This window comes from Paraburkholderia sp. MM6662-R1, assembly GCF_050436245.1.
Lineage (GTDB): Bacteria > Pseudomonadota > Gammaproteobacteria > Burkholderiales > Burkholderiaceae > Paraburkholderia > Paraburkholderia tuberum.
Genome location: NZ_JBNDLV010000001.1, coordinates 3823362 through 3938704 on the forward strand (window position 1 = coordinate 3823362; position 115343 = coordinate 3938704).

Annotated in this window: 96 protein-coding genes, 2 tRNA genes and 4 pseudogenes (2 of these 102 cut by a window edge); 64 read left to right on the forward strand and 38 right to left on the reverse strand. The window is 64.3% G+C overall.

The window, feature by feature from the left end:
* From OKW39_RS18155 to OKW39_RS18170, 4 genes are all read left to right on the forward strand, one after another.
* Nucleotides 1-187 carry the 3' portion of a hypothetical protein gene (locus OKW39_RS18155; RefSeq protein ID WP_429563188.1) on the forward strand. 2 nt of this gene lie to the left of the window's left edge, so only the last 187 of its 189 coding nucleotides appear in the window; its start codon straddles the left edge of the window (only 1 of its three bases is visible, at nt 1); the stop codon is at nt 185-187.
* A 610-nt stretch (nt 188-797) separates the two neighbouring features.
* Nucleotides 798-2363, forward strand: coding sequence for a methyl-accepting chemotaxis protein (locus OKW39_RS18160; RefSeq protein ID WP_187610857.1), 1566 nt, complete (start codon nt 798-800; stop codon nt 2361-2363).
* Between the two features lie 114 nt (nt 2364-2477).
* The gene (locus OKW39_RS18165) at nt 2478-2861 is read left to right on the forward strand and encodes a hypothetical protein (protein ID WP_429563189.1); all 384 of its coding nucleotides are present in this window, start codon (nt 2478-2480) and stop codon (nt 2859-2861) included.
* 46 nt (nt 2862-2907) lie between these two features.
* Complete coding sequence (locus OKW39_RS18170) at nt 2908-3357, forward strand: NUDIX hydrolase (RefSeq protein ID WP_429363369.1); 450 nt, start codon at nt 2908-2910, stop codon at nt 3355-3357.
* A gap of 16 nt (nt 3358-3373) precedes the next feature.
* On the opposite strand, the gene OKW39_RS18175 is transcribed toward OKW39_RS18170, so the two are convergent.
* Both OKW39_RS18175 and OKW39_RS18180 read right to left on the reverse strand, forming a co-directional pair.
* Nucleotides 3374-4267, reverse strand: coding sequence for a transporter substrate-binding domain-containing protein (locus OKW39_RS18175; protein WP_429563502.1), 894 nt, complete (start codon nt 4265-4267; stop codon nt 3374-3376).
* A 201-nt stretch (nt 4268-4468) separates the two neighbouring features.
* Entirely contained in the window at nt 4469-6178 is a 1710-nt protein-coding gene (locus OKW39_RS18180; RefSeq protein ID WP_429335046.1) for a glutamine--tRNA ligase/YqeY domain fusion protein, read from the reverse strand.
* A gap of 355 nt (nt 6179-6533) precedes the next feature.
* Here OKW39_RS18180 and ggt point away from each other — a divergent pair, with 355 nt between their 5' ends.
* Nucleotides 6534-8330 (forward strand): gamma-glutamyltransferase, encoded by a 1797-nt coding sequence (gene ggt, locus OKW39_RS18185; RefSeq protein WP_429563190.1) that lies wholly within the window; start codon nt 6534-6536, stop codon nt 8328-8330.
* 55 nt (nt 8331-8385) lie between these two features.
* Nucleotides 8386-8595: an RBBP9/YdeN family alpha/beta hydrolase gene (locus OKW39_RS18190; protein WP_429335044.1), complete on the forward strand. Its 210-nt coding sequence runs from the start codon at nt 8386-8388 to the stop codon at nt 8593-8595.
* 18 nt (nt 8596-8613) lie between these two features.
* Here the strand turns inward: OKW39_RS18190 and OKW39_RS18195 are convergent, their stop codons facing one another.
* Nucleotides 8614-9834: a CaiB/BaiF CoA transferase family protein gene (locus tag OKW39_RS18195; protein WP_429363372.1), complete on the reverse strand. Its 1221-nt coding sequence runs from the start codon at nt 9832-9834 to the stop codon at nt 8614-8616.
* 289 nt (nt 9835-10123) lie between these two features.
* On the opposite strand from OKW39_RS18195, the gene alaS reads away from it, so the two are divergent.
* A complete protein-coding gene (alaS, locus tag OKW39_RS18200; protein ID WP_187628024.1) occupies nt 10124-12760 on the forward strand; it encodes an alanine--tRNA ligase in 2637 nt (878 codons plus the stop codon).
* A 69-nt stretch (nt 12761-12829) separates the two neighbouring features.
* Here the strand turns inward: alaS and OKW39_RS18205 are convergent, their stop codons facing one another.
* The gene (locus OKW39_RS18205) at nt 12830-13750 is read right to left on the reverse strand and encodes a LysR family transcriptional regulator (RefSeq protein ID WP_187610861.1); all 921 of its coding nucleotides are present in this window, start codon (nt 13748-13750) and stop codon (nt 12830-12832) included.
* A gap of 101 nt (nt 13751-13851) precedes the next feature.
* Here OKW39_RS18205 and OKW39_RS18210 point away from each other — a divergent pair, with 101 nt between their 5' ends.
* From OKW39_RS18210 to OKW39_RS18250, 9 genes and pseudogenes are all read left to right on the forward strand, one after another.
* The gene (locus tag OKW39_RS18210) at nt 13852-15165 is read left to right on the forward strand and encodes a YbfB/YjiJ family MFS transporter (RefSeq protein ID WP_429335041.1); all 1314 of its coding nucleotides are present in this window, start codon (nt 13852-13854) and stop codon (nt 15163-15165) included.
* Between the two features lie 87 nt (nt 15166-15252).
* A complete protein-coding gene (locus tag OKW39_RS18215) occupies nt 15253-16284 on the forward strand; it encodes a threonine aldolase family protein (protein WP_429563191.1) in 1032 nt (343 codons plus the stop codon).
* 127 nt (nt 16285-16411) lie between these two features.
* Complete coding sequence (locus tag OKW39_RS18220) at nt 16412-16942, forward strand: NUDIX domain-containing protein (protein ID WP_090801064.1); 531 nt, start codon at nt 16412-16414, stop codon at nt 16940-16942.
* 184 nt (nt 16943-17126) lie between these two features.
* Nucleotides 17127-18275, forward strand: coding sequence for an iron-containing alcohol dehydrogenase (locus OKW39_RS18225; protein WP_184061468.1), 1149 nt, complete (start codon nt 17127-17129; stop codon nt 18273-18275).
* A 28-nt stretch (nt 18276-18303) separates the two neighbouring features.
* Nucleotides 18304-18753 carry an acyl-CoA thioesterase gene (locus OKW39_RS18230; RefSeq protein WP_429563192.1) on the forward strand — a complete coding sequence of 150 codons (450 nt, stop codon included), beginning with the start codon at nt 18304-18306 and terminating at the stop codon, nt 18751-18753.
* A 4-nt stretch (nt 18754-18757) separates the two neighbouring features.
* A pseudogene (locus OKW39_RS18235) lies at nt 18758-19703 on the forward strand (branched-chain amino acid ABC transporter permease).
* Nucleotides 19696-21057, forward strand: coding sequence for a branched-chain amino acid ABC transporter permease (locus OKW39_RS18240; protein ID WP_429335038.1), 1362 nt, complete (start codon nt 19696-19698; stop codon nt 21055-21057). The pseudogene OKW39_RS18235 and the gene OKW39_RS18240 overlap by 8 nt, the downstream one beginning before the upstream one ends.
* Complete coding sequence (locus OKW39_RS18245; RefSeq protein ID WP_090801055.1) at nt 21054-21854, forward strand: ABC transporter ATP-binding protein; 801 nt, start codon at nt 21054-21056, stop codon at nt 21852-21854. Before OKW39_RS18240 ends, OKW39_RS18245 begins: the two co-directional genes overlap by 4 nt.
* Nucleotides 21851-22576 (forward strand): ABC transporter ATP-binding protein, encoded by a 726-nt coding sequence (locus OKW39_RS18250; protein ID WP_429563193.1) that lies wholly within the window; start codon nt 21851-21853, stop codon nt 22574-22576. Before OKW39_RS18245 ends, OKW39_RS18250 begins: the two co-directional genes overlap by 4 nt.
* Nucleotides 22577-22598: 22 nt before the next feature.
* On the opposite strand, the gene iolB is transcribed toward OKW39_RS18250, so the two are convergent.
* The 7 genes from iolB to OKW39_RS18285 all read right to left on the reverse strand — a co-directional run bounded on the left by iolB (nt 22599) and on the right by OKW39_RS18285 (nt 31643).
* Nucleotides 22599-23399: a 5-deoxy-glucuronate isomerase gene (gene iolB / locus OKW39_RS18255; RefSeq protein WP_090801051.1), complete on the reverse strand. Its 801-nt coding sequence runs from the start codon at nt 23397-23399 to the stop codon at nt 22599-22601.
* A complete protein-coding gene (iolE, locus tag OKW39_RS18260; protein ID WP_429563194.1) occupies nt 23396-24304 on the reverse strand; it encodes a myo-inosose-2 dehydratase in 909 nt (302 codons plus the stop codon). The genes iolB and iolE overlap by 4 nt, the downstream gene beginning before the upstream one ends.
* Nucleotides 24305-24323: 19 nt before the next feature.
* Nucleotides 24324-26303, reverse strand: coding sequence for a 3D-(3,5/4)-trihydroxycyclohexane-1,2-dione acylhydrolase (decyclizing) (gene iolD / locus OKW39_RS18265; RefSeq protein WP_429563195.1), 1980 nt, complete (start codon nt 26301-26303; stop codon nt 24324-24326).
* The gene (locus tag OKW39_RS18270) at nt 26300-28324 is read right to left on the reverse strand and encodes a bifunctional 5-dehydro-2-deoxygluconokinase/5-dehydro-2-deoxyphosphogluconate aldolase (RefSeq protein ID WP_429563196.1); all 2025 of its coding nucleotides are present in this window, start codon (nt 28322-28324) and stop codon (nt 26300-26302) included. The genes iolD and OKW39_RS18270 overlap by 4 nt, the downstream gene beginning before the upstream one ends.
* 86 nt (nt 28325-28410) lie before the next feature.
* Nucleotides 28411-29217 carry an ATP-binding cassette domain-containing protein gene (locus tag OKW39_RS18275; protein WP_090801043.1) on the reverse strand — a complete coding sequence of 269 codons (807 nt, stop codon included), beginning with the start codon at nt 29215-29217 and terminating at the stop codon, nt 28411-28413.
* Nucleotides 29218-29230: 13 nt separating this feature from the next.
* The gene (locus tag OKW39_RS18280; protein ID WP_429563197.1) at nt 29231-30421 is read right to left on the reverse strand and encodes an ABC transporter permease; all 1191 of its coding nucleotides are present in this window, start codon (nt 30419-30421) and stop codon (nt 29231-29233) included.
* A 175-nt stretch (nt 30422-30596) separates the two neighbouring features.
* Nucleotides 30597-31643: a sugar ABC transporter substrate-binding protein gene (locus OKW39_RS18285; protein WP_090801040.1), complete on the reverse strand. Its 1047-nt coding sequence runs from the start codon at nt 31641-31643 to the stop codon at nt 30597-30599.
* Nucleotides 31644-31915: 272 nt separating this feature from the next.
* Between OKW39_RS18285 and OKW39_RS18290 the strand changes: the two genes are divergently transcribed.
* From OKW39_RS18290 to OKW39_RS18305, 4 genes are all read left to right on the forward strand, one after another.
* Complete coding sequence (locus tag OKW39_RS18290) at nt 31916-32800, forward strand: MurR/RpiR family transcriptional regulator (protein ID WP_090801038.1); 885 nt, start codon at nt 31916-31918, stop codon at nt 32798-32800.
* A complete protein-coding gene (gene iolG, locus OKW39_RS18295; protein ID WP_429363393.1) occupies nt 32793-33812 on the forward strand; it encodes an inositol 2-dehydrogenase in 1020 nt (339 codons plus the stop codon). The genes OKW39_RS18290 and iolG overlap by 8 nt, the downstream gene beginning before the upstream one ends.
* Entirely contained in the window at nt 33809-34879 is a 1071-nt protein-coding gene (locus tag OKW39_RS18300) for a Gfo/Idh/MocA family oxidoreductase (RefSeq protein ID WP_429563198.1), read from the forward strand. The genes iolG and OKW39_RS18300 overlap by 4 nt, the downstream gene beginning before the upstream one ends.
* A gap of 134 nt (nt 34880-35013) precedes the next feature.
* Nucleotides 35014-35241, forward strand: coding sequence for a sulfurtransferase TusA family protein (locus tag OKW39_RS18305; RefSeq protein ID WP_026225937.1), 228 nt, complete (start codon nt 35014-35016; stop codon nt 35239-35241).
* Between the two features lie 100 nt (nt 35242-35341).
* On the opposite strand, the gene galU is transcribed toward OKW39_RS18305, so the two are convergent.
* Nucleotides 35342-36223 carry a UTP--glucose-1-phosphate uridylyltransferase GalU gene (gene galU, locus OKW39_RS18310; protein WP_090801031.1) on the reverse strand — a complete coding sequence of 294 codons (882 nt, stop codon included), beginning with the start codon at nt 36221-36223 and terminating at the stop codon, nt 35342-35344.
* 62 nt (nt 36224-36285) lie between these two features.
* The gene (locus OKW39_RS18315; RefSeq protein ID WP_429563199.1) at nt 36286-39165 is read right to left on the reverse strand and encodes a valine--tRNA ligase; all 2880 of its coding nucleotides are present in this window, start codon (nt 39163-39165) and stop codon (nt 36286-36288) included.
* Between the two features lie 800 nt (nt 39166-39965).
* Here OKW39_RS18315 and OKW39_RS18320 point away from each other — a divergent pair.
* Both OKW39_RS18320 and OKW39_RS18325 read left to right on the forward strand, forming a co-directional pair.
* The gene (locus OKW39_RS18320) at nt 39966-42329 is read left to right on the forward strand and encodes a UvrD-helicase domain-containing protein (RefSeq protein ID WP_018421183.1); all 2364 of its coding nucleotides are present in this window, start codon (nt 39966-39968) and stop codon (nt 42327-42329) included.
* Nucleotides 42326-43120, forward strand: coding sequence for a 5'-methylthioadenosine/adenosylhomocysteine nucleosidase (locus OKW39_RS18325; protein ID WP_429563200.1), 795 nt, complete (start codon nt 42326-42328; stop codon nt 43118-43120). The genes OKW39_RS18320 and OKW39_RS18325 overlap by 4 nt, the downstream gene beginning before the upstream one ends.
* Nucleotides 43121-43164: 44 nt before the next feature.
* On the opposite strand, the gene OKW39_RS18330 is transcribed toward OKW39_RS18325, so the two are convergent.
* Nucleotides 43165-45069, reverse strand: coding sequence for a propionate--CoA ligase (locus OKW39_RS18330; RefSeq protein ID WP_429563201.1), 1905 nt, complete (start codon nt 45067-45069; stop codon nt 43165-43167).
* Between the two features lie 383 nt (nt 45070-45452).
* On the opposite strand from OKW39_RS18330, the gene OKW39_RS18335 reads away from it, so the two are divergent.
* Entirely contained in the window at nt 45453-45695 is a 243-nt protein-coding gene (locus OKW39_RS18335; protein WP_429563202.1) for a hypothetical protein, read from the forward strand.
* A gap of 714 nt (nt 45696-46409) precedes the next feature.
* Here OKW39_RS18335 and OKW39_RS18340 read toward each other — a convergent pair.
* Entirely contained in the window at nt 46410-47675 is a 1266-nt protein-coding gene (locus OKW39_RS18340) for an MFS transporter (RefSeq protein WP_429335024.1), read from the reverse strand.
* Nucleotides 47676-48156: 481 nt separating this feature from the next.
* On the opposite strand from OKW39_RS18340, the gene OKW39_RS18345 reads away from it, so the two are divergent.
* Nucleotides 48157-49758, forward strand: coding sequence for a methyl-accepting chemotaxis protein (locus OKW39_RS18345; RefSeq protein ID WP_429336585.1), 1602 nt, complete (start codon nt 48157-48159; stop codon nt 49756-49758).
* Between the two features lie 15 nt (nt 49759-49773).
* Here the strand turns inward: OKW39_RS18345 and OKW39_RS18350 are convergent, their stop codons facing one another.
* The 4 genes from OKW39_RS18350 to OKW39_RS18365 are packed head-to-tail and all read right to left on the reverse strand — an operon-like array spanning nt 49774 to nt 54721.
* Nucleotides 49774-50667 carry an efflux RND transporter periplasmic adaptor subunit gene (locus OKW39_RS18350; RefSeq protein ID WP_429363403.1) on the reverse strand — a complete coding sequence of 298 codons (894 nt, stop codon included), beginning with the start codon at nt 50665-50667 and terminating at the stop codon, nt 49774-49776.
* 13 nt (nt 50668-50680) lie between these two features.
* Entirely contained in the window at nt 50681-50881 is a 201-nt protein-coding gene (locus OKW39_RS18355; RefSeq protein ID WP_018421177.1) for a DUF1656 domain-containing protein, read from the reverse strand.
* Nucleotides 50871-53090: an FUSC family protein gene (locus OKW39_RS18360; RefSeq protein ID WP_429563203.1), complete on the reverse strand. Its 2220-nt coding sequence runs from the start codon at nt 53088-53090 to the stop codon at nt 50871-50873. Before OKW39_RS18360 ends, OKW39_RS18355 begins: the two co-directional genes overlap by 11 nt.
* 8 nt (nt 53091-53098) lie before the next feature.
* Entirely contained in the window at nt 53099-54721 is a 1623-nt protein-coding gene (locus tag OKW39_RS18365) for an efflux transporter outer membrane subunit (RefSeq protein ID WP_429563204.1), read from the reverse strand.
* 155 nt (nt 54722-54876) lie between these two features.
* Here OKW39_RS18365 and OKW39_RS18370 point away from each other — a divergent pair, with 155 nt between their 5' ends.
* The 3 genes from OKW39_RS18370 to OKW39_RS18380 all read left to right on the forward strand — a co-directional run bounded on the left by OKW39_RS18370 (nt 54877) and on the right by OKW39_RS18380 (nt 57748).
* Nucleotides 54877-55815, forward strand: a complete 939-nt coding sequence (locus OKW39_RS18370) for a LysR family transcriptional regulator (RefSeq protein ID WP_429363407.1) — start codon at nt 54877-54879, stop codon at nt 55813-55815.
* Nucleotides 55816-56040: 225 nt separating this feature from the next.
* Nucleotides 56041-56232, forward strand: coding sequence for a hypothetical protein (locus OKW39_RS18375; RefSeq protein WP_429563517.1), 192 nt, complete (start codon nt 56041-56043; stop codon nt 56230-56232).
* Nucleotides 56233-56371: 139 nt separating this feature from the next.
* Nucleotides 56372-57748 carry an IS4 family transposase gene (locus OKW39_RS18380; protein ID WP_090800641.1) on the forward strand — a complete coding sequence of 459 codons (1377 nt, stop codon included), beginning with the start codon at nt 56372-56374 and terminating at the stop codon, nt 57746-57748.
* A gap of 26 nt (nt 57749-57774) precedes the next feature.
* Here OKW39_RS18380 and OKW39_RS18385 read toward each other — a convergent pair whose 3' ends face one another.
* Genes OKW39_RS18385 through wrbA form a run of 4 tightly spaced genes read right to left on the reverse strand, consistent with a single transcriptional unit; the run spans nt 57775 to nt 61267 of the window.
* Nucleotides 57775-58581, reverse strand: coding sequence for a metallophosphoesterase (locus OKW39_RS18385; RefSeq protein WP_429563205.1), 807 nt, complete (start codon nt 58579-58581; stop codon nt 57775-57777).
* A gap of 52 nt (nt 58582-58633) precedes the next feature.
* Nucleotides 58634-60052, reverse strand: a complete 1419-nt coding sequence (locus tag OKW39_RS18390) for an FAD-binding oxidoreductase (RefSeq protein ID WP_429563206.1) — start codon at nt 60050-60052, stop codon at nt 58634-58636.
* A gap of 32 nt (nt 60053-60084) precedes the next feature.
* Nucleotides 60085-60654 carry a DUF2069 domain-containing protein gene (locus OKW39_RS18395; protein WP_429335019.1) on the reverse strand — a complete coding sequence of 190 codons (570 nt, stop codon included), beginning with the start codon at nt 60652-60654 and terminating at the stop codon, nt 60085-60087.
* A 10-nt stretch (nt 60655-60664) separates the two neighbouring features.
* On the reverse strand, nt 60665-61267 hold the full coding sequence (wrbA, locus tag OKW39_RS18400) for an NAD(P)H:quinone oxidoreductase (RefSeq protein ID WP_429335018.1): 603 nt from the start codon (nt 61265-61267) through the stop codon (nt 60665-60667).
* A 142-nt stretch (nt 61268-61409) separates the two neighbouring features.
* Here wrbA and OKW39_RS18405 point away from each other — a divergent pair, with 142 nt between their 5' ends.
* Complete coding sequence (locus OKW39_RS18405) at nt 61410-62723, forward strand: YihY family inner membrane protein (protein ID WP_429363413.1); 1314 nt, start codon at nt 61410-61412, stop codon at nt 62721-62723.
* A gap of 34 nt (nt 62724-62757) precedes the next feature.
* On the opposite strand, the gene OKW39_RS18410 is transcribed toward OKW39_RS18405, so the two are convergent.
* The 3 genes from OKW39_RS18410 to OKW39_RS18420 form a co-directional block, all read right to left on the reverse strand.
* A complete protein-coding gene (locus OKW39_RS18410) occupies nt 62758-63078 on the reverse strand; it encodes a DUF962 domain-containing protein (RefSeq protein WP_090801002.1) in 321 nt (106 codons plus the stop codon).
* Nucleotides 63079-63320: 242 nt separating this feature from the next.
* Nucleotides 63321-64154 (reverse strand): alpha/beta fold hydrolase, encoded by an 834-nt coding sequence (locus OKW39_RS18415; protein WP_429335016.1) that lies wholly within the window; start codon nt 64152-64154, stop codon nt 63321-63323.
* Complete coding sequence (locus OKW39_RS18420) at nt 64151-65545, reverse strand: O-acetylhomoserine aminocarboxypropyltransferase (RefSeq protein WP_429335015.1); 1395 nt, start codon at nt 65543-65545, stop codon at nt 64151-64153. Before OKW39_RS18420 ends, OKW39_RS18415 begins: the two co-directional genes overlap by 4 nt.
* 272 nt (nt 65546-65817) lie before the next feature.
* Between OKW39_RS18420 and OKW39_RS18425 the strand changes: the two genes are divergently transcribed.
* The 3 genes from OKW39_RS18425 to aroC all read left to right on the forward strand — a co-directional run bounded on the left by OKW39_RS18425 (nt 65818) and on the right by aroC (nt 69689).
* Nucleotides 65818-66285: a CBS domain-containing protein gene (locus OKW39_RS18425; protein ID WP_018421164.1), complete on the forward strand. Its 468-nt coding sequence runs from the start codon at nt 65818-65820 to the stop codon at nt 66283-66285.
* A gap of 202 nt (nt 66286-66487) precedes the next feature.
* The gene (locus OKW39_RS18430) at nt 66488-68425 is read left to right on the forward strand and encodes an MFS transporter (protein ID WP_429563207.1); all 1938 of its coding nucleotides are present in this window, start codon (nt 66488-66490) and stop codon (nt 68423-68425) included.
* Between the two features lie 163 nt (nt 68426-68588).
* Nucleotides 68589-69689, forward strand: a complete 1101-nt coding sequence (gene aroC, locus OKW39_RS18435) for a chorismate synthase (protein WP_429563208.1) — start codon at nt 68589-68591, stop codon at nt 69687-69689.
* 175 nt (nt 69690-69864) lie between these two features.
* Here the strand turns inward: aroC and OKW39_RS18440 are convergent, their stop codons facing one another.
* Nucleotides 69865-71538, reverse strand: a complete 1674-nt coding sequence (locus OKW39_RS18440; protein ID WP_090800993.1) for an electron transfer flavoprotein-ubiquinone oxidoreductase — start codon at nt 71536-71538, stop codon at nt 69865-69867.
* A gap of 186 nt (nt 71539-71724) precedes the next feature.
* Between OKW39_RS18440 and OKW39_RS18445 the strand changes: the two genes are divergently transcribed.
* Together OKW39_RS18445 and OKW39_RS18450 are read left to right on the forward strand one after the other, a co-directional pair.
* Nucleotides 71725-72501 carry an SDR family oxidoreductase gene (locus OKW39_RS18445; protein ID WP_018421159.1) on the forward strand — a complete coding sequence of 259 codons (777 nt, stop codon included), beginning with the start codon at nt 71725-71727 and terminating at the stop codon, nt 72499-72501.
* Between the two features lie 56 nt (nt 72502-72557).
* The gene (locus OKW39_RS18450; RefSeq protein WP_090800991.1) at nt 72558-72989 is read left to right on the forward strand and encodes an acyl-CoA thioesterase; all 432 of its coding nucleotides are present in this window, start codon (nt 72558-72560) and stop codon (nt 72987-72989) included.
* A gap of 44 nt (nt 72990-73033) precedes the next feature.
* Here OKW39_RS18450 and OKW39_RS18455 read toward each other — a convergent pair whose 3' ends face one another.
* Entirely contained in the window at nt 73034-73579 is a 546-nt protein-coding gene (locus tag OKW39_RS18455; RefSeq protein WP_018421157.1) for a LuxR C-terminal-related transcriptional regulator, read from the reverse strand.
* 219 nt (nt 73580-73798) lie between these two features.
* Between OKW39_RS18455 and OKW39_RS18460 the strand changes: the two genes are divergently transcribed.
* From OKW39_RS18460 to OKW39_RS18530, 15 genes are all read left to right on the forward strand, one after another.
* Nucleotides 73799-74503 carry a CoA transferase subunit A gene (locus OKW39_RS18460; protein WP_090800989.1) on the forward strand — a complete coding sequence of 235 codons (705 nt, stop codon included), beginning with the start codon at nt 73799-73801 and terminating at the stop codon, nt 74501-74503.
* Nucleotides 74504-74505: 2 nt separating this feature from the next.
* Nucleotides 74506-75147, forward strand: a complete 642-nt coding sequence (locus tag OKW39_RS18465) for a CoA transferase subunit B (RefSeq protein ID WP_184021841.1) — start codon at nt 74506-74508, stop codon at nt 75145-75147.
* Nucleotides 75148-75374: 227 nt separating this feature from the next.
* The gene (locus OKW39_RS18470) at nt 75375-76289 is read left to right on the forward strand and encodes an alpha/beta fold hydrolase (protein WP_429335012.1); all 915 of its coding nucleotides are present in this window, start codon (nt 75375-75377) and stop codon (nt 76287-76289) included.
* A 79-nt stretch (nt 76290-76368) separates the two neighbouring features.
* Nucleotides 76369-76722 carry a RidA family protein gene (locus OKW39_RS18475; protein ID WP_090800984.1) on the forward strand — a complete coding sequence of 118 codons (354 nt, stop codon included), beginning with the start codon at nt 76369-76371 and terminating at the stop codon, nt 76720-76722.
* Nucleotides 76723-76791: 69 nt separating this feature from the next.
* Nucleotides 76792-79035: a RelA/SpoT family protein gene (locus OKW39_RS18480; protein ID WP_429563209.1), complete on the forward strand. Its 2244-nt coding sequence runs from the start codon at nt 76792-76794 to the stop codon at nt 79033-79035.
* Nucleotides 79036-79140: 105 nt separating this feature from the next.
* Nucleotides 79141-79217, forward strand: a tRNA-Val gene (locus OKW39_RS18485).
* 254 nt (nt 79218-79471) lie between these two features.
* Nucleotides 79472-81379, forward strand: coding sequence for a threonine--tRNA ligase (gene thrS / locus OKW39_RS18490; RefSeq protein ID WP_429335009.1), 1908 nt, complete (start codon nt 79472-79474; stop codon nt 81377-81379).
* Nucleotides 81380-81428: 49 nt separating this feature from the next.
* Nucleotides 81429-81953 carry a translation initiation factor IF-3 gene (gene infC, locus OKW39_RS18495; RefSeq protein ID WP_075643713.1) on the forward strand — a complete coding sequence of 175 codons (525 nt, stop codon included), beginning with the start codon at nt 81429-81431 and terminating at the stop codon, nt 81951-81953.
* A 258-nt stretch (nt 81954-82211) separates the two neighbouring features.
* Nucleotides 82212-82409 (forward strand): 50S ribosomal protein L35, encoded by a 198-nt coding sequence (gene rpmI, locus OKW39_RS18500; RefSeq protein ID WP_006052501.1) that lies wholly within the window; start codon nt 82212-82214, stop codon nt 82407-82409.
* Nucleotides 82410-82438: 29 nt separating this feature from the next.
* A complete protein-coding gene (gene rplT / locus OKW39_RS18505; RefSeq protein WP_006052502.1) occupies nt 82439-82798 on the forward strand; it encodes a 50S ribosomal protein L20 in 360 nt (119 codons plus the stop codon).
* A 158-nt stretch (nt 82799-82956) separates the two neighbouring features.
* On the forward strand, nt 82957-83970 hold the full coding sequence (gene pheS / locus OKW39_RS18510) for a phenylalanine--tRNA ligase subunit alpha (protein ID WP_008918800.1): 1014 nt from the start codon (nt 82957-82959) through the stop codon (nt 83968-83970).
* Between the two features lie 160 nt (nt 83971-84130).
* Entirely contained in the window at nt 84131-86566 is a 2436-nt protein-coding gene (pheT, locus tag OKW39_RS18515; RefSeq protein ID WP_429563210.1) for a phenylalanine--tRNA ligase subunit beta, read from the forward strand.
* A 69-nt stretch (nt 86567-86635) separates the two neighbouring features.
* On the forward strand, nt 86636-87046 hold the full coding sequence (locus OKW39_RS18520) for an integration host factor subunit alpha (RefSeq protein WP_026225933.1): 411 nt from the start codon (nt 86636-86638) through the stop codon (nt 87044-87046).
* Between the two features lie 43 nt (nt 87047-87089).
* Nucleotides 87090-87506 carry a MerR family transcriptional regulator gene (locus OKW39_RS18525; protein ID WP_429335007.1) on the forward strand — a complete coding sequence of 139 codons (417 nt, stop codon included), beginning with the start codon at nt 87090-87092 and terminating at the stop codon, nt 87504-87506.
* Between the two features lie 75 nt (nt 87507-87581).
* Nucleotides 87582-87658: transfer RNA gene (locus OKW39_RS18530), tRNA-Pro, on the forward strand.
* A 242-nt stretch (nt 87659-87900) separates the two neighbouring features.
* Here OKW39_RS18530 and OKW39_RS18535 read toward each other — a convergent pair.
* Nucleotides 87901-88254 (reverse strand): annotated as a pseudogene (locus tag OKW39_RS18535) (IS110 family transposase); the annotation flags it as partial.
* A 146-nt stretch (nt 88255-88400) separates the two neighbouring features.
* The gene (locus OKW39_RS18540) at nt 88401-89408 is read right to left on the reverse strand and encodes a LysR substrate-binding domain-containing protein (protein WP_429332998.1); all 1008 of its coding nucleotides are present in this window, start codon (nt 89406-89408) and stop codon (nt 88401-88403) included.
* Nucleotides 89409-89815: 407 nt separating this feature from the next.
* Between OKW39_RS18540 and OKW39_RS18545 the strand changes: the two genes are divergently transcribed.
* The 4 genes from OKW39_RS18545 (at nt 89816) to OKW39_RS18560 (ending at nt 94862) form a co-directional block, all read left to right on the forward strand.
* The gene (locus tag OKW39_RS18545; protein WP_429332997.1) at nt 89816-90100 is read left to right on the forward strand and encodes a YtcA family lipoprotein; all 285 of its coding nucleotides are present in this window, start codon (nt 89816-89818) and stop codon (nt 90098-90100) included.
* 20 nt (nt 90101-90120) lie between these two features.
* A complete protein-coding gene (mdtN, locus tag OKW39_RS18550) occupies nt 90121-91179 on the forward strand; it encodes a multidrug transporter subunit MdtN (protein ID WP_429332996.1) in 1059 nt (352 codons plus the stop codon).
* A 25-nt stretch (nt 91180-91204) separates the two neighbouring features.
* On the forward strand, nt 91205-93376 hold the full coding sequence (locus OKW39_RS18555) for an FUSC family protein (protein WP_429563211.1): 2172 nt from the start codon (nt 91205-91207) through the stop codon (nt 93374-93376).
* Nucleotides 93377-93449: 73 nt separating this feature from the next.
* The gene (locus OKW39_RS18560; RefSeq protein WP_429334562.1) at nt 93450-94862 is read left to right on the forward strand and encodes an MdtP family multidrug efflux transporter outer membrane subunit; all 1413 of its coding nucleotides are present in this window, start codon (nt 93450-93452) and stop codon (nt 94860-94862) included.
* 918 nt (nt 94863-95780) lie between these two features.
* Here the strand turns inward: OKW39_RS18560 and OKW39_RS18565 are convergent.
* The 4 genes from OKW39_RS18565 to OKW39_RS18580 all read right to left on the reverse strand — a co-directional run bounded on the left by OKW39_RS18565 (nt 95781) and on the right by OKW39_RS18580 (nt 99969).
* Nucleotides 95781-96863, reverse strand: a complete 1083-nt coding sequence (locus OKW39_RS18565; RefSeq protein WP_429332993.1) for a maleylacetate reductase — start codon at nt 96861-96863, stop codon at nt 95781-95783.
* Between the two features lie 164 nt (nt 96864-97027).
* A complete protein-coding gene (locus OKW39_RS18570) occupies nt 97028-97822 on the reverse strand; it encodes an alpha/beta fold hydrolase (RefSeq protein ID WP_429563212.1) in 795 nt (264 codons plus the stop codon).
* Between the two features lie 45 nt (nt 97823-97867).
* Complete coding sequence (locus OKW39_RS18575; RefSeq protein WP_429563213.1) at nt 97868-98824, reverse strand: hydroxyquinol 1,2-dioxygenase; 957 nt, start codon at nt 98822-98824, stop codon at nt 97868-97870.
* A 167-nt stretch (nt 98825-98991) separates the two neighbouring features.
* Nucleotides 98992-99969: a LysR family transcriptional regulator gene (locus tag OKW39_RS18580; protein WP_429563214.1), complete on the reverse strand. Its 978-nt coding sequence runs from the start codon at nt 99967-99969 to the stop codon at nt 98992-98994.
* Nucleotides 99970-100285: 316 nt separating this feature from the next.
* Here OKW39_RS18580 and OKW39_RS18585 point away from each other — a divergent pair, with 316 nt between their 5' ends.
* Together OKW39_RS18585 and OKW39_RS18590 are read left to right on the forward strand one after the other, a co-directional pair.
* Complete coding sequence (locus OKW39_RS18585; protein WP_429332989.1) at nt 100286-101494, forward strand: FAD-dependent oxidoreductase; 1209 nt, start codon at nt 100286-100288, stop codon at nt 101492-101494.
* A gap of 341 nt (nt 101495-101835) precedes the next feature.
* On the forward strand, nt 101836-103074 hold the full coding sequence (locus OKW39_RS18590) for a PucR family transcriptional regulator (RefSeq protein ID WP_429332988.1): 1239 nt from the start codon (nt 101836-101838) through the stop codon (nt 103072-103074).
* Nucleotides 103075-103094: 20 nt separating this feature from the next.
* Here OKW39_RS18590 and OKW39_RS18595 read toward each other — a convergent pair whose 3' ends face one another.
* The 4 genes from OKW39_RS18595 to OKW39_RS18610 all read right to left on the reverse strand — a co-directional run bounded on the left by OKW39_RS18595 (nt 103095) and on the right by OKW39_RS18610 (nt 107412).
* On the reverse strand, nt 103095-104048 hold the full coding sequence (locus OKW39_RS18595; RefSeq protein ID WP_429332987.1) for a 3-hydroxyacyl-CoA dehydrogenase NAD-binding domain-containing protein: 954 nt from the start codon (nt 104046-104048) through the stop codon (nt 103095-103097).
* Between the two features lie 90 nt (nt 104049-104138).
* On the reverse strand, nt 104139-105290 hold the full coding sequence (locus OKW39_RS18600; protein ID WP_429563215.1) for an acyl-CoA dehydrogenase family protein: 1152 nt from the start codon (nt 105288-105290) through the stop codon (nt 104139-104141).
* Nucleotides 105291-105345: 55 nt separating this feature from the next.
* The gene (locus tag OKW39_RS18605) at nt 105346-106092 is read right to left on the reverse strand and encodes an acetoacetate decarboxylase (RefSeq protein WP_429563216.1); all 747 of its coding nucleotides are present in this window, start codon (nt 106090-106092) and stop codon (nt 105346-105348) included.
* Between the two features lie 93 nt (nt 106093-106185).
* Entirely contained in the window at nt 106186-107412 is a 1227-nt protein-coding gene (locus OKW39_RS18610) for a CaiB/BaiF CoA transferase family protein (RefSeq protein ID WP_429332984.1), read from the reverse strand.
* 451 nt (nt 107413-107863) lie between these two features.
* Between OKW39_RS18610 and OKW39_RS18615 the strand changes: the two are divergent.
* From OKW39_RS18615 to tnpC, 10 genes and pseudogenes are all read left to right on the forward strand, one after another.
* Nucleotides 107864-107995, forward strand: a pseudogene (locus tag OKW39_RS18615) (c-type cytochrome); the annotation flags it as partial.
* Nucleotides 107996-108016: 21 nt separating this feature from the next.
* Nucleotides 108017-109720, forward strand: coding sequence for a c-type cytochrome (locus OKW39_RS18620; protein WP_429334561.1), 1704 nt, complete (start codon nt 108017-108019; stop codon nt 109718-109720).
* A gap of 7 nt (nt 109721-109727) precedes the next feature.
* Complete coding sequence (locus OKW39_RS18625) at nt 109728-109919, forward strand: hypothetical protein (RefSeq protein WP_429332983.1); 192 nt, start codon at nt 109728-109730, stop codon at nt 109917-109919.
* A 41-nt stretch (nt 109920-109960) separates the two neighbouring features.
* Complete coding sequence (locus OKW39_RS18630; protein ID WP_429332982.1) at nt 109961-110530, forward strand: cytochrome C oxidase subunit II; 570 nt, start codon at nt 109961-109963, stop codon at nt 110528-110530.
* Complete coding sequence (locus OKW39_RS18635; RefSeq protein WP_429332981.1) at nt 110520-112142, forward strand: b(o/a)3-type cytochrome-c oxidase subunit 1; 1623 nt, start codon at nt 110520-110522, stop codon at nt 112140-112142. Before OKW39_RS18630 ends, OKW39_RS18635 begins: the two co-directional genes overlap by 11 nt.
* Nucleotides 112139-112937 (forward strand): annotated as a pseudogene (locus OKW39_RS18640) (c-type cytochrome). The gene OKW39_RS18635 and the pseudogene OKW39_RS18640 overlap by 4 nt, the downstream one beginning before the upstream one ends.
* A 13-nt stretch (nt 112938-112950) precedes the next feature.
* Complete coding sequence (locus OKW39_RS18645; RefSeq protein WP_429563217.1) at nt 112951-113877, forward strand: NAD-binding protein; 927 nt, start codon at nt 112951-112953, stop codon at nt 113875-113877.
* Nucleotides 113878-114346: 469 nt separating this feature from the next.
* Nucleotides 114347-114802: an IS66-like element accessory protein TnpA gene (gene tnpA, locus OKW39_RS18650; protein ID WP_429563218.1), complete on the forward strand. Its 456-nt coding sequence runs from the start codon at nt 114347-114349 to the stop codon at nt 114800-114802.
* Complete coding sequence (tnpB, locus tag OKW39_RS18655; RefSeq protein WP_165572787.1) at nt 114799-115155, forward strand: IS66 family insertion sequence element accessory protein TnpB; 357 nt, start codon at nt 114799-114801, stop codon at nt 115153-115155. Before tnpA ends, tnpB begins: the two co-directional genes overlap by 4 nt.
* Nucleotides 115156-115247: 92 nt before the next feature.
* A protein-coding gene (gene tnpC, locus OKW39_RS18660; RefSeq protein ID WP_429562207.1) for an IS66 family transposase crosses the window boundary here: on the forward strand, nt 115248-115343 show its 5' end (the start). 1500 nt of this gene lie beyond the right edge of the window; the window shows 96 of its 1596 coding nt (coding positions 1-96); its start codon is at nt 115248-115250; its stop codon lies beyond the right edge, outside the window.

Below are 115343 nucleotides of genomic sequence, written 5' to 3' on the forward strand. Positions count from 1 at the left end.
GACAGAAAAGAAATCATCGTCTCCCGGCGGTGAAAGCGAGCGCACGAAAAACTGCTGCGAAATCACGGAAATCGGCGAAGCGGGTGCCGCCAACAGTGCCGACGTCCAGAAAACAAAGCGGCCCGCGCGCGGCGGGCCGGAAATCCATGTGGAGACATGGAGGAGACGAAATCAGTATAAACCCTGACGTGGATTTCTGCACGCCCGAAACGAGAACACCGCACCGCAGCCCATGGAGGGGCCCGGCGCACCCGTGGGGTGGCCGCTTGGAGTGGGGGGTGCTCGCTGCGGTAACCGGATAATCGCGACATGGAGAAGTGCGCGCCTCCTCAAAGGAAGCTATGACCGAGCATTGTCTGTACTTTCGCAGCGCGCACTGCGGTAACAAAGCAATAGCCTTTTATTTTTAGGGGCATATCGCCCACTTGTCTCTCGGCTGAATTGGGCGTCGAGCTCAGACATGCAACAAATATGCAACTGGTTGCGTGTTTTTAAATCTGAAAGTCCGTCAGAAAGCGCGCACTCGGACGGGCGTTCACTCACTCATACACCCCTCCGGAACCCATTCTGTGTCTATATAATGATTCGAGCCCCTCCTGCCGTACCAGAATCATCGAAGGGTTACAGGTTTCGCGCCTGTAACCCTTTTTTGTTTTTGTGCCATGTTGCGCGCCCGGTGGCTGTCAGGCTGTCGCGTGTTCGTACGGCTCGCTTCGGGTGTTTCCCGACTCAGGAAATCGCGCGCGGCGCCGTTAATCCAACAGAACCGTGTGACGCGCCGCGATGGAGGAATCAGCGTGAACCGACTTAGCCTCAACACCAAACTCTGGCTCGCGCTGCTGATTACGTGGCTCGGCCTGCTCGGCCTCGGCGGCTGGGCCGCATGGCAGTCGCGCGCGACGATGCTGGCCGAGCGCAAGTCGGCGGTGCAGAACGTCGTGGAAAGCGCCTACGGCATCGTCGCCGACTACGCGCAGCGCGCCGACCAGCACGAGCTGACGCCCGAACAGGCGCGGCAGCAGGCGCTGGCGCGGCTCTCCGCGATGCGCTACCCCGGCAGCGGCTACATGATCGTGTCGACTGCCACGCCGGTCGTGATCATGCATCCGATGCTCGCCGATCTGCGCAACAAGGACGTGTCGCACTACGCGGACAGCGACGGCAAGCTGCTGTTCGTCGAAATGGTCAAGGTCGCGCAGGCGCACGGGCAGGGCTTCGTCGATTACATGGGCCGCCTCGCCGGCAACAACGAGCGCGTGCCGAAGATCAGCTTCGTCAAGCGCTTTGCCGCGTGGGACTGGTATCTGATTTCGGGTGTCTACGTCAACGACATCGACGCGGCGTTCCGCGCCGACCTGCTGCGCTATCTGCTGACGATCCTCGCGATCGGCAGCTTCAGCACCGTCGCGCTCGTGCTGATCATCCGCAACGTGAAGCGCAGTCTCGGCGGCGAGCCCGCCTATGCAGCGAGCGTCGCGGAGACGATCGCAGACGGCGATCTGTCGTGCCCGGTCACGCTGGCCGGCGACGATCAGGAAAGCATGCTGTTCGCGATGCAGCGCATGCAAAGCCGCCTCGCCGACGCGATCCGGCGCATTCGCGGCGGCACCGAAACGATCACGGTCGCGGCCGAAGAGATCGCCGCGGGCAATCTCGATCTGTCGGCGCGAACGGAACAGCAGGCGTCGTCGCTCGGCGAAACGGCCGCGAGCATGGAGCAGCTGACGGCGACCGTCAAGCAGAACGCCGACAACGCCCTGCAGGCCAATCGCATGGCGCGCTCGGCGTCGCAGCTCGCGGGCGAGGGCGGCGAGGCCGTGCAGCACGTCGTCGCGAACATGCAGAGCATCGCGGCGAGCTCGGCGCGGGTGGTCGATATCATCGGCGTGATCGAAAGCATCGCGTTTCAAACCAACATCCTCGCGCTGAACGCGGCCGTCGAAGCCGCGCGCGCCGGCGAGGAGGGCCGCGGCTTCGCGGTCGTCGCGGGCGAGGTGCGCAACCTCGCGCGCCGCAGCGCCGACGCGGCCAAGGAGATCAAGACGTTGATCGAGGATTCGGTCGCGCGCGTCGGCAGCGGCAAGACGCTCGTCGAGAAGGCGGGCGGCACGATGGAGTCGCTCGTCGATGCGGTGAAGCGCGTGACCGACATCATCAGCGAGATTTCCGCCGCGTCCGACGAGCAGAGCCGCGGCATCGAGCAGGTCAATCTCGCGATCGCGCAGATGGACGAGACCACGCAGCAGAACGCGGCGATGGTCGAACAGGCGGCGGCCGCCGCGCAGTCGATGCAGGAGCAGGCGCAGATGCTGCGCGACGTCGTCAACACGTTCCGCCTGCAGGGGACGGCCGCCGCGCGTTGATGGCCGCGTCGATGGCGCGCTGCCTGCCGAAGTGTGCATGCTATGCTTTTGAGGTCAGGATCAAAAGCCGCCGTGCGCCCGTGCGCGCCGTGCACACTTCGAGGAGAGTCCTACATGTCGACGCGAACCCGTGTGCTGTTCCGCCTCAGTGCCGCGAGCCTCCTGCTCGGTGCGGCGATCGGCGCGCAAGCGGCGAACCTCGGCTTTCTGAGCGACACGCCGATCACTTATATGAGACAGCGTGACAACGCCTCGATCAAGCATGCGGTCATGAGCGCGCTCAATGACAGGAAGGACGGCGAGAGCTTCACGTGGGTCAACGACGGCACCGGCAATAGCGTGAAGATCGACGCGACCATCTCGATGGACAGCACCTCGACCGACGGCGGACGCACCTGCCGCACCCTCGGGGTCGTACTCAATGCGAAAGGGCAATCGATGAACCTGCGTCCGAACTTCTGCAAGGAAGGTGGCGCCTGGCAGCTGCAGAAGCGTTGAGCATGCGTGAGCGCGGCGCGAGAGGTGCATGCAGTGAGGCTGCGCGATGAGCCCGCGAATCGTCTCGTGCGGGATCGTGCTGCTCGATCCCGACGGACGCGTGCTGCTCGCGCACGCCACCGAAACGACGCACTGGGACATCCCGAAAGGCCAGGGCGAGGACGGCGAGGCGCCGCACGTGACGGCGCTGCGCGAGCTGGTCGAGGAAACCGGCATCGCGCTCGAGGCCGATCGGCTGAAGGATCTCGGCCTGTTCGTCTACCGGCGCGACAAGGACCTGCATCTGTTCGCGGCGCGCGCGGGTGCCGGCGAGCTCGATCTGAGCAGATGCACCTGCACGTCGCTGTTTCCGCGCCGCTCGGACGGCACGCTGATCCCCGAAATGGACGACTACCGCTGGGCGTCGATCGAAGAGGTGCCGCGCTATGCGAGCCGTAGTCTGACGCGGCTCTTCGAGACGACGCTGTCGCTCGCGGAGTTGCACCGGTCGCTATAGCCGGCGCACGCCGCCTTCAATCGAGCGCGTGGTCGTTCGGATGCGCGAACAACGCGCGGTTCTGCTCCGACAGCGGGAAATTGACGTTGATGCCATGCGGCGGAATCGGCTGCGTGAACCACTGCCGATACAGACGCTCGGCGTCGCCGGACGTCTGCGAGCGCACGATCACGCGATTCACGAGCGCGCGGAACGGCTCGTCGCCCTTGCGGAACATGCACGCATAAACCTCGTAGCCAAGCGGCGTGCCCGTCACGATGAAATCGTCGGGATGCGGGTCGGTCGCCTTGAAACCGTAGACGATCGGCTCGTCCATCACGAACGCCACCGCGTGACCGTCCTTCATCTTGTTGAAGGCGTCCTGATGGTCGCGCACGCTCATGATGCGCATGTTCAACTGCTTGTCGGTGTTGAGGCTGCGCAGCAGGCGCTCGTCGGACGTGCCCGCGGTCGTCACGACCGGCTTGCCGGCCAGATCGGGGAAATCGGTGATGCCGCTGTTCCTGCGCGTGATCATGCGCACCGCGTACTGGAAAAAGCTGTCTGAAAACGCAGCGACGTTTTCGCGCTCGACCGTGTGCGTGGTCGAGCCGCATTCGAGATCGATCTGGTTGTTCAGCAGCATCGGCATGCGGTTCGACGACGTGACCGTGACTTCGTGAACGCGCAGCTGCGCCATGCCGAGCGTTTTCCTGATTTCATCGACGATCTGCATCGCGATCGCCTGCGAGTAGCCGACCGTGCGCTTGCCGTCGAAGTACGAGAACGGGATCGACGCCTCTCGCACGCCGAGCACGACGACGCCGTCGTCGTGGATCTTTCTCAGCGTGCCGGTCAGTTCATCCGCGCGGGCGGGGCCGGTGAACGCGAGCACGCCGCAGGCGGCCAGCGTAAGCAGCACGCTGTGCATGCCGCGCAGCAGACGCGGGAAGCGTGAGCCGCACGCGCTCCGTGCGATGCGAACCCTACCTTCAGACCCTTCCCCGTGGCGGTCTGCAACCTTCATCGGACCTCCCGGACCGGCGCGCTCAGGCGAGCGCGCAGTGAGTGTCGATCGAAACATCCGGCAACCCGGATGGGCCCGCAACGCCGGGCCCTCGCTGGCGCGGGCTCAGGCCGGCTTGCCCCAACTGTCGCGCAGACTGACGATGCGGTTGAATACGGGCTTACCCGGCTTCGAATCGACGCGGTCGGCGACGAAGTAGCCGTGGCGCTCGAACTGGTAGCGCTGCTCCGGCAGCGCATGGCGCGCGCCGGTTTCGAGGTAGGCCTGGACCACGCGTTTCGAGTCCGGATTCAGCGCTTCGAGGAAGTCGCGGCCGCCGGCGTCCGGTTGCGGTTCCTTGAACAGCCGGTCGTAGATGCGCACTTCGGCCGGGCACGCGGCCGCCGCGCTGACCCAGTGGATGTTGCCCTTGACCTTGTAATTGTTCGCGCCTTCGGTGCCCGATTTGCTGTCCGGGAAGTAGTTGCAGTGCACCGCGACGATATTGCCGTTCTCGTCCTTGTCCGCGTGCGTGCATTCGATCACGTAGCCGTAGCGCAGCCGCACCTTGTTGCCGGGGAACAGGCGGAAGTAGCCCTTCGGCGGTGTCTGCGTGAAGTCCTCGCGCTCGATCCACAGCTCGCGCGAAATCGGAAACTCGCGCATGCCCTGTTCCGGATGATGCGGATGCACCGGTGCGTGGCACGGCTCGGTAAGGCGTTCGGGGAAGTTGTCGATGATCAGCTTGACCGGATCGAGCACGGCGGCGATGCGCGGCGCCTTCTCGTCGAGATCGTCGCGCAGCGCGCCTTCGAACACGCTCATGTCGATCCACGAGTCGACCTTGGTCACGCCGATGCGCTCGCAGAACAGCTGGATCGACTCGGGCGTGAAGCCACGCCGGCGCACGCCGACGATGGTCGGCATGCGTGGGTCGTCCCAGCCTTCCACATGGCCTTCGTTGACGAGTTGCAGCAGCTTGCGCTTGCTGGTGATCGCATAGGTCAGGTTCAGGCGCGAAAACTCGATTTGCTGCGGCAGCGGACGCCCGAAGACACCGGCCTCGGCGAGTTCGTTCAGGATCCAGTCGTACAGTGGGCGGTGGTCTTCGAATTCGAGCGTGCACAGCGAATGCGTGATGTTTTCGAGCGCGTCCGAGATGCAGTGCGTGTAGTCGTACATCGGGTACACGCACCAGGTGTCGCCGGTACGGTAGTGATGCGCGAAACGGATGCGGTAGATGACCGGGTCGCGCATGTTGAAGTTCGGCGACGACATGTCGATCTTCGCGCGCAGCACGTGCTCGCCTTCCTTGAACTCGCCCGCCTTCATGCGGCGGAACAGGTCGAGGTTTTCCGCGACCGAACGCTCGCGGAAGCGCGACGGCGTGCCGACTTCGGTGGCCGAGCCGCGGTTCGCGCGGATTTCCTCGGCCGACTGGCTATCCACGTATGCCTTGCCGCGCTGGATCAGCAGCTCCGCGAACTCGTACAGCTTGTCGTAGTAGTCGCTCGCGAAGTACAGATGCTCGGTGCGGTCCTTTTCCCATTCGAAGCCGAGCCAGCGCACCGAGTCGATGATCGACTCGACGTACTCGACGCTTTCCTTCTCCGGATTGGTGTCGTCGAAGCGCAGATGGCACACGCCGCCGTAGCTGCGCGCGACGCCGAAGTTCAGGCAGATGCTCTTTGCGTGACCGATGTGCAGATAGCCGTTCGGCTCCGGCGGGAAGCGCGTTTCGACGCGCTGGCTCCATTTGCCGGTGCGGTTGTCGTCGTCGATGATGTTGCGGATGAAATTGGATGTCGCGGGCGCGTCGTTGCGTTCGGTATTCATGCGAGAAGATGAGGGTCCGTGGGGGCGCGCAATGCGCCCGTGCCGTGTAGCCGTCAATTCTACCTGACGAGCCCGTTCGCGGCAGGTGGTTGCGGCGCGCAGCCAACGGCGCAGTGGGTTTGGCGCGGCTGCCGGAGTCAGGGAAGCCGGCGCGCGGGGCTGTAACAGGAGGTAAAACGGGTTGGCGACGCGCGCCGCGCCGACTTAGGATGCGCTGCTGCGCGCGGCCCGCGCGCCTGTGCTGGGCCTTCGCGCGGGGCGGGCTTGCCCGAGCCGTCCACGCTGTCCTTCATCTTCCTGCACGAGGCTCCGCTGCTCGTGTGCCATGCTCGCCTCGTTGCCGGAGTTTTCTCGGATGTCTGTCCCGACGCACGGCGCGTTTCGCGCGCCCTTTGCCCGCGCTTTGGCTAGCGCCCGATTTTCTTGCCGTAACCGTCGTGTGCTCGCTTCGGCCTGGTTTGCCGCGCTTGCCGTGAACGTGGCCGCGCCGCTGTCCGCCGCCGCGAAAACACCGGCGCCGAAGCCGGCGCTCGATGCGTCGGCCGTCGCCGCGCCGGATAGCTACAGCGCTGACACCGCGCAGCAGATTTTCGCCGCAGGCGGCAACGCGGTCGATGCCGCGGTTGCGATGGCCTTCACGCTCGCCGTCACGCGGCCCGATGCGGGCAACCTCGGCGGCGGCGGTTTCATGACGCTGCTGGTCGACGGCAAGCCGTATTTTCTCGACTATCGCGAGCGCGCGCCGCAGCAGGCGACCCGCGAGATGTACCTCGACGACAAGGGCAACGTGGCGCCGGGCATGAGCACGGTCGGGCATCGCGCGGTGGCCGTGCCGGGCACTGTCGATGGCATGTGGGAAGCGCAGCGGCGCTTCGGCAAGCTCAAATGGAAGCAGGTGCTCGCGCCCGCGATCCATTACGCGACCGACGGCTTCCAGGTCGACCCACGGCTGCAGCAGCGACGCGACGCGGCCGCGAAGAGTTTCGCCGGCAAAACCAATTTCGACGCCTACTTCGCGAACCTGAAGGCGGGCGCGATGCTGCGCCAACCGGAACTCGCGCAGACGCTGGGGCGGATCGCGAGCGACGGCGGCCGCGAGTTTTACGAGGGCCGCACCGCTCAAATGATCGCCGCGCAGATGTACGGCCACGGCCTGATCACGAGCCAGGATCTGAGCCAGTACAAGGCTCTGTGGCGCGAGCCGCTCGCGGCCGACTGGCACGGCTACCGCGTGATCACCGCGCCGCCGCCGAGCTCGGGCGGCCTCGGGCTGATCCAGATGCTGAAGATGCGGGCCGATCTGCAGCCGGCGTTCGACGGCCTTGCGTTGAATTCAGCGCCGTACATCCATCTGATCGCGCAGATCGAGGATCGCGTGTTCGCGGACCGGCAGCGCCATATCGGCGACCCGGACGCATCGCCGGCGCCGGTCGCGAAGCTGATCGACGACGCCTACCTCGCGCAGCGCGCGGCCGAAGTCAAAGCCGACGAAGCGCCGGCCGCTGCGACGGTGAAACCCGGTGTCGACGGCGGCGCGGCGACGGAGAAGGCGCAAACCACGCATTTCTCGGTGGTCGACAAATGGGGCAACGCGGTGTCGAACACCTACACGCTGAACGGCGATTTCGGCTCGGGCGTCGTGGTGGACGGCGGCGGGTTCCTGCTGAACGATGCGATGGACGATTTCGTGATCAAGCCAGCCGTCGCTGGCGCGACCGGCGCGGCGTCGACACCCGGCGCCGCCGATGCCGAGCCGGATGCGATCGCGCCGGGCCGCCGCCCGATTTCGTCGATGACGCCCACGCTGCTGCTGAAGAACGGCAAGATCGCGCTAGCGATCGGCACGCCCGGCGGCTCTCGCATCCTGACGACGATCTTCCAGGTGATGACGAATCTGTACGACTTCGACATGTCACCGACGGACGCGCTCGCCGCGATGCGTTTCCATCATCAACTGCTGCCGCCAAAGACGATCTACTTCGAGCCGTACCGTCCCGCGCCGGATGAGCTCGCCACGCAATTGAAGGCGCTCGGCTTTACGGTCGAGCAGCAGTCGTTCAACGGCGACGTGCAGATGATCCGCGTGGACGGCACGACCCCCGAGCCCGCGAGCGATCCCCGTGGTGGCGGCGTGGCACGCGTGATACGGTAGACGGCCCGCCGCGCTATCCCGCGAGCGGGCGATAAGCCGAACACGGGGAAGCACGATGAGCGAACACCAACCGCCGTTTGCGACGATCGTGGTGGCGAGCAGCGACGATCCTTATGGCGGCGTGCCGTTTTCACAAACCTGCGCGAACGCGTGGGGCAGCCGCTGGATCGGGATCGGCGCGCGCGGCCACATCAACGCCGACAGCGGTCTCGACGATTGGGACGAGGGGCGCGGCTGGCTGGCTTCGCTAACGGCGATGCGCTGAGTCTCGCCGCCTGCTCGATCAGATCACCGCTTTGCGCTTCAACTCGGCAATCGTCTGCGCGTCGTATCCGAGCACGTCGCTCAGCACCCGCTCGGTATGCTCGCCGAGCAGCGGCGGATGGCTCAGCGCCTGCGGCGGCGTGCCGGTCATGGTGATCGGGTTGCGCACGAGCTTGACCGTGCCGCCCGACGGATGCGGCAGATCGACCTGCAGACCGCGCGCGACCACCTGCTCGTTGTCGAACACTTCGTCGAGGTTGTTGATCGGCCCGCACGGCACGCCGGCCGCTTCGAGCGCCGCGATCCAATGCTGCTTGCCCTGCAGGCGGACCATGTCCGCGAGCATCGGCACGAGCAGTTCGCGGTTGCGCACGCGCGCGGGGTTGGTTGCGAAACGCTCGTCGTCGGCGAGTTCCGGGCGGCCGCCCACTTCGACGAACTTGCGGAACTGTCCGTCGTTGCCGACCGCGACGATGATCCAGCCGTCGCTGGTCTGGAAGGTCTGGTAGGGCACGATGTTCGGATGCGCATTGCCCCAGCGCGCCGGCGGCTGGCCGCTCGCGAGGTAGTTCGAGTTCATGTTGGCGAGCATCGCGACCTGCACGTCGAGCAGCGCCATGTCGATGTATTGGCCAACGCCCGTGCGGTCGCGGTGCGTGAGCGCGGTCAGCACCGCGATCGTCGAGTACATGCCGGTCATCAGGTCGGCGATCGCGACGCCGGCCTTCTGCGGGCCGCCGCCCGGCTGAGCGTCACGCTCGCCGGTGATGCTCATGAAGCCGCCGATCCCCTGCACGATGAAGTCGTAACCGGCGCGCTGCGCATACGGGCCGGTCTGCCCGAAGCCCGTGACCGAGCAGTAGATCAGGTCGGGCTTGACCTCTTTGAGCGAGTCATAGTCGAGGCCGTACTTCTTCAACTGGCCGACCTTGTAGTTCTCGAGCACGACGTCGCTTTGCGCGGCCAGTTCGCGCACGATCCGCTGACCCTCGGGCGACGCGATGTCGAGCGTGACCGAGCGCTTGTTGCGGTTCGCCGCGAGATAGTAGGCGGCCTCGCGCGTGTCCGCGCCGTCCGGCGTTTTCAGATAGGGAGGCCCCCAGTGGCGCGTGTCGTCGCCGACCTCGGGGCGTTCGATCTTGATGACGTCGGCGCCGAAATCGGCGAGCGTCTGCGCGCACCACGGACCGGCGAGCACGCGGGTGAGATCCAGCACGCGGATGTGACTGAGAGCGCCCATGTTCCTGAATGTCTCCTGATGGTTGCAGGCCGCGCGGCGAGCTGCCATGCGTTATTTCGCGCGAAGTTTCGTGGAAGTCATCTTAAGCGATTCGCGCTCGCGGGCGCAGTCAGCCGAACGTCATGGCGCGGATCGGACGAGCGGACACGCGAGCGCCAACCAGGCGGCGCGCGGTGCCGCGCGCGCTTGCCGATCCCGTATAATCAGTCGTTTAAAGAAACCGACAGTTGGCGCATCCCACCGACCGCCAGTCTCCGTCAGGAACCGTCAGGACCGCCCCCCGCCCGCTATGAAAGCCGCTGAAATCCGCGAGAAATTCCTCAAGTTCTTCGAATCGAAGGGCCATACGATCGTCCGTTCGTCGAGCCTCGTGCCCGGCAACGACCCGACACTGCTCTTCACCAATTCGGGGATGGTGCAGTTCAAAGATGTGTTCCTCGGCGCGGAATCGCGTCCGTATTCGCGGGCCACGACCGCGCAGCGCAGCGTGCGCGCCGGCGGCAAGCACAACGACCTCGAGAACGTCGGCTACACCGCGCGTCACCACACGTTCTTCGAGATGCTCGGTAACTTCTCGTTCGGCGACTACTTCAAGCGCGACGCGATCCACTACGCGTGGGAACTGCTGACCGGCGTCTACCAGCTGCCCAAAGACAAGCTCTGGGTCACCGTCTACCAGGAAGACGACGAAGCGCACGACATCTGGGCGAAGGAAGTGGGCGTGCCGGTCGAGCGCATCGTCCGCATCGGCGATAACAAGGGCGCGCGCTACGCATCGGACAACTTCTGGCAGATGGCCGACACCGGCCCGTGCGGCCCGTGCTCGGAAATCTTCTACGACCACGGCCCGGACGTGTGGGGCGGGCCGCCGGGATCGCCCGAGGAAGACGGCGATCGCTACATCGAAATCTGGAACCTCGTGTTCATGCAGTTCAACCGCGACGCGCAGGGCAACATGACGCCGCTGCCGAAGCAATGCGTGGACACCGGCATGGGCCTCGAGCGCATCGCCGCGGTGCTGCAGCACGTGCACAGCAACTACGAGATCGACCTGTTCCAGGCGCTCATTCAAGCCGCTGGCCGCGAAACCGGCGTGACCGATCTGGGCAACAACTCGCTGAAGGTGATCGCCGATCACATCCGCGCGTGCTCGTTCCTGATCGTCGACGGCGTGATTCCGGGCAACGAAGGCCGCGGCTACGTGCTGCGCCGTATCGTGCGCCGCGCGATCCGCCACGGCTACAAGCTCGGCAAGAAGGGTTCGTTCTTCCATCGCCTCGTCGCCGACCTCGTCGCGCAGATGGGCGACGCTTACCCTGAACTGAAGCAGGCCGAGCAGCGCGTGACCGACGTGCTGCGTCAGGAAGAAGAGCGCTTCTTCGAGACGATCGAACACGGCATGTCGATTCTCGAAGCCGCTTTGGCCGATCTCGACGCCGCAGGTGGCAAAACCAGCGGCAAGACGCTCGACGGCGAACTCGCGTTCAAGCTGCACGACACCTACGGCTTCCCGCTCGACCTGACCGCGGACGTCTGCCGCGAGCGCGAAGTGACGGTCGACGAATCCGCGTTCGACGACGCGATGGCGCGTCAGCGCGAGCAGGCTCGCGCGGCGGGCAAGTTCAAGATGGCGCAGGGCCTCGAATACTCGGGCGCGAAGACCACCTTCCACGGCTACGAAGAAATCGTCTTCGACGACGCAAAGGTCGTCGCGCTGTACGTCGATGGCGCGTCGGTGCAGCAGGCGCAGGCCGGCCAGCAGGCGGTCGTCGTGCTCGATCACACGCCGTTCTACGCGGAGTCGGGCGGCCAGGTCGGCGACCAGGGGGTGCTCGCGAACGCCAGCACGCGCTTTGCGGTCGTCGATACGCTGAAGGTTCAGGCCGACGTGGTCGGCCACCACGGCACGCTCGAGCAGGGCACGCTGAAGCTCGGCGACATCGTCAAGGCCGAAATCGACGCGGTGCGCCGCGCCCGCACGGCGCGCAACCACTCGGCCACGCACCTGATGCACAAGGCGTTGCGCGAAGTGCTCGGTTCGCACGTGCAGCAGAAGGGCTCGCTCGTCGACGCCGACAAGACCCGCTTCGACTTCGCCCACAACGCGCCGATGACGGACGAGCAGATCCGCCGCGTCGAGGAAATCGTCAACGCCGAAGTGCTGGCGAACGCGCCCGGCATCGTGCGTGTGATGTCGTACGACGAGGCGGTGAAGGGCGGCGCAATGGCGCTGTTCGGCGAAAAGTACGGCGACGAAGTGCGCGTGCTCGACCTCGGCTTCTCGCGTGAGTTGTGCGGCGGTACGCACGTGAATCGCTCGGGCGACATCGGTTTCTTCAAGATCGTGATGGAAGGCGGCGTCGCGGCCGGTATCCGTCGCGTCGAAGCGATCACGGGCGACAACGCGGTGCGCTACGTGCAGGAGCTCGAAGCGCGCGTCAACGCGGCCGCGGCCGCGCTGAAGGCACAACCGGCGGAACTCACGCAGCGCATCGGCCAGGTGCAAGACCAGGTGAAGGCGCTCGAGAAGGAACTGGGCGCGCTGAAGTCGAAGATGGCGTCGAGCCAGGGCGACGAACTCGCGGGCCAGGCGATCGAAATCGGCGGCGTGCATGTGCTCGCGGCGACGCTCGAAGGCGCGGACGTGAAGACGCTGCGCGAAACGGTCGACAAGCTCAAGGACAAGCTGAAGAGCGCGGCGATCGTGCTCGCGTCGGTGGAAGGCGGCAAGGTCAGCCTGATCGCGGGTGTGACCGCCGACGCCAGCAAGAAGGTCAAGGCGGGCGAACTGGTCAACTTCGTGGCCCAGCAGGTGGGCGGCAAGGGCGGCGGCCGTCCGGACATGGCGCAGGCCGGCGGTACCGAGCCGGCCAACCTGCCGGCGGCGCTCGCGGGCGTCAAGGGCTGGGTCGAAGGGCAGCTTTGATTCTGATGGTCGCTTTTGCTGAAGCCGACCGGGTTGCGTCGAACCTGGTCGGCGGGGCGGATTCAACGATCAGACCACATTCGCATCCGCGGACGCCACCGCATCCACCTCGGCTGTCCCTTCCTGCGACGCCACCAGCGTGCGTCGCAGCGCATTGAGCGCCGACGAAAAATGCCCGCGTCGCCACACCAGCAGCGTGTCGATCATGCCGATATCGGGCAATTCGTGCACCGCGATATTGCTCGTGTCGGTCTGCAGATCGAGCACCGAGCGCGGTGCGACCGCGACGCCCGCTCCGGCCGCCACGCACGCGACGATCGCGTGATACGAGCCGAGCTCCAGCACCCGTTGCGGCCGCGTGCCGTGCTCCAGATACCACTTCTCGATATACGCGCGATAAGCGCAGCCCCGCTCGAACGCGATCAGCGTCGATAGCGCGATGTCGCGCACTTCGCGGATCGGCCGATGACCGCGCGGCGTCAGCATCACGAGTTCCTCGCGGAAGATCGGCACGGTCTCGAACAGATCGCCGAGCGTGGCCGGATCGAGCGGCGTCGCGACCAGCGCCGCATCGACCTCGAACTCGCGCACCCGCTCGATCAGCCTGCCGGTCGTGCCGGTCTCGAGTTCCAGTTCGACGGCCGGCCATTGCTGGTGATATTGCGCGAGCAGGCCCGGTAGACGCGTCGCCGCGACGCTTTCCATCGTGCCGAGACGCAGACGCCCGCTCGGACGATCCTCGCGCACCGCGTGCCGCGCCTCGTCGGCGAGCGCGAGCAGCCGTTCCGCGTAGGGCAGCAGCGTCTCGCCGGCCGGCGTCAGCACGAGGCGGCGGCCGTCGCGGATGAATAGCTCGGTGCCGAGCTGTTCCTCGAGCTGCTTGATGCGCGTGGTTACGTTCGATTGCACGCGATTGAGCTTCGCCGCGGCGCGCGTCACGCCGTTTTCGCGCACAACCGCGCGAAAAATGGTCAGAGCGGCCAGATCCATGATTCTCTCCGGGCGATGGATAACATCATAATTATTCATTTTTCGTGATTCAAAGGTCAAGCTAGTATGAATTCATACCATCGCCGTTTGACCGTCCGATCATGAACGATCTCGCTTCCCACGCGTACCCGCGCTTCCACGAGCCGCACGCCGCCCGGCGCGCGGCGCTCGCCTGCATGGTCACGTTGGCCGTCGCGCTCGGTATCGGGCGCTTCGCATTCACGCCGCTGCTGCCGCTGATGCTGCACGGCGCCGCGCTCGGCCAGCCGCAGATCGATATCCAGCATGGCGGCTGGCTCGCGTCGTTCAATTACGCCGGCTATTTCGCCGGCGCGATGACGTGCGCGGCGCTGCGGGTCGAGCCCGCGCGCATGGTGCGCGTCGGACTCGCCGCGACCGTGCTGCTGACGCTCGCGATGGGCGTCACCGGCCAGTTCTGGGTGTGGGCGCTGGTGCGCTTCGTTGCCGGCGCGGTCAGCGCATGGACCTTCGTGTTCGCGTCGCAGTGGGGCTTGCGGCGGCTCGCCGAACTCGGCGCGCAGGCGTGGAGCGGCGTCATCTATACGGGGCCGGGCGTGGGCATCGTCGGCACCGGCTTGCTGGTCAGCGTCGCGGGCGGCTATGGCGCGGTGGTCGGATGGATCGGCTTTGCGGTGATCGGCGCGGTGCTGTCGGTGCTGGTGTGGCCGGTGTTTGGCGAAGCGCGGCGTGCGGGAACGGCGAAGCCTGCCGCTGCAAGCTCCGCAACCGCAAAGCCCGCCACCGGATCGCGCGCCAGCGCAAACCAGCCGCCTCGTACGGCCGGCATTCAGACGAGCCATGCCGTCCACCGCGCCGACGCGTTGTGGCTGGTCCTGCTCTACGGTATCCCGGGCTTCGGCTACATCATCACCGCGACCTTTTTGCCGGTCATCGCGCGCCACGCGTTGCCGGGCTCGGCTTGGCCGGACCTGTTCTGGCCGATGTTCGGTGCGGCGCTGATCGTCGGCGCGTTGCTCGCCGCGCGTTTGCCCGTGCATTGGGACAACCGCGCGCTGCTCGCGGGCTCGTATGTGCTGCAGGCGCTCGGCATCGCGCTGGGCATCGTGTGGCCGACGACGGGCGGATTCTCGCTCGGCAGCATCCTGATCGGCCTGCCGTTCACCGCGATCACGCTATTCGCGATGCGCGAGGCGCGGCGTCTGCGCGGCGACGACGCGGCCGGGCTGATGGGTTATGCGACGGCGGCCTATGGCATCGGTCAGATCGCGGGTCCGTTGGTGGCCGCGCCGATTGCCGCGCACACGGGGTCGTTTTCGCTGGCGCTGTGGCTCGCCGCGGGCGCGCTGCTGGCGGGGGCGGCGGGCCTGATCGCAGTGACGCGCGTGCCGCGTGGCCCGCGCCGTGGCCGCATGCCGGATTGCGGTTGCAGCTAAGACGCGAAAACAAATCTCGCACGAGCGCACTAAAATGACCGCTTTCCGTCATTCCCTCGCGCCTGTCGCCGGGCGCGTCGCTCGACCATGCAACATTTCGCGTCCGACAACTACGCCGGCATCTGTCCCGAAGCGCTCGACGCGCTGATCGCCGCCAACAACAGCGGCCACGAGCCGTCCTACGGCGACGACTCCTGGACCAACCAGGTCTGCGACCGTCTGCGCGACCTGTTTCAGACCGATTGCGAAGTGTTCTTCGTGTTCAACGGCACGGCGGCCAACTCGCTCGCGCTCGCGTCGCTGTGCCAGTCGTACCACTCGGTGATTTGCCACGAACTCGCGCACATCGAGACCGACGAATGCGGCGGTCCCGAGTTCTTTTCAGGTGGCTCGAAACTGCTGACGGCGCCGGGCATCGCCGGCAAGCTCACGCCCGATGCGATCGAGTCCATCGTCACGCGGCGCGCCGATATCCACTATCCGAAGCCCAAGGTCGTCACGCTGACGCAGTCGACCGAGGTCGGCACCGTCTACAGCGTCGAGGAAGTGCGCGCCATCGCGGCGATCGCGAAGCGTCGTCATCTGAAGGTGCACATGGACGGCGCGCGTTTCGCGAACGCGGTCGCCGCGCTCGACGTGCATCCGTCGGAGATTACGTGGCGCGCGGGCGTCGACGTGCTGTGTTTCGGCGGCACCAAGAACGGCTTGCCGGTCGGCGAGGCGGTGGTGTTCTTCGACCGCGCGCTCGCCGACGATTTCGCCTATCGGTTGAAGCAGGCGGGACAGCTCGCATCGAAGATGCGCTTCATCTCCGCGCCGTGGCTCGGCCTGCTCGACAACGACGTGTGGTTGCGCAATGCGCGTCACGCGAACGCGATGGCGCGTCTGCTGGAGACGCGGTTGCAGGAAATCCCCGGCGTGAGCATCATGTTTGCGAGCGAATCGAACGCGGTGTTCGCGCAGTTGCCGCCGCATGCCGCGAAGGCGATGCGCGCGCGCGGCTGGAAGTTCTACGAGTTCATCGGCGCGGGCGGTTGCCGGCTGATGTGCGCGTGGGACACGCAGTCCGACACGGTCGAGCGTTTCGCCGCCGACGTGCGCGGGCTGTGCGTCGCGTGATGGAAGACGCGTGAGGTTGCTGGAACCCGAGTTACCACCGGCGCCTCGATGCACCACTCGGCACACTCGCAAAGCCACCCAACTACGCCCCGCCAGACAACACGAAACAAAGAGACGTCCCCCCGCCATGACCGAGTACCGATTCTGTCCCCGCTGCGCGAAACCCCTGACCGAACGCGCCGACCCCGATCACGAGGGCGGCCGCGTCCGTCAGAGCTGTCCCGATACCGAGTGCGGCTACGTCCATTGGAATAACCCGCTGCCGGTCGTCGCGGCGATCGTCGAGTACGAGGGCAAGATCCTGCTCGCGCGCAATGCGGCGTGGCCCGAGGGCATGTTCGCGCTGATCACCGGCTTCCTCGAAAACGGCGAGACGCCGGAGCAGGGCATCGCGCGCGAAGTGATGGAGGAGACGTCGCTGCACGCCGGGTCGGTCGAGCTGATCGGCGTGTACGAATTCATCCGCAAGAACGAGCTGATCATCGCGTATCACGTAAAGGCGCATGGGACGATCGCGCTGTCGCCCGAGCTGCTCGAATACCGGCTCGTCGAGCCCGCGAAGCTGCGGCCGTGGCGCGCGGGCACCGGCCAGGCGCTCGGCGAATGGATGCGGCGACGCGGGTTGCCGTTCGAATTCGTCGAGCGGCCGGGGCAGTGAGGCGTTCGGCCCATCGAGCCGCAACATTAGCCAGCACACAGACGACGCAGAAATCACAGCCAACATGGAGACAGCCCACAACGCACGCGACACCACACGACTCGGCACATCCATCGACGCATCACCGAACCGATCATCCACGTCAACCGGCGGTCAATGAGCGCACGCTCAGGGAGAAAACGGCATGGCCTACATCTACTACCTGACCCATATTCATCTGGGCTACGACGCCCTGTCGCAACTGTCGTCCGAGTGCACGCGCATCGGCATCGAGCGGCCTCTGGTGATCAGCGACAAGGGCGTCGTCGCGGCCGGCATCGCGCGGCAGGCACTCGACGCGCTGAAGCTCGGCGACGTGCCGCTGTTCGACGACACGCCGTCGAACCCGACCGAGGAAATGGTGCTCGCGGCCGCCCAGGTGTATCGCGACGAGCGCTGCGACGGGCTGATCGCGGTGGGCGGCGGTTCGTCGATCGATCTCGCGAAGGGCGTCGCGATCGCGGCCACGCATCCGGGGCCGCTCACGCAGTACGCGACGATCGAAGGCGGCAGCGCGAAGATCACCGACGCCGTCGCGCCGCTGATCGCGATTCCGACCACCGCCGGCACTGGCAGCGAAGTCGCGCGCGGCGCGATCGTGATTCTGAACGACGGCCGCAAGCTCGGCTTTCACTCGTGGAATCTGCTGCCGAAATCGGCGCTGTGCGATCCCGGTCTCACGCTCGGCTTGCCGCCGGGGCTGACCGCCGCGACCGGCATGGACGCGATCGCGCATTGCATCGAGACCTTCCTCGCGCCGGCCTTCAATCCGCCCGCCGACGGTATCGCGCTCGACGGCCTCGAACGCGCGTGGCACAGCATCGAGCGCGCGTGCGCGGACGGCCGCGATCGCGAGGCGCGCCTGAACATGATGAGCGCGTCGATGCAGGGCGGGATGGCGTTCCAGAAGGGCCTCGGCTGTGTGCACTCGCTGTCGCATCCGCTGGGCGGCCTGAAGGTGAACGGCCGCACGTCGCTGCATCACGGCACGCTGAACGCGGTCGTGCTGCCCGCGGTGCTGCGCTTCAACGAGCGCGCGCCGAGCGTGGTGGCCGAGCGTCGCTATGCGCGCATGCGTCGCGTGATGGGGGTGCCCGAGCATGCGGATCTCGCGCAGGCGCTGTTCGACATGACGGCGCGGCTTGGACTGCCGACCGGCCTCAGGCAAATGGGCGTCGACGAAAGCATGTTCGACAAGGTCGTGCAGGGCGCGCTGGTCGACCATTGTCATCGCACGAATCCGCGCGAGGCGAGCGCCGACGACTATCGCCGCATGCTGACCGAGTCGCTGTGATCCTCGCGTCCACCCACCGCCACGTCCGATGAACAGACCCGCCCCCGCCGGCCGCGCCGCGTATCCGCACTTCCTGCCGATCACCACGCGCTGGATGGACAACGACGTCTACGGCCACGTGAACAACGTCGTCTACTACAGCTATTTCGACACCGTCGTGAACGAGTATCTGGTCCGCGCGCGCGTACTCGATTTCGAACACGGCACGACGATCGGGCTGGTCGTCGAGACGCAGTGCAACTACTTCGCGCCGCTCGTGTTTCCCGATCGCATCGAGGCGGGCTTGCGCGTCGCGCGGCTCGGCACGTCGAGCGTGCGCTACGAGGTGGGGCTATTTCGCGACGGCGACGCCGAGCCCGCCGCGCAAGGGCACTTCGTGCACGTCTACGTGGATCGCGCGACGCGCCGTCCCGTGAACCTGCCCGCCGAGCTGCGCGCGGCGCTCGAACCGTTGTGCGTCGTCGGGCCGGCGGACTAGACGCGTGCAGTCGTTCATCATCACTCTGCTCAACGGCCTGAGCTACGGGCTGTTGCTATTCATGCTGTCGGCCGGGCTGACGCTGATCTTCAGCATGCTCGGCGTGCTCAACTTCGCGCATGCGAGCTTCTATATGCTCGGCGCGTACGTCGGCTTTTCGGTGGCGTCGCGCGCCGGCTTCTGGAGCGCGCTGGTGGTTGCGCCGCTCCTCGTCGGGCTGCTCGGCGCGGCGCTCGAACGCTGGCTGCTGCGGCGCGTGCGCGGGCGCGGGCACGGGCATCTGCCCGAACTGCTGCTGACGTTCGGCGCCGCCTATCTGCTCGGCGAATTCGTCAAGCTCGGCTGGGGGCTCGGTCCGCTGTCGGCGAGGATTCCGGCGGTGCTCGACGGGTCCGCTGTTCTCGCTGTACGGCGCGGTCTTCACGCGCTACCGCGCGTTCATGATGGCGGTGTCGCTCGCGATGCTCGCGGCGCTCGTCGCGATGCTGCGCGTGTCGAAGATTGGCTTGATCGTGCGCGCCGCGCTCACGCATGCGCAGGCCGTCGAAGCGCTCGGGCACGACGTGCCGCGCGTGTTCACCGGCGTGTTCGCGGCCGGCACCGCGCTCGCCGCACTGGCCGGCGTGATCGGCGCGCCGCTGTTCGTCATCGAGCCGGCGATGGCGGAGTCGCTCGGCTCGATCGTGTTCGTCGTGGTCGTGATCGGCGGGCTCGGGTCGCTGAGCGGGGCGCTCGTCGCGTCGCTGCTGGTGGGGTGCCTGCAAACGCTGGCGGTCGCGAGCGATCTGTCGTTGGGCGACGTGGTGTCGCTCGCCGGCGCGGTGCTGCCGCCCGAATGGGACGCGCTGACGCTCGCGCAACTGGCGCCGCTGCTGCCGTACCTGCTGCTCGTCGCGGTGCTGGCGACGAGGCCGCGCGGGCTGTTCGGACGGCGTGACGATCATGCGTAAGCGGAGCGGGTCGTCAAACGCGCTGGAAAGCGAGGTGCCGCCTCGCGGGGGCGGCCGTGCGCTCGCGCCGTGGCTCGCGCTCGTCGCCTTTCTGGCCGTACCGCCTTTCATCTGGCCGCACAGCTGGCTGCTCGGCTATCTCGCGCAAAGCGCGACGATGATCGTGTTCGCGCTGTCGTACAACCTGCTGCTCGGCGGGACCGGGCTGCTGTCGTTCGGGCACGCCGCTTATGCGGGGCTCGGCGCGTTGATCGCCGCGCGGGTGTTCAACGCGGGCGGCGTGCCGCTCGTGCTGCTGCCGTTGCTCGGCGGCATCGGCGGCGCGCTGTGCGGCGTGCTGTTCGGCTTCATCGCGACGCGCCGTGCCGGCACCGCATTCGCGATGATCACGCTCGGTCTCGGCGAGCTCGTCGTCGCGGCCGCGTGGACGCTGCCGGGCTGGTTCGGCGGCGAGGCGGGCGTCGCGATCGATCGCGCGAGCGGGCCACTGTTCGGCGGCTGGAGCTTCGGTCCGGCGCGCGAGGCCTATGCGCTGATCGCGCTGTGGAGCGTCGTGGCCAGTGTCGCGATGTTCGCGCTGTCGCGCACACCGTTCATGCGGCTCGCGAACGCCGTGCGCGACAACCCGGCGCGCGCGGCGGCGATCGGCTGCTATCCGCGGCGGATTCGCTATGGCGTGATCGTGCTGTCGGCGTTTTTCGCGGGCGTCGCGGGCACGCTCGGGCTGATCAATATCGAGCTCGTATCGACTGAGAGCGTCGGCATGATGCGCTCGGGCGCGGTGCTGATCGCGACCGTGATCGGCGGCACGGCGGCGTTCTTCGGGCCGGTCGCGGGGGCGATCGTGCTGACGTTTTTCAGCGTGGTGGTCGCCAGTGTCACGCGGGCGTGGCTGTTCTATCTCGGACTGTTCTTCGTCGTCGTCGTGCTGGCCGCGCCGGATGGGCTCGCCGGCTTTGCCTCGCGGCAGACGGCGCGGATTGCCGCCAACGGCTGGCGACGTTGCCGTGCCGCGTATTGGTGGAGCGCGGCGGCGGGGTTGCTGTGGCTCGCGGCCATCGTGTTCGCGGTGCAGTGGGCCTATGCGGCGCAGTTCGGCGCGGACGAAGGTGCGGTTTCAGGTGGGTTGTTCGGCGCATGGTTCGGCGCCGGTGCAGGTGCGGGCGCTGGCGCGGGTACCGATGTCACCGTCGCGCCGCCGCTGTCGGCGCTTGCCGCCTCGCCGCTTCCTCTTGCGCTGGCGCTCGTTGCGCTCGCCGCTCTGGCCGCGCTGACCACGCGCCATGCGCTGCGCGCGCATGCGCGCCTCACGGCCCATGCACGCGCGGCACGATTCCCCGGAGCCGCACGATGATCCCCGCACTCGCGCTCCACGGCATCGAAAAGCGTTTCGGCTCGACGCAAATTCTGCGCGGCGTCGATCTCGCGATCGAGCCAGGCGAGCGGCACGCGCTGATCGGCCCGAACGGCGCGGGCAAGTCCACGCTGTTCAACCTGATCGGGGGCGGCGCGCGGCCGAGCGCGGGGCGTATCCACCTGTTCGGCGCGGACATCACGCGGCTCGCGCCGGCCGCGATCGCGCGCCGTGGCCTCGCGCGCAGCTTTCAGAGCACCAGCGTGTTCGCGCGGCTGTCCGTGTTCGACAACCTGCGCTGCGCGGCGCAGCTTGCCGAGCGCGATCGCACGCGCTGGTGGCAGCGTCTGACCGGCACGGCCGCGGTCGATGCGCGCGCGGCCGACGTGCTCGACGCGGTCGGCCTCGGCGCGCGCCGCGACGTCGCGGCCGGCACGCTCAGCTACGCGGAGCAGCGCGCGCTCGACCTCGGCATCGCGCTCGCGGGCGGCGCGCACACGCTGCTGCTCGACGAACCGACGGCGGGCATGAACCGCGCAGAAGCGGCACGCGCGATCGAGCTGATCCGCGACACCACCGCCGGCCGCACGCTGCTGATGGTCGAGCACGATATGGATGCGGTGTTCGCGATCGCCGATCGCATTTCGGTGCTGGTGCAAGGGCGCATCATCGCAAGTGGATCGCCGGCCGCGATTCGCGCCGACGCGGCGGTACGGGCCGCGTATCTGGGTGAACGCTTCGACGTCGGCTCAGGCGCGCGGGCGGGTGATGAACCGGACCACGGAGCAGGCCTATGAGCGCGCTGCTCGACATTTGCGACCTGAATGCGTGGTACGGCGCGAGCCAGGCGTTGCACGGCGTCACGCTGAGCATCGAGCCCGGCGAAGTGGTCGCGCTGGTCGGCCGCAACGGCTCGGGCCGCTCGACGCTCGCACGCGCGATCATGGGCCTCGTGCGCTGCGAGGGCGAACTGCGTTTCGCGGGGCGTTCGCTCGCCGGTCGGCGCACGTTCGAGATCGCGCGGCTCGGGCTCGGCTATGTGGCCGAGCATCGCGACGTGTTCGCCGCGCTGAGCGTGCATGAAAACCTGCTGCTCGGCATTGCGCCGGCTGCCGCATCGCGTGCGCGCGGCCGCGCGCCGCGCTTCACGCTCGACGACGCGTACGCGCTTTTTCCCGTGCTCGCCGGGCGCAAGCGCACGCGCGCGGGCGTGCTGTCGGGCGGCGAGCAACAGATGCTCGCGCTCGCGCGGGCGCTGCTCGGAGATCCCGATCTGCTGTTGATCGACGAGCCCGGCGAAGGCCTCGCGAGTCTCGTGATGCAGCAGGTCGCCGCCTGTCTGCACGCGCTGCGCGAGCGTGGCGTCGCGATGTTGCTGATCGAGCAGCGGCTCGTGATCGCGCGGGACATCGCGTGCCGCGTCGCGGTGATGGGGCACGGCGAGATCGTGTTCGACGGCGCGCTGGCGTCGTTTATGTCGCGCGACGACGTGATGCGCGAATGGCTCGGGGTGGGCTGACGCGCGACTACGATCAAATTAGTCAAGCATCCTTGTTGATGATCCATTCGTGCGCCGGATCGTTATGGAAATGCCAGACCCGCTGGCTGCCCGCCATCACGTTCAGATAATACGAGTCGTAGCCGTACGGCACGACGACCGGGTGATAGCCGCGCGGCACCATCACGACGTCGTGATCCTCGACGGCCATCGATTCGTCGATATCGCGTGAGTCGGTGTACACGCGTTGGAATGCGAAGCCTTGCGGCGGATCGAGCCGGTGGTAATAGGTTTCTTCGAGCGAGCTTTCGAGCGGGATATTGTCGGTGTCGTGCTTGTGCGGCGGGTAGCTCGACGCGTGACCGCCCGGCGTTCTCACTTCGACCACCAGCAGCGATTCCGCCGGCTCGGTGTGCGGAAGAATGTCGCACACGTAACGCGTATTCAGCGACTTACCGCGCGTCGAGCGCTTTATCGACGCCGGCTCGATCAGCCGCGCCGGATACTCGCCCTTGGCCGGCGCGCTCGCGACACCGATCTCCGCGTCGCGGCATGCGCGCACCGTCGCGCGCACGTTCGGCGGCACATACACCGCGTACGGCGCCGCGTCTTCGAACACGCTGTCGCGTGAGCCGAGCGAACTCCACGTCGTGCCCGGCGTTTCGATATCGACCGCGCCGCTCAGCACGACGATGCAAGCTTCACGCGCCGGCTCGAACACGTAGACGAGTTCGTTCGCGCCGAGCCGGTACGCGGCGAATCCCACATAGCGCCAACAGGCCGACTGCGGCGTCACGCGCGCGATCGTCTGGCCTTCGCGCTCTGCCTTCACCAATAAGCTCATTCTGCCTCCTTGCCGAGGGGCGCATCGACGAGCGCCCGCAAAGTTCCATATCCCTTCTGCGCATAGTCGAACGGCGGCGCGACCACCGGGTCCTGCTCCGCCTCGACGACGAGCCAGCCGCAATAACCGTGCCGCTTCAACCGGTCGATCAGCGCCGGAAAATCGACCGCGCCGTCGCCGGGCACCGTGAACGCACCGGCGATCACCGCATCGAGAAAACTCCAGTTGCGATTGCGTGCGAGCTTCATCACGGCGGGGCGCACGTCCTTGCAGTGCACGTGGCAAACGCGCGCGATGTGTTGGTCGAGCACGGCCAACGGATCGCCGCCCGCCAACGTGATGTGCCCGGCGTCGAACAGCAGGCCGACCGCGTCGCCTGTGCGCGCCATCAACTGATCGACGTCGGCCGGCGTTTCGACGTACGCGCCCATATGATGATGATAGGCGAGCCGCACGCCGCGACTCAGCGTATAACGCGCGAATTCATCGACGCGTGCCGCGTAGCCGGCCCATTGCGCGTCGCCGAAAAAGCGCGGCCGTTGATACAGCGGGCGCGGCGCGCCCTGGATCGAATCGGCGACTTCACCATACACCATCACGGTCGCGCCGTTCTGCGCGAGCAACTCCAGATGCGGGCCGACCGCGTCGATTTCTTCGGCGACGCTGCGCCTGGCCAGTTGTCCCGAGTACCAGCCGGACACGAGCGCGAGGTCGTATTGCGCGAGCAGCGTTTTCAGCGCTTGCGGCTCGCGAGGAAACTTGTTGCCGAGTTCGAAGCCCTGATAGCCGATCTGGCGACCCTCGGTCAGCGCGACTTCGAGCGGCGTCTCGCCGCCGAGCGACGGCAGGTCGTCGTTCATCCACGACAGCGGGTTGATGCCGATGCGTACGTCGAAAACAGTCATGCCGGAGTCCTCATGGTTCTCAGTCGTGATCGGCACCCTGTGACGGCGCAGGCGTCGCGGGCGGCGCCGCGCGCGCGGCGAGCTGCGCGTCGTACTTCGCGCGGGCCTCGCGTACCTCGGTGCGCGTCGACACTTCGGGCACCGCGACTTCCCACCACCAGCCACCGTCTTCGGTGGTGCGAGCCGGGTCGGTGTCGATGCTGATCACGTACGTGCCTCGCGCGGCGCGCGCGCGTTGCAGTGCCGCTTCGAGCTCGGCGAGATTGCGCGCATGCTCGGCTTGCGCGCCGAGCGCGCGCGCATGCGCGGCGAAGTCGATGCGCGGCGCGCCTTCCGGTGCGTGCACGCAATCGTCGAGCAGATTGTTGAACGGTGCGCCACCGCAAGCCTGTTGCAGTCGATTGATGCAGCCGAAGCCGCGATTGTCGAGCACGACGACGATCAGCTTCGCGCCGAGCATCACCGAGCTCGCGATCTCGCTGTTCATCATCAGATAGCTGCCGTCGCCGAGAATCACGATCACCTCGCGCTCGGGCCGCGCGAGCTTGACGCCGAGGCCGCCCGCGATCTCGTAGCCCATGCACGAATAGCCGTATTCGACGTGATACGCGCCGGGCCGGCCCGCGCGCCATAGCTTGTGCAGATCGGCGGGCAGCGTGCCGGCCGCGCAGACGACGATGTCGTCGGTCGGCGAGTGCGCGCTCGAACGCTGCACCGCGCCGATCACGTCGCCCTCGTAGGGCAGTACCGCCTCGCGTTGGGGCGCATGGGTGAGCGTTTGCACGGTGTCGCGCCAGCTCGCCGCGAGCTTGTGTGCGCGCGCGGTCCAACTGCGCTCGGCGTGCCAGCCTTGCAGCGGCCCCGTTAGCGCATCGAGCGCGAGTTTCACATCGGCTTCGACGACGAAGCCGCGATGCTTGAGCGCGTCGAATCCGTTCGCGTTGATCGCGATCACGTCGGCTTGCGTGAACAGCGTGTTCGAGCCGGTCGTGAAGTCCTGCAGCCGCGTGCCGAGCGCGAGCACGCAGTCGGCGTCATGCGCAAGCGCGTTGGCAGCCACTGAGCCGGTCACCCCGAGCGCGCCGGCATTCAGCGGATCGTTCCACGCGAGCGAGCTTTTGCCGGCCTGCGTTTCCGCGATCGGCACACCATGCGCGCTCGCGAAGCGGTGCAGCGCATCGGCCGCGCGGCTGTACAGCACGCCGCCGCCCGCGACGATCAACGGACGCTTCGCGTGCCGCAAGCGCGCGCACGCGGCGTCGATATCGTCGCTACGCGGCGCGGGTGCATGAAAGCGCACGACACGCGGCGTGAAAAAGTCCTCCGGGAAGTCCCACGCCTGCGCCTGCACGTCCTGCGGCAGCGCCAGCGTGACGGGGCCGCACAACGCGGCGTCGGTGAGCACGCGGATCGCGCGCGGCAGCGCGCTCAGCAATTGCGCAGGATGCACGATGCGGTCGAAGTAGCGCGACAGCGGCTTGAACGCGTCATTCGCGGACACGCCGCCATCGTTGAAATCCTCGACCTGCTGCAAGACCGGATCGGGCGCGCGCGACACGAAGATGTCGCCGGGCAACAGCAGCACCGGCAAACGGTTCACGTGCGCGAGCGCGGCCGCGGTCAGCAGATTGGTGGCACCTGGGCCGATCGACGTCGTCACGGCCATCATGCGGCGGCGAAAGTGCGCCTTCGCGTAGGCGATCGCACTGTGCGCCATCGCCTGCTCGTTGTGCGCGCGCAAGGTCGGCAGCGCGTCGCGATGCTGATACAGCGCCTCGCCGATGCCCGCGACGTTGCCGTGACCGAAAATCGCGAACACGCCGCCGAACAGCGGTTCGACGTTGGTGCCGTCTTCGCTGGCGACGCGTTGCGCGGCCAGATAGCGCACGAGCGCCTGCGCCATCGTCAGGCGAATCGTGCCGCCGGTGCGCGCAGGCGCGTGCGCTTGCGTCGCGCCGCTGGCGGATGGGGTGTCGTCATGCATGATGCGCTCGTTCATGCGGCCTGCTCCTGATGAGCGTGATGAGGTGTGCCGTGCGCCGCCGGTTCGCCGCGCGCACCGCGCCACGCGGCGATCAGCGTTTCGAACGTGAGGCGCACGCGCGCGATCAGTTCGTCGTCGCCAATTTCACCGGCGAGCCACGCATGGCTCGGTTCGTGAAAGATCGTGCGGCCGACCGTGAAGCCGCGGCACGTCGCCGCTTGCGCGGCCGCGCGAAAGCCCTCGCTCAATTGCTCGACCGCCGCCGATAAACCGAGCAGCACGACGCCACGGCAATACGGATCGCGCTCGGCGATCAGCGCGTCGATGGCCTGCCATTGCGCGGCGTCCATCGGTTCGAGCTTCCACCACTCGGGGTAGATGCCGAGGTTGTAGATGCGCTTTAACGCGCGATACACGATATCCGGCCCCTGCGGCAGCGACGCCTGCTTCGGTGGAATCACTTCGAGCAGCAATTCGTGGCCGCTTGCCTGGGTCGCGTCGTACAGCGCACGCAGTTGCGCTTCCTGTTCGAGCCGCTGCTCGATCGGCTCGTCGGGATGAAACTGCACGAGGCATTTCACGACGTGTTCCTGCGGCCACGCGATCAACGTGGTGCCGATCGAACGACCATGATCGAACACGAGCGGCACGGAGCCGGGCAGTTCGACCGGGCGGCCGATCCACCAGCCGCGACCGGTCGCGGCATTCAGCGCGTCCTGACCATAGCGGTCGTCGATCAGTACGCCGATGCGTCCCTGCAAGTTCAATGCACGTTCGGTTTGCGCGACCGCTTCGACGAACAAGCCCTTCAACCGGGCAATGCGCGCTTCGTCGGCACCGGTCTGCTGCGCGAGTTCGAAGAACGGGTTGCGATGATCGAAAGCGAAGCCGAGCACCTCGTGCCACGCTTTGCGCGCCGGCGACACGCGATGCAGTCTTGCGAGCTTCGCATCGCGATCGGGGCGGCGCATGCGTTGCGGATCGGCCTGCGCTTCGTGCAGGAAGTAGTCGAGTTCGGCCGGTGTCGGCATCGCCGGGGCGCAGCCGTGTCGAGACACGACCAGCGCGCCGCTCGCATTCGCGGCGTGCGCGCAGGCGTCGAGCGGCTGATCGCGCAGCCAGCCGGAAAGGAAGCCGGAAGCGAACGCGTCGCCCGCGCCGAGCACGTTCAGCACTTCGACTTCGACGCCGCCATGAACCGGCGCATCGTCGAGCGATGCAGGCACCTCGCCGTCGATGATCTGACAGCCGAGCGGCCCGCGTTTCAGCACGAGCGTGGCCGGCGTCACCGCGCGCACCATCGCGAGCGCGTCGGCGAGGTCGGTCTTGCCGCCGGCGATGCGAAACTCTTCCTCGGTGCCGATCACCAGATCGAACAGCGGCAGAATCCGCTGCAAATGCGCGCTGACGCCTTCGCTCGCGACGAAACGCGTCTCGCCGTCGGCCTTGCCCGTGAGTCCCCACAGCACCGGGCGGTAGTCGATGTCGAGCACGGTGCGCACGTCGTTGCGGCGCGCGTAGTCGAGCGCGCGACGGCTCGTGCGATTGACCTGCTCGGTCGAGAAATGCGTGCCGGTGATCAGCAGCGCTTTCGACGACGCGATGAACGCCTCGTCGAAGTCGGCCTCGTCGACCGCCATGTCCGCGCAGTTCTCGCGGTAGAAGATCAGCGGAAAGGTGTCACGGTCCTTCAGGCCGAGCAGCACGAGCGCGGTCAGCCGATCGTGATCGATGCGCACGCGACTCACGTCGCAGCCTTCCTTCGTGAGCGTCTCCGTCAGGAAGCGCCCCATGTGATCGTTGCCGACGCGCGCCAGCATGGCCGCGGCAAGCCCGAGCCGCGCGCAGCCGAACGCGATGTTCGCCGACGAACCGCCGAGATACTTCGCGAAGCTCGACACGTCTTCGAGCCGTGCGCCGACCTGCTGCGCGTACAGATCGACGGCCAGCCGGCCGAGGCACACGATGTCGCGGGCGCGCCCCGGCGCGAACCGGCTGTCCGCTGCGTTACCGCTGGAGGTGCTGGAGTGAGCCATGAATAGTCCTGAGTAACAGTGCGCGGGAGGTGCGCGTCGGCCAGCCGGGCGAAACGCGCCGAGGCTGGACGTGCCGCGCGAATCGGTCAGATCGTCGCGCCTTCGAGTTCGCCGATCATCTTCTGCATCTCGGCGCCGCCGGCCATCATGTCGAGCACTTCGTTCTTGCTGATCGTCTGTTTGGTGAACGTGCCGAGCGAGCGGCCGCGATTGAGCAGCGTGAACGAATCGCCGATCGGATACGCGTGGTGCACGTTGTGCGTGATGAAGATCACCGAGATGCCTTTGGCGCGCGCCTTGTGGATCAGCTTCAGCACGTTGAAGCTCTGCTTGACGCCGAGCGCGGCGGTCGGTTCGTCGAGAATCAGCACGCGCGCGCCGAAGTGGATCGCACGCGCAATCGCCAGACATTGACGCTCGCCGCCCGACATCGTGCCGATCGGCTGATGCGGGTCGCGCACGTTGATGCCCATTTCGGCGAGCTTGTCGCGCGCGGTGGTTGCGCAGGTTTCGAGGTCCATCACGTTCAGAAGGCCGAACAGCTTTTTCTGCGGCTCGCGGCCCATGAAAAAATTGCGCGCGACCGATAGCAGCGGCACCAGCGCGAGATCCTGGTAGACGGTTGCGATACCGAGATCGAGCGCGTCTTTCGGCGACGTGAAGTGCACCGGTTTGCCGTCCACCCGGTAGGTGCCTTTGCTCGGCTGATACACGCCCGCGAGCGTCTTGATCAGCGTCGACTTGCCGGCGCCGTTGTCGCCGAGCAGGCAATGCACTTCGCCGCGTATGAGGCGCAGCGTGATGTCGTTCAGCGCGATGATGTTGCCGAAATAACGGCTGACGTTTTCCAGCGACAAAATGATGTCGTCGGTGTTCTGTTCCGGGGTGCTCATCGTGAACCTCCGTCTAGCGCGATGCCACGACGCGGCCGCGCACGTAGTGGTTGAACAGCACGGCGAACAGCAGCATCACGCCGAGGAACACGCGGAACCAGTCGGAATCGACGTTGGTGTACGTGATGCCGATCTGCACGACGCCGAAGATCAGCGCACCGAAGCATGCGCCGATCACCGAGCCGTAGCCGCCTGTCAGCAGCGTGCCGCCGATCACCGCGGCGATGATCGCCTCGAACTCCGCCTGCAAACCGCGGTCGGCCGCGGCCGAACCGATGTCGCACACCTGAAGTACTGCATACAGGGCCGAGCAGAACGCGGTCAGCACGAACAGCGAAATCTTCACGCGACGTACCGGCACGCCGACGTTCTTGGCCGCGTTGGCATCGCCGCCGACCGCGAAAATCCAGTTGCCGAAGCGCGTCTTGGCGAGCGTGAACGCGCAGACCACGGCGAGCACGAGCCACCACAGCAGCACCTTCGGAATGCCCGGCACGAGCGGCGTGCCGTTGTCGAGCAGCTTCACGAGGCCGAGGTGGCCGAGCCACACGAACAGACCTTTGAACGCGACGCCCTGGAAGAACGTGTGCGCGAACCAGTCCTGACGCGCGACGTCGCCGACGCCGGAGATGATGGTGCGATCGGCGAACATCACCGATAGCGCGAGCGTGAGACCGCGCAGTATGAACAGGAACGCGAGCGTGACGATGAACGACGGCAGGCGCGTGCGTATCACCAGATAGCCGTTGAGCGCGCCGAGCAGCATCGAGCCGACGAACGCGAACAGGATCGCCAGCCAGATCGGCCAGTGGAAGTACATGGTCGGCAGCGCGACCATCATGCCGGCAAAGCCGATCATCGAACCGATCGACAGATCGAACTCGCCGGCGATCATCAGCAGGCACGCGCCGACCGAGATCAGACCGAGATAGGCGGCGACCTGCGCCCAGTTCATCACGCCGTCGAGGTTGAACATCCCCGAGTTGCCGGCCGCCACGCCGAACACGATGAACACCATCACGGTGCCGGCGAGCGCCGCGAATTCCGGTCGGCCGAGCAGATGGCGGAACCAGGATTCCTCGCGCACGCGTTCGTCGACGGCAGCGGATTGCGAGGCGGTCGTCGCAGCAGACTTCGCCGGGTCCTGCGGATCAGGCGGCGGTTGCTTGCGGTGATGGGGATGAAACAGGTCGGCGACACCCATTGAAGCTCTCCTTGATACGCCCGCGACCGGCGGGTCGGCGCAATGCCGTGGGCGTTTGCGAATCCGCTGAGCGGGCGGGCGCCGGCAAGACGCCATGCGTCCCGCCGGTCACTGCCTTTTAACCTGGCCGCCGGCGCGGCGGCTCAGGCGCGCGATGCGATGCGTTGCCGTGCGTTCAGCGGTACTGACCCGCGTACTTCAGCACCTTGTCGACGTTGGCCTTCGTGATGAAGCCCGGGCCCGAACCGATATTGCGCGGCCCGTAGGACGGCGTGAGCCCATAAGTGGCAAGACGCTCCTTGAACTTCGGATTCGCCTGCAGGATCTCGCGGATTTTGGCCGGATCGGTGGTGTGGTCCTTCTTCACGATCGCGAGCACGGCAACCGGGATATAGCCCTGCAGGTACGGTTGCTGGTCGATCGCGAACTGGATCGTGCCGTCCTGGATGCCCTTCGCGATGTCGCTGTCGAAGTCGAACGTCGCGAACCAGATCTTGCCGGCGAGGCCCATCTGCTGCAGCGCCTTCAGCGTCGGATCGGCCGACAGCGGACCGAGCGTCAGCACCGCCTGGGTATCCGGATGATTGCGCAGGAACGCGCTGACCTTCGACTGCACGCCGGTCGGGTCCTGGCCCGTGTCGAGCGTCGAGGTTTTGAAGTTGGCGCCGATCGCTTCGGCGAAACCGCGGCAGCGTTCGAACGAAGCCGGGTTCGTCGCGTAGTGGTTCACGCACAGGAACGACTTGATGCCGGCGGCCTTGGCCTTTTCTCCGGCGGCTTTGCCGGCCGCGAACTCGGGCTGGCCGACGTGCATGATCGCGCCGAGCTTCGCGCTTTGCTCCTCGGTGCCCGAATTGATCGTGACGAGCGGAATGTGCTTCTCGGTGACCTTCGCGATCGAACTCTTCAGCACGTCGAAGTCGGCGATCGACACGATCACGCCGTCGTAGTTGCGCGCGGCCGCCTGTTCGATGAGACGCGCCATGTCGGCGATGTCGCCGTTCGGCGGATTGCGGTAGTCGGTCTGAACGTTGAAGTCCTCGTCGGCCTGCTTGATCGCGTTCTTGATCGTGTTCCACCACGAGTCCGAATCCGGCGCGTGGCTGATCAGCACGAAGTGGGCCTCCGCCGCGCGGGCGGCCGAGGCCGCGCCGAATCCCGTCGCCAACGTCAACGCCGTCACCAGAATCCTGAGCGTTGCCTTGCCTCTGCAAAGTCTCATTGTCTCCACCTTTCTCGGTCTGTCGTTCGTTATTGAGGGAGCGACTGGCGGGCGGCTTTCCATATGACCCACACAACGAGGCCGAAGCGCCATCGCTCACGACCAAGAGTAGGTCAACTTCCGAAGCCTTGCAAAGAAAATTTCATGACAAATAAAAATGGAAAATACGTTCCATTTGATGGGGCGGCCGCCTATACTCGGCAACGTCGGATGCACGTTGCGGCGCGCCGCGGGCGCGTCTGCCGCATTGCAGGAAACCCCGAGAGGCTGTCATGGCGGAACAGATCACCGAAGAAACGGTGCCGAGCGTCGACGAATTGATGCAGCGCATCGCGGATACCTACGAGTCGCTGCCGCGGCAGTTGAAAAGCGTCGCGACGTACATCGAGCAGCATCGCGCGAGCGTGATGATGGATCGCACGAGCGATATCGCCGCGAGCTGCGGCGTGCATCCGTCGGCGGTCGTGCGCTTTGCGCAGCGTTTCGGCTTTTCCGGGTTTTCGGATCTGCAGGCGGTGTTTCGTCAGGCGTATACGGGGCAGGGCGTGTCGTCGTCGAGCTATCAGCAGCGCATCCGCAAGCTGATCGACGAGAAGCCCGGCACCTTGTCGGGCGGCGCGGTCGCGCGCGAGTTCATCGCCGCGTCGCGCGGCGGCCTCGAAGAACTCGAAGCGGGCCTCGACGACAAGCAGTTCGACGCCGCCGTGAAGATGCTGCAGCAGGCCGACAACATCTACGTGATCGGCGTGCGGCGCTCGTTTCCGGTCGCGAGCTACATCGTCTATGCGTTGCAGCACACGCATAAGCGCGTGCATCTGGTGTCTGGCTTCGGCGGCATGTATCGCGAGCAGATCCGCAGCGTCAGGAAGGGCGACGTGGTGATTGCGATCAGCTTCGCGCCATACGGCAAGGAGACGCAGTACTGTCTGCGCGTCGCGCATCATCATCAGGCGAAGACGCTCGTCATTACGGATAGCCAACTATCGCCGCTCGCACGCTACGCCAGCACGCAGCTGTACGTGAAAGAGGGCAGCGCGTTCGCGTTCCGCTCGCTGACCAGCACGATCTGCCTGTGCCAGGCGCTCTTCATCGCGCTCGCGTACAAGCTCGAACTGAACGTTGAAGAATCCAACGACACTGGAGGCTACGATGACTGACGCGGTAAACACGATCGACGTCGCCGTATTCGGCGCGGGGCGCATCGGCAAGATCCATGCGGCGAATCTCGCGCGGCAGCCCGGCGTGCGGCTCAAATACGTGGTCGACGTGAATCGCGAGGCGGCCGCCGCGCTCGCCGCGCAGCATGGCGCGCAGGTTGCGGATAGCGACGGCGCGATCGGCGATGCATCGATCGGCGCGACCGTGATCTGTTCGAGCACCGACACGCATGCGGACCTGATCGTCAAATCGGCCGCGCAGAACAAGCACGTGTTCTGCGAGAAGCCGGTCGATCTCACGTTGGAGCGCGCGCGGATGTGCGCAGAAGCGGTGGAGCGCGCCGGTGTCGTGTGCATGATCGGTTTTCAACGGCGCTTCGATCCGACGTTTTCCGCATTGAAAGCGCGTCTCGACGCGGGCGAGATCGGCACGCCGGAAATGCTCGTCGTCACGAGCCGCGATCCGGGCGCGCCGCCGGTCGAGTACATCCGGCACTCGGGCGGCATCTTCAAGGACATGCTGATTCACGACTTCGACATCTGTCGCTGGATTCTCGACGACGAAGCCGACACGCTGCACGCCACCGGCAGTTGCCTCACCGACCCCGCGATCGCCGACGCGGGCGACATCGATTCGACCGCGGTGACGATCCGCACGAAGCGCGGGCGGCTGTGCCAGATCAACACCGCGCGGCGCGCTGCCTACGGCTACGACCAGCGTTTCGAAGTGCTCGGCAGCACCGGCATGCTGCAGGCAGGCAACGTTCGGCCCACCGAAGTCACCGCGTACTCGAAGACGGAAGTATCGACCGACGTGCCCGAGGCGTTTTTTCTCGAACGCTATCGCGCGGCATACGCGCTCGAAATCGCGCATTTCTTCGACGCGGTCACGCATGGCAAGCCGGTGCGCACGACCGTCGCGGATGGCCTGAAAGCGCTCGAACTCGCGGAAGCCGCGACGCGGTCGTGGCGCGAGGGCCGCGCGGTCAAACTCGGCGAGGCAGCGCAATGAAGCCCGCCACGGAGCGCTTGCGGATCGGCGTGGTCGGCCTTGGGCGGCTTGGCAAGCGGCATGCGGAGAACCTCGCGTATGGCGTGCCGGGCGCGACGCTCACGGCCGCGTGCAGTCCGCTCGAAGATGAACTGGCATGGGCGCGCGATGCGATGCATGGGGCAATGCATGGGTCGCTGCATGAGCCGCGTCTCTACACCGATTACGCGGACCTGCTCGCCGATCCGCACGTCGACGCGGTATGGCTCGTCACGCCGTCGTCGCTGCACGCGCAGCAGATCGTCGACGCATTGCGCGCCGGCAAGCATGTGTTCTGCGAAAAGCCGCTGTCGCTCGATGTCGCCGAATGCGAGCGCGTGCTGGCCGAAGCGGCGCGCTATCCGCACCTGCAGGCGACGATCGGCTTCATGCGCCGCTTCGATCCGAGCTACCGCGACGCGTTCGATAAAATCGCCGCCGGCCAGATCGGCCGGCCGTTCCTCGTGCGCTCGCAAACCACCGATAAAAACGACGACAACGGTTTCTTCGTGCGCTTCGCGGCGACCTCGGGCGGCATCTTTCTCGACTGCACGGTGCACGACATCGACGTCGCCCGCTGGCTGCTCGGCAAGCCGCGCGCGACGCGCGTGTTCGCGGCGGGCACGGTCGCGCTGCACGAGGGTCTGCGCGAATTCGGCGACGTCGACAACGGTGTCGCGATCTGCGAATTCGCGGGCGGCAAGCTCGCGACGTTCTACGCGTCGCGCACCCAGGCGCACGGCAACGATACGCACAGCGAAGTGATCGGCACGGCGGGCGCGCTGACGATCGGCCGCAATCCGCGCGCGAACCGCGTCGAGATCTACGACGCGACCGGCATTCGCAACGAGTGCACGCCGAACTTTTTCGACCGGTTCGAGGACGCGTTTCTGCACGAGGCACGCGCGTTCGTTGCATCGGTGCAAAAAGGACCGGGGAAGGGCGATGCGGCACAGCGTGGCGCGACGCTCGCCGATGCGCTCGAAGCGACGCGTATCGGCGTGGCGCTGCGCGAGTCGCTGCAAAGCGGCGAGGCGGTGACGCTGTAACGGCGCGCGGCACGGCTCGCGTGGAAATGGGCGTCGTGGCGATGTCCGGCGCCGCCGCTCCGCCTGCTGTAAAATTTGACCCTCTGTCCGGCGTCGTCAGCGACGCCCCGTCCCGAAGGTCATCGTCGATGCAAATTCAGATTCACAAGGAAGTCGATGCGCGCGGGCTCATGTGCCCGCTGCCCATCCTGCGCGCCAAAAAGGCGCTCGCCGACATGGAAAGCGGCCAGATTCTCAAGGTGCTCGCCACCGATCCCGGCTCGCAGCGCGATTTCGCCGCGTTCGCGAAGCAGACCGGCAACGAGATCGTCGAAAGCTCGGCGCATGACAAGGTGTTTACGTTTCTGATGCGGCGTCGATGAGCTGCATTGGGTAAAACTGTCGGTCCGATGTAAAAAAAGAAGGCGCTGTCCCCATTATTCGGGGCACAGCGCCTTCTTCGTTTCAGCCGGACTTTCGACGTCAGCCTTCGAGAACCGGCGAGCGGGTACGCAGATATTCTTCGAAATCGGCGGCGACTTCCGGGTGACGCAGGGCGAACTCGACGGTCGCCTTCAGGTAGCCCAGCTTGCTGCCGCAGTCGAAACGTGTGCCGTGATACTTGTACGCGAGCACCTGTTCGTCGGCGAGCAGCGACTGGATCGCGTCCGTCAGTTGCAATTCACCGCCCGCGCCCGGCTTGATGGAGCGCAGGTGATCGAAGATGCGCGGCTTCAGCACATAACGGCCCACCACGCCGAGGTTCGACGGCGCCACGCCCGGTTCCGGCTTTTCGACGATGCCCGACATCTTGATGATCGAGTCTTCCCATTCCTTGCCGTCGACGATGCCGTACGATTTCGTATCTTGCGGCGGGATCTCTTCGACGCCGATCACCGAGCTATGATAGTGATCGAACACCTCGATCATCTGCGTCATCACGGGCGGCGTGCCGTACAACAGGTCGTCCGCGAGAATCACGGCGAAAGGGTTGTCGCCTACCAGCTTCTCGGCGCACAGCACGGCGTGGCCGAGGCCCAGCGCCTCGGCCTGGCGCACGTAGAAGCAGTCGACGTGGCTCGGCTTGATGCTGCGCACGAGTTCGAGCAGCTTGTCCTTGCCGCGCGCCTCGAGTTCGGCCTCGATCTCATAGGACTTGTCGAAATGGTCTTCGATCGCGCGCTTGCTGCGGCCCGTGACGAAGATCATTTCGGTGATGCCGGCCGCCATCGCCTCTTCCACCGCGTACTGAATCAGCGGCTTGTCGACGATCGGCAGCATCTCCTTCGGGCTAGCCTTCGTGGCGGGGAGGAAGCGGGTGCCAAGACCGGCTACCGGAAAGACCGCCTTCGTAACTTTTAGCATGTGAATACCCTGAGTCCTCTGGTTTAAATCCTTGCCCGCCGTTGAGGGGGCGGGCGCGTCGGTCAGGCCGGCAAGCGGGCCAGTTGGGCTTTCAGCTTGCCGACGGTGGCTTCGAAATCGGCCAGCCGCTTCTGCTCCTGTTCCACGACCGCCGCCGGCGCCTTCGCAACGAAGGCCTGATTCTGTAGCTTACCGTTGCACTTGACGATTTCGGCGCTCAACCGCGTAATCTCTTTCGACAGGCGTTCGCGTTCGACCGCTGCGTCGATTTCGACCTTCAACACGAGCTTGTCCGTTCCTACGATAGCAATCGGCGCGCCATCCGCCTGGGCGTCGAGCGCGGCCTCGTCGGCGATGATCTGCACCTCCGACAGACGCGCAAGTGCCTGAGCGTAAGGCGCGAAAGTACGAAGACGCTCCGCATTGCCGGTGGCGAGCAACGGCACCTTCACCGCCGGCGACAGGTTCATTTCTCCGCGCAGATTACGGCATGCATCGATCACCGCTTTGAGGTCGGTCGCCCACCGCTCGGCGTCTTCATCGAGCTTCGACGGCTCCGCGACAGGGTACTGCTGCACCATGATGGACGCCTCGCCCTCGGCCTTGCCTTCCGGGTAGCGTCCCGCGAGCGGCGCCACTTTCTGCCACAGCGCTTCGGTGATGAACGGGATCACCGGATGCGCGAGGCGCAGCACCGTTTCGAGCACACGCAAAAGCGTCCGCCGCGTGGCACGCTGCTGGTTCGGCTGCCCCGTCTGGATCTGCACTTTGGCGAGTTCAACGTACCAGTCACAATATTCGTCCCATACGAACTTGTATATGGCGTTGGCCACATTGTCAAAACGATAGTCGGAAAAACCCTTGACGACTTCCGCTTCCACGCGCTGCAGTTGCGACACGATCCAGCGGTCGGCCTGCGAGAAATGCAGATTGCCTTCTGGCCCGCATTCGCCACATTGCGCCGGCTGGCCGAAACCGCAGTCGTGGCCTTCGCAGTTCATCAGCACGAAGCGCGTGGCGTTCCACAGCTTGTTGCAGAAGTTGCGATAGCCTTCGCAGCGCGCGAGGTCGAAATTGACGTTGCGGCCGAGCGTGGCCATCGACGCCATCGTGAAGCGCAGCGCGTCGGTGCCGAACGCCGCAATGCCGTCCGGAAACTCCTTGCGGGTCTTCTTCTCGATCGACGCGGCCAGCTTCGGATTCATCAAGCCGGTGGTGCGCTTCGCGACGAGCGCGTCGAGGTCGATGCCATCGACGATGTCGATCGGGTCGAGCGTGTTGCCCTTGCTCTTCGACATCTTCTGGCCTTCGGCGTCGCGCACGAGACCGTGCATATAGACCGTTTCGAACGGCACCTTGCCCGTGAAGTGCGTGGTCATCATGACCATGCGCGCGACCCAGAAGAAGATGATGTCGAAGCCGGTGACGAGCACCGACGACGGCATGAAGTGCTTGAGCTCTTCGGTTTCGTTCGGCCAGCCGAGCGACGAGAACGGCACCAGAGCGGACGAGAACCACGTGTCGAGCACGTCTTCGTCGCGCTTCAATGCGCCGCTGTAGCCGGCCGCGACGGCCTTCGCGCGCGCGTCTTCCTCGGTCTTGGCGACGAACACTTCGCCGTTCTCGCCGTACCACGCCGGAATCTGGTGACCCCACCACAGCTGACGCGAGATGCACCAGTCCTGGATGTTTTCGAGCCACTGGTAGTACGTGGTGGTCCAGTTTTCCGGCACGAATCTGATCTGGCCGTTGCGCACCACGTCGAGCGCGGTTTCGGTGATCGACTTGCCCGGATTGAACGTGCCTTCGGGCGCCGGCTTGCTCATCGCGACGAACCACTGGTCGGTCAGCATCGGCTCGATCACGACGCCGGTGCGGTCGCCGCGCGGCACCATCAGCTTGTGCGGCTTGACCGATTCGAGCGCACCGAGCGCCTCGAGATCGGCGACCACCAGCTTGCGGGCTTCGAAACGGTCGAGGCCGCGGTATTTTTCGGGCGCGTTGTCGTTGATCTTCGCGTCGAGCGTGAGGATTTCGATTTGCGGCAGCTTGTGGCGCAGGCCGACCTGATAATCGTTGAAATCATGCGCGGGCGTGACCTTGACGACGCCTGTGCCGAATTCGCGGTCGACGTAATCGTCGGCGATGATCGGCACTTCGCGGTTCGACAGCGGCAGCGTGATGGTCTTGCCGATCAGGTGGGCGTAGCGCTCGTCTTCCGGGTGCACCATCACGGCGGTGTCGCCGAGCATGGTTTCCGGACGGGTGGTGGCGACGGTCAGATGGCCCGAGCCGTCGGTCAACGGATAGTGGATTTGCCACAGGTGGCCGTTTTCTTCTTCGCTGACCACTTCGAGGTCGGATACGGCGGTGAGCAGTACCGGGTCCCAGTTCACGAGGCGCTTGCCGCGATAGATCAGGCCCTGTTCATACAGACGCACGAACACGTCGCGCACGGTGGCCGACGTCTTGTCGTCCATCGTGAAGTATTCGCGCGACCAGTCGATCGATGCACCGAGACGACGCACCTGATTCGTGATCGTGGAGCCGGATTGCTGCTTCCACTCCCACACGCGCTCGACGAACTTCTCGCGGCCGAGGTCGTGGCGCGACACGCCCTGCGCGTCGAGCTGGCGTTCGACGACGATCTGCGTGGCGATGCCCGCGTGGTCGGTGCCCGGCACCCACAGCGTGTTCTCGCCGAGCATGCGGTGATAGCGGGTCAGGCCGTCCATGATGGTCTGGTTGAACGCGTGGCCCATGTGCAGCGTGCCCGTGACGTTCGGCGGCGGCAACTGGATCGAGAAATCCTTGCGGTTCGCGTCGAAGGAGGGCGCGGCGTAGGTGCGCTTTTCCCATTCAGGGCCCCAGTGGGCTTCGATGGTGTGGGGTTCGAAGCTTTTTGCAAGCGTCGAGGTCGGGTCGCTCGGGGTGTCGCTCATGTTTCTGTTAAAGGCAGGATTTTGGAGGCGGGGAAGGGTTGATTATAGCTGGACGAGGTTTTTTGCCGGCCGGCGGCCGGTGTGGACAGGGGTTATGCTTTTTTCGTTGTTCTGGCTTGGTTGGCCTTTCCTTGCTGACTTATCGGTCTATTAGCGTTGCCCCTGTGCGGGGCGGCACCTACTTTCTTTGCTGCTGCAAAGAAAGTAGGCAAAGAAGACAGCTCAAACCGCAAACTCTTAAGCGGGTCCCTCGGTCCGCATAAGGTAGTGGTGCATCTGGAATCCGTGCTCTCGCACATTCCGCGCTTGCGACACGGCTGTCATTCTTCCGGCGGCGCTGCGCGCGCCGAAACCCCGCTCAAAAACCACTGGTTGTTTCGGCGCGTCGCCGAGGCGCAGCCGACGGCCCCCGCTGCGCGGGCCAAACCATTGGTTTCCCTGGTAGACCCGTCCGCGACGCACGTAGTGCGGAGTGGGAGGGATGATGGCTTTGTCACGAACGGGGAATGTGCGGGGGCACGGATTCCAGATGCACCACTACCCCTTCCAAGCCAGGGGACCCGCTTAAGATCTGGCGGTTTTAGCTGTCTTCTTTGCCTACTTTCTTTGCAGCAGCAAAGAAAGTAGGTGCCGCCCCGCACAGGGGCAACGCTAATAGACCGATAACAAAGCAAGGAAAGGCCAACAAAGCCAGAACAACGAAAAAACCCCAACCCATATCCAGAAGAACAAAAAAACCAAAAAAAGCGCCGCCCCCGCCGGGGCATATAATGTCCCCCGAACTGCGCCTAAGCAAAAAAATGCCCGACCTCCTCTCGAATCTAAACCCCGAACAACACGCCGCCGTAACGCTCCCGAATGAGCCCGCCCTGATCCTGGCGGGCGCCGGCAGCGGCAAAACCCGCGTCCTGATCACCCGCATCGCGTGGCTGATTCAGCAAGGCCTCGCGTCCCCCGCGACCGTCCTCGCGGTGACCTTCACGAACAAAGCCGCCCGCGAAATGATGGCGCGCCTCTCGGCGCTATTGCCGATCGACACGCGCGGCATGTGGATCGGCACGTTCCACGGCCTGTGCAACCGTATGCTGCGCGCGCATCACCGCGACGCCGGGCTGCCCGCCACGTTCCAGATTCTCGATACCGCGGACCAGCTGTCAGCGATCAAGCGCCTGATGAAGGGCCTCAACATCGACGACGAAAAGTACCCCGCGAAAAATCTCCAGTACTTCATCAACAACGCGAAAGAGCAGGGCCTGCGCCCCAAAGACGTCGACGCGACCGACAACTTCAACCGCAAGTTCGTCGAACTCTACGAAGCCTACGATCAGCAATGCCAGCGCGAAGGCGTCGTCGACTTCCCCGAGCTGCTGCTGCGCTGCTACGAACTGCTCGCGCACAATCCGCCGCTGCGCGCGCATTACCAGGCGCGCTTCAGGCACATCCTCGTCGACGAGTTTCAGGACACCAACAAGCTGCAATACGCGTGGCTGAAGCTGCTCGCGGGCCAGCACAACGCAATCTTCGCGGTCGGCGACGACGACCAGTCGATCTACGCGTTCCGCGGCGCGAACGTCGGCAACATGCGCGACTTCGAGCACGAGTTCAACGTGCGCAATCTGATCAAGCTCGAGCAGAACTATCGTTCGCACGGCCATATTCTCGATGCCGCCAACCAGCTGATCGCGAACAACTCGCGACGCCTCGGCAAGAATCTGCGTACCGACGCGGGTCACGGCGAACCGGTGCGCGTCTACGAATCGGCGACCGATTCGCAGGAGGCCGGCTGGATCGTCGAAGAGATTCGCGCGCTGATCAACACCGGCCTGTCGCGCAGCGAAATCGCGGTGCTCTACCGCAGCAACGCGCAGTCGCGCACGATCGAGCACACGCTCGTCAACGCGGGCATCGCGTATCGCGTGTATGGCGGCCTGCGCTTTTTCGAACGTCAGGAAGTCAAGCACGCGCTCGCATACCTGCGCCTGATCGACAACCCGAACGACGACACCGCGTTCGGCCGCGTCGTCAATTTCCCGACTCGCGGCATCGGCGCGCGTTCGATCGAACAGCTCGCCGACGCGGCGCGTCTGTACAACTGCTCGATGGCCGCGGCGATTCCGTACGTCGCCGGCAAGGCCGGCTCGAGCCTCGCCGCGTTCGCGAACCTCGTCGGCAAGATGCGCGCCGACACGCAGCAGATGAGCCTGCCGGAGACCGTCGAGTACGTGGTCCGCGCGAGCGGTCTCGCCGACTTCTATCAGAACGAGCGCGAAGGCCAGGAGCGGCTCGAGAACCTGCAGGAACTCGTCAACGCGGCCGCCGCGTTCGTCAGCGAGGAAGGCTACGGGCTCGATACGCCCGCGCGCTCGATTCCACTGCGCCCAGGAGCCAGCGCCGCGCCCGAACTCGCGGTCGCGACCGACGATCCGACCACGGTGGTCCTCGACGCACCGGGCATCGCCGATCCGGCGCAAAACCCCGACACGATGACGCCGCTCGCGGGCTTTCTGTCGCACGCATCGCTCGAAGCGGGCGACAACCAGGCGCAGGCCGGCCAGGAAGCGGTGCAGCTGATGACGGTACACGCGGCAAAGGGGCTCGAATTCACCGCGGTGTTCATCACCGGCCTCGAAGAGGGGCTGTTCCCGCACGAGAACAGCGCGATGGAGGCCGACGGCCTCGAAGAGGAGCGGCGTCTGATGTACGTCGCGATCACGCGCGCGAAGGAGCGGCTGTACCTGTCTTTCGCGCAGAGCCGGATGCTGCACGGCCAGACCCGCTACAACATCCGCTCGCGTTTCTTCGACGAATTGCCGCACGAAACGCTGAAGTGGCTGACGCCGAAGGTCGAGGCGGGCTCGCGCTGGGGCGGCCGCTCGGACAACGCCGGCTACGGGCGCGACTGGTTCGCGCGGCCGGGATACGGCGGCGGTTCGGCGTCGACGGCGGCGGTGACCTCCGCGCCGGCGCCCGCGTTCGCGAACGAGCAACGCGCGGCCGACACGGGTTTCCGCGTCGGCCAGCAGGTGTTCCATACGAAGTTCGGCGAAGGCACGATCACCGCACTCGAAGGCAACGGCACCGACGCGAAAGCGCAGGTCCGCTTCAAGCGGCACGGCGAAAAGTGGCTGGCGCTGGCGGTGGCTAAATTGCAGGCGGTCGAATGAGCACGCCCTTGAATCTCAGCCGCGATGCGCGGCGGCCGCTCGGCGTTCTGGCCGCGTTACCGCAGGAACTCGGCGACCTGATCGAAGCGATGCGCGCCGAGTCCGGCGTGCGCACGGTCACGCACGGCCAGCGTGACTACCACGTCGGCACCGTGCACGGCACGCCGTGCGTCGTCACGCTCGCGCGCATCGGCAAGGTCGCGGCGGCCGCGACGGTCAGCGCGCTGATCCACGCGTTCGATGTCGAGGCGATCGTGTTCACCGGTGTCGCGGGCGGTGTCGGCGGCGACGTGCATGTCGGCGATATCGTCGTTGCGAGCGCGCTGATGCAGCACGATGTCGACGCGTCGCCGCTTTTTCCGCGCTTCGAGGTGCCGCTGCTCGGCATGTCGCGCTTCACCACCGATGCGGCGCTCGCCGACCGTCTGATGGCCGCATGCGAGCAGTTCGTCGCCGAGGAAGGCGCGGCCTGCGCGGTGCGCTTCGGCACGCGCGCGCCGCGCGTGCATCGCGGCTTGATCGTCAGCGGCGATCAGTTCGTCGCGAGCGCGGCGGCCGTCGCGGCGTTGCGCGACGCGCTGCCCGACGCGCTCGCGGTCGAGATGGAAGGCGCGGCGATCGCGCAGGTCTGCTACGAGTACGGCGTGCCGTGTGCGGTCGTGCGCACGATCTCCGATACCGCCGACGACCACGCGCCCGGATCGTTCATGTCGTTCCTGACCGGGATCGCGGGCACCTATTCGAACGCGATTCTCGCGCGCTTTCTCGGCACGCGGGACACCGCGGGCTGAGCGCCCGCTTGTTCGTCCGCCTGGTCGCCCGCTGCTTGGCCTGCTTATTCCTTCCTGCCGTCGCCGAGCGCGTCGCGCACCTGCTGCAGCGCGGCCGGATCTTCGATCGTCGGCAAATCGCCCGGCTCGCGCCCTTCGGCGAGCGCCGCGATAGCGCGGCGCAATAGCTTGCCGGAGCGCGTCTTCGGCAGCATCGATACCATCACCACGCGCGCGGGCCGCGCAATCGAGCCGAGATGGCGGTCGACCGTCATCGCCAGCTCGGCTTCGAGCCGCGCGCGCTCGCTCGGGTCGCCTTCTCCCTGCGCGCCGCGCAGCACGACGAAGGCCATCGCCGCCTGACCCTTGACCGGATCGGTCACACCGACCACCGCGACTTCCGCGACAGCCGCATGGCTCGACAGCGCCTCCTCGATCTCGCGCGTGCCGAGACGATGGCCCGCGACGTTGATGACGTCGTCGGTGCGGCCGAGGATCGTCACGTAGCCGTCCTCGTCCTGCACGCCCCAGTCGAACGTCGAATACACCTGTTGGTTCGGCACGCTCGACCAGTAGGTGCCGACGAAGCGCTTGTCGTCGCCCCATACCGTCGACATGCAGCCCGGCGGCAGCGGATAGTCGAGCGCCAGCACGCCTTTCTCGCCGGGCGCGCAGGGCTCGCCGGTCAGCTCGTCGCGCACGGTCAGGCTATAGCCGATCGAGGGCACGCCCGGCGAACCGAGCTTGGTCGGCAGTGCCTCGATGCCGCGCGGAATCGCGAGCATCGGCCAGCCGGTTTCGGTCTGCCAGTAGTTGTCGATCACCGGCTTGTTCAACGCGTTGGAGATCCATTCGGCGGTCGGTTCGTCGAGTGGTTCGCCGGCGAGAAACAGCGTGCGCAGGCTCGACAGATCGGCTGCCTTCATCAGCGCCGGGTCCTGCTTCTTCAGCACGCGTATCGCGGTCGGCGCGGTGAACATCAGGTTGATCTTGTGCTGTTCGACGAGCCGCCACCAGATGCCGCCGTCCGGACGAATCGGCGTACCTTCGTACATCACGGTGGTCAGCCCCGCGATCAGCGGCGCGTACACGATGTAGCTGTGGCCGACCACCCAGCCGACGTCGGACGCGGTGAACATGGTGTCGCCGGGCTTGCCCTCGAAGATGTATTCCATCGATGCCGCGAGCGCGACCGCATAGCCGCCGACATCGCGCTGCACGCCCTTCGGTTTGCCGGTCGTGCCCGACGTGTACAGCACGTACGACGGCTCGTTCGATTCGAGCCACTCGCACGGGACGTGGGCGTCGAAGAACTGTTCGCGCAGCGGCTCGTAGGCGACGAGGTAGGGTGCGTTCAGTCGCGCGGGCGCGAGCTGCCGGTCGATCAGCAGCACATACGGTGTCTTGTGCATGGCGCGCGCGAGCGCTTCGTCGACGAGCGGCGTGTAGTCGACCACCTTGCCGCCGCGTGCGCCGGCGTCCGCAGTGACGATCAGCACGGGCTTCGCGTCGTCGATACGCGTGGCGAGGTTCGGCGCCGCGAAGCCGCCGAACACGACCGAGTGGATCGCGCCGAGCCGCGCGCAGGCGAGCATCGCGAACAGCGCCTCGGGGATCATCGGCAGATAGATCAGCACGACGTCGCCGCGCTTCACGCCGAGCGAGCGCATGACGGCGGCCATCCGGTTGATTTCGGCGTACAGATCGGCATACGTGTAGTGCCGCTCGATGCCGGTTTCGGTCGATACGTAGACGAGCGCGTTCTGCTGCGCGCGTTCGGCCAGATGCCGATCGACCGCGTTATGGCAGAGGTTCGTGCGACCGCCGACGAACCAGCGCGCGAACGGCGGCTTCGAGCGGTCGAGCACGGTGCCGAATGGCGTGTGCCAGTGAATGCGCCGGGCTTCTTCGCGCCAGAAGGCTTCGGGGTGGTCGATCGAGCGGCGGTGGAAATCGCGGTAGCGGGTCATCGGCGGCGATCCTCGTGCGGCGGGAGTGGACGGGGTTGGATGAAACGGAATCGCAAATTGCGCGCCGGTGCGGCGCTGGTTATGCGCACAAGCATAGCCACGGGCGGGAGGGGGGGCAAGCGGGTTCGCCGTAAGGGCGAAGGGCAACAGAAGAAAGTCGTTGTTCGTCATTTTCATCCGTCGCCCATTTGTTGTTTCTGCTCCGCCAGGTAGGGTAGAGGCGATCAACGTGACAGGTCGTTTTCCCCCAGGATGGTGAGGCTTGCATGTTCAATCGACACGCTTCCGAGCGTGGTAGATCGGGCGTTCCTGCCTGCGCGACCTGAAGGAGGCGGCTACGCCGTCGCCAGATTGCTACATTCCATTGACGGTTAGGTACTGACATGCGGAAGTCCAGCATCGCCCGTTTTCTCGCTGGCGTAGTTCTGCTTGCCCTTGACGTTGCGGTTGCTGCGTTTAACGTGATTAACCTGGACGAAGCGTATGGAAGCGGCGAGCCCTATTATTCGCGCACGACGAACATGGACAAGTGGAGCGATCCTTTGCCGGTGCTGGCTGTTGTCGACGGTGTTGCGGTTATCGTCATTGCGGTGGGTTTTTTGCTGTGGAGGCGGATGCGGGGCTAAGGCGAGGGTAGTGTTCTTTGCGGTGTTGGCCTTTCCTTGCTGACTTATCGGTCTATTAGCGTTGCCCCTGTGCGGGGCGGCACCTACTTTCTTTGCAGCAGCAAAGAAAGTAGGCAAAGAAGACAGCTAAATCCGCCAACTCTTAAGCGGGTCCCCTGGCTTGGAAGGGGTAGTGGTGCATCTGGAATCCGTGCCCCCGCACATTCCCCGTTCGTGACAAAGCCGTCATCCCTCCCACTCCGCACTACGTGCGTCGCGGACGGGTCTGCCCGGGAAACCAATGGTTTTGCCCCCGCGCAGCGGGGACCCTCGGCTGCGCCTCGGCGATGCGCCGAAACAACCGGTGGTTTTTGAGCGGGGATTCGGCGCGCGTAGCGCCGCCGGAAGAATGACTGCCTTGTCACTGGCGCGGAATGTGCGGGAGCACGGATTCCAGATGCACCACTACCTTATGCGGACCGAGGGACCCGCTTAAGAGTTGGCGGTTTGAGCTGTCTTCTTTGCCTACTTTCTTTGCAGCAGCAAAGAAAGTAGGTGCCGCCCCGCACAGGGGCAACGCTAATAGACCGACAAGACAACAAGGAAAGGCCAACAAAGCCAGAACAACGAAAAAAGCCCCGCCCCGCACAGGGGCAACGCTAATAAACCGACAAGCCAGCAAGGAAAGGCCAACACCACACGACAAGGAAAAAGCCCCAACCCCGCAGCACGCGCTCACCCTTTAACCCGCTTCCCCTCAACATCCGGCAACAAAACAGTGAGCACCCCAATCAACGGCAAAAACGAACAAACCTTATAAACAAACACAATACTGGTAGCGTCAGCGAGTTCCCCAAGCACGGCGGCGCCCACCCCCCCAAGCCCAAAGGCAAAACCAAAGAACAACCCAGCCACCATCCCAACCTTCCCAGGAATCAACTCCTGCGCATAAACAAGAATCGCCGAGAACGCCGAGGCGAGCACCACCCCAATAACAACCGTCAGCACACCAGTCCAGAACAGATTCGCATACGGCAACAGCAGCGTAAAAGGCGCGACGCCAAGAATCGACACCCAGATCACGTACTTGCGCCCGATCCTGTCGCCGATCGGCCCGCCGATCACCGTACCCGCCGCGACCGCCGCGAGGAACACGAACAGATGGATCTGCGCGGCCTGCACCGACAGATGGAACCTGTCGATCAGGTAGAACGTGAAATAGCTATTGATGCTGGCGAGATAGAAGTACTTGGAGAACACCAGCAACACCAGCACGCTCATCGCCAGGATGATCTTGTTACGCGGCAGCGTCACATGCGCGCCCTGGCCGCGCGCCTTCCTGACCGACGGATGACGCTTGTACCAGCGGCCGATCTGCGTGAGCACGACGATCGCGACGAGCGCCGCCGCCGAGAACCACGCGATGCTGCGTTGCCCGTGCGGAATCACGATCAGCGCGGCGAGCAGCGGCCCGAGCGACGAACCCGCATTGCCGCCGACCTGGAACAACGACTGCGCGAGCCCATGACGGCCACCCGAGGCCATCCGCGCGACTCGCGACGACTCCGGATGGAACACCGACGACCCGCAGCCGACCAGCGCCGCGGCGACCAGCAGCACGCCGAAGTTCGGCGCGACCGACATCAGCAGCAGCCCGGTCAGCGTGAAGCCCATGCCGACCGGCAGCGAGTACGGCTTCGGATGTTTGTCGGTATAGCTGCCGACGAGCGGCTGCAGCAGCGACGCGGTGATCTGGTAGGTCAGCGTGATCAGACCGATCTGCCCGAACGACAACGAGAAGTTGTCCTTGAACATCGGGTAGATGGCGAGGATCAGCGACTGGATCATGTCGTTGAGCAGGTGCGAAAAGCTGATCGCACCGAGCACGGAATACACCGTGCGCTGGACCTTGGCGGCCGCCGGCGCAGCGGCGGCCGGGGACGTGCTCGCCCCCGTGGCGGATGCGCCGGCAAGGGCGCTTTTATCGAGGCTCGTTTCCATACGCTAGAAAAAAGATCGGGAAAACGGTGGAATGAAAGATCGGCACCGAAAACCGGTGCGGGCAGCACGCCTCGTAGGCGCGTTCCGCGAAGCACTGCGGCGTTTCGTCGTGGCAACCGGCGTTTTGAATATCTAACCGAAGTTTAATGTGGCCGAAGCGAATTGTAAGGACAAGTTTTGTCGCGAATCGGACAAGGGGGCGGATGACTTTTCATTCGGCGGTGAAAGGACGAATCGTCAGCTCTTTGCCTGAAGAAACTTTTTTTGGCGAGTTTTTGGCCACGGTATAAAGCGCTCGCGATTGCGCGGCTCACGAAGCGGCGCGTCGAACATGGAACCGGGAACGGCAAGCGGCGCACGACCCGCCGCGGCCTGCGCAAGCGAAATTCAAGATCGCGGGGCGGGCTGCCGTAGACCCGGAGAGATAAGTGGTGATGCCGGAACCGACCGTCCGGCGCGTCGACATGTGGGGACGGGGATGATGAAAGCAGTGGCACACAGCGCAGCGGCAACGAAGTTCAACGGCCTGTCGGTCAAGGCGACGCTGCGGATCGCGTTTGCGATTCTGCTCGCCGGCACGCTGCTGATCGGCGTGTTTTCGCTGCTGCAGATCGGCCGGCTGAACGCGTCCGCGCAATCGATCTACGACCAGGGCCACGTCGCGAGCCGCGCCGCCGAGGAAGCGCGCGGCCACATGCTGCGCGCGAGCCGCGCGCAAAAGATGCTGCTCACCGCGACCACCGCGAAGGAGCGCGACGAACTCGGGGCCGACATCGAGAGCGGCCTCGCGGGTCTCAACGAGCAACTGCGTACGCTCCAGCAGTACGTCGATAAGTCGGACGTGAAGGCGGTCGGCGCGCAGAAGGCGTTCACCGCGGCGGTCGCGGCATGGAGCGGTCACCTACGCGACTTCGTCACGCTCGTGAAAGCGCAGCCGCTCGATCTGTCGCAGATGAACTGGCAGGTCGGTACGCAGGACGTGTCGCTGCTCGTCGAAACCGGCAAGCTCGAAAAGCTCGTCGACGAACTCGTCGCGCAGCGCGGCACCGCCGCGAAGGCGACGATCGACGCGTCCGGCTTCATCTATCACTCGTCGTTCGTGATGATCGCGGCGATGACGCTCGCACTGATCGTGCTCGCGGTCGGCATCGCCGCGTGGGTCGTGCGGCGCCTCACCGCGCAACTCGGCGGCGAGCCCGCGTACGCGAAGGAGATCGCGCGCCGCATCGCCGCGGGCGATCTGTCGAATCGCATCGCGCTCGGCGGCAAGGACCGTGCGAGCATGCTGTTCGCGCTGTCCGACATGCAAAGCGGACTCGCGACGACGGTTGCCGACATCGCGTCGAGCGCCGATGCGATCGCGACCGCGTCCGCGCAGATTTCGATGGGCAATCTCGATCTGTCGCAGCGTACCGAACAGCAGGCGCTCGCGCTCGAGCGCACCGCGAGCAGCATGGAGCAACTGACCTCGACGGTGCGTCAGAACGCCGACAACGCAAAGCAGGCGAGCACGCTCGCGAACAACGCGTCGGCCATCGCCGAGCAGGGCGGCGCGGTCGTGAGCCGCGTGGTGGCGACAATGAACGACATCAACGACAGCGCGCGCAGCATCGGCGACATCATCGGCGTGATCGAGGGGATCGCGTTCCAGACCAACATCCTCGCGTTGAACGCGGCCGTCGAGGCGGCGCGCGCGGGCGAGGAGGGGCGCGGCTTTTCGGTCGTCGCGGCGGAAGTGCGCAATCTCGCGCAGCGCAGCGCGGCGGCCGCGAAGGAGATCAAGGGCTTGATCCAGACTTCGGTCGAGCGCGTCGGCAACGGCTCGACGCTCGCCGCGGACGCCGGTCAGACGATGGACGAAGTCGTCAAGGCCGTGAAGCGCGTGACCGACATCATGGGCGAGATTTCGGCGGCGTCGTCCGAGCAGAGCGCCGGTATCGAGGCGATCAGTCTCGCGGTCACGCAGATGGACTCGGGCACGCAGCAGAACGCCGCGCTGGTGGAGGAGGCCACCGCCGCGGCCCGCTCGCTCGACGATCAGGCGCGCGGGCTGAAGGCGATGGTGGGGCAGTTCAGGCTATAAAAGGCGGCGCGGGCGTCAGCTCGCGTTGGCCGACGAGGAGCCGGAGCCCGTCCCCGGCCGCACCACCACCGTGCAGGTCGTGCCCGCCGCCAGCATCACGTCGGGCGGCACCGAGTCGATCCGCACGCGCACCGGCACGCGCTGCGCGAGGCGCACCCAGTTGAAGGTCGGATTCACGTCCGCGAGCAGTTCGTGGCTTTGCGGATTGTCGCGGTCGTAAATGCCGCGCGAGATGCTCTCCACGTGGCCTTGCAGCGTGCCGCCGCTCATCAGCCGCACTTCGGCCTGATCGCCGACGCGCACGTGCGGCAGCTTGGTTTCCTCGAAGTAGCCATACACCCAGAACGAGTGACTATCGACGATCGCGAGCTTCGCGGCGCCCGCGCTCGCATAGTCGCCGCGGAACACGGACAGGTTCGTTACGTAACCGTCGACCGGCGACACCACGCGCGTGCGTTCGAGGTTCAGCTTCGCGGCGTCGAGCGCGGCGAGTGCCTGCTGATAGGCGGCTTCGGCGGCGGACGCGGTATGCGTCGCGTTTTCGCGGCTTTCCTTCGACACCACCTGCGAATCCATGTCGGCACGCCGTTGCGCGTCGTCGCGCTTCATCTGCAACTCGGCCTTGCGCGCGGCAACGGCGGCCTGCGCCTGCTCGACCGCGATCTGGTAATGCGACGGATCGATCTGCATCAGCAGGTCGCCCTTCTTCACGAACTGGTTGTCCTTGACCGGCAGATCGACGATCGCGCCCGACACGTCCGGCGCGACGTTGACGATCTCGGCGCGCACGCGGCCGTCGCGGGTCCACGGTTCGTCCATGTAATGGACCCACAACACGCGGCCAATCACGATCGCGACGATGAAAATGACGGCTGTCGCGATGAAGCCCACAAGATTTCGGATGGTCATGTTTCGACTCTGATCAACGATAAACGGCGAGGCCGAGAAGGCCGCACACGGACACGAGCAAGCTGGCCCGGAACAGGGAGGGGTGCCACACCACGCGATACAGGCCCGTATAGGCGATCACGCGATCGACGAGCCAGGTCAGCGCGGCGCCCGCGATGAACAGCAGCACAATGGCCGGCACATAGGCATCGAGCACGGCGATATCACGCGGCATGAGGAACTCCTTCTTCTTCTGATGCGTCCGCGCGCGCGCCGATCGCCGAGGCAAGCGGCGACTGCGGATCGAGCAGCGCGGTACGGATGAAATGCAGTTGACTGAGGATGCGCAGCAGCTGATGGCGTTCTTCACGCGACGGCGTGAAGCCGGCCATCAGTTGCTGCACTTGCGCGATCGCATCGGCGGTCGCCGCGAGCGCGCGCGCGAAGTGCTGCTGCCGCGGCCGCTCGAACAGCGCCGCGAGCGCGTCGCGCAGCGCGCGCAGCGCGACGCGCCACGGTGCCGCTTGGTGGTAGCGCGGCTCGTTGGGCAGCGTCGCGATTTCGCGGCGCAGGTCGATCACCGCGGTGCCGACCTCCAACACCGAAAACAGCCAGCGCAGCGTGTCGCGCTTCGTTTCGGGCTCGTTCTGCGACAGCGCGTTGATCTGGAACATCAGATCGCGCGCGCCGCTTTCGAAGCGCGAGCGCACGCGTGCCAGATCCGCGCGGCCGGCCAGCACCACCTGGCGGCGCAGGTCGACGAGCAGGCGGTTGCGCAGCCACGGCGTCGACGGCGGCAGCAGCACCGCGAACGCGATCGACGACACCAGCATCGACAGCACCAGCGCGAGCGCGTCGTTCATGAACGCGCTCGGGTCGTAGTGAATCACGTTGTCGGGGCCGGCGAGGAAGCAGAAGAAGATGCAGTAGCCGACGCCGTAGCCCGCGAGCGTCGTACGCGTGGTCATCAACACGCCGAGCAGCAGGAACGGCGTGAGCGCGACGCACAGCATCACGAAGCCGTCGATGTGCGGATACACGCCGAACACCGCGATCATGCCCATCAGCGTCGCGAGCACCGTGCCGCCGGCCATCTTGAACGCGGTGCGCTTCGGATCCGGCGACGCCGACGCGAGCGCGCACACGGCCGCTGCGACCAGCGTCAACGTCGAGCCGCTCGGCCACGCGGTGGCGATCCAGAACGCCCCGAGCACCATCATCACGATGGCCGCGCGCAGGCCCGCGACGCCGGCCGCGATGGCGTTGGTTTTCGGCTCGTAGCGCTCGATCCAGCGTTCGCGCGCGTGCTTGTCGACGGCGAGCGACGCGTAGGTCGCCGCGTACGCATGCAGGTCGTCGATGAAGCGGTACAGCAGCTCGGCGCCCGTGTCGAAATCGAGCAACGGCGCGTCGGGGTGCGTTTCGAGCTCGTCGCGCGTCGCGCGCACGCGTTTGGGCAACTCGCTCCTGTAGGTGTCGAGCTGGGCCGCGGCGTGCGCGGCGTCGGCCGCGCTCAGCACCGGCTCGCCCGACTTCGCGAGCAACGGCGCGATCTCCTTGAAGTACGGTTCGAGCGCGGCGATCGCGATCGCCGCGCCGTGCGTGCCGCTGTCGCGCAGACGGTTCATCAGCTGATGCAGCGCGTGAAAGCGCGTCGACGCGGTCATGAACTCGCTGTTCAGACGCGCGAGGCGCCCGCCGCGCATCCGCGAATCGGGGCCTTCGAACACGGCGATGCTGCGCGCGGCCTCGAAGCCGACGATGTCGGCGACGAAGCGTGCATTGGTCGCCTCGATCTGGGCGCGGTCGTTGCGCCCGGCAAGCGACGCCGACACGTACTCGACGAACGCCGAGAAGCGCGCACGCACGGTGCTGCGCATCTGCAGGCCGGCGAACTGCGGAAACACGAGGCCGCTGACCGCGCCCGCGCAGATGATCCCGATCACCACTTCCGCGACCCGCGTGAGCGCGCTCAGGAACGCGCCGTCCGGATGCTGCGAAGCGGGGATGCCGATCAGCGCGGCCGTGTAGCCCGCCAGCACGAAGCCGTACGAACGGAAGTTGCGATTGCGCGCGGCGCCGGCGGTGCAGATGCCGACCCAGATCGCGGTCGTGACGAGGAACAGCTCCGGCTGCTGCGCGAACAGTCCGATCAGCGCGAGCATCACGACGAGACCGACCAGCGTGCCGCAGATCCGATAGAAGCTCTTCGCGAACACTGCGCCGCTTTGCGGCTGCATCACGATGAACACGGTGGTCATCGCGGTGCGCGGCTGCGGCAGATCGAGCTTCATCGCGATGCCGAGCGCGAGGAAGCACGCGGCGAGCGACTTGAACAGATAGATCCATACGAGGCCGTCGGTGCGCGCCCAGTGGGCGGCGGCTTCGTAGAGCGCGGCGAACGAGGCGGGGCGCGCGCTCGACGGGGAGGGCGAGGAGGACATGGCCTTCCTTACTCGGACGCGGGCGCGTTCGGGGCGCGCGAGGCGGTGGTGGCGGCGGTGATGGCTGCGTTGGTCCTGGCGTTGGCGTTCGCATCCGCTGTTGCCTTGTCGCTACTCGCCGCGCCGCTCTTGCTCTCGCCGCTGCCCTTGCCATGCGCCGGCAACGTTTCGTTATCTCGCGGACCGTTGGCCGGATCGTCGAGACCGCCGCCGAGCGCCGTCATCAACGACGCATGCGCGCCGAGCCGCTCGGCCTGCACTTTGGCGACACCTTCCTGCGCGCGCAGCAACTGGTTTTGCGCGACCAGCACGTTCAGGTAGTCGGTCAAGCCGCGCCGGTAGCCTTCGCGCGACAGCTCGTAGTTCCTGCGCGCGGCGGCGACCGAGCGGTCGGCGTCGTCGGCCTGGGTGGTCAGCGAACGGATGCGGATCACCTGGTCCGAGATGTCCTTCAGCGCGCCCACGATCGACTGGTTGTAGCGCTCGATGGCCTCGTCGTAGCCCGCCGACGCCGCGCCGAGCTGCGAGCGCAGCCGGCCGCCGTCGAAGATCGGCAGCGTCAGCGCGGGACCCACGCTCCAGCTATGCGACGGACTCTTCAGGAACTGGAACAGCGGCCCCATCGCCGCATAGCCGCCGATCGACGCGAGCAGGTTGATGTCCGGATAGAACCCGGCCTTGGCGACGTCGATGCCGCGCGCCTGCGCGGCGACCGTCCAGCGTGCCGCGACCACGTCCGGCCGGTGGCCGATCAGATCCACGGGCAGCGCGGCCGGCAGACCAGCGGGCGCGGCGAGCGACAGCGCCGGGCGCTGGATCGCGTCGCCGGCGCCCGGACCCTTGCCCGCGAGCGCGGCCAACTGATTGCGGCCGAGCGCGATCTTCTCCTCGATCGCGTCGATCTGGCGCTCGTACTCGGGCATCGGTGTCTCGGCCTGGCTCACTTCGAGCTGCGTGCCGATGCCGCCCTTCAGGCGCCGGTTCGCGAGGTCGACGATCTGCTGCTGTTGCTGCAGCGTGGCCTTCGCGATGTCGAGCAACGCGTAGTTCAGCGACATCTCGATATAGGTGCGCACGACGTTCGCCTGCAGTTCGAGCTGTGCGGCGCGCGCGTCGGCGGCGCTGGCGTGCGCGAGGTCGAGCGCGCGCTCGGCGGCGTTCTTGTCCTTGCCCCAGAAGTCGAGGTGATAGGCGAGTCCGAGCGTGCCGGTGTTGTTCCACGACTGCTCGCCGGCGAGCGGGCCCGGGCCGTAGAACACGTTGTCGGCCCACTGCTGGCGCTGGATCGACAGGCTGCCGTTGACTTGCGGCGCGAGCGCCGCGCGCGCGACGCCGGCCATCGACGCCGCCTCACGCACGCGCGCCTGGGCGACCGCGAGACTGGGATTGCCGGCTTGCGCGTCCGCGATCCACCGGTCCAGCTGCGGATCGTCATAGGCGCGCCACCAGTCGGCGGCGGGCCACTGCGCATCGGCGTTGGCGGCGCGGATTGCGTTGCCCGCATCGAGCGACGCAGGATTGATCGTGTGCGTTTGCGGCGCGACGCCTCCGGTACTTGCGCATCCGGCGATTGTTAATAGGATCGTAAGAACCGCGGCTGCGGCGATCCCTTTGGGTACCGGAGACTGCACGGTTTCCTCCAAATTTGACTATAGAAGCTTGTGCGCAATTATATTTTTTGATCGATTGCGGAATAACCGGTAAGGATGCAAGGCATTTTTACCAGACATGAGACAATCGCCATTGCTGATCGTGTAACAATCGCTGCCGATTTCTGAGGATAGGTATGGACACGCTTCAAAACATGCGCGTTTTCGTCCGCGTCGTCGAAGCGGGCAGCTTCACGGGCGCCGCGCAGCATCTGAATACGACGACGGCCTACGCGTCGCGCGCGGTTTCCGATCTGGAAGCGCATCTGCGCACACGGCTTTTGAACCGGACCACGCGCCGCATCGCGCTGACCGAAGCTGGCGAGCGCTATCTGCAGCGCTGCGAGCAGATTCTCGCGTACGTGGATCAGGCGGAGGCCGAGGCGAGCGATGCGCACGCGCGTCCGTCCGGCAAGCTGAAGGTTCACGCGATGACGAGCTTCGGCCAGCACTACGTGGTGCCGGCCGTAGGCCGTTACCAGCAGCGCTACCCGGACGTGCATATCGAACTGACGCTCGCGCAGCGCATGCCCGATCTGCTCGACGAAGGCTTCGACGTGTCGCTGACGCTCGCGACCGGCCTGCCGGATTCGGGGCTCGTGTCGCAGCGCCTTGGCAGCGCGTTCAGCATTGCGTGCGCGTCGCCGGCGTACCTCGAACGGCGCGGCGTGCCGCAAACGCCTGCGGACCTGGCGCAGCACGTCTGCCTGCAGATGGTGACGCCGGTGAATCCGCCGGACAAATGGACCTTCGACGGCCCGAACGGCGAGGAAGTGGTCTCGCTCGGCGCGGCGACGTTTCAGGTGAACGTGGCCGAGGCGATGGTCGTGGCCGTCGCCCAGGGCATGGGCGTAGCGCTGATTCCGATCTACTCGGCGATCAGCCGTTTGCGCAGCGGCGAACTGCTGTGGCTGATGCCCGGGTACACGTCGCAGCAGATGAATCTGTATGCGCTGTATCCGTCGCGGCAGTATCTCGATGCGAAGATCCGCACGTGGGTCGAATTCCTGCGCGACGAGTTGCCTTCGACGCTGGCGGCGGATCAGGAGGAGTTGCGGCAGTTCGCGCGGACCTGAACGGTCTTCTCGTCATGCATTGACGTTCGAGCGGCACGCGGAGTGCGGCACGCGGAGTGGGCACGCGGCGTGACAGCCTGTTACACATGCGCCGCGTCGCAACATTTCTTTACTTCTGCCGCGCAGTCGATTTGTTAACGTGTCGTTCACGCGTCGCCGCTCTGGCCGGACGCGCTGGATTCGCCGCCGTTCGGCGCTTCGCAACCACTGAAGGACGACACATCCATGGATACGCACCTGATGATCGGCTTGGCCGTCATGTTTGGACTGATCGGCGTCGCCGCCTCGCGCGATCTGCTGCGCCGCATGCGCGAACAGCAGCCGCGGCGCTCGTGCCGGTCGAGGTCCAGTCACAGGATGCGCCGCGGCGCGAGCGGTGAGCGGCGGCGGGTTGATCTGATGCAAGAGGCCCGCTAGTCGGAATGGCACTTACTTAAGCCTACATGGAGGAGAAGACGCGGGTAAGTGCTTGAAGAGAAAGGGAGGGGGCTGATCCAGGGATTGATACGATGGTTGTTACCAGGCAAACACCGTCTCATTCCAAAGATCAGCCCCCATGGATCGTAATGCACGAAGTCATCACAGGCAAACACGAAGCAGGGTTCAAAGCCGGGCGTGCAGGGCCCAGGCGGTAGACTACTTCAACATACTGACGAGCCCGGGGCTGTTGGGCATAACGGAAGCGTATTTGCCAGAACATCGGGAACGGCTGTATCCGCCGACGGTGACACTGTCGATGTTCATGCGCCAGGCGCTGGAAGAGGACGCCTCCTGTCAGAAGGCAGTCAACGGGTGGGCGGCGCAGCGAGCTGCCGACGGGCTGCGGCCCATGAGTGTGCGTACGGGAGGCTACTGCCGCGCTCGCCAGAGACTGCCGCTGACGATGGTGCGGGAGTTGGCGCGCGAGACGGGGCGCCAACTGCATGAGCAGGCCGAGCCTGCCTGGAAGTGGCGCGGGCGCCCGGTCAAGCTGGTTGACGGCACCGGGATCTCGATGCCCGATACGCCGTCGAACCAGGCCCGTTTCCCGCAGTCCAGTGCTCAGGCCGAAGGAGTGGGCTTTCCATTGGCCTATCTGGTTGCGGTGATCTGTCTGGCAAGCGGCGCAGTACTGGAGTCGGCGGTCGGAACTTACGCGGGCAAAGGCAGCGGGGAGCTGACGGCGTTTCGCATGCTGCAAGGCACGTTTCGCAAAGGTGACGTGATCGTCGCCGATGCCTTGTACTGCCACTACTTTCTGATGGCCTCAATGATCGCCGCCGGGGTGGACGTCGTGATGGAACAGCATGGGGCACGCCGCACCGACTTTCGGCGAGGCCGGTCCCTGGGCACGCGCGATCACATTGTGACGTGGCCCAAACCCCGGCAGCGTCCCGACTGGATGACGCATGAGCAGTACCAGGCCTTCCCCGATGAACTGATGGTGCGCGAGTCCAGGCTGCATCACCGGGTGCTGGTCACCACGATGCTTGATGCACGCAAGACCAGCAAACAGGACCTCTCGCAGTTGTACGCCAGGCGCTGGAACGTGGAACTGGATCTACGTAACATCAAGACGACGATGGGCATGGATGTGCTGCATTGCCAGACTGCCCACATGAACGAAAAGGAGATCTGGGTCCATCTGCTGGCCTACAACGTGATTCGGCTGCTGATGGCTCAGGCCGCCAGTCACCATGCCACTGACCCGAGAACACTGAGTTTCAAACACACGGTGCAGTTATGGACTGAATGGCTGGCCAGAGGTCTGACGGCAACTCACAACCAGAGTCTCCTGTTCAACCTGATCACGCAGTCTTGCGTTGGGAGTCGCCCCGGTCGCATCGAACCACGAATGCGCAAACGAAGACCGAAGTCCTACCCATGGCTGAAAGAGCCTCGTCACATCGCACGTGAGCGCGTCCAAAAATATGGGCACGCTCCACGGGCTTAAGTAAGTGCCATTCCCGCTAGCACCCGCTAGATCTCGACGACCTTGTCCCACGCAAACAGCGGATTTTCCCACTGGCGCGTGCGCCGGTCGAAATAGCCGCGCGGATTGCACACGACGCGCGTGCCGTCCACCACGTAGTCGAACGACGTATGCGTGTGACCATGTATCCACAACGCGACAGGCGCGCGCACGAGCTCGGGCAGATGGTTGACGAAGCCCGCCGACACGCGGTCTTCGGCAAAACGCCCGGCCAGGCTCAGCCGATGCGGCGCGTGATGCGTGACCACGATCGTTTGGCCGGCGAACGGTTTGGCAAGCTCGCTTTCGAGCCACGCGCGCGCATGCTGGTGCAGCGCGAGCGAATCGGCGGGCGTGAAGTCGCGCGCGGCGTCGCGCGGGTCGTGCGGCCAGTTCATCTGGATCAGCCCGCGATAGTCGAGCATGACCCGGCGCGCGGCGACGATCGATTCCTCGATTGCATCCGGCGTCGCGCCGTACAGCGCGAAGTCGGTCCACAACGTCGTGCCGAGCACGCGCCAGCGGCCCTGGCTGTCGACCAGCGCGGCGTTGTTCAGCAGATGCACGTTGTCGACCTGCGCGGCCGCGTCGAGCATCGCGCTCTCCAGCGCGCCGAATTCACCGTCGTAGTACTCGTGATTGCCCGGCACGTAGACGACCGGCACCGTGTCGTCGAACGCCTGCGCGGCCCAGCGCGGGCCAGCCGCATGATTGTGGATGTCGCCCGCCAGCACCACGAGATCCGCCTGCGCATGCGGGATCAGTTCAGGCTCGTCGTTTTCCAGATGCAGATCGGACAGCACGCGAATCTTCACGGACGCGACTCCTGCAAAACGCCTGCGCGCCGGATCGCGCAGGCTTCAGATATTAGCGTAGCACCTTGCCCGGATTCATCAGGTTCAGCGGATCGAGCGCCTGCTTGATCGCGCGCATCATCCGCACCTCGACGTCCTGCTTGTAGCGGGCGGCTTCGTCGATCTTCAACTGGCCGAGTCCGTGTTCCGCGCTGATGCTGCCGCGATGCGCATCGACGCTGTCGTAGACGATCCGGTTGATCGGGCTCTGGTACTGCCGCAGAAACGCCTTCGCATCGACGCCCTCGGGCGCCTGCACGTTGTAGTGCAGATTGCCGTCGCCGAGATGGCCGAACGTGACCATGCGCGCGCCCGGCGCGGCTTGCGCGATTGCCGCATCGGTCGCTTCGATGAAGTGGCCGATGCGTGAAATCGGCACCGCGATGTCGTGCTTGATGTTCAGGCCCTCCTCGGCCTGGGCGAGCGGAATGTGCTCGCGCAGATTCCAGAACGCGCGAGACTGTGCGAGGTTTTCCGCCACCACGGCGTCTTCCACGAGACCTTGTTCGAGCGCGGTTTCCATCAGCCCCTCGAACAGCGTGCGCGCGTGCACTTCGCTTTCGCTGTCCGACAATTCGAGCAGCACGACCTGCGCATGCGGTTCGGCGAACGGATAACGCATCTGCTCGAAATGCCGGCCGACGAGGCGCAGGCAGAAATCCGACATCAGTTCGAAGCCGGTCAGGAGCGGCCCGGCGACGCGTTGCGTGAGCGCGAGAAAATCGAGCGCCGCATGCGGCGACGCGAGCGCGGCGAGCGCGGTGACGCGCGCGGCCGGCTGCGGATGCAGCTTGAGCACCGCCGCGGTGATCAGGCCCAGCGTGCCTTCCGCGCCGACGAACAGGTCGCGCAGATCGTAGCCGGTGTTGTCCTTGCGCAGCCCGCGCAGGCCGTCCCACAGTTCGCCTTGCGGCGTCACCACTTCGAGGCCGAGGCATAGCTCGCGCGTGTTGCCATAGCGCAGCACGCCGGTGCCGCCCGCATTGGTCGACAGATTGCCGCCGATCGTGCAGCTGCCTTCGGCGGCGAGGCTCAGCGCAAACAGACGCCCAGCCGCTTCGGCGTGCTTCTGCACGTCGGCGAGGATCACGCCGGCTTCGACCGTGATCGTGTTGTTGTGCGGATCGATGTCGCGCACGCGATTCAGGCGGCGCAGGCTGATGACCGCCTGCGCGCCGCTCGCGTCGGGTGTCGCGCCGCCCGCGAGGCCGGTGTTGCCGCCCTGCGGCACCAGCGCGACGCAATGTTCGACCGCGAGCCTGACGAGCGCGGCGGTTTCCGCGGACGTGGCCGGGCACAGCACCGCGCAGGCCGCGCCGGTGTAGCGGCGGCGCCAGTCGGTCAGAAAGGGAGCGGTGTCGTGCGGATCGGTCAGTACGTAAGTCGCGCCGATGGCGTCGCGGCAGGCGGCGAGAAAAGCGGTGTGGGTCATGTGGATCGGTTGACGGTGTTGGGGCTTGGGCCTCAGGCGGGCGGGATCGGTTCGCTGGCGGCTTGCTTTGCAGCCTGCTTTGCAGCCTGCTTCGCGGCTCGTTTCGCCGCGCGCTTGAACGGTCCGACATACGCGAGTGCGCAGGTGAAGAAGATCATGGCGAGCGCCGCTTGAAGCCAGCCGAGCCGCGCGCTCAAGCCATGATCGCTCCAGCCACGCACGACGCCTTCGGCGAAATACAGCAGGATCAGCATCGACGCCCATTGCATCGTGTAAAGCCGACGTCGCCACACGCCCGGCAACGCGCAGAGTAGCGGCAACGCTTTCAGCACGAGCAGCGAGCCGCCAGAGCGCAACGGCGCGAGCCACCATTCCCATGCGACGGCAAGCACGATCATCGAGACCAGTGTGAAAGCGGCGACGAGCGCGGCGGCAGCTTTGGGTTGCACGGGCGCGACGGTTGTAGATGCCGACGCGTTGGCCGCGAGGCTTGCGGGCGCCGCGTTCGCGTGGCCCCCGGAATTCGTGGCCGCGAGTTCAGCGCCACCCGCGTCACGACGGGCGTCGTCGCGCTCGGTGGGTTGCGGATCCGGTTCGTTCACGGCTTTACGCTCACGGCCTTTCGGACATCGACGCCACCGTGCGCCCAACGCGTGCACCAAGCGCAATCGCCAGCGTCCGTTCGTCGGCGGAGATGCCATGGCCTGTCGTGCCCGCGCGCGCGTAATGCGAGGCGCCGTACGGCGTGCCGCCGGTCTGCGTGGTGGACAGCGCGCTCTCCGTGTATGGAATGCCGACGATCAGCATGCCGTGATGGAGCAGCGGCAGCATCATCGACAGCAGCGTGGATTCCTGGCCGCCGTGCAGGCTGCCGGTCGACGTGAACACGCAGGCCGGCTTGCCCGACAGTGCACCGGATAGCCACTGCGGCGTGGTGCCGTCGAGAAAGTATTTGAGCGCGGCCGCCATGTTGCCGAAGCGGGTCGGCGAACCGAGCGCGAGGCCCGCGCATTCTTCGAGGTCGCGCAGCTCGACGTACGGTGGTCCTTCGGTGGGAATGTCCGGCTCGCTCGCCTCGCAAACCGTGGAAACCGCCGGCACGGTGCGCACGCGCGCCTGCATGCCGGGGACGCTGTCGACGCCGTGCGCGATTGCCAGCGCGAGCTCGCGGGTGGCGCCGTGACGGCTGTAATAAAGCACGAGAATGTCTTTCATAGGCCTCATCATTGAACGGGTATTATAGGGGTTCGGTCAGTTGCACAGGCCGCTCATAGCCGTTCGGCCAGGAGCTTCGGCCAAACGCCGCGCGGAGTTCCCGCAGTCCCGGTCTGACGGTTCAGCAAGCAAGGAGGCAGGTTTGTTGGTTAGGATGCGTTTCGATCTCGACACGCTCAAACGGCTCGCGCAATTCGCGGCGCAACGCATCGGCGAGGACCGGATTCCGCAGGTCGCGGGCAGCCTGACGTTCACGACGATGCTGGCGCTCGTGCCGCTCGCCACCGTCGCGTTTGCGCTGTTCACCGCGTTTCCGATCTTCAGCTCGTTCCAGGCGTCGCTGCAGTTTTTTCTTGCCGACCACCTGATGCCCGCGCAACTGAACGATCAGATCTTCAAGTATCTGAACCAGTTCGCATCGAAGGCCAAAGGGCTGACCACGATCGGCATGATCATCCTGTTCGTCACCGCGGTGATGACGATGATGACCGTCGAGTCCGCGTTCAATGTGATCTGGCGCGTGCGCAAGGCGCGGCCCGTCGCGCAGCGCATTCTCGTGTACTGGGCGATCATCACGCTCGGTCCGATCCTGATCGGCGTGAGCCTGTCCATCTCGTCGTATGTGTTCACGCAATCGATGTCGTTTAGCGCCGCGCAGCGCATCACACCGCTGATCGAATGGGCGCTCGCGAGCGCCTCGCTGCCGTTCACGATGCTCGCGTTCACGATCCTTTACGTTTATCTGCCGAACTGCCGTGTCGAATGGCGCGACGCGGTGGTCGGCGGCGTGATCGCCGCGGTCGCGTTCGAGCTCGCCAAGCGCGGCTTCGGCTACTACGTGCGCCGTATTCCGACCTATACGGCGGTGTACGGCGCGTTCGCCGCGGTGCCGCTGTTCCTGCTGTGGATGTACCTGTGCTGGTTCATCACGCTGACCGGCGCGATGATCGCATCGGCGTTGCCGGCGATTCGCATCGGTCAGTTTCACCGCCCTGTGTTCTATGGCAGCAATCTGTTCGATTCGCTCGAATTGCTCGCGCGGCTGTGCGAGGCGCGTGAGGGCGGCAGACGCGGCTACACGATGCCCGAGCTTGCCCGGATGCTTCGCCGCGACAAGGATACGACGCTGATGCTGTTGCAGCGTCTCGAGGAGATCGAGTGGATCGCGCGGCTGGAGGAGGACCATACCGGCCCGCACTTCGTGCTCCTCGCGAACCCGGCGCAGGTGACCGTGCAGCGGCTGTACGACCTGTTCGTGATCGACCGCGCGGAGCTTACGTATCAGCTCGAACTCGACTCCACACGCGTGGACGGCGGCATGCTGCTCGCCGCGCTCGACAACGACCAGCTGAAGGTGACGCTCGCCGCGTTGCTCGCCTCGCGCGCGGCGGCACGGGCGGCGCGACCCGGCGATGGCGAGCGCGCGGCGGCTTCGATGCCGCACCAGGCAGCGTGACAGGGCGGCCAGACTTCGAGCCGCCCCGATAAAACTACAACGAAATCTTCCCCACGCAGATGTCCTTGAACATCACCCAGTCGCCCATCAGGCTGTAAAACGGATGACGGAAGGTGGCAGGCCGGTTCTTTTCGAAGAAGAAATGGCCGACCCACGCGAAGCCGTAGCCGCACACCACGGCCGCCGGCAACCATAGCCAGTTGCCGGTGGCGAGCGCCATCGCGAGGCAGCCAATGACGCCGAGCGAGCCGACGAAATGCAGCCGCCGCGACACGAGATTGCGATGCTCGCTCAGGTAGTACGGATAAAACTCCGCGAAGTTCGTGAAGTGATCGGTATGTGCTGTATGAGCCATGACGGCCTCCGGAGGCTGAGAAAGACAGCTTCAATCATTCTCCGGCGATCGCCTGCCTGGCGCAACCTGGCCATTCGGCAGATGGCGCGGCGGGTTCGGCGTGGGTATCGTGGTCGTTCGGTAGTGATTCGGTAGTGATTCGGTAGTGATTCGGTAGTGATTCGGTGGCGATTCGCAACGGCATTCCCGACGGCCGCCCGCGGAGCACCGAGGCGCGCGGCGAGCGGCCATCGCGCGCCCCATCAGCGCGCTTCGTGCGGCGGCCGCGAAGCGAAGCCGTACAGCGCATCGAGCGTCGCGTCGGGTTGCTCGGTCATCAACGCGTGGCCCGCATCGAGCGTGACGGTGTCGACTGGCGTGCCCGCCTGCGCGAGCGCATCGGCAAGTGCTTTCGCCGCGCGCGGCGGCGTCATCGCATCGCGCCGGCCAACGATCAGGCGCGTGGCGCAACGCACCTGCGCCGCACGAGCGTGGCCGTCCGCATAGGTATGGCAGGCGGTGAAGTCGGTGTGGAACAGATGCGGCTCGCCGCTGGCGGACACGTGCTCCATCAGCCGCTGGTTCATGCCGTGCAGCCAGAAACCGGGGCCGGGGCACGAGGGCTTCGCGGCGAGCGTCGAATGCGACCACTGGTTGACCATGCCGATTGCCTCGGGCTCGCGATTGAGCGCGGCGTCGAGCAGCGCGTCGGAGACCGTCATCGGCAGCGCGGTGGCGAGCAGCGCAAGATGCGTTGCGCGCTGCGGATAGCGGCCGGCGAAGTCGAGCGCGATCAGCGAGCCCATGCTGTGACCGGCGACGAACGCACGCGTGACGCCCACGGCGTCGAGCAGCGCAGCGAGCCAGTCGGCCAGCGCGGCGATGCTGACGAGCGCGGGGCCGGCGCTGCGTCGGTGGCCCGGCAGATCGACCGCGAGCACGCCGAAGCCGTGATGCGCGAAGTAGCGGCTTTGCAGCGCCCACACGCTGTGATCGTGCTCGGCACCGTGGATGAACACGGCGGTTGGCAGGCTCGCGTCGAAGGGTTTGCCGCCGGTGTAGGCGTAGGCCGGTTTGCCTTGAACGATGACGATCATGCGGACTCCGGGCGGGCGGGGGTGCTCGTGGCGGCGGGCGCGGCAGTGGCGGTCTGTTGCGAGGCGCTGCTCGGCGTTGCGGTACGACCGCCGCTCGCCGGTTGCGCGGTTTTTTGCGCGGCTTTCAGCGCGCGCTTGAGATCGTCGATCAGGTCATCCGGATCTTCGAGCCCGATCGACAGACGGATCGTGCCTTCGGTGATACCGGCCGCGGCGAGCGCGGCGGCATCCATGCGGAAGTGCGTCGTCGATGCCGGTTGAATCACCAGCGAGCGCGCGTCGCCGACGTTCGCGAGGTGCGAGAAGAGCGTGAGCGCTTCGATGAAGGCGCGCCCGGCCGCGCGGTCGCCGCGCAGGTTGAAGCTGAACACGGCGCCCGCGCCGCGCGGTAGCAGCCGCCTGGCGAGCGCGTGGTCGGGATGCGTCGGCAACTCGGGATAGGCGACCGATTCGACCGCCGCATGACCGGCGAGAAACTCGACCACGCGCCGTGTGTTGACGACGTGACGCTCCATGCGCAACGGCAGTGTCTCGATGCCTTGCAGCAGCTGCCACGCGGCCTGCGGATGCAGGCACGCGCCGAAGTCGCGCAAGCCTTCCCGACGCGCGCGCAGCAGGAACGGCGCGACGGTGCTTTCCTCGGCGAATACCATGCCGTGGAAACCGTCGTACGGCTCGGTAAATTCGGGAAAGCGGCCGGAAGCCTCGAAGTCGAACGTGCCGCCGTCGACCAGCACTCCGCCGATCGTCGTGCCGTGGCCGCCGAGAAACTTGGTCGCCGAGTGGTAGACGAGGTCGGCGCCGTGCTCGAAGGGGCGCAGCAGGTAGGGCGTCGTGAAGGTCGAGTCGACCAGCAACGGCAGGCGGTGCGCGTGCGCGATCTGTGCGAGCGCGGCGATGTCGAGCACGTCGAGGCCCGGATTGCCGAGCGTTTCGCCGAATAGCAGGCGCGTGTTGGGGCGCAGCGCGGCGCGCCATGCGTCGAGGTCGCCGGGCTTGACGAAGGTCGTCTCGATACCGAAGCGTCGCAGCGTGTAATGCAGCAGATTGTGCGAGCCGCCGTACAGCGCGCTCGACGCGACGATGTGCGAACCCGCGCCCATCAGCGTCGCGATCGCCAGATGCAGCGCGGCCTGGCCGCTCGCGGTGCCGATCGCGCCGGCGCCGTTTTCGAGCGCGGCGACGCGCTCCTCGAACACGGCGACGGTCGGATTCGAGATGCGCGAGTAGACGTGGCCGGCGCGCTCCATGTTGAACAGCGCGGCGGCATGATCCGAGTCGCGGAACGAAAACGACGTGGTCTGGTAGATCGGCGTCGCGCGCGCGCCGGTGGCAGGGTCGGGGGCTGCGCCGGCGTGCAGCGCAAGCGTATCGAAACGGTTGGCGGACATCGTGGGCGGCGGGCCGCGAGCGGCCTCGCGAAAGATCGGGGTGGGCGGCCATCCTACCATTGGCGCGCGCCGCTTCAAGCGCGGTTTTCCCGCGGGTTCCTGCGGCTCGTGCCGGGAGCGGGGCATGCTCGCAATCTGGAAGTCAGACGAATTGGAGTCTCCGAAGCCCGCCGCGCCTTGGCTGGCGGGCCGCTTTCCTTTTATGGGCCTTTCCGATAGGATCGAAAAAACATTTCATGCACTGCAAGATTGGCGGTATCAGGAGATAGATCATGCGAGTCAGCGACATTCTTAAAGTCAAGGGCAATACCCTTTTTACGGTCACGCCGGATACCACGCTGCATGACGCCGTCAATACCATGGCCGAGCACGACATCGGCTCGCTCGTCGTGATGGAGTACGGCGACCTCGTCGGCATGCTGACGTTTCGCGAAATCATTCTGACCTTGAGCGAGAACGGCGGCAGCGTCGGCACCTCGACGATCCGCAAGGTGATGGACGACCATCCGCTCACCTGCACGCCCGAAACCGACGTCAACGAAGTGCGCCGCATGATGCTCGAGCATCACGTGCGCTATCTGCCCGTCATGGAAAGCCGCACGCTGATGGGCGTCATCTCGTTTTACGACGTCGCGAAGGCGGTGGTCGAGGAGCAGGGGTTCGAGAACCGCATGCTGAAGGCCTATATCCGCGACTGGCCGGAAGAGCAGGAAGGACAGGACCAGCAGCCGGCGCGTTGATGCGCGTGGCTCGAAGGTCGCGCTCCGGCCGTCGCCGCGAGCGCGAATCCGCCGACAGGGCGCGCGCGCAAGCGGGCGCTTTTTTTGTGTCTGGAGCTGGTGCGGACGGACTGCGGGAGCCGCGTGCGCGAGTCGCGGCGATCCGCTTGCCGGCCGTGCCGCCAGCGTCATCGCCATTTTTCCGCGCCGTTCTCCTGACTTCATGAACGATCGTCCGTTGCCCGCTGCCCGCCGCGCCGCTCGCGCGCACGAAGCGCACGAATCCCAGTTCCGCCTGCTCGGCCAGCGCCGCTTCGCGCCGTTCTTCTGGACACAGTTTCTCGGCGCGATGAACGACAACGTGTTCAAGATCGGCTTCACGTCGCTCGTCACGTATCAGGCGGCGCGGTTTTCGGGCGTCGACCCGAAAACCGCGGCGTTCCTGATCTCCGCGATTTTCATTCTGCCGTTCGTGCTGTTTTCGGCCACTTCCGGCCAGATCGCGGACAAGTACGACAAAGCGTTGCTCACGCGCCTCGTCAAGACTTTCGAGATCGCGGTGATGCTGGTCGGCGGCGTGGGGTTCTGGCTGCATGCCGCGCCGTTGCTGTACCTGTGCACGTTCCTGATGGGCGTGCATTCGACGGTATTCGGGCCGGTCAAGTACTCGTATCTGCCGCAGCATCTGTCGCAGGCCGAGCTGGTCGGCGGCAATGGCATGGTCGAGATGGGCACCTTCGTCGCGATCCTGATCGGCACGATCGTCGGCGGCGCGGGCGCGGGGTTCGCCGAGCATGGCGCGGTGGTGCTCGCTTGCGCGTGTATCGCGATCGCGCTGATCGGGCGCGCCGTGTCGGGCTTCGTGCCGGCTACGCCCGCGCCGCAGCCCGGGTTGCGCATCAACTGGAACCCGGTCAGCGAAACGTGGCGCAATCTGAAGCTCGCGCGCGAAAACCGCACGGTGTTTCTTGGTCTGCTCGGCATTTCGTGGCTGTGGTTCGTCGGCGCGACGTTCCTCGCGTCGTTCTTCAACTTCGCGAAGGACGTGCTGTCCGCCGATCCCGACGTCGTGACCGTGCTGCTCGCCACGTTTTCGATCGGCATCGGCATCGGCTCGCTGTTGTGCGAGCGGCTCTCGAAGCGGCGGATCGAAGTCGGCCTCGTGCCGCTCGGCTCGATCGGCATGAGCGTGTTCGCGATCGATCTTTTTTTCGCGAGCCACGCGCTGCCGCCGGCGGGGCATCTGCTCAGCGTTGGCGAATTTCTCGCGCGGCTAGCGCATTGGCGCGTGCTCGCCGATCTGTTCCTGCTCGCGATGTTCGGCGGCTTTTACAGCGTGCCGCTGTATGCGCTGATCCAGAGTCGTAGTCAGCCGAGCCATCGCGCGCGCATCATCGCCGCGAACAACATCCTCAATTCGCTGTTCATGATCGTGTCGGCGCTCATGGCGGTGGGCCTGACCGCCGCGGGCTTCAGTATTCCGGCGATCTTCCTCGTCACCGCGCTTCTGAATGTGGTCGTCGCGGGCTACATCTATTCGCTCGCGCCGGAGTTCCTGCTGCGCTTCATCGCGTGGCTGCTCGTGCATACGTTCTACCGGATCCGGCTCGTGCACGCGGAGCGGATTCCGGAGCAGGGCGCGGCGGTGCTCGTGTGCAACCACGTCAGTTTCGTCGATGCGATCGTCATCATGGCCGAAAGCCCGCGGCCGATCCGCTTCGTGATGGACCACCGGATCTTCCGCTCGCCGTTCGTCGGCTGGCTGTTCCGGCACGCGAAGGCGATTCCGATCGCGTCCGCGCATCAGGACGCGGCGCTGCTCGCGCGTGCGTACGACCTGTGCGCGCAGGCGCTTGCGGACGGCGAACTCGTCTGCATCTTTCCCGAAGGGAAGCTGACGCGTACCGGCGAGCTGAATCCGTTTCGCCACGGCGTCGCCGAGATCGTCAGGCGGACGCCGGCGCCCGTCATTCCGATGGCGCTGCGCGGGCTGTGGGGCAGCGTGTTTTCGCGCGCGGTGGACGCAACCTGGCCGCGGCCGATCAGCAAAGGTGTGATGAGCCGGCTGAGCCTCGCCGTCGGTGAGCCGATCGACCCGGCGCTCGCGACGCCGGAGACGCTGCAGCGGATCGTGACCGAGCTGCGCGGCGCCCGCAAGTAGCCGTGGGCCGGTGCGCGGACGCCGAGATGGCGAACTCGCCCACCATCACCCGCTTTCGGCCGACTGCGCCCCGGCCGATCGGCCATCGCCGTCGCCAGGCCCGGCTTCGAGACGAGCGGGCTGGCATAATAGCGTTCTCCCCGTATTTCTTTGGACGACGCTCATGTCCGGCAACACGCTCGGTACGCTTTTCACTGTCACGACCTTCGGCGAATCGCACGGCCCCGCTATCGGCTGCGTGATCGACGGCTGCCCGCCGGGCATGGCGCTCAACGAAGCCGACATCCAGTTCGACCTCGATCGCCGCAAGCCGGGCACGTCGCGCCACGTGACGCAGCGCCAGGAAGAAGACAAGGTCGAGATCCTCTCGGGTGTGTTCGAAGGTCAAACCACCGGCGCGCCAATTGCGCTGCTGATCCGCAATACCGACCAGCGCAGCAAGGACTACGGCAACATCGCGGAAACGTTCCGCCCCGGCCACGCCGACTACACGTACTGGCAAAAGTACGGCATTCGCGACTACCGCGGTGGCGGCCGCTCGTCGGCACGGCTGACGGCGCCGGCGGTCGCGGCGGGCGCGGTCGCGAAGAAGTGGCTGCGCGAGAAGTTCGGCACCGAAATTCGCGGCTATATGGCCGCGCTCGGCGAGATCGACGTGCCATTCGTCGATTGGGCGCAGGTGCGCGAAAACCCGTTTTTCGTGCCGAATGCGGAGATCGTTCCGCAACTCGAGGCGTATATGGACGCGCTGCGCAAGGACGGTGATTCGATCGGCGCGCGCATCAACGTGGTTGCCTCCGGTGTGCCGGTCGGCCTCGGCGAGCCGCTGTTCGACCGCCTCGACGCCGACATCGCGCACGCGATGATGGGCATCAACGCGGTGAAGGGCGTCGAGATCGGCGCGGGCTTCGCGAGCGTCGCGCAACGCGGCTCGGTGCATGGCGACGAGCTGACGCCGGAAGGTTTCGTCGGCAATCACGCGGGCGGCGTGCTCGGCGGTATTTCGACAGGGCAGGACATCACGGTGTCGATCGCGATCAAGCCGACGTCGAGCATTCGCACGCCGCGCCGTTCGATCGACAAGGCGGGGAACCCCGCGATCGTCGAGACCTTCGGGCGGCACGACCCCTGCGTCGGCATTCGTGCGACGCCGATCGCCGAGTCGATGCTTGCGCTCGTGCTGATCGATCACGCGCTGCGCCATCGCGCGCAATGCGGCGATGTGGCCGTGAGCACGCCGAAGATCGCGGCGAGCGCGCCGTAACGCTGACGCGGTCCCGCGATTGGCGGCGAACGAGCCGCCATAAAAAAGAATAGGGAAGGGGACCAACGAAACGCGCCAGAATGCGCGCAGACGAAAGCGCGAGCGCGCTATCGGAATTTGCCTGCGCGACGCTGCCGGTTATCGCGCAGCGCCGCAAAGGCAGACGGCACATCCATCACATATTCGGATAGTTCGGACCGCCACCGCCTTCCGGCGTGACCCACACGATATTCTGCGTCGGGTCCTTGATATCGCAGGTCTTGCAGTGCACGCAGTTCTGCGCATTGATGACGAGCCGCTCGCTGCCATCGTCGTTCTTCACGAACTCGTACACTGCAGCGGGGCAATAACGCGCCTCCGGTCCCGCGTAGGTCTGCCAGTTCACGTTGACCGGCACGGTCGGATCCTTCAGCGTCAGGTGCGCCGGCTGATTTTCCTCGTGATTCGTGTTCGAGATGAACACCGAGGACAGCCGGTCGAACGTCAGCTTGCCGTCCGGCTTCGGATACGTGATCGGCTTGCACTGCGAAGCCGGCTTCAGCATCTCGTGATCGGAATGCTGATGATGCAGCGTCCACGGCACGTTGCCGCCGAGCAGCTTCTGCTCGAGACCGACCATCAGCGTGCCAAGGTAGAGACCCTTGCTCATCCACTGCTTGAAGTTACGCGCGCGATACAGCTCGGTGTAGAGCCACGACGTCTTGAACGCTTCCGGGTAGGCGCTCAGTTCGTCCGACTGACGGCCGGCCTGGACGGCGTCGAACGCGGCATCGGCGGCGAGCATGCCGGTCTTGATCGCGGCGTGCGAACCCTTGATGCGCGACGCGTTCAGGAAGCCCGCGTCGTCGCCGACCAGGGCACCGCCCGGGAACACCAGCTTCGGCAACGACATCAGGCCGCCCGCGGTGATCGCGCGCGCGCCGTAGGACACGCGCTTGCCGCCTTCGAGAATCGCGCGGATCGCCGGATGCGTCTTGTAGCGCTGGAATTCCTCGAACGGCGACAGATACGGATTCGAATAGCCGAGGCCGACCACGAAGCCGACCACGACCTGGTTGTTGTCCATGTGGTAGAGGAACGAGCCGCCGTAGGTGTCGTTTTCGAGCGGCCAGCCGGCCGTGTGCATCACCAGACCCGGCTTGTGCTTCGCGGGATCGATTTCCCACAACTCCTTGATGCCGAGGCCGTACACCTGCGGATCGACGCCGTCGCGCAGCTTGAACTTCTCGTTCAGCTGGCGGCCGAGGTGGCCGCGCGCGCCTTCGCAGAACAGCGTGTACTTCGCGTGCAGCTCCATGCCGAGCTGGAAGTTTTCGGTCGGTTCGCCGTCCTTGCCGATGCCCAGATTGCCGGTCGCGACGCCCTTGACCGAGCCGTCGTCGTTGTAGAGCACTTCGGCCGCCGGAAAGCCCGGGAATATCTCGACGCCGAGCGCTTCGGCCTGCTGACCCAGCCAGCGCGTCACGTTCGCGAGGCTGATCACGTAGTTGCCGTGGTTCTTGAAATTGTCCGGCAGCGCCCAGGTCGGCACGCTCTTCGAACCGGTTTCCGTCAGGAACAGGAAGCGGTCTTCGGTCACGTCGACCGTCAGCGGCGCGCCTTTTTCCTTCCAGTCCGGGATCAGCTCGGTCAGCGCGCGCGGGTCCATCACCGCGCCCGACAGAATATGGGCCCCGATCTCTGAGCCTTTTTCGAGTACGCACACGCCAATGTCAGCGCCTCGTTCGGCGGCGCGCTGCTTCAGGCGAATGGCCGCCGACAGGCCCGCAGGGCCGCCGCCGACGATGACGACGTCATACTCCATCGACTCGCGCGGGCCGTACTGCTCAATGAGACTTGCGGGGGTCATTGATGCTCCTCTTACCGTTAGAATGCTTTTTTCGGGTTCGTATTGTGGGCGATCGATTCCCGCGCCGCAACCCGAAATCCGCAGATTAGCACGACCGTACTATTTCATGATACGGTATAGACCCTTAGTCGGGTCCTACCGAACCCGTCAACCGCAGTTGTCACCACAACCGAACAAGGAAAGACAATGGGCCGTTCGATCAATCTGGAAGGCAAGGTCGCGCTGATTACGGGCGCCTCGAGCGGGCTGGGCAAGCGCTTCGCGCAGGTGCTGTCGCAGGCGGGCGCGAAGGTCGTGCTGGCGAGCCGACGTACCGAGCGGCTCAAGGAGCTGCGCGCGGAAATCGAGGCGTCCGGCGGCGCCGCGCACGTCGTGTCGCTCGACGTGACCGACTATCAGAGCATCAAGTCGGCGGTCGCGCATGCGGAGACCGAGGCCGGCACCATCGATATCCTCGTCAACAACTCGGGCGTGTCGACCACGCAGAAGCTGTCCGAGGTCACGCCGGCGGACTTCGAATACGTGTTCGACACGAATACGCGCGGCGCGTTTTTCGTGGCGCAGGAAGTCGCCAAGCGCATGATCATGCGCGGCAACAACGCGCAGAAGCCGTCGTACCGGATCATCAACATCGCGTCGATGGCGGGCTTGCGCGTGCTGCCGCAAATCGGCCTGTATTCGATGAGCAAGGCCGCGGTCGTCCATATGACGAAGGCGATGGCGCTCGAGTGGGGCAAGCACGGCATCAATGTGAACGCGATCTGCCCCGGGTATATCGACACCGAGATCAACCATCACCACTGGTCGACCGATCAGGGCCAGAAACTCGTGGCGATGCTGCCGCGTCATCGGGTCGGCAAGCCGGAGGACCTCGATGGGCTGCTCCTGCTGCTCGCGGCGGATGAATCGCAGTTCATCAACGGCTCGGTGATCGTCGCCGACGACGGCTTCGGACTCGCGTGAGCGGGTCGTCCAAAGTTTCAAAAGTCAGGCAGAAAAAGGAAGAACGGAAGTACAGAATGAGCGATTTTCACGCAGTTTTCGAAATGACGATGCCGATCCGCTGGGGCGACATGGACGCCTTCGGTCACGTCAACAACACGGTTTATTTCCGCTACATGGAGCAGGTGCGGATTTCCTGGTTCGAGCACATGGACTTTGTCGGCCAGCGCGCGCACGGGCAGGGGCCGGTGATCGTCAATGCGTCGATGGAGTTTCTGAAGCAACTGCACTATCCGGGCGACGTGATCGGCCGGATGTCGGTGGCGACACCGGGGCGCAGCAGCTTCGATACGGCTTTCGAGCTCCTGCGCGCCGATGAGCCGGATACGCTCTATGCGCGAGGCGCCGCGCGATGCGTGTGGATCGACTACGCGGCGGGCAAGTCGGTGCCGGTGCCTGACGTACTGCGCGCGGCCATCGAGAGCGCGGCGCTCGTCAAGGCGGCCTGAGCGCGCGGCTTGACAGCGCTGTCGCGCGCTTCAAACGCCCTCTCTCAATCCCCGAGCAGCCGCTGCAACAGCTCGGTCGCATTGCCCGTATCGTATTTGCGCATGAGCCGCGCGCGGTAGACGTCGACCGTGCGCGGGCTGATGTCGAGCACGCGGCCGATCTGCTTGCTGGTCTTGCCCGTCACCAGTTGCGCGGCGATTTCGCGCTCGCGTGGCGTCAGCTCCACCGCGACCCGCCGGGTTGCGCTCAAATCCTCGAAGGTCCAGACACCCGCCGCGTGCGGGTCGGTGCGCTGCTGCGCGCGGCCCGTCACGTGACACCAGAACAGCTCGCCGTTCGCGCGCTTCATGATCCGGTCGTCCGCGTAGCTGCCTTGCGCTGTCATGATCGGCGGAATGCGCGCGCCGATCCGCTCGAACTCGTCCGCCGATGGATACAACACCTGGAACGACTGACCGATCAGCGCGTCGCGCGCGTAGCCGAATATCGACGCTAGCTCGTCGTTGCAGTCTTCGATGGTCCGCTCGCGGGACAGCACGAGTCCGATCGGCGCGAGGTGAAACGCAGTGCGGTAATCCAGGGCGGGCATGGGCGGGAGGCAAGTACTTATGTATTTTTGCGTATTGTGCCGCATGGCGGGCCCAGCGTACTCTTTCGCGCAGATGACAACGCGGCTCAAGCTGCGGATGACTAGAATGACGTAGCGGTATCGTGAGGCGACGTGAAGTTTACCCGTTGCGATATCAGCCGCAATGATCCGGCGGCCTGCGTACACGTTTCGGGTTTCCATAAAGGAAGGGACATACAGATGAACAAGGTCTATCCAGGCGCCGCCGAGGCGCTGAAGGACATCGTCAAGGACGGGCAGACGTTCGCCGTCGGCGGCTTCGGGCTGTGCGGCATTCCTGAGGCGCTGATCGCTGCGCTGCGCGATTCGAAGGTGCAGGGCATCACGTGCATCAGCAACAACGCGGGCGTCGACGGTTTCGGCCTCGGCCTGCTGCTCGAGACGCGTCAGATCAAGAAAATGATCTCGTCGTACGTCGGCGAAAACAAGGAGTTCGAGCGCCAGTACCTGGCCGGCGAACTCGAGCTCGAATTCACGCCGCAAGGCACGCTCGCCGAGAAGCTGCGCGCGGGCGGCTCGGGCATTCCGGCGTTTTTCACGAACACCGGCTACGGCACGCAGATCGCCGAGGGCAAGGAAACCCGCCAGTTCGGCGAGAACCACTACGTGCTCGAACATTCGCTGACCGCCGATGTCGCGCTCGTCAAGGCATGGAAGGCCGACAAGGCCGGCAACCTGATCTATCGCCGCACCGCGCGCAACTTCAATCCGATGTGCGCGATGGCGGGCCGCATCACCGTCGCGGAAGTCGAAGAGATCGTCGAAGTGGGCGAGCTCGATCCGGACGCGATCCATACGCCTGGCATCTTCGTGCAGCGCATCGTGCTGAATGCGCATCCGGAAAAACGCATCGAACAACGCGTCGTCCGCGCGAAAGGAGACTGATCATGGCATGGACTCGTGACGAAATGGCCGCGCGCGCGGCGAAGGAACTGCAGGACGGCTTTTACGTGAACCTCGGCATCGGCTTGCCGACGCTGGTCGCGAACCACGTGCCGGCGGGCGTCGAAGTGTGGCTGCAGTCGGAGAACGGTCTGCTCGGTATCGGCCCGTCGCCGACCGAAGACGAAGTCGACGCCGACCTGATCAACGCCGGCAAGCAAACGGTGACGACGCTGCCCGGTTCGTCGATTTTCTCGTCGGCGGATTCGTTCGCGATGATTCGCGGCGGCCACATCAATCTCGCGATTCTCGGTGCGATGCAGATCAGCAGGAAGGGCGATCTCGCGAACTGGATGATCCCGGGCAAGATGATCAAGGGCATGGGCGGCGCGATGGACCTGGTCGCGGGCGTCAAGCGCGTGGTCGTGCTGATGGAGCACGTCGCGAAGGGCGATCAGCACAAGATCCTCGAAGAATGCACGCTGCCGCTGACGGGCGTGGGTGTGGTCGACGAGATCATCACCGATCTGGGCGTGATCGAAGTGACCGAAAACGGCTTGAAAGTGACCGAACTCGCGCCGGGTGTGAGCGTCGACGAAATCAAGGCGAAAACCGGCGCGCCGCTCGATGTGAGCGCGGTGAGCTGACGCGGGTTGAAACGCCGTTGCGCGCGTCGGCGCGACCGCGCGGCGGCAACGGTGTGTTCCGGACGGGCGAGACGTGAGTCTCGCCCGTTCTGTTTTTGGCGCGCGGCGGCGGATGCGCCGGACGGTTGGATCGACCTTCCTAAGCCTTCTGGCCGATGCTTGCCGCGCGACGAAGCGGTTTACAATCGTTCGCAGCCCAATCCGCAGCGTCTTTGCAAGGACACCAGATGACCGCAACGACTTCCGCTTCCACCACCGGGCGGCCCGCGCCGCGTCAACGTTACGTGCGGTGCGCGAGCCCTGCCGGCCTGCATCGCGTCGCCTATACCGAGTGGGGCGACCCGGACAATCCGCGCGTGTTGCTGTGCGTGCACGGACTCACGCGATCGGGGCGCGATTTCGACCGCCTCGCCGCCAACTTCGCGGACACCTATCGCGTGGTGTGCCCGGACGTGGTTGGCCGGGGCTTGTCGTCGTGGCTCGCGAACCCCAACTTATACGCGGTGCCGCAGTACGTCGCCGACATGGTCACACTGATCGCTCGGCTCGACGTCGACACCGTCGACTGGTTCGGCACCTCGATGGGCGGCCTGATCGGCATGGGGCTCGCCGGCCTGCCGGACACGCCGATCCGCAAGCTGCTGCTGAACGACGTCGGGCCGCATCTGGAGCCGGTCGCGGTCAAGCGCATCGGCGATTACCTTGGCAAGCCCGCACGCTTCGAAACGCTGCAGCAGGGCGTTGACTATGCCGCGCAGCTCGCGCAGAGCTTCGGACCGCTGACTCCGGACGAATGGCGCGAAATCAATACGCCGTTGCTGCGCGAAGAGGACGGCGCATGGGTGCTGCGCTATGACCCGCGCATCGCGCAGCCGTTCGCGGCGGTCACCGAGGAAGCGGCGAAGCTCGGCGAGGCGGCGCTGTGGCATTCGCTCGCGTCGTTCCAGGGGCCGGTGCTGGTGGTGCGCGGCGAGCAGTCGGATTTGCTGTCGCGTGAAACGGTCGCGAAGATGGTGTCGACCGCGCGTGCCGCATCGAGCGTGGAGATCGCCGGCGTCGGGCATGCGCCGGCGTTCCTGGCGGCGGACCAGATCGCGCTCGCGAGGGAGTTCTTCATCGGTCAGGCCGCGAACGCGTCATAATATTGAGTTCCGCATGACGATTTCATCGGCAGTGTCGTGTGGGACGTAGTTCGATTAACCCCTCAGCTCAGGACTTTTCATGGCAGTCATTCGTTATCACGTCGGCAAGCGTCTCTCGGAAATGGCCGTGCACAACGGCACCGTGTACCTCGCGGGTCAGATCGCCGAAGACGACGATCTGGACATCGCCGGCCAGACGCGCGAAGTGCTCGGCCACATCGACCGTCTGCTCGCCGAAGCGAACAGCGACAAGTCGCTGTTGCTGTCGGTGCAGATCTATATCTCGGACATGGCGCATTTCGCCGGCATGAACGCCGTGTGGGACGAGTGGGTCGCGCAGGGCGACACGCCGCCGCGCGCGACCGTCGAGGCAAAGCTTGCGAATCCGAAGTGCCTCGTTGAAATCGTCGTGATCGCGGCGCAGCGCAACTGAGTCGCGGCCGTCCGGCCGCACCGTGGTTGATTTTCCGTTGAATCGTCTGGCCCGGCGGGCCATCGCACCATGAACACCGATACCGTTCCGAGCGCGCCTCATCCCCATCGTTCCTTCGACGAAGCGATGGCGTTCGTGCGCGAACATGCGGGCGAGGTGCGGCTGTCGTCGGGCGAATTGCTCGCGGATCACGCGGCGGGCACCGCGTCGATCATGCGCAAGCTCAACGTCGATCCGCCGGCGGTGCTGGCCGCTGCGCTGTTTGCGCTGACACCGCATCTGCGCGATCCGGGGCGCGTGATCGCCGACGACTTCGGCGAAGAAGTCGCCCAACTGGTCGGCGACGTACGCAAGCTGCTGCGGCTCGGCACGGTCAGTTTGCGCGCGGCGCAAAACGCGATGCCCGAGGCCGGGCGTGACGCGCAGGCTGCGCGCCGCGTGCAGGTCGAGGCGCTGCGCAAAATGCTGCTCGCGTTCGCGCAGGACATTCGCGTCGTGCTGATCCGCCTCGCGTCGCGGCTGCAAACGCTGCGTTACTACGCGGCCGCGAAGCTCACGCCGTCGCCCGACGTCGCACGCGAGACGCTCGATATCTACGCGCCGCTCGCGAACCGCCTCGGTATCTGGCAATTGAAGTGGGAGCTCGAGGACCTCGCGTTCCGTTTCGAGGAGCCGGACACCTACAAGCGCATCGCGAAACTGCTCGACGAGAAGCGCGTCGAGCGCGAGAGCTATGTCGCGCAGGCGATCGAACGCCTGCAGCAGGAGCTGGCCGCCGCGCATATCCGCGCGGAAGTGAGCGGTCGGCCGAAGCATATCTACAGCATCTGGCGCAAGATGCGCGGCAAGGAGCTGGACTTCGCCGAGTTGTACGACGTGCGCGCGTTTCGCGTGATCGTGCCGGACATCAAAGACTGCTACACCGTGCTCGGCATCGTGCACAACCTGTGGCAGCCGGTGCCGAAGGAGTTCGACGATTACATCTCCCGGCCGAAGCCGAACGGCTACAAGTCGCTGCACACCGTCGTGATCGGCGACGACGGCCGCGCGTTCGAAGTGCAGATCCGCACGCAGGAAATGCATCGCTTCGCCGAATACGGCGTGGCCGCGCACTGGCGCTACAAGGAAGCGGGTGCGCGCGGCTATGGCGGCACGTTCACCGCGAGCGAGAAATACGACGAGAAGATCGCCTGGCTGCGACAGTTGCTCGCGTGGAAGGACGAAGTCTCCGAGGGCGAGCATGGCGAAGCGGGCTCGGCACAGCCGTGGGAGCAGTTGCGCCAGGCCACGCTCGACGACGATCACATCTACGTGCTGACGCCGCAGGCGCGCGTGATTCCGTTGCCGCACGGCGCGACGCCGATCGACTTCGCATTTCACCTGCACAGCGAGCTTGGGCATCGTTGCCGCGGCGCGCGCGTCGACGGCGCGATGGTGCCGCTCAACACGCCGCTGCAGAACGGCCAGACGGTCGAGATCGTGGCGGTGAAGGAGGGCGGTCCGTCGCGCGACTGGCTTAATCCGCAACTTGGCTATCTGCAAAGCCCGCGCGCGCGGCAGAAGGTGCGGGCATGGTTCAACGCGGTGGAGTTACAGGAGCACATCGCGAACGGTCGCGCGATGGTTGAAAAAACCCTGCAGCGCGAAGGCAAGACCTCGGTCAATCTCGATCAACTGGCCGCGCGGCTCGGTTTCAAGACCACCGACGACCTGTTCTCCGTGGTCGGCAAGGAGGAGTTCAGTCTGAGGCTCGTCGAGCAGGCGTTGCAGGATGCGCCGCCGCCCGAGCCCGAGGTCGATGCGCCGGAGAAGTTCGAGAAACGCAGCAGCGGCGCGAGCGTCGCGCGCGGCGCATCCACGGGGGTGCTGGTGGTCGGCGTCGATGCGTTGCTCACCCAGCTCGCGCGCTGCTGCCGGCCGGCGCCGCCCGACGACATCTGCGGATTCGTTACGCGAGGCAAGGGCATGTCGGTTCATCGCAGCGACTGCGCGACGTTCCGCCGGATGGCGGAGCGCGCGCCGGAGCGCGTGCTTCAGACGGCGTGGTCGGCGGACGTGATGAGCGGCCGCGGCCATTCCGTCTACCCGGTCGACCTCGGCATCGAGGCGACGGACCGGCAAGGTCTGCTGCGCGATATCTCCGAAGTATTCGCGCGGGAAAAGATGAACGTGATCGGCGTAAAGACGCAATCGCGCCGCAATGCCGCGTTCATGCAATTTACCGTCGAGGTGTCGAGCTCCGCGCAGATTCAGCGCGCGTGCACGCTGCTGGGCGAGATCACGGGTGTCGTGCGCGCGACGCGCAAGAACTGAGGCGCGGGCGGTTGGAAAAAGCCCCGCTAGTGGCGCGACGGATTAAAGTCGCCGCATAAAAGTACTTGCCAAGCTGCGCTATACCCCGTATACTCTCGTTTCTTCAGGCTCGTAGCTCAGCTGGTTAGAGCACCACCTTGACATGGTGGGGGTCGTTGGTTCGAGTCCAATCGAGCCTACCAACGAAAATGAAATTCCGGCCTCGCTGGGGTTTCGCAAACTGCAGTAAGCGCTTTGAGCGCAAAAAGGCGAATACGGTTATGACACCGCGAACGTTGACCGAAACCACTTCGGAACGACGCTAGTCGAGGACCACTTTCGCCAGTGAAGTTTGCATAAAATGTGAATGCGGCCCCTCGAAAGCGGGGCCGCATTTTTTTTATCTTTTTGACCCTGGTTGTATGTGCCGCCGCCGGTCGGCACCACGGAGAACGCAATGGTTTCGATACGTTTGCCTGACGGTTCTGTTCGACAGTACGAGCATCCGGTGACCGTCGCCGAAGTGGCCGCCTCGATCGGCCCCGGTCTCGCGAAAGCCGCGCTCGGCGGCAAGATCGACGGGGAGCTGGTCGATACGTCCATGCTGATCGATCACGACGTGGCGCTCGCCATCGTCACGGAGAAGGACGCAGACGGTCTCGATATCATCCGCCACTCGACGGCGCACCTGCTCGCGTACGCGGTGAAGGATCTGTACCCGGAAGCGCAGGTCACGATCGGTCCGGTCATCGACAACGGTTTCTATTACGACTTCTCCTATAACCGTCCTTTCACGCCGGAAGATCTCGAAAAGATCGAAAAGCGCATGCAGGAACTCTCGAAGAGGGACGAGCCGGTGTCGCGTCGCGTGGTGTCCCGCGACGAAGCGGTCGAGTACTTCAAGAGCATCGGTGAAAAGTACAAGGCCGAGATCATCGAATCGATCCCCGCTAGCGACGAAATCAAACTGTACTCGCATGGCGGCTTCACGGACCTGTGCCGCGGCCCCCACGTGCCGTCCACCGGCAAGCTGAAGGTCTTCAAGCTGATGAAAGTCGCGGGCGCGTACTGGCGTGGCGACTCGAAGAACGAGCAACTGCAGCGCATTTACGGCACGGCCTGGACGAAGAAGGAAGACCAGGAAGCGTATCTCCACATGCTCGAAGAAGCCGAGAAGCGCGACCATCGCAAGCTTGGTAAGCAGCTCGACCTGTTCCACATGCAGGACGAGTCGCCGGGCATGGTGTTCTGGCATCCGCGCGGCTGGACGCTGTGGCAGCAAGTCGAGCAGTACATGCGCCGTCGCGTGAACGACGCCGGCTACCTAGAAATCAAGACGCCATTGATCATGGACCGCTCGCTGTGGGAAGCGTCGGGCCACTGGCAGAACTATCGTGAAAACATGTTCACGACGGAATCGGAAAAGCGCGACTACGCGATCAAGCCGATGAACTGCCCCGGTCACGTGCAGGTGTTCAATCACGGTCTGCGCTCGTATCGCGATCTGCCGCTGCGTTACGCGGAGTTCGGTTCGTGCCATCGCAACGAATCGTCGGGCGCGCTGCATGGACTGATGCGTGTGCGCGGCTTCGTGCAGGACGACGCGCATATTTTCTGTACCGAAGATCAGTTCATCAGCGAATCGATCGCGTTCAACACGCTGGCAATGAGCGTCTACCGCGACTTTGGCTTTGATAGCGTCGAGATCAAGCTGTCACTGCGCCCGGATGCGCGCGCCGGCACCGACGAAACTTGGGATCGCGCGGAGCAGGGACTGCGCGAGGCGCTGACGGCCTGCGGCGTCACGTGGGAAGAGTTGCCCGGCGAGGGTGCATTCTACGGCCCGAAGGTCGAGTATCACATCAAGGACGCGCTCGGCCGCTCGTGGCAGTGCGGTACGCTGCAGCTCGACATGGTGTTGCCGGAGCGGCTGGGTGCCGAATACGTTGCCGAAGACAACAGTCGCCGTCGCCCGATCATGCTGCACCGGGCGATCGTCGGATCGATGGAGCGTTTCCTCGGGATTCTGATCGAGCACCATGCCGGTGCAATGCCCGCTTGGCTCGCGCCGATGCAGGTCGTTGTGATGAATATTGCGGAAAGTCAGGCCGAATACGCGCAGGCGCTAGCCCAATCGTTGCAAAAACAAGGGGTTAGAGTCGAGGCCGATTTGCGCAACGAGAAGATTAGCTATAAAATACGCGAGCACACGCTGGAAAAGGTCCCCTACCTGTTGGTGGTCGGCGACAAGGAGCGTGAAGCGCAAACGGTAGCCGTGCGTGCCCGTGGTGGTGTCGATATGGGTGTAATGCCTGTTGACGCCTTCATTGAGCGTCTGCGCCAGGACGTGCAGTCGTTCAACTGAGCCACTTGGTACCCGGCTCGTTTTTTTTAATTTTTAGAGGAAACGTAACATCGCTACTGATAAGTCTGCGCACCGCATCAACGGTGAAATTACAGCACCCGAGGTGCGACTGGTCGGCGTCGAGAACGAACCGCTCGGCATCGTGAAACTCGCTGATGCGTTCCGCATGTCGGAACAGCAGGACGTAGATCTGGTCGAAATCGCTCCGCAAGCGGTTCCGCCAGTTTGCCGCTTGATGGACTACGGCAAGTTCAAGTACCAGGAAGCGAAGAAGCAACACGAGGCCAAGCTCAAGCAGAAGGTCATCCAGGTCAAGGAAGTCAAATTCCGCCCAGGTACCGACGACGGTGATTACAACGTCAAGCTGCGCAACCTCGTCCGCTTCCTCGAAGACGGCGACAAGACGAAAATCACGTTGCGTTTCCGTGGCCGCGAAATGGCTCACCAGGAAATCGGCATGCGCATGCTCGAACGCCTGCGCACCGACCTCGACGAAGTCGGTCAGGTCGAGCAGATGCCGAAAATGGAAGGGCGCCAGATGATCATGGTGCTCGCTCCGAAGAAAAAGAAGTAAGCGCGAAGCAGTTGGCCGGGGCGACGGCGTGCCATGTGGCGCGCGCTCCGGCGGCGCAAGGTTGTTTGATGCTGTGCTGGGTGTCCGGCTTGGTGTCGGAAGGTTTCGGAACGTCGCGCATGCAAGTGCGCAGTGGTTCCCGAAAAGCGGCCGCTGGCGGTATCGGCGGTCTGCATACCAAGTGGAATGGGTTTCGAAGGGCGGGAAATGGCCATCTGGCCGACCGCACACCCATGTCCATCTAATAATGGAGTTGTCATGCCGAAGATGAAGACCAAGAAGAGCGCTGCAAAGCGCTTCGTGGTGCGTCCGGGCGGTACCGTCAAGCGCGGTCAGGCCTTCAAGCGTCACATTCTTACCAAGAAGACCACCAAGAACAAACGCCATCTGCGCGGCTCCACGGCAGTTCATGATTCCGATCTGAACTCCGTTCGCGCAATGCTGCCGTTCGCTTAACCCTTAACCGACACTCATAGGAGCGAAACATGCCTCGAGTAAAACGTGGGGTTACCGCACGGGCCCGTCACAAGAAGATCATCAAGCTGGCCAAGGGTTACCGCGGCCGTCGCAATAACGTCTATCGCATCGCCAAGCAGGCGGTCATGCGCGCAGGCCAATACGCCTACCGCGACCGCCGCAACAAGAAGCGTGTGTTCCGCGCACTGTGGATCACGCGTATCAACGCGGCGGTGCGTCAGCACGACATGACGTACAGCGTGTTCATCAACGGCCTGAAGAAGGCGTCGATCGAACTGGACCGTAAGGTGCTGGCCGACATGGCTGTGTTCGACAAGGCTGCTTTTGCTGCGATCGTTCAGCAGGTGAAAGCCGCCGTTGCAGCCTGATTGCGCTTCTGGCAATTAAAACTGCGTGGTTCGTTGCAGCGAACATCCGGTAGTCTCGGTGACGCTGCAACAAAAACGGGGCTCCTCACCGAGCCCCGTTTTTGTTGGTAGAACCAGTTTTGTTTCGATAGAACACTGACGTTGAAATGATGGGATCAATGGATCTGGACCAGATTGTCGCCGACGCGCAAAAAGCCTTCGCAGAAGCCCCCGACGTCACCACCCTCGAGAACGAGAAAGCGCGCTTTCTCGGTAAGGCGGGTGCGCTGACCGAGCTGTTGAAGGGCCTTGGCAAACTCGATCCCGAAACGCGCAAGACCGAAGGCGCACGGATCAACCTCGTCAAGCAACAGGTCGAGGCCGCGCTCACAGCACGTCGTCAGGCGCTCGCCGACGCACTTCTGAACCAGCGTCTCGCTGCTGAAGCGATCGACGTCACGCTGCCGGGCCGCGGCGCCAACGCAGGTAGCCTGCACCCGGTGATGCGCACCTGGGAGCGCGTCGAACAGATTTTCCGTACGATCGGGTTCGACGTGGCCGACGGCCCCGAGATCGAAACCGACTGGTACAACTTCACCTCGCTGAACAGCCCGGAAAACCATCCGGCGCGTTCGATGCAGGACACCTTCTACGTCGACGGCAAGGATGCCGACGGCCGCCCGCTGCTGCTGCGCACGCATACGAGCCCGATGCAGGTGCGCTACGCGCGCACCAACACGCCGCCGATCAAGGTGATCGTGCCGGGCCGCACGTATCGCGTGGATAGCGACGCGACGCATTCGCCGATGTTCAACCAGGTCGAAGGCCTGTGGATTGACGAGAACATCAGCTTCGCGGACCTGAAGGGCGTCTATACCGACTTCCTGAAGAAATTCTTCGAGCGCGACGACATTCTCGTGCGCTTCCGTCCGTCGTATTTCCCGTTCACCGAACCGTCGGCCGAGATCGACATGCAGTTCGAAACGGGCAAGAACGCGGGCAAGTGGCTCGAAATTTCGGGCTCCGGCCAGGTGCATCCGACTGTGATCCGCAACATGGGTCTCGACCCGGAGCGCTACATCGGCTTCGCTTTCGGCAGTGGCCTCGAGCGTCTCACGATGCTGCGTTACGGCGTGCAGGACCTGCGCCTGTTTTTCGAAAACGACCTGCGATTCCTGCGTCAATTCGCGTGACCCGGCGCGCGCGAGCGCGACGAAGCATAAATCGCGGCAGCGCACCTGGTGCGCGCCGCGAGCGTCCCCGGCAGAGCTCGCTGAACCGGCGCAAGACCACCGGGCTTTACGAAGCATCTGCCGGACGTGGACCTAACCTGATCACAACGTACACAGAACCATGCAATTTCCGGAATCCTGGCTCAGAACTTTTGTCGATCCGCAACTGACCACCGACGAGCTGTCGCACGCGTTGACGATGGCGGGTCTCGAAGTCGAAGACCTGCGGACGGCCGCGCCGCCGACCTCGAAGATCGTCGTCGGCCAGGTGCTGGAAGTCGTCAAGCACCCGGATGCGGACAAGCTCAACGTGTGTCAGGTCGACGCTGGCACCGGCGCGACGCTCAACATCGTGTGCGGCGCGCCGAATGTTGCGCCCGGCATCAAGGTGCCGGTCGCGCTGGTCGGCGCGCAACTGCCGCCGGCCGAAGAGGGCGGCGCACCGTTCGCGATCAAGCTGTCGAAGCTGCGCGGCGTGGAAAGCCAGGGCATGCTGTGCTCGGCGCGCGAGCTGAAGCTCTCCGAAGATCACAGCGGTCTGATGATCCTGCCGGAAGACACGCCGATCGGCCAGGACATCCGCGACACGCTCAATCTCGACGACACCGTTTTTGAAATCAAGCTGACGCCGAACAAGGCCGACTGTCTGTCGGTATTCGGCGTCGCGCGAGAAACGTCGGCGATTACCGGAGCGCCGCTGCGTCCGCTCGAAATCAAGCCGGCTCCGGTCACGCTCAACGAAACGCTGCCCGTGAAAATCTCCGCGCCCGATCTGTGCGGCCGTTTCTCGGGCCGCGTGATCCGCGGCGTCAATGCGCGCGCGAAGTCGCCGCAATGGATGGTCGAGCGTCTCGAGCGCTCCGGCCAGCGCAGCATTTCCGCGCTCGTCGACATCTCGAACTATGTGATGCTCGAGCTGGGGCGTCCGTCGCACGTGTTCGATCTCGACAAGATCCACGGCGGCATGGACGTACGCTGGGGCCGCAAGGGCGAAACGCTGAAGCTGCTGAACGGGAACACGGTCGAGCTCGACGAAACGGTCGGTGTGATCGCCGACGAGCAGCATATCGAAAGCCTCGCGGGCATCATGGGCGGCGACAGCACCGCGGTCACGCTCGACACCACCAACATCTATCTCGAGGCCGCGTTCTGGTGGCCCGACAGCATTCGTGGTCGCTCGCGCAAGTACAACTTTTCGACCGATGCAGGCCATCGCTTCGAGCGCGGCGTCGACTACGCGACGACCGTCGATCATATCGAGCGCATCACGCAGCTGATCCTCGACATCTGCGGCGGCGAAGCGGGTCCGGTCGACGATCAGATCGTCAACGTGCCGAAGCGCGCGCCCGTGAAGATGCGCGTTTCGCGCGCGAACCGCATCATCGGCGTCGCGATCGGTGTCGATGAAATCGCGCAGATCTTCACGCGCCTCGGCCTCTCGTTCGAGCGTGACGGCGATACGTTCTCGGTGATGCCGCCGTCGTACCGCTTCGATCTCGAAATCGAAGAGGACCTGATCGAAGAGGTCGCGCGTATCCACGGCTTCGAAAAGATTCCGGCGCGCCCGCCGGTCGCGACCAGCGAAATGCGCGCGACCAACGAAACGCAACGCTCCATCCACGCGATCCGTCATGCGCTCGCCGCGCGCGACTACGCGGAAACGGTGAACTTCAGCTTCGTCGACGCGGAGTGGGAGCAGGACTTCGCAGGCAACAGCAACCCCGTGCGTCTGATCAACCCGATCGCGAGCCAACTGTCGGTGATGCGCACGACGTTGTTCGGCAGCCTGATTCATGTGTTGCGCACGAATCTGAACCGTCGCGCGGCGGACCGCGTGCGCGTGTTTGAAGCAGGTCGCGTATTCCTGCACGATCCGTCGATCAAGGCCGGCGAGCTGACCGTCGAAGGTTTCGCGCAGCCGAAGATGATCGGCGCGCTCGCCTATGGGCCCGCGCTCGACGAGCAGTGGGGCGCACCGACGCGTGCCGTCGACTTCTTCGACGTGAAGGGCGACCTCGAAGCGCTGGTCGCACCGGCGGTCGCGCGGTTCGTACAGGCCGAGCATCCGGCGCTGCATCCGGGACGCAGCGCGCGGATCGAATTGAATGGTCGCGCAGTGGGCTGGATTGGCGAATTGCATCCGCGCTGGATGCAAAAATATGATTTGCCGCATGCGCCGATTCTGTTTGAAATCGAAGCGGAAGCATTAATGCAACGGGTATTGCCGATTCCGTCGGAAGTTTCAAAATTCCCGCCGGTACGACGTGATATCGCGGTGGTCGTCGATCAGAAAATCGAGGTTCAGGCGCTGCTCGACGAGCTTCAGAAGGCCCAGTCCGAACCGGCCTGCAAGGCTGTCCAGAAGGTTGCACTTTTCGACGAATTTCGTCCAAAATCAAACACTTCCGGTGGTCTGGCCGCGCACGAGAAAAGCCTTGCGTTCCGGGTGACCTTGCAAGATACTGGCGGAACCCTTCAGGATGAAACGGTCGATCTGGCTATTCAAACTCTGGTGGAACGTCTAGCTCGAGTATATGGCGCACGGTTGCGCGGATAACCCGCATTTAACAATTGCACGGCTGTTTCCGCATCCATTGTTTTACGCTTGGCGCGCCATTTGATAGATATGAATGAAATGAACTCGAGTGATTTCGAAGCCCTTCTTACGGCGCAACGCAGCGCCATGATTCGAGATATTCCGACATCATCCGCCGTCGTTTCCAATGAAACGCCGACACTCACCAAGGCGGAACTTGCCGAGTTGCTGTTCGACAATGTCGGGCTCAACAAGCGGGAAGCGAAGGACATGGTCGAGGCGTTCTTCGAGGTGATCCGCGATGCGCTCGAGAGCGGCGACAGCGTGAAGCTGTCGGGCTTCGGCAACTTCCAGTTGCGCGACAAGCCGCAGCGTCCCGGCAGAAATCCGAAGACGGGCGAGGCGATTCCGATTGCGGCGCGTCGCGTGGTGACGTTTCATGCAAGTCAAAAACTGAAGGCGCTCGTCGAAAACGGCGCCGAAGCGAGCTTCGCGCGCTGATAGACTGGCGCGCTTTCGGGCAACCCATCACGGCTAACTGACGATGACAGCGACGATCGAAAAAGTCGTCTTGCCTCCGATTCCGGCGAAGCGGTACTTCACGATTGGTGAGGTCAGCGAACTTTGTGGGGTAAAGCCTCACGTGCTGCGTTACTGGGAGCAGGAGTTCACCCAGTTGAGGCCGGTCAAGCGGCGCGGCAATCGTCGGTATTATCAGCATCACGAGGTGCTGCTGATCCGGCGGATTCGAGAGTTGCTGTACGAGCAGGGTTTTACGATCAACGGGGCGCGCAACCGGCTCGATTCGCATGGCGGCGGTGGGCCGGATTCGGTGGTCGAAGAGGGTGAGGCTACCGCCGGAGTCGCGGGTCAGGTGCAGGCATCGGCGGCAACGGTTGCGGTCGATGTCGAGAACTTACGCAAGGAACTGCAGAACGTAATCGATCTGCTGGGCCACTAGTTCATGGACTTGTTCGCTTTGTTCGTGTCGAGCGGTTCTAATCGAATGAAGTGTCTGTTATAATTTTCTTCTGTTCGGGGCGTAGCGCAGCCTGGTAGCGTACCTGCATGGGGTGCAGGTGGTCGGAGGTTCAAATCCTCTCGCCCCGACCAGGAAAATCAAGGACTTACGGTGAAAGCCGTAGGTCCTTTTCCGTTGGGAGTCGATTTTTGCCCCCACGTTTGCCCCCACACTGCGGAGGGCTCTCGCGGGAACAGGGCGGAATCTTCGGCGGGGGCGCCACGTTCATGGCTCAGAAGTTCGGACGACTTTGCTCGCTCGTGTACCGAAGCGCTCATTCGCTTACGCGAAGCAAGGATGCGGGGTGGACACGGCCTATCGATTCCTCGCCAGACACGGCCGACAGGTCGCCTGCACGTAGCGCGCGCACCAGCTTGATGGCATCGCGTCGATCCGTCTTCACGCGCTCGCCCGGTTTCTTTGGGATCAGCGACGGCGCGCAAACCATGCACTCGAAGCCTTTCTCGAGCAGTTGCCGATATAGCCCATAACCGCACGGGCCTGCCTCCTAGACCACGCGCACGTGTTGCGCTTTCGACTGCAGGCGCATGCACAGGCGATCAATATCAGTCTTTGTCGTGCCGATCTTGCCCAGCGACTCGACCTCACCCGCGTCAACCGCGTAGGCAACCGTGATCGATTCCTTGTGAACATCCAGTCCAACGTACACCGTGCTATCGTTTCGCATGCTGGCCTCCGTGCCGGAAATCGCCGGGGCGTGGCCCAGTCCTCGCCCGTGCGGCTCTGGCAGTAATGCTAACCCGCGTTCAACTTCCCCACGGCGGGCCAGCCCCTGCCTCACGGAAAGTCATACTGCCTTCCTTTATATTGACGCTAGCCAGTACGACTCTTTCGTTCTTTCAGCACTACCGCGTCGGCTACCTCGGTATGAACTGCTGGCTCGGGCATCAAAGACCGAAGCGTGATTCCGGGCCATCGACCATTACTTTGCAGCTCCGCAATAAGTTCAACCATGGCGGAGCGAACCACTTCGGTCGCTGCGATTGCCGGCACCGTCCTGGACCAGCACAGGCTCGCCGGCCGGCTCATGTCTGGTTCAACAATCTTTCTGACAGGCGGTCGTTTATGGAAGTGACGCCGCGCCAAGGCTGACGCCGGTAAAATCGTGCATGCTGTTCCGGACTCAGCAATGTCGAGCATAGTTGGCAGCGAATCAATGTCAGCGATGATGTTCAAGTCCGCCCCGGCGCGAGCGAACGTGCGCTCAATCAGGAGGCGCAGTCCGTTCGAAGGACCGGGCGTCACCAGTGGAACATTGCTCAAATACTTCAGCGGGCAAACGGCATCGTCAGCGCTTAAATTCGGCACCAGGTGGCCGACTACGTAAAGGTCTTCGTCGAAAAGCGGGTGTACCGACACGCCAAGGCTTTCCGTGTCCCGAAAGAGGATCGCGAGGTCAAGCCGACCATTTGCGAGTAGCTCTGTGATGTAACCGCTCATGCTCTCGAAAATTTGAAGGCGGATGCCAGGGTATTGATGTCGGATACGCTGGTAGAGAGGCGTCGCCAATAGGGATGCAATCGTTGTAGGAAAGCCGATTGCTACCGTCCCGGACTTGCTTCCACCACCGTCGCGCACCTCCTGCTTGATTTGTTCCATTCGACGCAACACGTCGCGAGCCAGGCGATAAAGTGCTTTCCCCGCCTCCGTGGCCGTGACGCCCTGCGGGCTTCTGATGAGCAGCTTGGCCTTCAGTTCGGATTCGAGATTGGCAATCTGTTGGCTCAACGACGGCTGGGCCACGTAAAGCCGCTCTGCAGCTTTCGACAAGCTGCTCGAGTCGACAATTGTCACAAAATACTTCAACTGTCGGACATCCATGTCGCGTATCCCCTGCCACCAATATTAATGGGAGCTATAGGATACGCTTCCAGGGAGCGTTGACGTAGATGACTCGCCACGAGGCATCTGACCTCATTGGCTGGTATTGCGCGCAGCTGGCACTGTCTTTCTATGGGTGACCGCAACCGGCTGGGCTCCAGACTTGGAAACGCATCTTGCGATATCAGTTACAGCGCAACGGATATAGAACGATATAAAAGTTCCCGACCTTGGAGCGCATGGAAGGCATGCGTTTTCTGCATGGGTTTTCCGTTCTGTTGATTAGGAGGATCAGGCAGAATGCCATTGCATTGACCCTCGGGACGTGGCTTGGCTTTAAATGGCGCAGATAACAAGATCCAACGAAAACGAGGGAGGCAATGACAATCCAAGCTTGGAGCCGTTACATGCAGTACCTCAGAGAAGGTTGGACGATGGGCGTGAAGGGAGCTGCCTTCGGCGCCGCCCTGCTCATGGGGGGCTGTGCCTATTCGCCGTCGATCAACGTGCTCGGCGCTTACTTTCCTGACTGGCTGTTTTGCGTTGTCGTCGGCGTGGCGCTCGCGGTAATTGTCTATCTGATTCTCGAACACACGCAATGCAGCGATTGTGTGGGTCCCGCCGCGGTGGTCTATCCGGCTCTAGTGACTGCGCTGTCACTTGTGGTCTGGTTGCTCGCCTTTCAACATTGAAACACCGTGCATTTGGCTTTATGACGACAATCGCCGGCAAAGCGTCGAGGAAGAAGACTTGGCCCGCCATCGTACTGATACTGATCGCGACCGCGCTCCTGATCTTCGTGATCGCGATGCTGGACCGTTCGCCGCGCACCGACGATGCGTATGCGTATGCCGATACGATCGACGTCGTCCCCGAGGTCAACGGACGCATCGTCGAGCTAGCCGTGCACGACAATCAGGCCGTCAAGCAGGGCGACCTGCTGTTCCAGATCGACCCGCGCCCCAATGCGGACGCGATGGCGCGCGCCAAGGCCTCACTCGTCGCGCTCGACCGGCAGATTGAACTCACGCAGCGCACGGTCAATGCGCAGCAGTACAACGCGGAGTCGGTGCATGCCTCGGTGGAGAGCGCGCAGGCCGCTGCCATTCAGGCCACCGATACCTTGCGCCGGACCGAGCCGCTGTTACCGCAAGGCTACGTCTCCGCCGAAGACGTCGACCGCGCGAGAACCGCGCAGCGCGCCGCCCAGGCGCAACTGAGCGCGGCGCGGCTGCAGGCGCAGCAGGCGGCGGCGGCCGTCAGCGGCGTGGACGCGCTCGTCGCCCAGCGCGCGGTGGTCATGGCCGAGATCGCCATTGCCGAACTGAACCTCGAGTTCGCCACGGTACGCGCGCCGTTCGACGGCCGCGTCGTGTCGCTGAAGACGTCGACCGGGCAATTCGCTTCCGCGCTCAAGCCGGTGTTCACGCTGATCGACACGCGCCGCTGGTACGTGGTGGCGAACTTCCGCGAGACCGAGCTCAAGGGCATTCGTGCCGGCACTCCCGCGACGGTCTATCTGATGAGCGACACCAGCCAGCATTTCCGGGGCGTGGTCGATTCCGTGAGCTATGGCGTGCAGCCCGATGAAGGCGGTCTCGCGTTGCCCGGCGGGTTGCCGCACATTCAGCGCAGCCTCAACTGGGTCCACGTTTCGCAGCGTTTTCCGGTGAAGATCCGCATCGAGGACCCGAATCTGGACCTGTTCCGCGTCGGTACATCCGCGGTTGCCGTGCTGCATCCGGGGCGCGACGACAAAGCCGCCCATTAACCAGAAAGCCGACCAGGAACCCGCCATGCGCGCCGCCGCGGACTACGTGCCCGATGCCTTGCTGAACGCAGGATTGTTCCTGCGCAGCCAGCTCGCGCCGTATCCGGGACGCACCAACATCATGCTGCGCTGCATGCTTACGAGCGCGATCGTCATCGTGACGTCGATGGCGCTCGAGGTGCCGGAAATCCCGCTTTCGCTTCTGGTGGTCTTCTACGTGACACAGGCGAACGTCGTGGTGACGAGGCTGGTCGGCATCATGTTCATCGTGGGCTCGACACTCGCGATCGGCACGTCAATCCTGCTGCTGAAATTTACGTTCGACTACCCGCTGGTGCGCATCGTCGTAGCCAGCGTGCTGTTCCTGGGCAGCGTGTATCTGATGCGCGTCCTGAAGATCGGCGTCGTGTTCTTCATCGTGGCGATCGTGATCATCTATGTGCAGACGTTCGTCGACCGGACCGACCAAGCCGAGCTGCTGATCCGCGCGGTGCTATGGGTATGGGTCGCCGTGAACTATCCGATCGCACTGACACTGCTGATCAATTCGCTGCTGTTGCCCGCGGAACCGGTGCGCCAGCTCAAAGAGGAGATTCACCGCCAACTGGCCGCCGTCGATGCGCAACTGTCCTGGTTGATCGACGGCGGCCCGCGGCCGGAGCCGATCTCTCTGATTGCGGTCCAGCACGGCGCGCTGACCCTTCAGCAGCTGCTGAATTTTGCCGCGATGCGCAGCCCGCGCATACGGGAGGAGCAGGTCTATCGGCTCGCGGGCATCGCAACCGTCTCGCGTCTCTATCGAGCAGCGAGCGAGCTTCAGACGGAAACGTTCCGTACGTCCTTGTCCTCCGCGAACGGGGCAAACGTGTTGCTCGAGGTGCGTGCGTATTGCCGCGCGCTCGATAGCGCCGTGGCGGCCGATCATCCCTATCGCTTCGCGGGTGCCGCGACAGCGGGGCAGCGCGATCCGGTAGCCGTGCGGGCCACCGTTGAAGAGATGCTACGGGCGCTTCGCGCGTTAGGCGACGCCTATGCACACGCTGCATCCGCGCAAGGGGCGCCGGCCGAGGAACCTTTCGTGGCACAGGACGCGCTGACCAATCCGGTATATGTGCGCTTTTCCCTTAAGACGCTGCTCGCGGTGCTAATTTGCTATGTGTTCTACAACGCGGCCGACTGGCAGGGCGTTCATACGATCATGCTCACCTGTGTGATCGTCATGTTGCCGAGCCTCGGCGCGTCCACGCAGCGTGCGCTGTTGCGCATCGGCGGCGCGATGGTTGGCAGCGCGCTCGCGCTACTCATGGTTGTGTTCGTGGTCCCACGCGTCGACAGTATCGTAGGCCTGCTGCTTATGACCTTGCCGGTGATCGCTGCAGGGGCATGGGTGGCGGCTGGCCCCGAACGGATCGCTTACGCGGGCATTCAGATCGTCTTCACATTCGCGCTCGCATTGCTTGCCGAATTCGGTCCCACGACGAACCTCACCGAAATCCGCGACCGCATGGTAGGGATCCTGTTGGGCGTCGCCGTTTCGACAGCGATCCAGATGTCGTTCTGGCGCGAGGGCGAGGGTGATGCGCTACGGCAGAAGCTGGCTGGCACGCTGCGCCTGGTGAGCGAGCTGCTTGCGGCACCCGTTGCAACCGACGTCGCAACGGGTCAGTTGCTTTACACGCAACGTCAGTTGCAAACGTGGATCTCGCTTGGCGACTGCGGGGCGATGCTCGCGCGTGTCGCGCTGGAGCCGAGCTGGGAGGAGGCGCCCCAGGCGCAATTAACGGTGCGCGCCCAAACGGTGCTCGCGCAAGCGCGTGAGATCTTGTTGGCCGGCAATGCGCTTCGCAATTTGCTCGGCGTTCGGGATCCACGCGTGCACGACGCCGCATATGTTGGGGCCGGGATGGTTATGCAACAAGCGTCGGCGGTTCTCGCGGGCTATTCCGACGAGCTTGCCGCGAGGCCGCCGGCTGCGCGCCCACCGCGTCGGGCGGCAGTCTCGGAGGCCCTTCGTGCCCTGGAGCAGGATGCAGCACTCGACATTCCGATCGAGGCGCAGCAGGGACCGTCGCCGAGGGCACAGTTGATGGCGTGCGCGCACAACCTCGTGCGGGAAATATCCGCGTTGCCGGACTGGCACGGCGTGGAGCAGTTTTCCCCCAATCTTCGTGAGTTGAACGAACGTGGCCCAGCCTGATCGCGTCGGTGTGCGCTGGTTGCGCGGCGTGGGCACCTGGGCCGCCGTGCTGGGCTGTGCGGTAGGCTGCCTTATGGCCGGCTGCGCGCTGATCCACGAGGATGGCACGCCCTACGCGACGATTGCGCCCGAGCAGATACGACTTGCGGACGATATTCACCTGGCGCGCGACGGCTGGCCTTCCGCGTGCTGGTGGAAGAGCTATGGCGATCCGCAGCTCGATGCGCTTATCGATCGCGCGTTGGCCAATTCACCCACGATGGTGATTGCAACCACGCGTGTCGCGCAAGCGAAGTCAGACGTCGAACGGGTGAAGGCCGGTTCGGGCCTGCAGGTCGTCGCGCTGGGCGCGATCGACCGTGAGCGTGTCTCGGCGAACGGCTTTCTCGGGCCATTCGCGTTGAACGAACCAGCGCTCGGGCTCACCGGTCCCTGGTACACCGAGGGTATCGTCGGATTCGGCGCAAGCCTGAACGTCGATATCTGGGGCAAGCAGCGCGCGCAAGTGGCCGCGTCGCTCGGCGTGCACAATGCGCGGATAGCGGAGACATCCGCGGTCGAGCTCGAAATTTCCGCCGACGTGGCGCAGCTTTATTACGGCATTCAGACCACCTACCAGTTGATCGGGCTGCTGGAGCAATCGCAGGAGGTCGCGGCATCTGCTGTCGAATCGCACAGTGCGCGCGCGGCTCGCGGCCTCGAAGCGCGCACGCGCACCGAAGAAGCACGCGCGCAGCAACTTGCCGTGCAGGAGCAGATCGTTGCCGCGCAAGGCCAGATCAGACAGTTTCGCGAGTCGTTGCGCGCGCTCATCGGCGCCGGAGCCGACGACCTGCCCGATATCGAACCTGCGCCGCTGCCGCAATCGCAGGCGAGCTTGCCGCCGACGCTGGCCTACGAACTGCTCGCGCGGCGTCCCGATCTGCAGGCGATGCGCTGGTATGTGGAGTCTTCGTTTGACCGGATTGACGCTGCCAAGGCCGCGTTCTATCCAACCTTTGACATCAAGGCATTCTTTGGCGTCAACGCATTGCATCTCGCTGATCTGTTCACCCATGCGAGCCAGCAGATCAATCTGCTTCCCGGCCTGTACCTGCCGATTTTCGACGGCGGCCGCCTGAACGCGAACCTGAGCGGTGCGCGCACGGCGAGCAACACGCTGATCGAGCAATACAACCAGGCGGTGCTCAACGCCGTGCGCGATGTGGCGATGGCAGGCAGCCGTTTGCAGGACCTCGACGCCCAGGCGCAGTTGCAGCAGCAAAAGGTGTCGGCTGTTTCGTTCGCGAAGGAGAGCGCTCAAGCGCATTACCGGCGCGGACTCGCAAGTCGGCTGGCGGCGATGGAGGCGCGGCAGCCGTGGATTGTCGAGCGCGTCGCGCTGCTCAATCTCGACGGGCAACGGATCAGCCAGCAGATCGCGCTGGCGAAGGCGCTGGGCGGTGGCTATCGTGCCGACCCGTTGGCGGAGTTCAAGTCGCGCTGAACGCTGAGTTTCGCGTGCACCTTTTGGTCGAGTCCTTGTTCGCGGAGTCCGATGAGGCAACGAGCGAAGGCACATGCGCCGTCGGATTCCAGATGCAGGGCATCCGAACTGCACCTTGCTTTACGGTGGATGCGATTCTGGAATTCGCTCCATTAGCCGGTGGGTATGGCGGTTCGCCTACACCGCTTCCATACTGCTTCTCAAGCCTGCTGACGTACCCCTTGGCACAGATGCCATCCTGACGATTCATCAATCAGCGGACTCTATGGAAACCGGCATGATCCAAGGCCCCCTCGGTCGGCTCTCTGACATCGTGGTGTGACGGTTAAGTCGGCCATTGAACTCGTAGCTTCGGTCTCTGCGAGCGCAGTCGTAGCTGGTATGCACTCGGCAGTTGCAGGATTGGAAATGAACGCTGAAGGGAAGTCCTTGCGTCGGCTGATCGAAAAGTGGCTGGCGCCCACTCCTACCTATCCGGTCCGCCTGACGCGATACGGTCGCGCGAAGCCGAATCAAAGTCGCTTCGTGCTCGTGCAGGCCTCTGGATCGGCGACGCCCATCGCGATTTACTTCTTCCAGCACGATGACGGTGCGTGGTGGGTGTTCCCGCCAGCCCCAAAATGCCCCGCAATGCATGTGTAACCATAACGGGGGTGTCTCCCTCCAGCGCACGAAGTGTCGCGGATCCTGTCGGATGCGCGATCGCAGATGGTGTTAAACGTGAACAGCCGTCCAGCGACCTGGATCACTCCTTGGCCTGAGACTCGAACACTTTTCATTCCGCGAGATCAGTCGTGCTTGAGCGGTCCAACGAGCACAGTCAATGCATAGCGGTCGATGAACGAGAGCGGAATCATCAGGGCTGCCGGCGCGCAAATCTGGCTTCCGAGTCGCGCGTCGTGTCCGGGCATCCAGCGGCTAATGCGCGACGGTTGAGGCGCGAGGGCGACGGCCGTAATATGCGTCCTCTAGCAGTGCGTGAATGGCTTCGTATTGCAGCGGCCGTGGATTCGGGTAAGGCGCAGCAAGGACGGCATCGGCTACGCGGTCAAGGTCGGCGAAATGCATCCCCAAGGTCTCGAGCGAAGTCGGCACATGGAGACGCACGGCTAGATCGAACAAACCCTGTGCGGCATCGTCGACCGCCAGCGCCCCGGCAACGCGCGCCATCGCCTGAGGAGTTGCTAAGGCGTTGTACGCGGCCGCATGTGGCAGGATGACTGTGTGTGTCTCAGCATGCGGAAGGTTAAACATGCCGCCAAGCGTATGGCAAAGCTTGTGATGGAGTGCCACCGAGGTAGCCGCAAGCACCGAGCCTGCGAGCCATGCGCCATAAAGGCATTCGGTTCGCGCATCGAGGTTCTCAGGATTATCGGCAACGCGTGGCAGGCCTCGCGCGAGACTGCGGATCCCTTCTTCAGCCATCATCGAAGTGATGGGGTTCGCGTTGGCCGCATAGAGCGCTTCGACGCAATGCGCGATTGCATTGATACCGCTCGTCGCGCTCATCCGGACGGGCAAAGTGAGTGTCAAGAAGGGGTCATAGATAACAGTGCGCGGCAAGACTTTGAGAGAGCGTCCCGTCTTCTTCTCGCCGTTTTCGGTGATGCCGTAGATCGGCGTCATTTCAGAGCCCGCGTAAGTCGTCGGAATGGCGATAATCGGGATGCTGGACTCCAGCGCGATAGCCTTTCCCACGCCGATCGTAGAGCCCCCGCCGATCGCTACGATGCAGTCTGCGCCGATCCGGTTCGCGTATTCGCGAGCTTCGCGTGCCACCTCTATGGGTACATGCATGACAGCTTTCGGAAACACGCCTGCGCATTGCCCAGAAAGCCGCGAGGCAACGTCCTCGGCCAAACCTGATTGCTCGGGCGTGGAGATCAATAACGCGCGGCTGACTTGCAGCTCGCGAAATTCCTGGGAAAGCTGGTCGAGACTGCCAGCGCCGAAAACAACGCGCCCGGGAAGCGCCGAGTAAGTAAATGATGGTTGGAACATCTGAGGTCCATGTGAATCGTAGCGGCGGTCTTGGGCGACTTGTTGTTCGCCTGCGATGGCGGAGCGGTTGATTCGTCGAGCTGCGTAGCCTGCTCACGGCCGCGCCACGGTCCGCTTCGCCGCATGAGGGCGGCGAAGCGGAGGTGCTTATGCGCGTGATGCTGTTACGCGTGTGCCACGGCCGCCGGAACTTCCGCGTCGCCAGTGGCTGTTCCGACGTATCGCTCAAGCTCGGAGAGCGTTGCTGCCGGTGTTTCGATCATCGGGTAATGCCCGGCACCACGCAACACCTGTAACTTCGCATGGCGATACCATTGCAGGGTCGTCTCGCGAGCGGCCGCTTCCGTGCAGTTGGGATCGTATTCGCCCACCAGTACCAGGATAGGCGTGTCGAGTTGCTGCACTTCGGCGTGGACGTCGGTCCGACTGGCGTCGAGCGCGTAGCTCGCGAGCGCGGACCCGTCAATCTCTTCCCACGTCTGGGCGACGAGCGCACGCGCCACTCCGGATCCGTAACGGTTCCCGGTGCCGCCAGCCACTAGCGCTTCACGCTTCTCGTGCGACGCCGCCAATGCCTGCATGAAGGCGAGCCTTTGCGGATCGCCATTCGCGCCTTTCGCACTCAGTCCCGCTATCGAAACGATTGCATCGACGCGGTCTGGCAACGCAACTGCGAGCATTTGGGCGGAAAGCGCACCAAGCGAATGACCTGCCACCGCGAATTTGTCCCAGCCGAGAAACTCGACGAGTCTCACTGCATCGATCACCACCTCGCGCAGCGTCATCAGTCCCGGCTCGGCTCGCGCATTGCCGTAGCCGCGATATTCGGCCACAGCGTACTGAAATGCGCTGAGATCGGCATAGCGCAGCATGTCGTCAAAGGAGTCGCGTGTGCCAATCAAGCCAGGGAACAACAGCACCTTGCGCGGCCCGTGGCCGAAGAGCTTGAACGATTTCACAGTGTCCTCCCCGCCACGTTGGTTTCACTTACACGGTTATGCTGATCAGACATGGATGGGATCCTCCACTTGCATCAGCGCGCGCAGTTCTTCGTGGGAAATGTCGAATTGCGGGGAAATTTTCAGCTCGGTGCCGAGCTGGGATTCCTCTTCGTCCATCTTGAAGCCGAGCGATTTCGTCGCCTCGAACATCACGCCACCCGGCGTGCGCACGTAAATCGACTCGAAGTAACCACGATTTTTTCGATCGGAGAAATCGGTGAAGCCCATGCCTTCCGTGTCGAACTTGACGCGGGCCTGTGCGTCGTAGTTCGGCACGTCGAACGCCCCGTGATGGATGATGCCTTCCGCGAGCGTCCACATTCCTTGGCGCATGTCGGGTTCATGCAGAATGTCGATGCGGCGTCCGGCGCCGCCCGCACCTGCTTCATAGCGCGTGTACTTGCCATCGCTCATCGTCGGGCGGAAATACCACGCGTTTTTCAGGAAGACATCCATGTCCTCGAACTCGCGTACTATCGCCGTCCAGTTGTGAAAGCCACGGACTGCATATTGCTCGGGCACATACTCCGATTTCCATGGCTTGCGGTTGTCGGTCGGATCCTCGACGACTTCGAAGTCGATCCCGGCATGCACGACGCGCAGATACTTTTCACCGAAGCGCTCTGACTCCTCGACGACTTTGACGTCATTTTTGCCAAAATGCTCGCGCCAGAAGTCGATCGAACCTGCCGGGATCGAATAGGCGATCGCAGTAAACTGACCCGAACCCTTGCGGCCCGAGAGGCCTGTGCGGCGCATCGGGAACGTCGTCATGACGGTGCCCGGGGTGCCATCGGCATCGCTGAAATAGAGGTGATAGATGGGAATACTTCCGTCATAGAACAACGTACGCTTAATGAATCGCTGCCCAATCACCTTGACGAAAAAATCCACGTCGCCTTGTGCAGTCGACGTGCACAGCGTGATGTGATGGAGTCCTTGAATCAGCCCGTTTCCCATTGTGTCTCCTCATCAGAAAAGAGCCCGGTTGGCGGCAGTCAACGGTGTATGTGCCGGCGGGCTTGTAGGGCAGTATGGAGGGCGGGGGCGCCGATAACCATCGTCACCTGGTAATGGAGCGAATGCAAAATCGGCATATAGCGCTAGCAAGGTGCGCTGCCAGCGCTTTACGGTTCCGAGGAATCGGCCGCCAATGTGCCTTCGGTCGGGGCCTCGTCGTCGCGCACCACCAGCGAATAGATCAGATCGCGAAACCACTTGTTGGCCGGATCTTTGTGAAAGCGTTCATGCCAAAACTGGCGTGCGACGAATCCGGGGATCGAGACCGGCAACTCGAGGATCTGTGCCTTCACCAGCTCTGCCAGCTGTTCGCCGGCGCGCCGTGGGAGCGTGAAAAGCGCATCGGAACTCGGCAGCGTCGTGAGCACGGCGAGAAAGTTCGGGAAGGTGACGGTGAAGTTGGCAGCAGAAACATTGTCCAGAAGAAAGCGTTCCAGTGCCTCGTAGCCGCTGGGCAGCGGGGCGACGAGCGCATGCGCCGCGGACAGATAGGCGTCTTGCGTCAGCGGACTTCGTAAAGTCGGATGCCCGGCGCGCACAAGACAAACATAGGTCTCGTTGAACAGACGCCGCTGGTAGAACGGCAGCCTGTTGATTGCGAAGCTGCCCATGGCGAGATCGACCTCGCCATCCTCCATCATTTCCTCGACCCCGTGCCGTGGGGCGAGTGTCGCCCTCACGCGAATGCCGGGTGCATGCTTCGCCAGATATTGCAGGAGCTTGGGCAGCAGGTATGCTGCGCCGAAATCCGTCGCCGCGAAGCTAAAGGTGCGCGCAGACGTGGCGGGATCGAACTCGCCAGGGCTTTCGAGTGCCTCCTGCATCAGTTGAATCATTGCGGCGATCTTCGGAGCGAGTTCGCGCGCACGGGGCGTCGGCGACATGCCGCCGGAAGTTCGCACGAATAGGGGATCCCCGAAATATTGCCGTAGCTTTGCAAGCGACTGGCTCATCAGCGGTTGACTCATGCCGACGCTATCGCCCGCCACTGTCACGCTGTTTTTTCGCATCACAGCGTCGAAAACGGCAAGCAACCGCAAGTCGAGCGGCGCGCCGATACCATTTTGCACCACGATCGGTTTCATCCTCACCTCCTCGCACTGGGAGGATCGTCGTATGCGCTCGCGCCAGCGTCAATCGGGAGCGACACCATAGGTGATCATGCCTGCACGCGCCGTTCATGCGGATTCGGAATGGCGCGAATGCGGTTTCTGGCGTGGACATCATGCAAGCGAGTCGCTACTTTGCAGGGGCAGCACACGATAGCCACGCGTCCTTGATGTCGCCGGGCTATGTCTTTACGCCCGCTCAACGGCACGCGTGCCATCGTGCCAGGACCTGATTTCTCAAACGGGCCGACATCGCTCGGCGGAACTCACCAACTTACAACCAAGAGGGAAGATGCGCAACGAAAAAAAAATCGCCATCATAGGTGCCGGCCCGGTCGGCTTGACCACAGCCCTCGGCCTCGCACGGCGTGATGTGCCCTGTGTCGTGTACGAGGCGGGTGAAACGGTTGGCCGCGAACAACGCGGTGCCGCGTTTCACCCGCCGACACTCGAGATGCTTCGTTCGCTCGGCGTCGAATCGGCTTTGATGGAGATGGGACTGCGCATTCCGGTGTGGCAGATGCGTGATCGTGTCGACGGCGTATATGCCGAGTTCAACCTTGGCTTGCTCGCCGACGTCACCGATTTCCCGTTCCGCTACCACTTGCCGCAGTACTATTTGTCGAATGTGCTCCTCGACGAGCTGCGTCGCCAGCCCAACGTGGAGTTGCGTTTTGGCGAAACGCTCCAATCGGTCGAGACTGACGGCAATTCGGCGCGTCTCATCGTTTCAAATGCGGCGGGTCAACGTGAGACGCACGTGCCTTGGGTGGTGGGCGCAGATGGGGCGCGAAGCACGGTCCGCAAGACGGGTGGGTTCACGTTCGACGGTTTTACGTGGCCCGAGAAGTTCCTCGTCACAAACGTACGCGGTTCCCTTGAGGACCTTGGTTACACGGGTACGGCCTATGTTTCTGATCCCGACGCATGGGCCGTCGTGCTCAAGCTCTATGACGAATCATGTGATGATCTCTGGCGCGTAGCCATGCCGGCCGATCCAGAGACAGACGACGACACGCTGCTCACCCCAGAGAACATACACGACCGCCTAAAGGAAGTGCTCGGCACAGACAAATCGTTCTCGCTTGTCTATTCGGGTACGTACCGGGTGCATCAACGGGTTGCAGACACGTTCGTCAAGGGGCGCATCCTGCTCGCCGGTGATGCCGCTCACATCAATAATCCAATCGGTGGTTTCGGGCTCAATGGCGGCATTCACGATGCGTGCAGCCTCGCGAACAGGCTGGCGGATGTGTGGCAAGGCAAGGCCGGACCGGAACTGCTGGAACTGTATTCGCGTCAGCGGCGTACCGTTGCCCTGGAAGTCGTGCAGAAGAACAGCATTCGCAACAAAAACCTGATGGAGGAACGTGACCCGGAAGTGCGCCGCCGCAATCAGAAGGCACTGCGCGACATCTCACTGGATACCCAGAAGAGCCGGCAGTATTTGATGGAGACGTCGATGATCAGTTCGATTCACCGCGCCGAGCAAGTCAATTGAGCTTGTCTGGCAAAGGGAAAACTGATCGGTGCCACTGGTGTATACCGGCAAGTGCGGAGTATCACCAGTCATGCTGATCGCTGCTTCGCCAACCTGTCCGCATGGATGCAATGCATGCGCCAGTTGACTTGGTGGCTAATGGTCTCGTTACGCTTGGGATTGAGCACCGGTTGAGCCGCAGTTGTCCCGTTTCCGTGAATCCGTGCGCCTCGGCTCGGCGCCCGGGTTCCCGAAGTTGGGCGACGCCTTGATCGAGTTCCGGCGTTTGCCTCCGCCCCGCGCGGTGCGTTTGCGCCCGATCACCTCGCAAGAAGCGTAATGAACCAAATGGAGAAGTAGCCATGCCCACGACCATCCCTGAAATCAGCAGCCGCTTACGGGAGAAGACAGTAGAGCTCGCGGCGGACCTGTCGCCAATCGTCGATCGCACATTTGCAATATTGACCCCGATCGACGGGTATCGCTCGCTCGCGCCTGCAGTAAAACGTGATGTGTCTGAGTCGGTCGGGCTAGCCGCCCGCGTGTGGTTCGAAGCGCTGCTATCCGGTGAACCCTTGTCCGCGCGCGACGCCGACGTTTTTCGAGAGATCGGGCGCAGGCGCGTGCATCAACGGGTTCCACTGCCTTTCACGCTTCACGCGGTGCGCATCGGCTTGCGCGAAATCTGGCGCACGCAGGTCGCATTGGGTGAAGCGGACGGGGAGCTTGCCAACGAACTACTCTTCAAGGTCTCACCGTTCCTGTTTGACTATTTCGATCTCGTCGCGCAGGCGATTGTTCAGGCTTATCTTGCCGAGCAGTACGACCAGGCGGGCTGGCGCGAATCGCTTCTGCATCAACTCTACAGCATCGTGTTTCATTCCCCCGGCGACGTGGAAGGGTTTCGGGCAACGGCGGAGGGGCTGGGTATGGACTTCGCGGCGCCACGTATCGCGCTTGCTATCGACACGGACGTCGTGGAGCACGGACTTGTCTCCAGAGAGGATGTGCTCGACCGTATCGTGTTGGCCGCAGCGCGCCACCTAAACACGGCGCCGGGCAATCTGGTGCGCGCCTGGCATCGCCAGCGGCTGATTCTCTGGGTGCCGTGCCCGCTGGGTGACTCGGTGAGCCGCGGCGACCGGCTGGTCACTCAGAGCGCGAAGGCGCTAGCGAGCGCATTGCCGCAGCTCCGCCACATCGGTATTGGCTTGATGAACGAAGGGCCGGCCGGCTGGGCGGCGTCGGTGGAGGAGGCGATGAGGGCGCTCGACTTCGCGAAAAATGACGGTGCTCGCGATCGCGTGCGCTCGTGGACGTCCATCGTAGTCGAAGAAGGCGCGCGTCGAGCAGACAACGCGCGACGGTACCTCGCCTCACTGCTGGATCAGCTGTCAAACGAGTCGGGCCTTCTCTCCACGCTCGAAACCTATTTCGCGAAAGGGCAGCGCCGCGGCAAGACGGCCGATGCATTAAACATCCATCCGAATACCTTGAACTACCGCATCGAACGTATTGAGGCGCTGCTGGGCGCGAGCCTCGACGACGTATCCTGGGTCGCGAAGCTCAACGTTGCGCTCCAGCTGCGCCATACGGCATAGAACGGAAATTGAAGGCTTGATTAACCGCTGGATGGCGGCTGCTCACCGCTTTGACGCAGCTGCAGCAGGCGCAGCAGCATCTGGTCGCGTTGCGCCTCAAGCTCGTCCACTGACTGGCCCGATGCTTCGCGACCTGCGCCCTCGACGATCATCTGCTGCACGCTGGGTGTCAGTTCAGGCGAACCCAGCACCTTCCACCATGCGGTCATCGGGCCGGTGAATTGATCGAGGAAGTGCTCGATACCGCCCTGTCCTCCACCGAGATGAAACAGCAAGGTCGGCCCCATCAATCCCCAGCGAAGGCCCGGACCCCAGCATACCGCGGCATCGGCGTCGGCCACGCTCACGACGCCTTCGGACACAAGATGGACTACCTCGCGCCACAGCGCCGCCTGCAGCCGGTTCGCGACATGGCCGGGCACTTCCTTGCGCAGGCGAATGGTGCGCTTGCCGAGCGACGTGTAGAAAGCCGTGACCTTGTTCACCGTGTCCTCTGACGTCCTCTCGCCGGAGACGATCTCGACGAGCGGGATGAGATGCGGCGGGTTGAAAGGATGCCCGATTACACAGCGTTCGGGATGCAACTTGCAGCCCGCCTGTATTTCGCTCATCGTGAGACCGGACGAGCTGGAGGCAATGGGCACGTCCGCGGGGAGGAGGGTGTCGAGCTGTTCGTAAAGCGTGCGCTTGAAGTCTATCCGCTCGGGACCGTTCTCCTGAACGAACCCGGCCCCCGTCACGGCCTGCTGCAAATCGCGCGTGAACGTGAGACGTGAGCGAGACGCGTGCGGAGCAAGGCCCAGCGCTTCAAGTGCCGGCCACGCAGCATCGATATATTGCTGTAATCGCTTCTCGGCGTCGGGTGCGACGTCGGTGGCGATGACGTCGAGTCCCTTCGCAAGAAACAGTGCGGCCCAGCTTGCGCCGATGACGCCTGTGCCGATTACCGCAACGCGATTGATTTGAGTCGTCATGGAAACACCTCTTGTAGTCAAATGCGCACCCGCGGTTACACGAACGCGCTGAAACCGGTAATCGCGCGCCCTACGATTAGCGAGTTCATCTCACCGCGTGCCCTCGTAGGAATAGAGCGCTTCGGCATCGGCGACGAAGCGGCCGACGTGATGGTCGAGCAGAATGCCGTTCGCGCCGAGGAGCTCGCGCGCCCAGCCAACCGTCTCGCGCATGCGCGTCGTACAGACGCCCTTGGCCATGGAGGCGTGCTCGTCCTGCATGATGCCTTCGTCCTGCAGTTGCGACAGCCGCAGACACAGCGCCTGGGTTGAGGTGATATTGCCGAGCATGCGGAACAGCAGATCCTGAATGAGCTGAAACCGGGCGATGGGGCGGCCGAACTGCTCGCGTTGTTGCGCATAGCGCAGCGCATGCTCGTATGCGCCTGTCGCGCAGCCAACCGATTCCCATGCCACCGCGGCACGTGTCATCTTTAGTACCTGCGCCGTGTCCTTGAATGAGTTCGCATTTTGCAGGCGATTGGCTTCGCTGACCTGACAGTCGGTAAGCGTGATCAGGCCGTTCTGCACGACGCGCAACGCCATCTTGTGCTGGATCTTGTCGACGTGGAAGCCAGGGGACTTGTTTTCAACGATGAAGCCCTTAACCTGATTGTCCGTGACGTCGCGCGCCCAGATGATCGTGAGATCGCCCCACGTGGCATTGCCGATCCATTTCTTCTGGCCGTTCAGGATCCACATGTCGCCTTCACGGCGAGCCGTTGTCGTCAGACCGCCCGCTGCGCCCGAGCCGACGTCGGGTTCTGTCAACCCGAATGAGCCGATCTTGTTCATCGCGGCCATCTCAGGCAGCCACTCGCGCTTTTGCTCCTCCGAGCCGCAGATCGCAATGGACCCCATCGCAAGCCCGGTGTGAACGCCGAAGAACGTTGAGATCGACGCATCTACTCTCGCAAGCTCCATCATGATGAAGCCCATCAACGTGGTGCTCTTTCCCGGGCAGCCGTAGCCCTTGATGGGCAACCCGGCGATACCCAATGCCTGGAATTTCGGCAACAGCTCGAACGGAAACTCGTCGCGGCTCCAGAAATCATTGATTATCGGCTGGACCTCCTGCTCCATGAACTTTCTCACTTTGAGCCGGAGCTGGTTGTCTTCGTCGGAGAGCGTTCTTGTCAGTTGGTAGAAGTCGCCGTTCGGTTCCGGAAAGGCGTGCGGTGCTGCTTTCGAAGAAGTGGTCATGACAGGCATTGGCAAAGGGTGGGCGGGTACCGCCGAGAGGCGAGTAAGACGGAATTCAAGCCGTGGCGTGCAGATAGTCGTGAACGACCTCGCCGTTGCCGAGCGAGAGGTCGGCAAGCACGTGCACGGCGGAGAGCACTTCAAGTACGGGAAGCTGCGATACCGGTGCGAAGCAGTGCGGATGCAGTTCGAGCGATGCAGGTCCTGCCCACGCGCCCTTGATGTTCAGATCGAACGCGCGGTAGCGGACCAGTTCGCACAAGCGCACCGAACCGTCCACATGCGGAATGATCTTCAGGAGGAAGCCGGGGCTTTCGATAGAATTCCTGACTGCGGCCACATCGAGCGCGTTGTATTTGTAGGCCATGGTCGCCGTCGCGACGCGTACGCCGTTATAGTCGAGCGTGCCGACGAGGCTGTCGTTGCGGATCTCGAGCTTTGGCGCGGCGAGCACCTTCGGAAAACCGAGAATCTCGCGTCCGGCCGCAATGCCCGGCAGATTGTCGAGGTACATCGCGTGCGTATAGCTGCCCGCTTCGCCATTGAACGTGACCGGAATCACCTGGCCGGACTCGGTATACGCGCCGAGTCCGCTCGAGTCGGGCATCCGGATGAACTCATATTTGACGATGGGCTCCGCCACCTTCAGCGGCGCGGGCACGACGCGTTCGAGTGCAGCAGGATCCGTGCGGTAGGTGATGATGATGAACTCGCGATCCACGAACCGGAACGGCGGCTTGGGGTAGGCCGGACTGGTCAGCGGCATGGCGAACGCGGATTCGAGTACTTCGTCTTGTGTCATCGGGAATCCCTTGTTTATGTGGCAGGGTGGAGGTGGAGGTCAATGTCCGACGCTTGCGCGCAGCGCAATAGATCTGCGAACTGACCGTGGGTCTCAGGATGCGACGTCTTTCGCGACGGCGCCCGACAACATCAGACCTCCCACCTCCGAGGCGGAGTATCCGAGCGACGCCAGAACGCCCTCACTGTGCTCGCCGAGGCGTGGCGCGCGCCGCGGCGATTCCTTCGACACGTCGGCTACCTGCAGCGGGCTTGCAACTGTGTACTGGGCGCCGACCTCCGGATCTTCAACAGGCAGAAAGACGCGGTTTGCATGCATCTGCGGATCATTGATGATCTCGCTCGCCACCTGTACAACCCCGTAGATGACGCGCGCTGCGTCGAATGTCTTTTTCCAGTCGGACAACGGCCGGCTTGCAAATACCGGATCGAGAATGCCGACGAGATCCGCGGCATGTTGCGCCCGCAACTGGGCGTCCGCGAAGCGCGGATCATCAAGCAGCCCAGGCAGGTGCATTGCGTTCGCGAACCCAGCCCAATCCTTCTCCTGTGCGGCAACGAGCAGCAGCCATCGCTTGTCGGCAGTGCAATACGGATTGAGGAGTGCGTTGGGTGGCGTTTTCCGGTTGTGCTGACCAAAGAAGCGCGCGCCATTGAGGCCGCCTTCGATCCACGCCGCGGCGGCCCATGCACCTTCCGCGATAAGCGATGTGCTCACGTGCGAGCCCTTGCCGGTTTTTTCCCGGCGATAGAGGCCCGTCACGATCGCGGAATACAGCGTGCTCGCCGTCGCGTGATCGCCGATGCCGGGAATGGGCAGCGTGGGTGGACTGTCCGCGTCGTGCGTCACTTCCATCAGGCCGGTACGCGCCCAGTAGGCAGTGATGTCGAAGCCCGGCCGGTCCGCTTCCGGACCTTCGGCACCGTAGCCGGTTATGTCGGCATAGATGAGGCGAGGATTGAGCGGGCCAACCTGCTCATAGGTGAGCCCGAGGCTCTGTTTGACCTTTGGCGGAAAGTTCGTAACGAGTACGTCGGCCCATTCGACGAGACGTGCGAGTACGTCGCGGGCGGCAGGATGCTTGAGGTCCAGGGCGACGCTACGCTTATTGCGGTTCGTGAGCTGCCAGGAGTAATTGCGCTCGCAGATGGGGTTCGGAGGCGTCGCGTAAAAGTAGCGGTATGGGTCACCATTTCCAGGCGGCTCAACCTTGATTACGTCCGCTCCGTAGTCCGAAAGGATCGTGGCTGCCGCCGGTCCGGCGATGTAGCTGGCAAGGTCGACGACCTTGAGGTCGGAAAAGATATTGCCTTGCTGCACGGTACGGTGCCTCCTTGAGCTGTGACTTCGTTAGGGAGACTGGAATGGTTCACCAGTCGTGTCGATTCAATTTATCCGGACCGCGCCCTTAAAGCATTGGGGAAACCCACGAATATGGTTAGGTGTTTCAACAGTTCAGTATCGTTCGGCGGCCATGTAAATTTGACGTCACTGAATTGAACCAACCGCGCAAGTGAAGTGGGTTGCCGGCCAGAGTCTCATGAACTACGCACAGGGATATCGGGGGTCACGTTCAGCTCTAGCGGGCTGTGACCGTCAACAGTGATGTTTTGTCTTTTCCACGATAACCCGTACGAGGAAGCTAGTGACGCATCGCATTGCATTGTTCATCGTCGTGCTGCTGGCGCTTTCCCTGCTAAGCGTGTCCATGCTTCTGTCGAGCGTGTGCGCGTTTGCAGCCGCGCCAGCGTTAGAACCGGCGCCTGACACGATGCACGCACGCGTGCTCGGCTGCGCCGCGTGCCACGGCGCCCATGGCGAGGGGACCGACAACGACTACTTCCCGCGTCTCGCCGGCAAGCCTGCAGGCTACCTGTACAACCAGTTGCAAGCGTTTCGTGACGGCCGGCGCAAATATCCGCCGATGAATTATTTGCTTGCGTATTTACCCGATAGCTATCTGCATCAGATCGCGGGGTATTTCGCCGCGCAACGTCCGCCATTCCCGGCGCCTTCGGCGCCGACCGTCAATGCGCAATCGCTCGCGCTCGGCAAGGCATTGGTGACGGGCGGCGATCATGCGCGCGGCATCCCTGCATGCGTGAGCTGCCACGGTGCGACGCTCACCGGCGTGGAACCAGCAATACCGGGGCTGCTAGGCCTGCACGCCGACTATATCAGCGCCCAACTGGGCGCCGCGCGCTACGGCACGCGCCGCAGCGTCAGTCCGGATTGCATGCACGACATCGCTACGCGCCTGAACGAGCGCGACATTACCGCGGTCGCGGCGTGGCTCGCGTCGCTGCCGGCCCCCGCCAACCCGTCGCCTGCGGCGGCGGGGACGTTGACGTTGCCGCTCAAGTGCGGCAGCGTTCCGGCCGGCGTAGCCGCGCCGCAACCGGTGAGTCATATGGCAGCAGAGGTGGCATCACAGGTGGCGCCACGGGCCACAGGCGACGCCGCGCTCATCGCACGCGGCGAATATCTTGCGCGCGCCGGCGATTGCATCGCATGCCACACGGTGCCGGCGGGAAAGCTGTTCGGTGGCCGCCGGCCGATGGAGACGCCGTTCGGCACGCTGTACTCGCCGAACATCTCGTCGGACAAGGAAACGGGCATCGGCAGATGGACCGCGGACGAGTTCTACACGATGCTCCACGAAGGCAAGTCGCGCGACGGCTCGCTGCTGTATCCGGCCATGCCATTTGCGTCGTATACGAAGGTGACGCGTGCGGACTCCGATGCGATCTACGCCTACCTGCAGTCGGTGCCGCCTGTTCATCAACCGAACCGTCCGCACGAACTGAAATTTCCGTTCAACCAGCGACAGTTGCTGCTCGGCTGGCGCACGCTTTTCTTGCGGCAGGGCGAGTATCGGCCGGACCTGACGCAGTCGGTCGAATGGAATCGCGGTGCGTATCTTGTAGAGGGGCTCGGCCACTGCACGATGTGTCATACGCAGATCAACGCGCTGGGCGGCAACAGCACGTCGAAGCAGTTCCAGGGTGGATTGATACCGATGCAGAACTGGTACGCACCGTCGCTCACGTCGAATCGCGAAGCCGGGCTCGGCGACTGGAGCATTGATGACATCGTGGGCCTGCTTCACGCAGGCGTGTCGAAGCGGGGTGCGGTGTACGGGCCGATGGCCGAAGTCGTGTACGACAGCTTCCAGTATCTGAGCGAAGACGACGTGCGCGCGGTTGCAGTCTACCTGAAAGCGTTGCCTTCGCATTCGGGGGAAGCGCAGCAGAACCCGCCCGGCGTCGCGATGACCGAGGAGCAGAATCGCCTGTCGCCGCTCGGCAAAAAAATCTACGCCGCCCAGTGCGCGACCTGCCACGCCGCGCAGGGGCAGGGCAAGTTGCCGCAGTTCCCGCCGCTCGCCGGCAACCAGTCGATCCAGATGACCTCGTCGGTCAATCCGATCCGCATGGTGCTGAACGGCGGCTATGAGCCGGGCACCAGCGAGAATCCGATGCCGTACGGCATGCCCCCGTTCGCCCAGACTCTGTCGGACGAAGAAGTGGCCGCCGTGGTGACTTACATCCGCACGGCATGGGGCAATCACGGCACACCCGTGAGCGTGAAGGAAGTCAACGCGTTGCGCCCGGCACCGATCTTTTGAGGTAGCGATGATCGAATCCCCTCTCCTTTCAGGCGACGGCAGCGCCGCCTCCGACGAAGAAGCAGACCGCGTCGAGCAGATCGTCAGCAGCGGCCCGCGCGGCGCGATCGCGGTGGCCGGTATCGCGACGGCCATCGTGATTGGCATGTGGTACGCGTTCTACTTCCTGGTGTTCCTGCCGCGCGGCGTCATCCATTAAGCGAATCACTCAAGCGAACCTTCATCGAACCAGACAGCGCTATGTCGAACCCTATTGTTCCCGACCCGCACGCCTCCGCTGCAGTCGCCGCGCGCATCGAGCGCCGCTGGGCGGCACTCGTGGTGCTGCTCATCGCGAGCATTGTCGCGATGGTGATCTTCACCGGACTGCACTGGGCGATGATGCCGCCCTCGCGCGTCGAGACGATCCGGCCGGAGACGCTGAACATCGCGGGCGAATTCATCGAGAGCAATCTCGGCAGCGCGCTCGAGACCGATGGCTCGGTCACCGTGCGCATCATCGCGCAGCAGTATTCGTTCACGCCGCAGTGCCTGCTGGTTCCCGCCGATACACCGATTACTTTTCGCGCGACGAGCGCCGACGTCGTGCACGGCTTTCTGGTCACCAGCACCAACATCAATTCGATGGTCGAGCCCGGCTATATCTCCACGTTCAGAACTACCTTCCCGGAGCCGGGCGATCACCTGATGCCGTGTCACGAATATTGCGGCACGGGCCACCAGGGGATGTGGGCGCACGTGGAGGTCATCGACAAGGACAGGTTCATGCAAATGGCTGCCAATTCGCGGAGGCTCAGCTGTGTTAAATAACAGGCGACTCGTACTCTCGCATTTCTGGCTCGCCTTCGGCGTGTTCGGCATGGCGCTCTTGCTCGGAGCATGGCAAATGTATGTGCGCAGCCCGCTGCATCCGTGGCTGCGGGACCCCGAGATCTACTACCGCTCGGTGACCGAGCACGGCACCGTGATGGGTTACGTGTTCCCGACGCTCATTGCGATGGGCTTCGGCTATGCGGTCACCGAGTTGTCCCTCAAGCGCGGGCTCGTCGGCCTACGCTGGGCGTGGGCCGGGTTCGTGCTGGTGGCGGCGGGCGCGGTCATGGCCTCGACCACGGTCGCGCTCGGACTCGCCTCGGTGCTTTACACGTTCTATCCGCCGATGATCGGCAACGTGTTCTATTACCTCGGCGTGGTGCTGGTGGTGGTGGGCTCGTGGATCTGGGTGGCGCTGATGTCGGTGAACCTCGCAGCGTGGAAGCGCGACAACCCCGGCAAGCCGGTGCCGCTGCCGATGTTCGCGAGCGTGGCGGCCGCCTATCTGTGGGGCTGGACCGCGGTGGGCGCGGCCATCGAAATCATCTTCCAGATCCTGCCAGTCGCCTTCGGCTGGAAGACGACAATCGACGCGGGGCTTGCACGCGTGTTCTTCTCGTGGACGCTGCACGCGATCGTCTATTTCTGGCTGATGCCGGCCTACATCGCGTTCTACACGATCGTGCCGCGCGCGATAGGCGGACGGCTCTATAGCGATGCGATGGCGCGCATCTCGTTCATCCTGTTCCTCGTGGTCGCGATGCCGATCGGGCTTCATCATCTGTTCGCCGATCCGCAAGTGGGTTCCGGCTTCAAGTTCCTGCAGTCGGTGTTCACGGCGCTGGTAGCGGTGCCGACGCTGCTGACGGTGTTCACGATCTGCGCCTCGGTCGAGATCGCGGCGCGCCTGCGAGGTGGCAAGGGTACATTCGGGTGGATTCGCGCCCTGCCTTGGGACGACCCGCAGATGCTGGCGCTGGCGCTCTCGTTTGTGATGCTCGGCTTCGGCGGCGCGGGCGGCCTTATCAACATGAGCTACCAGCTCGACTTGACGATCCACAACACGCAGTGGATCACCGGGCACTTCCACCTGATCTACGCGGGCGCGATCGTCATCATGTACTTCGCGATCGCCTACGACCTGTGGCCGCAGATCACGGGCCGCGCAATGGGGAACTGGCGGCTCATGCGCCTGCAGCTGTGGCTGTGGTTCATCGGCATGATCGTGCTGACGTTCCCGTGGCACTGGGTCGGCATTCTGGGCATGCCACGCCGCATGGCGTACTTCGACTACACCGACCCGGAGATCGCGGCGCAGGCGATCTGGGTGGTGATGTCGGCGATCGGCGGCTTCATCCTCGTGCTCTCGGCGATCCTGTTCTTCGTGATTCTGATCCAGGGGCATCGCAGCGAAGCCGCCGCCCCTGAGGAATACCGCTTCAGCAGCGCAGTGCACGAGCCGCGCACGTTGCCGGTGGCGCTCAACGGATTCGCGCTGTGGCTCACGCTGATGGTTGCGCTGACGGTGCTTAACTACGGCTATCCGATCGCCCAACTGATGGCGCGGGGCGATACGGTGCCGGCGATTCGGATTGGAGCCGGGCGATGAGCGACGAAGGCCTGTTCTCGTGGAGCAACCGGTGGTTCAAGGCGAGCGTCGGCGCCACGGCTGCGGTGTTCGTGTTCAGCGTGGTGGTGGGCTTTGTGTGGTTGCCGTCGGTGCAGCGCGATCCGCAGTTTCAGGGCATCTGGAACGCGATCTGCAGCGCCGCGGGGGTGCCGCAAAACTGGCTGAGCGACGGCATGCCGGTCGCGTCGAAAGTGCAGTTGAGCAAGGTGGAGCTCACACCGCAACTGCTCGCCGGGGCGGAGCCGTTGTCGATCGGACGCGGCGCGACGCTCGCGCTGCGCTGCACGATGTGCCACGGCGAGCACGGCATGAGCGGGGCCAACACGCCGAATCTCGCGGGCCAGTACGCGATCGTGGTCTACAAGCAGTTGCGTGACTTCGCGGACGGCGCGCGTCAGAACGCGGTGATGTCGCCGATGGTGCGCTCGCTGACCGATCAGGACATGCGCGATCTCGCGGCGTACTACGCTTCGCTGCCACCGGCCGGCGCCGAGGCGGCCCGTCAACGGTGTGCTTGCGCCGGACATCGTTGCCCACGGTGCGCCGCTGCGCAACATTCCGGCGTGCGCGGCGTGCCATGGCGGGATCGACCACAAAGTGGGGAGCCCCTGGCTCGACGGTCTGCCCGCTGCGTACACGAAAGCGCAGTTGCAGGCGTTTGCGGATGGCACGCGTCACAACGACATCTCCGGCCAGATGCGCAACATTGCGCGGAACATGACATCTGCGGAGATGGCCGAGGCAGCGTCGTGGTACGCAAACCTGACACGCTAACCGGGCCCGAGCAATGGAACAGCGCTTTACGCTTCATTCGACGGTTGATGTTCGGTCGATTGACGATCGATTGCGCTGTGCGTTCGCGCATCGTGCCACGCCGTTGGCAGAGTCTTCAGCTGGACCGTTCGAGGAACATATGTGGATCTTTCGTATTGACGAACCGCGTCTTGGAGCCATCCGGATTCGCGAATGGCGGCGCCGCGCGCGGCACACGGTCGGCATGCTTGCCCTGCTACTGGGGGGCACAACAGTTGGGCTTCTCTTGCTCGACCAATCGAATGCTTCATTCACGAAGAAAATCTTTACGGCCTTGTGGGACGGAGTGAGCCTCGTCGCTACACTCGGCAGTTTCTCAGAATTCGACGAGCATCAGAAGTTGTTCATGCTGGTGGCCATGTTCTCTACGTTGCTGGTTGGCGGGTTCGCGGTGTCGAGGCTCACCGGAATGCTGTCTGGCGACGACGTGATGATCTATAGGGAGAACAGGGTCATGGAACATAAGCTCGAACATCTCTCCAACCATGTTGTGATCGTCGGGTTCCACTCGCTGGGCGAACTTGTCGCAAAGCGCCTGCGAGAGGCAGGGGAGACGGTTCTCATCCTCGTCGGCGATCAGACTCAAGCGGACCGCGCAGCGGATCGCGGCCACGTCGTCGTGCTTGGGGTGCCTGGGGTATTCGACGACGCACTCAGGCATGCGCGGTTGGATAGCGCCAGAGCGCTTGTCGTGACGACCCCTGACTCCAACAACAATCTCGCTGTCACCCTGATGGCACACAGAATCAACGCCTCACTCGCGATCGCGGTGTCCGGGGAGAACGCACTGCGAAAGGACCTGCTAGAGAGCGCTGGCGCGAGCACCGTGCTGATCGCAGACGAACTCGTTGCAAACGCGCTGGTTGGCGAACTTGCTGAGCTCGTCGGGATTGCGAAATGAATCCTGCCGGTCCGATCGATGGATGCTTGCATCGTATGCCGGTCCAACTGGGAACATTTCCTGCCACGCCGGCGCAACTGCCGCATCGGATGACTGCACACATTGCGTTCTGGACGCCGAGACCGTGGGCGTCGAGGTGGATGCAGCGTAGCGGTCTCCGTTCGAACAATTTGAGGATCAAGCAGTGGACATACAGAATATTCGTTGTACTGGTATCAACATGAATTCAGTTACCTATACAAACGCGAGCGGGAACCGGGAGAGTGCAGGCCGCGGATCTTACAGTGGCGCCACGCGGGTAGTGCGCAACAACTGCGTTGGAGCCAAATAGATGACCAGTCACGCAGAAGACGACATCGTTCGACGCGCATTAGTCGGCGTATTGTAAGCGCTAGTTTTCACGCACCTAGCTTCTGCCTTTGAGAAGGTCCACGATTGCGTCCGCAACCCAAACTTGCGGACGCAATCCATGACCGAGAATGACCTGACCTTTTTGCCCTTGCGGGTGACACGCGTTGGTGTCGGCGGCAAGCGCAGTTTCCACCCGTTAGACAAGCGACGACTGGTCGACGCCTGCCTGCAGCCAGGCGCATCGCTGTCTGGCCTCGCCCTGAAGGCTGGGGTGAACGCCAACCAGTTGCGCAAATGGGTTCGGCTGCGCGAACAGTCGACTTCCTCCGCGAGATTCAACACTGCTGTCGGGTTGTCGGCCTTCGTGCCGGTCGTCGCGATCGACGACGCGGCGCCGACGACACATGTTGCGCAGCCGACGCCTGAACTGGATCGCGCAGATCTGTCGCCACCGGCGACACAAGCTGCGCGCCTGTCGGCCAGATTGCCCAACGGTGTAAAGCTTGAGCTCGAATGCTCAGGGCGCGACGCCGCACTGGTGAGCGCGATGATTGCCGCACTGAGAGCCCAATGATGTTCCGGTTCGAGGCGAACATTAAGGTCTTCCTGCATCGTGAGCCGATCGATTTCCGTGCCGGTATCAATAGCCTCGTGGCACTGGTCGAGCAGTCCATGCAACTCGACCCATTTGCACGTGCCGTGTTTGCCTTCCACAATCGCAGACGCAACCGGGTCAAGTTACTGTTCTACGAGCGCACCGGCTTCTGGCTGATGCTGCGGCGCCTCGAGCAGGACCACTTCGTCTGGCCACGTCGGCAACAGGCTGTGATCGAGTTGACGACCGAACAGCTGCATTGGCTCCTTGAGGGCATTGACGTTGACGCAGTGCGCCGCCATCCGGCACGGCGGTACCGTCACGCGAGCTGAACGCCGGGCGTTCCCAGTAAAAACAACGGGCGGGTGGACGGTTACAAATTCCCGTAAACCCGTCGCGCGCAATCATTCGCTATCCTGGGAGCATGAACGAAGACGACTTCTCCCGATTGCCGTCGGTCGCCCAGGCCTATATCCGTGAACTCGAGGCACGCAACCGGCAGCTGGGCGAACGGATTGCC

What these genes read in the sequence shown, in the direction of transcription:
- OKW39_RS18175 (WP_429563502.1), bottom strand. Translation starts at nt 4,267, where the DNA reads ATGCACAGCGTGCTGCTTACGCTGGCCGCCTGCGGCGTGCTCGCGTTC.
- OKW39_RS18360 (WP_429563203.1), bottom strand. Translation starts at nt 53,090, where the DNA reads ATGTCCTCCTCGCCCTCCCCGTCGAGCGCGCGCCCCGCCTCGTTCGCC.
- OKW39_RS18285 (WP_090801040.1), bottom strand. Translation starts at nt 31,643, where the DNA reads ATGAGACTTTGCAGAGGCAAGGCAACGCTCAGGATTCTGGTGACGGCG.
- OKW39_RS18555 (WP_429563211.1), top strand. Translation starts at nt 91,205, where the DNA reads ATGCGCGCCGCCGCGGACTACGTGCCCGATGCCTTGCTGAACGCAGGA.
- OKW39_RS18225 (WP_184061468.1), top strand. Translation starts at nt 17,127, where the DNA reads ATGGCCTACATCTACTACCTGACCCATATTCATCTGGGCTACGACGCC.
- OKW39_RS18420 (WP_429335015.1), bottom strand. Translation starts at nt 65,545, where the DNA reads ATGTCCGCCAACCGTTTCGATACGCTTGCGCTGCACGCCGGCGCAGCC.
- OKW39_RS18380 (WP_090800641.1), top strand. Translation starts at nt 56,372, where the DNA reads ATGGATCGTAATGCACGAAGTCATCACAGGCAAACACGAAGCAGGGTT.
- OKW39_RS18560 (WP_429334562.1), top strand. Translation starts at nt 93,450, where the DNA reads ATGGCCGGCTGCGCGCTGATCCACGAGGATGGCACGCCCTACGCGACG.
- tnpA (WP_429563218.1), top strand. Translation starts at nt 114,347, where the DNA reads ATGACCGAGAATGACCTGACCTTTTTGCCCTTGCGGGTGACACGCGTT.
- OKW39_RS18250 (WP_429563193.1), top strand. Translation starts at nt 21,851, where the DNA reads ATGAGCGCGCTGCTCGACATTTGCGACCTGAATGCGTGGTACGGCGCG.
- OKW39_RS18215 (WP_429563191.1), top strand. Translation starts at nt 15,253, where the DNA reads ATGCAACATTTCGCGTCCGACAACTACGCCGGCATCTGTCCCGAAGCG.
- OKW39_RS18525 (WP_429335007.1), top strand. Translation starts at nt 87,090, where the DNA reads ATGACAGCGACGATCGAAAAAGTCGTCTTGCCTCCGATTCCGGCGAAG.
- tnpB (WP_165572787.1), top strand. Translation starts at nt 114,799, where the DNA reads ATGATGTTCCGGTTCGAGGCGAACATTAAGGTCTTCCTGCATCGTGAG.
- iolG (WP_429363393.1), top strand. Translation starts at nt 32,793, where the DNA reads ATGACTGACGCGGTAAACACGATCGACGTCGCCGTATTCGGCGCGGGG.
- OKW39_RS18240 (WP_429335038.1), top strand. Translation starts at nt 19,696, where the DNA reads ATGCGTAAGCGGAGCGGGTCGTCAAACGCGCTGGAAAGCGAGGTGCCG.
- OKW39_RS18220 (WP_090801064.1), top strand. Translation starts at nt 16,412, where the DNA reads ATGACCGAGTACCGATTCTGTCCCCGCTGCGCGAAACCCCTGACCGAA.
- iolD (WP_429563195.1), bottom strand. Translation starts at nt 26,303, where the DNA reads ATGAACGAGCGCATCATGCATGACGACACCCCATCCGCCAGCGGCGCG.
- OKW39_RS18165 (WP_429563189.1), top strand. Translation starts at nt 2,478, where the DNA reads ATGTCGACGCGAACCCGTGTGCTGTTCCGCCTCAGTGCCGCGAGCCTC.
- OKW39_RS18540 (WP_429332998.1), bottom strand. Translation starts at nt 89,408, where the DNA reads ATGGATGTCCGACAGTTGAAGTATTTTGTGACAATTGTCGACTCGAGC.
- OKW39_RS18345 (WP_429336585.1), top strand. Translation starts at nt 48,157, where the DNA reads ATGAAAGCAGTGGCACACAGCGCAGCGGCAACGAAGTTCAACGGCCTG.
- OKW39_RS18600 (WP_429563215.1), bottom strand. Translation starts at nt 105,290, where the DNA reads ATGACCACTTCTTCGAAAGCAGCACCGCACGCCTTTCCGGAACCGAAC.
- OKW39_RS18645 (WP_429563217.1), top strand. Translation starts at nt 112,951, where the DNA reads ATGGAACAGCGCTTTACGCTTCATTCGACGGTTGATGTTCGGTCGATT.
- OKW39_RS18330 (WP_429563201.1), bottom strand. Translation starts at nt 45,069, where the DNA reads ATGACCCGCTACCGCGATTTCCACCGCCGCTCGATCGACCACCCCGAA.
- OKW39_RS18580 (WP_429563214.1), bottom strand. Translation starts at nt 99,969, where the DNA reads ATGAAACCGATCGTGGTGCAAAATGGTATCGGCGCGCCGCTCGACTTG.
- OKW39_RS18425 (WP_018421164.1), top strand. Translation starts at nt 65,818, where the DNA reads ATGCGAGTCAGCGACATTCTTAAAGTCAAGGGCAATACCCTTTTTACG.
- OKW39_RS18190 (WP_429335044.1), top strand. Translation starts at nt 8,386, where the DNA reads ATGAGCGAACACCAACCGCCGTTTGCGACGATCGTGGTGGCGAGCAGC.
- OKW39_RS18290 (WP_090801038.1), top strand. Translation starts at nt 31,916, where the DNA reads ATGGCGGAACAGATCACCGAAGAAACGGTGCCGAGCGTCGACGAATTG.
- OKW39_RS18440 (WP_090800993.1), bottom strand. Translation starts at nt 71,538, where the DNA reads ATGACCCCCGCAAGTCTCATTGAGCAGTACGGCCCGCGCGAGTCGATG.
- OKW39_RS18415 (WP_429335016.1), bottom strand. Translation starts at nt 64,154, where the DNA reads ATGATCGTCATCGTTCAAGGCAAACCGGCCTACGCCTACACCGGCGGC.
- wrbA (WP_429335018.1), bottom strand. Translation starts at nt 61,267, where the DNA reads ATGAAAGACATTCTCGTGCTTTATTACAGCCGTCACGGCGCCACCCGC.
- OKW39_RS18480 (WP_429563209.1), top strand. Translation starts at nt 76,792, where the DNA reads ATGAACACCGATACCGTTCCGAGCGCGCCTCATCCCCATCGTTCCTTC.
- OKW39_RS18390 (WP_429563206.1), bottom strand. Translation starts at nt 60,052, where the DNA reads ATGACCCACACCGCTTTTCTCGCCGCCTGCCGCGACGCCATCGGCGCG.
- OKW39_RS18455 (WP_018421157.1), bottom strand. Translation starts at nt 73,579, where the DNA reads ATGCCCGCCCTGGATTACCGCACTGCGTTTCACCTCGCGCCGATCGGA.
- OKW39_RS18245 (WP_090801055.1), top strand. Translation starts at nt 21,054, where the DNA reads ATGATCCCCGCACTCGCGCTCCACGGCATCGAAAAGCGTTTCGGCTCG.
- OKW39_RS18300 (WP_429563198.1), top strand. Translation starts at nt 33,809, where the DNA reads ATGAAGCCCGCCACGGAGCGCTTGCGGATCGGCGTGGTCGGCCTTGGG.
- alaS (WP_187628024.1), top strand. Translation starts at nt 10,124, where the DNA reads ATGAAAGCCGCTGAAATCCGCGAGAAATTCCTCAAGTTCTTCGAATCG.
- OKW39_RS18605 (WP_429563216.1), bottom strand. Translation starts at nt 106,092, where the DNA reads ATGACACAAGACGAAGTACTCGAATCCGCGTTCGCCATGCCGCTGACC.
- OKW39_RS18320 (WP_018421183.1), top strand. Translation starts at nt 39,966, where the DNA reads ATGCCCGACCTCCTCTCGAATCTAAACCCCGAACAACACGCCGCCGTA.
- OKW39_RS18475 (WP_090800984.1), top strand. Translation starts at nt 76,369, where the DNA reads ATGGCAGTCATTCGTTATCACGTCGGCAAGCGTCTCTCGGAAATGGCC.
- OKW39_RS18520 (WP_026225933.1), top strand. Translation starts at nt 86,636, where the DNA reads ATGAATGAAATGAACTCGAGTGATTTCGAAGCCCTTCTTACGGCGCAA.
- OKW39_RS18585 (WP_429332989.1), top strand. Translation starts at nt 100,286, where the DNA reads ATGCGCAACGAAAAAAAAATCGCCATCATAGGTGCCGGCCCGGTCGGC.
- OKW39_RS18270 (WP_429563196.1), bottom strand. Translation starts at nt 28,324, where the DNA reads ATGGCTCACTCCAGCACCTCCAGCGGTAACGCAGCGGACAGCCGGTTC.
- OKW39_RS18280 (WP_429563197.1), bottom strand. Translation starts at nt 30,421, where the DNA reads ATGGGTGTCGCCGACCTGTTTCATCCCCATCACCGCAAGCAACCGCCG.
- OKW39_RS18210 (WP_429335041.1), top strand. Translation starts at nt 13,852, where the DNA reads ATGAACGATCTCGCTTCCCACGCGTACCCGCGCTTCCACGAGCCGCAC.
- galU (WP_090801031.1), bottom strand. Translation starts at nt 36,223, where the DNA reads ATGCTAAAAGTTACGAAGGCGGTCTTTCCGGTAGCCGGTCTTGGCACC.
- OKW39_RS18445 (WP_018421159.1), top strand. Translation starts at nt 71,725, where the DNA reads ATGGGCCGTTCGATCAATCTGGAAGGCAAGGTCGCGCTGATTACGGGC.
- OKW39_RS18630 (WP_429332982.1), top strand. Translation starts at nt 109,961, where the DNA reads ATGTCGAACCCTATTGTTCCCGACCCGCACGCCTCCGCTGCAGTCGCC.
- OKW39_RS18565 (WP_429332993.1), bottom strand. Translation starts at nt 96,863, where the DNA reads ATGTTCCAACCATCATTTACTTACTCGGCGCTTCCCGGGCGCGTTGTT.
- pheS (WP_008918800.1), top strand. Translation starts at nt 82,957, where the DNA reads ATGGATCTGGACCAGATTGTCGCCGACGCGCAAAAAGCCTTCGCAGAA.
- thrS (WP_429335009.1), top strand. Translation starts at nt 79,472, where the DNA reads ATGGTTTCGATACGTTTGCCTGACGGTTCTGTTCGACAGTACGAGCAT.
- OKW39_RS18375 (WP_429563517.1), top strand. Translation starts at nt 56,041, where the DNA reads ATGGATACGCACCTGATGATCGGCTTGGCCGTCATGTTTGGACTGATC.
- mdtN (WP_429332996.1), top strand. Translation starts at nt 90,121, where the DNA reads ATGACGACAATCGCCGGCAAAGCGTCGAGGAAGAAGACTTGGCCCGCC.
- ggt (WP_429563190.1), top strand. Translation starts at nt 6,534, where the DNA reads ATGTCTGTCCCGACGCACGGCGCGTTTCGCGCGCCCTTTGCCCGCGCT.
- OKW39_RS18275 (WP_090801043.1), bottom strand. Translation starts at nt 29,217, where the DNA reads ATGAGCACCCCGGAACAGAACACCGACGACATCATTTTGTCGCTGGAA.
- rplT (WP_006052502.1), top strand. Translation starts at nt 82,439, where the DNA reads ATGCCTCGAGTAAAACGTGGGGTTACCGCACGGGCCCGTCACAAGAAG.
- OKW39_RS18625 (WP_429332983.1), top strand. Translation starts at nt 109,728, where the DNA reads ATGATCGAATCCCCTCTCCTTTCAGGCGACGGCAGCGCCGCCTCCGAC.
- OKW39_RS18325 (WP_429563200.1), top strand. Translation starts at nt 42,326, where the DNA reads ATGAGCACGCCCTTGAATCTCAGCCGCGATGCGCGGCGGCCGCTCGGC.
- OKW39_RS18205 (WP_187610861.1), bottom strand. Translation starts at nt 13,750, where the DNA reads ATGGATCTGGCCGCTCTGACCATTTTTCGCGCGGTTGTGCGCGAAAAC.
- OKW39_RS18170 (WP_429363369.1), top strand. Translation starts at nt 2,908, where the DNA reads ATGAGCCCGCGAATCGTCTCGTGCGGGATCGTGCTGCTCGATCCCGAC.
- OKW39_RS18355 (WP_018421177.1), bottom strand. Translation starts at nt 50,881, where the DNA reads ATGCCGCGTGATATCGCCGTGCTCGATGCCTATGTGCCGGCCATTGTG.
- iolE (WP_429563194.1), bottom strand. Translation starts at nt 24,304, where the DNA reads ATGACTGTTTTCGACGTACGCATCGGCATCAACCCGCTGTCGTGGATG.
- pheT (WP_429563210.1), top strand. Translation starts at nt 84,131, where the DNA reads ATGCAATTTCCGGAATCCTGGCTCAGAACTTTTGTCGATCCGCAACTG.
- OKW39_RS18590 (WP_429332988.1), top strand. Translation starts at nt 101,836, where the DNA reads ATGCCCACGACCATCCCTGAAATCAGCAGCCGCTTACGGGAGAAGACA.
- OKW39_RS18410 (WP_090801002.1), bottom strand. Translation starts at nt 63,078, where the DNA reads ATGGCTCATACAGCACATACCGATCACTTCACGAACTTCGCGGAGTTT.
- rpmI (WP_006052501.1), top strand. Translation starts at nt 82,212, where the DNA reads ATGCCGAAGATGAAGACCAAGAAGAGCGCTGCAAAGCGCTTCGTGGTG.
- OKW39_RS18450 (WP_090800991.1), top strand. Translation starts at nt 72,558, where the DNA reads ATGAGCGATTTTCACGCAGTTTTCGAAATGACGATGCCGATCCGCTGG.
- OKW39_RS18180 (WP_429335046.1), bottom strand. Translation starts at nt 6,178, where the DNA reads ATGAATACCGAACGCAACGACGCGCCCGCGACATCCAATTTCATCCGC.
- OKW39_RS18230 (WP_429563192.1), top strand. Translation starts at nt 18,304, where the DNA reads ATGAACAGACCCGCCCCCGCCGGCCGCGCCGCGTATCCGCACTTCCTG.
- OKW39_RS18620 (WP_429334561.1), top strand. Translation starts at nt 108,017, where the DNA reads ATGAATTATTTGCTTGCGTATTTACCCGATAGCTATCTGCATCAGATC.
- iolB (WP_090801051.1), bottom strand. Translation starts at nt 23,399, where the DNA reads ATGAGCTTATTGGTGAAGGCAGAGCGCGAAGGCCAGACGATCGCGCGC.
- OKW39_RS18465 (WP_184021841.1), top strand. Translation starts at nt 74,506, where the DNA reads ATGGCATGGACTCGTGACGAAATGGCCGCGCGCGCGGCGAAGGAACTG.
- OKW39_RS18315 (WP_429563199.1), bottom strand. Translation starts at nt 39,165, where the DNA reads ATGAGCGACACCCCGAGCGACCCGACCTCGACGCTTGCAAAAAGCTTC.
- OKW39_RS18545 (WP_429332997.1), top strand. Translation starts at nt 89,816, where the DNA reads ATGCAGTACCTCAGAGAAGGTTGGACGATGGGCGTGAAGGGAGCTGCC.
- OKW39_RS18470 (WP_429335012.1), top strand. Translation starts at nt 75,375, where the DNA reads ATGACCGCAACGACTTCCGCTTCCACCACCGGGCGGCCCGCGCCGCGT.
- OKW39_RS18370 (WP_429363407.1), top strand. Translation starts at nt 54,877, where the DNA reads ATGGACACGCTTCAAAACATGCGCGTTTTCGTCCGCGTCGTCGAAGCG.
- OKW39_RS18350 (WP_429363403.1), bottom strand. Translation starts at nt 50,667, where the DNA reads ATGACCATCCGAAATCTTGTGGGCTTCATCGCGACAGCCGTCATTTTC.
- OKW39_RS18595 (WP_429332987.1), bottom strand. Translation starts at nt 104,048, where the DNA reads ATGACGACTCAAATCAATCGCGTTGCGGTAATCGGCACAGGCGTCATC.
- OKW39_RS18335 (WP_429563202.1), top strand. Translation starts at nt 45,453, where the DNA reads ATGCGGAAGTCCAGCATCGCCCGTTTTCTCGCTGGCGTAGTTCTGCTT.
- OKW39_RS18195 (WP_429363372.1), bottom strand. Translation starts at nt 9,834, where the DNA reads ATGGGCGCTCTCAGTCACATCCGCGTGCTGGATCTCACCCGCGTGCTC.
- OKW39_RS18430 (WP_429563207.1), top strand. Translation starts at nt 66,488, where the DNA reads ATGAACGATCGTCCGTTGCCCGCTGCCCGCCGCGCCGCTCGCGCGCAC.
- OKW39_RS18575 (WP_429563213.1), bottom strand. Translation starts at nt 98,824, where the DNA reads ATGGGAAACGGGCTGATTCAAGGACTCCATCACATCACGCTGTGCACG.
- OKW39_RS18340 (WP_429335024.1), bottom strand. Translation starts at nt 47,675, where the DNA reads ATGGAAACGAGCCTCGATAAAAGCGCCCTTGCCGGCGCATCCGCCACG.
- OKW39_RS18460 (WP_090800989.1), top strand. Translation starts at nt 73,799, where the DNA reads ATGAACAAGGTCTATCCAGGCGCCGCCGAGGCGCTGAAGGACATCGTC.
- aroC (WP_429563208.1), top strand. Translation starts at nt 68,589, where the DNA reads ATGTCCGGCAACACGCTCGGTACGCTTTTCACTGTCACGACCTTCGGC.